Source organism: Paraburkholderia sp. RL17-337-BIB-A (assembly GCF_046025895.1).
GTDB lineage: Bacteria > Pseudomonadota > Gammaproteobacteria > Burkholderiales > Burkholderiaceae > Paraburkholderia > Paraburkholderia fungorum_C.
On record NZ_JARESY010000004.1, the window covers coordinates 403,147 to 518,489 of the forward strand.

A 115,343-nucleotide genomic window follows, 5' to 3' on the forward strand; every position below is an offset into this window, starting at 1 on the left:
CGTGACGCACGCTGGTGATGCCGTGGACTGGCAGGCCTTCTGAGCGGGCGGAAAATTGAACAATGCTGACGAGGTGCTGAGAAAGATGGCCGCACTCTCGACCACTAACACGAAGACAGTAAGCATGCTTGGCGCGCGGTCCGTGGTGCTGGGCGCGTTTTTTGATGCAGCCCTGCCGCACCTCACGACGTCGCAGCGTGCTGTGGTCACCCGGTCATTCCGTCAAGGCATTGAAGATGCCCTGGCGCAGATGGACGATATGCCCTTGCCCGCCGAATATCACTCGACGCTGCTTGAACTGACCAATGCCATCCTCGCCACACTGGATCAGGAATCGGGCGGGCGCCGCTAGCCTCACCCCTGGCTCACAATAGTGCGTGGGAGTGCCTGTTGAGCACGAACTCGTGCAACGAACATGACTGACCTATATCCGTCCCAGCCGAACACACAGCAGTTAGCGTGGATGCAACAAACCCTGGATAGCTATGAACAACGCTACCGGATGCTGTACGAAGCCACGCCGGCCATGCTGCACTCGATCGATTCACAAGGGCGCCTGGTACACGTCAGCGATCTCTGGCTGGCGACCCTGGGCTATGCGCGCGACGAGGTGATTGGTGGTTTGTGGGCTGACATCCTGACGCCGGCGTCGCGCGCCTATGCCACCGGAACCGTCATCCCGGAACTCTTTCGGACGGGCCACTATAAAGGCGCGGAATATCAGGCGGTGCATAAAGACGGCACCGTTATAGACATAGTCGCGTCGTCTTTCATCCAGCGCGATCCGGATGGTATCCCCTTGCTCTCGCTGACGGTGATCGAGGACGTGACCGAGCGCAAGCGCGTGCAGACCGAACTGGCCGAGCAGATTGAGCGATTGCACGTGACGCTCCATGCGATTGGTGAAGGGGTGATCACAACGGATGCGCAGGGTCGGGTCGAGTACCTTAACCCTGTCGCTGAAAAGCTCACGGGATGGACTACCGCAGCGGCTCGGGGAATGTCATCCGCTGCGATATTCCGTATCGTCGATGACGCCACCCGCTTGCGGGCCAGGAGCCCGGTGGAGATGTGTCTGGCTGCCGACCAGGTCGTTGGCGCAGCCGGTCAGACGGTGCTGACCAGTCGCGATTGCCGGGAATATTTCATTGAGCATTCCACCGCGCCGATCAGGAGCGCCGAGGCTGACACGCTGGGGGTTGTGCTGGTATTTCGTGACGTCTCGGAACAGCGCCGCCTGAGTCGCGAGATGACGTACCGCGCGACACACGACGCGCTCACCGGCCTCCTCAACCGCGACGAATTCGAGCATCGACTGCAACTGGCGCTTGCTTGCGCTCATAGAGGAGAGGCAGAGTACGCGTTGATGTATGTCGATCTGGACCAGTTCAAGCTGGTCAATGACGCAGGCGGACATGCTGCGGGAGACAGGCTGCTCAAGCAGGTTGCCGGTGTTATCGGGCGACTCGTGCGCAAGAGCGATACTTTCGCCCGCCTGGGTGGTGATGAGTTTGGTCTGATCATCGAGCACTGCTCTACCGAAGCGGCTCAAAGCGTCGCGCAACAGATCTGCCGGGAAATCGACGCATTCCGCTTTCAACTGGGAACCCATCGTCTCCACATTGGCGCAAGCATAGGGCTGGTGCCGGTGGACAGCCGCTGGCCGACGACGGCGAACCTGCTGCGGGCAGCCGACAGCGCCTGCTACGCTGCCAAGGAAGCCGGGCGAAACCGCGTGCACACCTACTTTGCTGATGACGCGATAATCGAGTCCCATCGCCTGGACATGCAATGGGTGCGCCGCCTCGAACAGGCGCTGGACAACGGCCAGTTCATCCTCCACTGGCAGCGGATCATGCCACTAGGCCATGAAACCGGCGGCGTACACGGAGAGGTCCTGCTAAGACTGGTTGGCGATGATGGAGAACTGATTTCACCCGGCGCTTTCCTTCCCGCCGCGGAGCGTTTCCATATGGCCACGCGTATCGATCGCTGGGTGGTACGAGAGGTCTTCGAGTGGATGGCGAGGCACAAGACTGTGATGTCACATGTCGCTACCGTGTCGGTCAACCTGTCCGGTCTGTCGATCGCGGACCTCGACTTTCATCGCTATGTGCTGGAGTTGATCGGGGCCTGCGAGTTTGACCATCAAAAGCTGTGCTTCGAGATCACCGAAACCGCCGCCATCACCAATCTCAGCGACGCGAGACTATTTTTTGAATCCATGCGCGCCTATGGCGTGCGCTTCGCGCTGGACGATTTTGGCAGCGGTGTTTCATCGTTCGGTTATCTGAAGAGTCTGCCCGTCGACTACCTGAAGATAGACGGTCAGTTTATCCGCGATCTGGAAGAGGACCTGGTCGATCAGGCTACGGTACGGTGTATCAGCGAAGTCTCGAAGATAACCGGCAAGAAAACGGTTGCCGAATTTGTCGAAACCGAGGCCGTGGAAACGCTGTTGCGCGAAATCGGCATCGACTATGCTCAGGGCTTTCTGCGGCATCGTCCGGTCGCCCTCGACACCATCTTCGACTTGCCAGCCAGTGCGTAGACACGCGAATATGGACAGAACCCCATCAGCGTACGTGGCTTCCGCACCCGTCTGTTCGTGGCGGATGGCGAACTATACTGTCGAACTTGTCGGGTCGCAGACACCTAACGGTTCTGATGCCCGAGTCCAACTTTCTTCGAACTCGAAACGCCATGACAACGACAATTGCGAAGGCTCGAAAGAGTCAGGAAGCCGATTTGTTACCAGGCCGACGATCCGCTCAAAAGCGGAGCAATCTCCTGGCCACCGCGTCTGAGCTATTTCTCGCAAAGGGCTACGACGGCGTCAGCCTTGACGAAATCATCGCAGCAGTCGGTGGGTCGAAAACGACCATCTACTCGTATTTCAAAGGAAAGGAAGGCGTGTTCGTCGCCGCCGTCAGCGCACTGTGCGACGAGACAGTTTCAAAAGTCTTCCGGATCAAGGCATCTTCAATGCCGTTGGGCGAAGCTTTGCAGACAGTTGGCCAGGCGCTTCTTGACGCGGTGTTGTCGCCCCGGGCGGTTGCCCTCCAGCGCCTCGTTCTCGCCGAGGCGCATCGTTTCCCGGAGGTGGGACGCATCTGGTTCGAGCGCGGCCCTGCCCAGACTCACCAATTGCTGGCAGACTTCTTTGAAGAGCGTCAACGCATCGGTGAAATCGGCTCTGTCGATCCGCACAAAATTGCCGTACTGTTTCACGACATGTTGATTTGCGAGATAAGTCAGCAAGTATCGCTTGGCCTCATAGTGAAACCCAAACGGGCTGTCCTGTCCGACAAGGTGCGCTCAGTGATCGAGGTTCTGTTGAACGGCTGCAAAGCCATCTGAGTCTCCATGCCGCGTCCGGAAGCCGCCACGGCAACAAGATTCCGCGATGCTTGCCGGCGTTCACATTGTCGCGACCGCTTGCTGTCTCAACCGGGAACCTTGCTGTAGGCCAGGCATCAATTCCCCCACGCGGCGAAGCGGTCCACGACACGCGCATTCGCGCGTCGGTTGCTGCTTATTTTCCGCGCTGGGCGAGGCCGCCAGCGCGTCACGCTCAGGCGCCTTCCAGCGCCGGAAGCAGCGCCGGCGCGCTCGTGAGGAAGGCGCGCACGTGCATCGCAATCACCGCGTCGCTGGGCGTGGTGTTGTCGTTCGAATAAATACGGCGGCGAATCGCAAGGTGGGATACCGCGCCGTGCAGCAGCCAGCCCACCTCGGTCAGATGAGCCGGATCGGCCGGTACGCCGCGGCCCAATTCGTGCGCTGTTTCAGTGACAATAATCTCAAGCGCATGCGTCACGACGGCATTCGTGTACGTCGGCGCCATTTGCAGATCTTCAAGCGAAGAGTAAAGGAACAGGCGAAGCCACTGCCGCGTCAGCAGGGTATCGTAGTACTCGCGATAAAAAGTATTGAGCCTGCTTTCAATGGGCACACTGCGGTCTTTCAGTTGAACAAACCACATCGCCTTGAAGGTCCCTACAATTTCGCGCTTGTAAACTTCGTCGATCAACGCGGCCTTGCTAGGGAACAGGCTATACAGCAAGCGTTGCGAAACACCACAGGCGTCAGCAATCGCGCGAGTCTGCGCGTTCAGGCCGTGCTCGGCGAAATATTCGGCGGCCTTCTCCAGCACGCGCGCCTGACGCTCGGCGCGTGGCAGACGCTGCGGTGCTTTCTTCATTGGCCGCTTGATCGGCGCGCGACCCGCTACGGTCTTGCTGCCCGGCTCTGCAACATCCCTGGGTTTGGCCTTCATGACGCTCCTGTGTCCATCGCTTTCGAAAAATAAGTCTTCACATGACGACTTATGGTTTGGTAGAGTATATCGTCCCGGCACGAGGAAGAGTCTCGCCAGCCAACCGGGCGCAGTCATGCATTATCTCAGGCTGCCGCGAAGCGAGCCCCATCTTTGACCGCCACCTACTGCAAACGCCTCAATCTGGGGTGTTTGAGGGCGCGTCGCACAACCCGAATCCCTTCTTCCGCCCATGTCTTTGTCAAGCCGCCAGTCAGTCATCATCGCGCTGATCGTCGCCAGTGCCTATTTCATGGAGAACCTGGACGCGACGGTGATCGCGACCGCGCTGCCCCACATGGCCGCCACGTTCGGCGTCACGTCCGTGAGCCTGAGCATCGGCATGACTGCCTATCTGCTGGCGCTCGCGGTCTTCATTCCAATCAGCGGATGGGTAGCCGACCGCTTTGGGCAACGTTCGGTGTTCGGTGGCGCGATCATCGTATTCACGGGCGCCTCCATACTGTGCGGGTTGAGTGACGGCCTCGCCGGATTCACAATTGCGCGGATCCTGCAGGGGATCGGCGGTGCAATGATGGTGCCGGTCGGCCGTCTCGCCGTGCTGCGCAGCACCGAGAAACGTCACCTGATGCGCTCGATAGCCTATATCACGTGGCCCGGCCTCGCTGCACCGGTGTTGGGCCCAGCATTGGGCGGGTTTATCTCGACCTATTTCAGCTGGCGCTGGATCTTTCTGCTAAACGTACCGATCGGTTTGCTGGGCCTGGCGCTAACCGCGATTTTCATTCCGAACTACCGCGAACCCACCCGCCGTCCCTTCGATGTGCCGGGCTTCGTGCTGAGCGGTATCGCGTTGACGTGCCTGATGTACGGCATGGTCCTGATCGGGCAGCTCCATAGCGACTGGCGCATCACGGCCGCCTCGCTGATCGGTGGCCTGGTCGCTGCAGTCCTGGCCATTCGGCATTTCGGCCGCGCCGAACATCCCCTGATCGATCTTTCGCCCTGGCGAATTCCGACGTTCCGCGTGACCCTCGACGGCGGTTCGTTATATGTCGTATCGGTTAGCGTCTCACCCTTCCTGTTACCGCTGCTGTTCCAACTGGGCTTCGGGTTGAATGCATTCGCCGCGGGTTTGCTGGTGCTGGCGTACGCGGCCGGCAATCTGGGCATGAAAACCGTCACCACGCCGATCCTCAAACGGTTTGGCTTTCGCAAGGTAATGATCGTCAACGGGCTGCTTAGCGCGGCCACCATCGCTTTGTGCAGCCTGCTCTCGCCGGACACGCCGCGCGCGCTGATCGTGCTGGTGTTAGTGGCAGGCGGCCTGTGCCGGTCGATGCAGTTCACAAGCATCAACACGCTCGCGTTTGCGGACGTCCCGCCGGCGCGAATGAGTTCAGCGAGCACATTCTTTAGCATGGTCCAGCAGATGAGTATCGGTCTGGGCATCGCATTTGGTGCGATCGCGCTGCACGCCGCGGTCCTCGTTCATGGAGATCACGCACAACTCTCACTGGCTGATTTCCGGGTCGCCTTCCTGCTAGTGGCTGTGCTGGTGCTGATCTCGGTCCTCTACTTTATCGGCGTAGAACCGGATGCAGGCCGGGAGGTGAGTGGCCATACGCGGACCGCATCGCGATAGCGCGGAATTGAACTGCGAATTTGCATGCCCTGATGGGCATAACCGTAGAAGTTGAACAGAGAGATAGTCCGTGCAGGAAAAGAGCCGTACCCCGTCCGCAGTACGACCGGCCGCCTCGGCCGGTGTCATGTCAACAGTAGACGTAGCAGCCCCCCGTAGCGCCTCGCAACAGATGCTGATCCTCGTGGGCATTTGCATCGCAGTGCTCGTGCTGCCGCTGAATTTCGGCGGCGCGGCCATGTCCGCGCCAGCCATCGGCACCGCCTTGGGAGGCAGCCCAGTGGCGGTCAACTGGATCCTCAACGCCTTTATGCTGAGCTTCGGCAGCAGTCTGATGGCCTCGGGAGCGCTTGCCGATCTGTTCGGACGAAAGCGTGTATTCGCCATAGGCGTAGTGCTCTTCGCTTTGACTTCACTCGGGATCGCCGCGGCGCCGACTTTGCTGTGGGTCGATTTCCTGCGCGCGCTACAGGGCATTGCCGCCGCACTGGTCCTGGCCGGCTCGTCGGCAGCGCTCGCGCAGGAGTTTGACGGACATGGGCGCGCCCGCGCATTCAGCATGCTCGGCACCACCTTCGGCCTCGGCTTGGCGCTTGGACCACTCCTCGCGGGGTTTCTCACGGAGACGTTCGGTTGGCGTTCGTTCTTCCTGGTGGATGCCGCAATCGGCGTGATCGGGTTCGCACTCGGCGTTCCGAAGCTTAGAGAATCGTACGACCCCAATGCCATGGGTCTCGATTGGCCTGGCGCCGCCAGCTTTACCGCTGCGCTGACACTCTTCACATTCGGGTTGTTGCAAGGGCCGGAAAGCGGCTGGAGCAGCCCTCTCATCATTGGACTGTTCTCAGGCGCCGTGGCGATGTTCATTGCGTTCGTCTGGATCGAGAAACGCGCTGCCCGGCCAATGCTCGACCTGGCGCTGTTTCGTTATCCGCGCTTCGTGGGTGTGCAGGTACTCCCTCTAGCCACGGCCTTCTGTTACGTCACCCTGCTTCTGGTCTTGCCCACGCGATTTATCGGAATTGAAGGGCATTCTGCGATCGAGGCCGGCTTGATGATGCTCTCGCTATCGGCGCCGATGCTCTTTGTGCCCATCACGGCCGCATTTCTCACGCGATGGATGTCGGCCGGTGTCATTTCAGCGGTCGGCCTCGTCATAGCGGCGGTGGGTATGCTTTGGTTCAGCGGCATCGCACCTGACGCGCCATCCGGTGCCATGACGGTTCCGCTATTCATCATCGGAATCGGCGCCGGCCTGCCGTGGGGCCTGATGGATGGCTTGTCAATCAGCGTCGTTCCCAAGGAACGCGCGGGCATGGCAACCGGCATCTTCAGCACGACGCGTGTGGCGGGAGAGGGCATGACGCTCGCAATCGCCGGCGCGATATTGGCGGTCCTCACACGTCTGAGGCTGTCCGATGCGCTCGCAGCGTTCCCGCCCGTAGCGCGCGATGCCGCCGCGCAAGCCGCCCAACGCGTGGCAACCGGCGACCTGCCCCATGCCGCCGCTCTTCTGCCCGCGCTGGGGCAGCCTATTCTTGCGCAGGCGTACGACGGCGCGTTCCGCAGCCTGCTTCATATTCTAGTGGCCATCACCCTGGCCTCCGCGCTTGTCGTGCTTGGGTTTCTCGGTCGCACGCCATCCACTGCCAGCCCGAGCGATAGCGGCCGCACGCTTTTGGGCGGCGAAGGGGTGGCTGACTGAGAGCACGCGTGGGGCCAATTGACGATCGGTCACGCGCCCGCCTTATCTGTGACGTTTGCTCACAAAGTCAATATTTTTCGTGCATTGTCGTACCCTCGGTCAGGGGGCTTAATCATCCTCGAGAGCATTCTGTAACGCGCTAATCTGGAGGAAGCCATGGATTTTGGGTCGCGCAAACCTGCGATTTCTGATCGGTTGATGAAACGGATCGCCTGGCGGCTCGCGCCGCTGATGATTTTGATGTACATCGCGAACCAGCTTGACCGCGCGAACATCGGCTATGCGGCGCTGACCATGAACGCCGAGCTCCACATGACGACGGCGCAATTCGGCTTCGCCGCCAGCCTGTTTTTCCTCGGCTATATTTTGTTCGAAGTGCCGAGCAACCTGTGCATGCATCGGTTTGGCGCGAGGCTGTGGATGACGCGCATTCTGCTGAGTTGGGGTCTGCTCTCCTCGCTGACGAGCTTTGTCCCCGACTCTCGCTGGCTGTATATCGCCCGCTTCTTTCTTGGTGCGTTCGAAGCCGGCCTGTTTCCGGGCATGGTGTATTACCTCACGCTGTGGATGCCGGCGCGCAATCGCGTATGGATGATGTCTCTGTTCGTGACAGCAATCCCGCTGACCGGCGTGCTCGGGGCCCCGGTGTCAACCTGGCTGATGGCACATGCAACCGTGTTCGGTATCACCGGCTGGCGCGCAATGCTTCTGCTGGAAGGACTCCCCGCCATCATCCTCGCCGGGATTGTCTATTTCAGGCTGACGGACGACCCGTCCCGCTGCCGCTGGCTTTCCGCTGAGGAAAAGAGTGAAATCGCGGCGGCGCTTGCTACTGAACGAGCCGAGGCAGCGGCCGCCACCTCGCCGTCCAGCGCCTGGAAGGCGCTCGGAAATCCGAAAGTCTGGGCGCTCGGTGTCGTCTACTTCGGCACTAACGCCGGCATCATCGGCTTGCTCTATTTCCTGCCGCAGGTCATCAAAACGTTTGAGAGCACTTTCGGGGTGAAGTACAGCCTCATGGATATCGGGCTGATCACGGCGATTCCATTCGGCGTTGCCGTTATTGCGACGCTGATCTGGGGCCGTGTGGTTAGCCGCCACCAGGTCGGCGCCTGGCATGTGGCAGGCCCCCTGCTGGTGTGCGCGGCCGCGCTCTCGGTGGCCCTGCTGCTGAAGTCTCCTTATCAGTCGATCATCGCCCTCTCGATCGGCGCCGCGGCCTGCTTCTGCAGCATCACGACCTTCTGGCAGCTGCCTAGCCGCATCCTCACCGATCGCGCTGCAGCGGCCGGCATCGCGCTGATCACGAGCATCGGGGTATCGTCAGGATTTTTGCTGCCGTATTTTATCGGTTGGGTAAAGGATACGACCGGAACGTTTGTCCTCGCATTTGTCGGCATTGCCGCGACGATGGTGGTCGCCTCGATCACGGTCACGCTGCTCGAGAGCCGCTGGCGCAAAGTTGGCCAGCCACAACAGCTTGCCAGCGAATAAGCGTGGCCAGCGCCGCGGCGTCCTTAGGACTATCATCGAACGATCCATTGCCCATTTCTTTTCGCCAGCAAGGATTTTCGATGCGCCGTGGTGTCCCTAGTCTCAGCGCGCTGCAAGCTTTTGAAGCTGCGGCGCGTCATGAAAGTTTTTCGAAAGCTGCGCTCGAGTTGTCGCAAACGCACGGTGCTGTCTGCAAAAAGGTCAACGAACTCGAAGCACATTTGGGCATCCCGCTGTTCGAGCGGGTGCGTCAGCGCCTGGTACTGTCCGCGGCGGGCGCAGAGTACGCGCGGCGAATTCGCGTCCATCTCGACCAGATCCGCCGCGATACGCTCGAGCTGATGCGGCAGCAAAGTGAAGTGAAGATCCAGTTGGCCGTCGGCGTCACGTTCGCGTCTCAATGGTTGATTCCGCGTCTGCATGACTTCTATGAGCTCAACCCGGACCTGCAACTTCACATCATGGGGCGCGACCAGCCGACCTTCTTCGACAATTCAAGCTTCGATGCCGCGATCTATTTCGGACAGAGCCTGTGGCCCGCTATGCCGGGGCAACCGCTCGTGAGCGACGATAAGGTTCTGGCTGTCTGTGCGCCCGCGTTGATCGGTACGCGCGATAGCTTGAGCAGCGAAAAGATCAGCACGCTGCCGTGGATTCACACCCGCGATCTTCCGCGCGCGTGGCTTGCGTGGTCCGAAAGCGCGTCCGCGCAGATCATTGAACATAGCGCGGCGAACCAGCACTACGACATGTTCATCATGGCAATCAACGCCGCGATCTCTGGACTTGGCGTGGCGTTGCTTCCGCGCATCCTGATCGAACGGGAGTTGCGCAGCGGTGCACTCGTCCAGGCGCATCCCCATTCAATCCCGAATCCGGAGACCGTCTACTATTCGTTTCCCGAGCAGAAACGTGACTGGGAGCCGCTTAGACGCTTCGATCAATGGCTAGATGCGGCCGTGCGCGAGTATCGCGAAGGCTGCCACCGCGACAGCACGGCAGCCTTCGAAACATCGCTTGCGGCAAACTGAAGACGTCCGTGTGAGGACGTCCGTGTTCACGCGAGTTCGCGCAGATCAGGGCTGTCACGCAGGAGTTGCTGGTAGAGCCCCTGGAAGTTGAGCCATGCGACGTAGTCGGACCCCAGTTGCGCGCGCGTTGCCCGCGCGTCCTCGTCCGATAGTGACTCAATTGGGCCGGCCGCTTCGGCCAGCAGCTGCACCTGGCAGCAACGCTCCATTGCAATGAAGCGGTACGCCGCGGCGTCGACCGATGAACCGACGGTCAGCAAGCCATGATTGAGCAGAACGGCGGCGCGCTTGGTACCCATTGTCTCCGCGATCCGGCGACCCTCTTCGGTTGCGAGCACAACTACGTCGCCGCGAAACAGCACGTGATCGTCATAGAAGAGACAGGCTTCCTGATTGAGCGGAGCAAGGAGCCGGGCGCGCGCTGAAAACGCGCGGCCGGCGGTGGTGTGTGTATGGGCTGCTGCAACGACGTCCGGATTCGAGCCGTGGATGCCACAGTGAATCGCCGCCGCAGCGGCGTTGACGGGGCCGGTCCCATGATAAACGTTGGCCTCTTCGTCAATGCAAACGAGATCATCGGGATGGATTGACGAAAAATGCTGCGCGTACGGGTTGACCCAAAACCGGTCATGAAACTCAGGATCGCGCACCGTGATATGGCCGGCTATGCCTTCGGACAGCCCGAACCGCGCAAAGATGCGAAATGCAGCAGCGAGCTTGAGCTTGCGATGTTGCCGTTCATCGTCGAGGCTGGCGAATACCGGCGGCTCCGGCAAGCGTCCACCGATTGGTTTGGGAATCTGCAACTCGCGGACTTCCGCGTGGCCCATGACATACTCCTTCGTGCTGGTCGGAGTCTTGATTTTCGTCTGCACAGAGAACTCAGTCCATCGACGATTTGTCACAAGATCGCTTCTTGCGCTCACAACGCGCGGCGAGACAAACGCCCGGCGCTCAACGCACGGCGAGTGCGAGCACGGATCCGCCGAAGGTGTCCTGAGCAAATAGGTCGATCGGCCGCCGCATTACTGCGATCGATTGCTTTTCACTGGTGCCACGCCACTTCCTTTCGCAGATAGCACGCGCGCCCCCGAGGCCAATGCGCGAAACACGTTTACATACACATTGAATCGCAAGTGTTTCAACAGTCATGCGATACTCATTGCTTGACGATGCGCGCCCGTCGAATGCGGTTCGGAGAACTGACGCACGCCGATCAAGCAAGCATGCGAGGCGCTTATTTCAGCCACCTCTGGCGATCACAAGAAGGTCCTTGACGGTTTCATACTTTCCCCATGGAAGCAAATCTTTACGGTGCGCCTTGCGCCGACAACAACGCGCAAAAGAGAACCGATGATCTTGCGCGTGACATCATCGAGCAGATCGCCGATAAGTGGACCATCCTGGTGATCGATGCACTTGGAACTGACGGCGAGATGCGTTTTTCGCGTCTACGCGAACACATCGGTGGTGTCAGTCAGAAGATGCTCACGAAGACGTTGCGCCAACTTGAGCGCGACGGCCTGGTTTCGCGCCACGTGCATCCAGTGATACCGCCGCGCGTCGACTACCGGCTGACACCGCTCGGAAGCAGCCTTCTGGACAAAATCTGCGGAATCTGGGATTGGGCCGAAAGACACATGACCGAAATGGAAGCTGCTCGGCTCCGGTTCGATCGTGGAGAAAAGCGGGGCGGCACCTCAGGTCACCCGACGGTGCGACTCTTTAGTCGGCAAGGTTGAACCTGGTGAGTTGCAGATGCATGCGGCTGTTCGATGCCGATGCTCTGCTCTTGCGACGCCGCGGCGAGCTCGGCCATGATCTCGCTGATCTGCCGTACCAATTGCAAAATCCCGGCCGTCGTCGCCCCGGTGTCGCGTTCAGGCTGTGCGTTTGCGTCGTGCCGGCGGGAGCGTCCATTCCCCGCCCTCCTCAACGTGTTCCGTCAGCTTGTTGATGCAGTCAAAAAGCACCCGCTTTTCCTCTGCCGACAGAACGGACATGAGTTGCTCGTCGAAGACCTGGCCGATCCGATCGCACTTGCGGACAATTGCCTTGCCTTTCCTGGTCAGGTTCAGGTTGATGACACGTGCATCCGTCGTGCCGGTGGAGCGCGTTAACAAGCCACGATTAGCCAGCGTGGTGACCAGCTTCGAAACCAGCGTCTTTTCAAGGTATGTCAGCTCGATCAGCGGGCCGAGGGAGATGCCCGGCTGCATATCGACGAAACGCAGCACGCGCAGGTCGCGAAGGGTTACGTCACATTCGGCTTCGTAAAGGCCAGACGCCACGTCCTTGGCCAACTTGCTCAGTACATCGAGGCGGAAGTTCAAATGTTCCAGTCTTGGATACGGCGCCTTCGACATGCTGTTCTCCCATTCAGCTACTCTGATTCAGTTGCGCATTGCAACTTTTAAAGTTTACGCGTTTCGTGCACGGAACATACCATCGTGCGGAAACTCCCATACGTGCAGACAAGCCAGGGGCTTGCCAAACGGCACGAGAGTACCGCAATGCGCACGAATGGGGCAAGCGCGCGCGATGCCGGTGCGGCAAGTGGACGGACGCTGATTAACCCGTCGCCCCCTCGTCGACCGCCTTGAGCACCAAACCGAAAAATTCGTCCGCATGCGCCGGGTCGATCCAGCGCACCACCACCGCCAGCTCGCGTTCAGGTTCGATCCAGGTGAACGAACCGCCCGCGCCGATTGCAAAGTAGCTGGACGCCGGCACGCTCGGAAAGACGCTACGCTCGTGGTTGAGCCAGACCAGGTAGCCATAGAACGGTGCGATCGCACACGGTGTCAGCATGCGCTGCAGCCACTCGCGGGAAACGATCTGCTGCCCGTTGACGCTGCCCTGACCCAGCAGCAGCTGAGCCACCTTGATCTGGTCCTGGGCGCTGATCGACAGGCCGCCGCCCCAATGCGTGCCGCCCGGAACCGACTGCACGCGCTGCCCGCCCACCTCCACCCAGGCATTGTCGTAACCGACCCATTGCCAGTTCTCGCTCGCGTCGAGTGGCCGCATGATCGCTTCGCGAAACACTTCCGGCAACGGGCGGCGGAACAGATGCAGCAGCGCCAGCGAAAACTGGTTGATGCGTACGTCGTTGTATTCCCAGTAGGTGCCGGGAGCCCGTAACGGCCGCCGCTGCCCTTTCTTGCCATCGGGCTCCTTGCCGAATCTGACGTACCGGTAGTGGTCGGCCTCGTCGGGCAAGCCGAAACACACGCCTTGCCATTCGCTCGTCTGCTGCAGCAGATGCGCCCAGGTGACGCTTGCGTTGTGTTCGTCATCAAAGCCGATACCCGGCACGCGCACGTGCACCGGCTCGTCGACATCGGGCATCAGGCCGCGATCGTGCGCAACGCCGGCCAGCAGCGCGAGATATGTCTTGGCGATGCTAAAGGTCAGGTCGGCGCGATCCGGTTCGCCCCACGAAGTGAGCGGGCGGCCGGCCCGAGTGATGACGCCAGACACCGGGCCACGCCCATGCACCGGTCCGAGCAACCGGTTCCAGGGTGGCGGGTCGTCCGGATGTACGCCCCACACGCCATCGACCTCGCGGTCCCACGGCGTTTCATGATCGATCGCGAATTGCACAGCATGCTGGAGATTGGCAGGTTGCATGAGGGTCCTTTACCGGGCACAAAACAGCTTGACGAGATTCACCCAATAAGTCGCGCCGATCGCAAGCGCGGCATCGTTGAAATCGTAGTGCGGATTATGGAGCGGTGCTGCCGGAGTCGCCTCGTCAACGCCCATCCAGATGTACGCGCCGGGTTTTGCATGCAGCATGAACGCAAAATCTTCCGAGGCCATCGAAGGCAAACAACCTCGCTGCACGCAGGCATCGCCGACGGTCGCGCCGGCGGCCGCAGCTGCAAGATCGGCTTGAGCGGCAGTGTTGATGGTGGCCGGATACGCATAGCGATAGTCGAGCGTCGCGTTTGCGCCCAGTGCGCGCGCAATACCCGTGGAGATTTCGCCGATCGACGCGCGGATCCGTTCCTGCACGTCGCTCGAGAAGCAGCGCACGGTGCCGCGAATGACCGCACGGTCAGGCAGCACGTTCCACGCTTCTCCACCATGAATTTGCGTGACGCTAACGACGCCTGATTCTTTCGGGGAAATCCGCCGGCTTATGATTGTCTGCAATGCGGTGACGATCTGGCTAGCACACACCAGCACGTCGCTCCCCTCCTCCGGCATCGCGGCATGCGAACCCTTGCCGTCGACAACAATCTCGAACGAGTCGAACGATGCCATCATCGGACCGTCGTTGATCGCAAAATGTCCGCGTGGGATGCCGGGCCAGTTGTGCAAACCAAACACGGCGTCGCACGCAAAGCGCTCGAAGAGTCCGTCTTCGACCATCATCCTGCCGCCGCCCGCCGGCCCTTCTTCTGCTGGCTGAAAAATCACATGTACCGTGCCGCGCCAACTGGAGTCGCGGCTCAACGCGACAGCGGCGCCGAGCAGCATCGCAGTATGGCCGTCATGGCCACACGCATGCATCTTGCCTTCATGTTGCGACCGATGCGCGAAGCTATTGGCTTCAACGATCGGCAGCGCGTCCATGTCGGCGCGCAAGCCGATAGCCGGTCCCGCGCTGCGGGTCATGCTGCCCACCACACCGGTTCGTCCAATGCCGCCATGTACTTCGAAGCCATACTGTCGCAATACGCCAGCGACGAGATCGGCGGTTGCGACCTCCTCGAACGCGGTTTCCGGACATGAGTGCAGTGCGTGCCGCCACTTCATCATCATGTCGATCAGGTCGCTATCCATCGGAATTTAATCCTTTTCAGTGGAAGATTGAGGAGACAAAAGAAGCAGAAAATCGACGAAGCGGTACAGCATCCGCGCTGATTCGAGTGGGCGAGATTGCTGGCAAGCCGGCCGTGGCCGGCTGCATTACGAGCGACTGGAGGCGCGGGCAAACCACGCGCGGCGCATCGGTCTGAGCGCGGCGATCGCGAGCACAGCGGTACAACTATCCAACGCGATAGCCGTGCCGAACACCGCGTCCCAACCGCCCGTATGCTCGTGGAGTAGCGCGGCCACCGGTCCGCCCAGAATCGAACCGACGCCTTGCGCATAAGACAGGCACGCGTAGTTGACGATTGCATGCTTGCCGCCAAAGGTGTCCGTGAGCGTCGAAGGGAAAAGCGAAAAAATCTCGCCCCAGCCGAGAAAGACGACGCCTGACAGCAGCACGAACAACAACGGGTCGTGCCGCGACGTGAGCCACAAGGTCATCGCTATCGCTTCCATCCCGAAGGCGATCAGCATCGTATGCTCGCGCCCGATCAGGTCGGAGATCCATCCGAACATAGGCCGCGTCACGCCGTTCGCCACGCGATCAATGGTCAACGCAAGCGGCAACGCCGCGAGGCCGAACACGGTGACTCCCGACATGCCGAAGTCGCGCGTGAAGACTGCCATTTGTGAGGTCACCATCAGGCCGGAGGTCGCCATCATCGACATCATCACGAACATCAGCCAGAACAACGGCGTGCGCAGCATGCTGCCGGGCCGCGTGTCGGGTGCGGCGGCGGCGGCTTTCTGCGGCCGCCAGTCCGCCATATAGCCGGGCGGCGGCAGCCGCATGCCGAGCGCGGCAAGTATGCCGACCACGCCGAGGATCACGCCAAAGACGACCAGCGTATGCTGATAGCCGTATTTGGCGATGCTATTGGTGATCGGAAACGTCGTGAGCATTGCGCCCATGCCGAAGCCCGCCATCACCACGCCAATCGCAAAACCGCGACGGTCTGGGAACCAGCGCGCCATCAGCCCGATCGTGCCGACCACGACAATACCTACGCCGATCCCCCCGAGAACGCCATAGCAGAGATAGACGGACAGCAAAGACTCGGCGCGGCTCGTCAGTACCCAGCTAAGCCCCGTGATCGCGCCGCCGGCGGCCAGCAGCCAGCGCGGCCCAAAGCGTTCGATTAAATAGCCTTCGAGCGGCGACAGAAAAGTCTGGCAGACAATGAGAATGGAGAAGGTGACCTGCAGACTCGGCAGCGACACGCCGAGTTGCGCTGTCAGCGGGCGCGTCAGCAAAGTCCAGATGTATTGGGGATTGGACGCGACCATCGCACACACGAGGCCGCACAGTAATTGCCACCAGCGGCTCTGTAGTGAAAGTGCAAGTGGCGCGCGGCTGCGGGCGCCAAAATCCTGGGTGCTCATGCTTCAACTCCGTACGAATAAGTGACACGAAATGACTCGGGCAGTGCGCTTGCCTGGAGGCCTGAAACGACGCTCCTGGACAACGCGCTCAGTGCATCGGAGCGTAAGTTCAGATGACCTAGCCTTGAAAACGGCACCTTCGACGATCTGCCAGTGTGTAGGCATCACGTCGATATAGTTGCAATTTCCAATAATTGCCATTCACATGTGACTTCGATTGCACGAAGTGTGCCACGACGCGGGAAACCCTGTGTTCATGGACAAATCAGGTGTTTTTCATACCGCGACGCACACCCGGCCATGCGCGAAAATCATGCGCCGAGCGCGCGAGAAAGGTGCACTGCGCAACTGAAATTCACTGTTGCACCGATTCCGGGCGCAACCTTGGCATTCGTCGAGCCTGTACGGTTGCGACGATCCAAGGGAGTCGTTCAAATGTGACGACGCAGTCTGCCGAAACACCCGACTTAGTTCGTCGCGGTGCGCATCAGGAGGTCGTGCGACCTGGCGTCAGGGCTCGGTAGCCCGGATGATTGTCATGCCGGGGACGCCTGTGGCGTCCCCGGCATGTTGCAGTCGCACGCTCATCTGCATCAGCGACTTCCGCAATGTTGCCCGACAGCATTGGGGTGGTGGCTTGCGGTGCCGATGAAGGACTGCAGGAAAAGCACGAGACGCAGCCGCGGCATGTCCAGCGCGTCAGTCCTCGAGATGCCGGGTTATCGCAGCGGAAATAAACGCGGCATCTTCCACATTGGCTGTCGGCAGTCCGGCGCGATGGCCCCATATCGACGTAATGGGCAGGAGCGTGGCGTTGCGCATCTGCTCGACCTCGAGACGGTTGTCTTCCACCTGGAAATACAGATCGGTTGTGCTCGGCATGATCAACGCCTTTGCCGTAATCGCTTTCAGCGCCGCGTGAAAATCGCCGTTGTATGTGGAATTAGCGGCGATGTTCGCATGCTGCCAAGTCCATAGATGAGCCAGCAGGTTGTTGCCGTCGCGCTTCAGGAAATTCGCTTCCCACGACATCACGAGATAGTCTTCGAGCGAGGAGAAGCCGGCCTGCCGCCACACCTCGTTACGATAGAACGTCTGCGACATCGCCATGGCGGCGTAGTTGCGACCCATGGCCCGCAGACCGCGTTCGGGCCGCTCAACGAACGTTCCGTTTTGAAAGGCCGCATCCGTCGTCAGGGTCGCGCGCACGCCCTCGATGAAAACCTGATTGTGCGGCGAGGCCTTTGCCGCGCCGCAGAGCACGACCAGCCGCCTGACCATCTCCGGATACATTGATGCCCATTGATACGCCTGCAACCCGCCCATCGACCACCCGCATGCCATTTGCAGAACTTCGATGCCGAGTTCTTGCGTCAGGAGTTGGTGTTGAATCGCGACGTTATCGGCAATCGTAAAATTCGGCCAACGGCTTCCGTTGAAGGGCTCGGTTGCGTTGCTGGGCGAGGACGATAGTCCATTGCCGAACAGATTCGGAATAACGACGAAGTACTTGTTAGTGTCTAGCGCCTTGCCCGGACCGACCATCCACTCGATGTCATAGTGATGCGCGGAAAACGACGTCATATACAGAATGACATTCGATTTTTCTGCGTTCAGCTTTCCGTAAGTCTGATAGGCGAGCTTGGCATCTCTGAAGGTGATACCGGATTGCAACACCACGTTTCCGGCATTGAATACAAAATAGTCTTCCATTGGTAGGGGGTCCCTCTTGGTGAAATGTGGCGAATGGTAATAGAAAAATCAGATAGACGTCTCGATGCGCCGCGGCGGCATGAAGCTCGGCCACACACGCCTCGCGCACGCGGGAGCGATCTTCGCCAGCAGTTCAGCAGTTCAGCAGCGAACGCGTCCCACAGCAGCTAGTGGATAGCATGAGTGCCAGCGGCGCCGCTGACCGGAAACTCAGGGAATCACCGTGATCAAAGGGTCCGCGTCAAGCGGCGCCGAACGCAAAGCCGCGCCCTGGCGCCGCCGCCAGCAAGGCCTGCGTATATTCGTGGCGCGGCGCGAGGAACACGTCCTGGATCGCGCCTTCCTCGACAATCTCGCCGCGCCGCATCACGATGACCCGATCGCAGATCTGGCTGGCCACCCGCAGATCGTGCGTAATGAACAGAATGCCGATCCGCAGCCGCTGCTGAATGTCATCCAGCAGATCGAGAATCTGCGCCTGGACCGAGACGTCGAGCGCGGACACCGCCTCGTCGGCAATCAACACTTGTGGCTCGCATGCCAGCGCCCGCGCGATCGAAATGCGTTGCCGCTGGCCCCCGGAGAATTCGCTAGGGTAGCGGTTCAGCGCATCGGGCCTGAGCCGTACCAGCGTCATCAATTCTTCAGCACGTTGCCACGCTTGAGCGTATGGCACGCCGAAATTCAACGGCCCTTCGACGATCGAGGCACCCACTGTCTGGCGCGGATCCAGCGACCGGTATGGATCCTGGAACACGACCTGTACGCCGCGTCGGAACGGATATAGCGCGCGGCCGCGCGCTTTGGCCACCGATCGGCCGTCGGCGAAGATATCGCCGGCAGTCGGCTCAATCAGCCGCGCAATGCAGCGCGCGACCGTCGACTTTCCCGAACCGGACTCGCCCACGATTCCGACCGTTTCGCCCGGATGCACCATCAGCGAGACATCGCTGGCCGCCTGCACCTTGCGCTTGCGGCCCGGCCAGGAACCCGTCACATACGTCTTCCCGATCCCGCGCGCGTCGAGCAGCGGATAGGCTTTCTCCACCGGTGGGCGCGTGCGCGGTACCAGCGCAGGAACGGCTGCCAGCAACATGCGGGTATAGGGCTCGCGCGGCTGCTGCAACACCTGCAACTTGGAGCCCTGCTCGACCATGTCGCCCAACCGCAACACCACGACACGATCAGCAATCTCGGCGACAACGCCGAAATCGTGGGTAATGAACAGCACGGCGGTTCCGCTCTCCGTCTGCAATTCACGAATCAGCTTGAGGATCTCGGCCTGGGTCGTGACGTCGAGCGCCGTGGTGGGCTCGTCGCAGATCAGCAGCGACGGCTTCAGGATCAGCGCCATTGCAATCACGATGCGCTGGCGCTGTCCGCCCGACAACTGATGCGGATAAGACGCGTAAATGCGCTCCGGTTCCGGCAGCCTGACGTGGGCGAAGATCTCTAGGATGCGCCGGCGCCTCTCGCCGACGCTGGCACGGCTATGCTGTGCCAGCATCTCGTCGACCTGCGCGCCGCACGTCATGATCGGATTGAGGGCCGTCATCGGCTCCTGGAAAACCATCGCCATTTTTTCGCCGCGCAATTGGCGGATGCGATCCGGGCTGGCTGTCAGCACGTCCTCGCCGAGCAATTCGATGCTGCCGTCCAGCGCCTTGAGCGACGCCGGCAGCAAGCCCATCACTGCCTGTGCGATCACCGATTTACCCGAGCCCGACTCGCCCAGCAGGCAGACAATCTCTCCCTGCCGCACGTCGAGCGAGACGTGGCGGATCGCATGGGGGCGGTCGGCACCGGCCGGCAGGGAAATGGTGAGGTCATTCACGGCAAGGACGGTTGTGGCCGGCCCGGCGGCGGAGGGTGCCGCCGTTTTGAAGTCGAAATCGCGCATCACGTCAGCTCCCCCGTTTGTTGAATTTTGGATCGAGCGTGTCACGCAATCCGTCGCCCAGGATATTGACCGCCAGCACCGTCAGCGCCAGGAAGACACCAGGGAACAGCACGGTCTGCGGATACTGGTTGAACTGCATGCGGCCGTCGGCCATGACGTTGCCCCACGTCGGAATATCCGGCGGCAGGCCGACGCCGAGAAACGACAGAATCGCTTCCACCAGGATGGCCGACGCGCACACGTAGGTTCCTTGCACGATCAGCGGTGCGATTGCATTCGGCAGAATATGACGCCACAGAATCTTGACGGTCGGCGTGGCCAACGAAATGGCCGCCTCGATGTAGGGTTCCTCGCGAATGGTCAGCACGATCGAGCGTACCAACCGCGCGACGCGCGGAATTTCGGGAATCGTGATCGCGACAATCACCGTGACCAGCGTCGGTCGCCAGAGCGCCATCAACGTAATCGCGAACAGGATGCTGGGAATCGCCATCAAGCTGTCCATGGCGCGCATGATGACGTCATCTAGACGGCGAAAATACCCCGCCGCCACGCCGACCAGTGCGCCGAAGGTGAGCGCCAGCAGTGCCACCGTGATGCCGACCGACAGGGACACGCGCGCACCATATACCACCCGGCTCCAGGTATCCCGGCCGAGACTGTCGGTGCCCATCAGGAAGAAGTGCTGGAACGTCGCGCCCGACAGATCACTGAATTCGGCCGTCACACCCGGCGCGAGATTGGCGCTCGCGGGATCCATCGCGGTCGGGTCGATCGTGCCAAGCCACGGTGCGGCGACGGCTACGAAGAGCAGAAGCAACAGTGCGCCGCATCCCAGGCGCACCGACCAGTTCCGCAGCACACGGCGCCACAACGGTGTGCGGGAGCGTACGGCCGGCGCCACCTCCAGGTTGGCAAGCATGGCGCCCGGCGCGGCAAGGGTCATCGGATCGTGATCGTCGCTCATGTCCAATCGTCCTTTCACTCAATAGCGGATACGCGGGTCGAGAAGCAGATAGCTCATGTCGACCAGCAGGTTGATAAGCACATAAACAAAGGAAAAGAACAACGTGATGCCTTGTACCAGGGGGAAGTCGCGCGCCAGTACCGCGTCGACCGTCAATTGCCCGAGCCCGGGGATCGCGTAGACGGTTTCGGTGACCACCACGCCGCCGATCAGCAAGCCGACGCCGATGCCGATCACCGTGATGATCGGTACCGCGGCATTGGCCAGCGCATGGCGAATCAACACGCGTGCTTCGGAGATGCCTTTGGCGCGGGCGGTGCGGATGTAGTCTTCGGTCAGCGCCTCGGCAACCGCGGCGCGCGTCACGCGGGCAATCAGCGCAAGGTAGACGATGGACAGCGTAATGGCGGGCAGGATCAGGTGCGTGAGCCACGGACCAATGCCCGCGCTCAGTGGCGCGTATCCCTGCACCGGCAGCAGCTTCGCATGCAAGGCGACCGCCCATATGAGGATATAGCCGACCACGAACGACGGCACCGAGAATCCCATCACCGACACGCCCATCAGCATCCGGTCCAGCCAGCCTCCGTGCCGCGAGGCCGCGATCACGCCGAGCGGCACCGCGAGCAGGAGCGTCATCACCAGTGTCAGGACGGACAGCGAAACGGTCGGTGCGATGCGTTGCGCAATCAACCGGGTGACCGGCTGTTTCATGTAGTACGAGTCGCCGAGGTTGCCCTGCAGCAACTGCCCGGTCCATTTGACGAACTGCACCGGCAGCGGGCGGTCGAGCCCGAGGCTCGCGTGGATCCGCGCGATGTCGGCGCTAGTGCCGTTGTCACCGACGAGCGCCGCAGCCGGATCGCCCGGCGTCAGGCGCAGAATCATGAATACGATAAGGGCGACAACGACCAGCACTGGCGCCGTCGACAATATGCGCCGGAAAAGAAAGAAAGCCATGTCGTTTACGCTCCAAAGCCGGTTGACAGATGAACGGGCTCGCGTTTGCTCTGCGAGACGGCGGCCGGCCGGCTAACAGCCAGCCGCCGATACGGGTTAGCTCTTGCGAATGTTCCAGAACACGTTGACCGGAGCCGGCACGACGCCGCTGACCACGCCCTTGCGGATCACCGAATAGAAATCAAAGTCGCCCAACGGCGCCAGGATCCCGCTCTGATACGTTTCCAGTTGGATCGCCGCAGCGATCTTCTTTCGCTGCGCAGGATCGCTGCTGGCAAGGTACTCGTTCTTGAGCTGCTCGATCTTGTCGTCAGTCGCCCAGCCGAACCAGCCCTTCTCGCCGTTGCCCGTCAGCGGCGTGAAGAACAACGGATTCATCGTGTCGCCGGGCGCCCAGCCGGTAATGAACAGGTTCCAGCCACCCTTGTCGGCCGCCGCCTTGCTGGTTCGGCGCGTCACAAGCGTCGACCAGTCCATTGCCTGGAGGTCGACATTGAACCCGGCCTGCTTCAGCAGTTGCGCCATGACTGGCGGAAACTTGTTCAGTACTGCGTAGTCCGACGGATACAGCAGCACCACCGGCTTGCCGTCGTAGCCCGCTTCCTTCAGCAGATTGCGGGCCGCCGCGAACTGGGGCTTGCCAGTGAAATAGGCGGTCTCGGTCGAGGCCAACGGCGAATCGCATGGGTAAATCGACGAACACGTCCGGTACAGATCCTTGTTCACCAGTTGAGCGCGCATCAACGCTTCCTGGTTGATCGCCATGATTGCCGCCTGAGCAATCTTCGGGTTGTTGAACGGCGCCACGAGATGATTCAGGTGCAGGTCGAAGAGCCCGGCGGGCGTCGGCTTCACCAGCTCCAGTTTGGGATTGCTCTTGAACGCGGCGTACTGCTCGGCGGGCATCCATTCGATCATGTCCACTTCACCGTTCGCAATCGCATTGGCCTGCGTCTGCGCGTCCTTGAGCACGATCCATTCGACCCGGTCGACATAGACATGCTTGCCGCCCGCGGTACCGGAAGCCGGCTCCGGTCGCGGCACATAGTTCGGGTTCTTGATGTACACGATCTTCGCGCCAGGGCGATACTCGTCCTGTTTGAAGATGTAAGGGCCCGACCCGGTGTAGTCGGAGATCTGCTGGTCCGCCGGCGTATCGGCGACCCGCTTCGGCATGATGAACGCGGCGCTGCCCGACGGCTTGCCGAGCGCGTCCAGGACCATCGGGAAGGGTTGCTTGAAGGTCATGCGGAAGGTCTTGGCGTCGACCGCATCGAACGACTGCAAGGCCGTGAACATTCTCTGACCAAACACGTCGCGCTTGCCCCAGCGCGTGATCGACGCAATAACGTCAGCCGAGGTGACCGGCTTGCCGTCGCTGAATGCGAGCCCCTTGCGCAGCGTGAACGTCCAGGTCTTGCCGTCCGGCGAGGTCGTATACGTGTCCACCATCTCCGGTTGTACTACGCCCTTGGCATCCACGCCGAACAGTGTGTCGTAGATCATGTAGCCATGATCGCGCGTGATGAATGCCGTGGTCCAGATCGGATCGAGGATCTTCAGATCGGCTTGCGGCACGATCCGTAACACCTTGGATTCATCCTGCGCACACACCATCGTCGCAGCGCTCGCAATCAGCGCCCCAGCCACGCATTGAGTAAACAGTCGCTTCAACATGCTTCACTCCAATAGGAAGAAATGACACAAAATGAATTCGGGCCGTGCTTGCGTCGTTATTAGCGGCCGAGTTCACTCGCCCCCCTCCTTCGACGTGTTCAGTAAGCGTGTTGAGACAGTGGTACGGCGCGTCACGTCCCTGCCCGGACGCCGCACTCCACGCCCACGCGTCGAGTGCATCCAGACGGAACTTCAGATGCTTCATTTCGGATATGCGCCTGCAACAGGCTGATCTCCGAGCCACCGTGCTACATTAATTGCAACTTGCAACAATTGAAATTCACACTCTTACAGGCACGAAGCGTGCCATGATCCGGTAAATCCAGTACGTGTGGGCAAGTCGGGCGATTGCCCCACCGGCAAGAGCGCGCTGCAGTGCGCGGGAGTTGTGCAAGTGCGCGCGAGGAAGGTGCATCACGCAGTACAAGATCGTCGTCGCACCGATTCCGGGCGCGAGAGCGGCATTACTCATCGGTACCGGGTATTTGGACGCTATTTAAAGTACGATTTAAGTCGATATTTTTCACACACTCGAAAGGAACGCTTCGATGAACTATCCGAGCATCGCAGTCGGGGCATTAGGCGGCACCATATGCATGACCGCCGACAATGCCGACGCTGGCGCGTTGCCACGTCTTTCCGCGCAACAACTGGTGACTGCGGTCCCCGGTCTGGCCGATATCGCGCAGATTCACGCCAAGACGCTTTTGCAATTACCCAGCCCTTCGCTGACCCTTGCGCATGTGCTGGACAGTCTGGCGTGGGCAGAGCGCATGGTGGCGGCCGGCGCCGCCGGGATCGTGCTGACCCAAGGGACCGATACGCTTGAGGAGACTGCCTTCCTGCTCGATCTTCTGTGGACGCATCCTCAGCCGCTGGTGGTCACAGGGGCGATGCGCACGCCGCTGGCCGCAGGCGCGGATGGCCCCGCCAATCTTCTTGCCGCGGTGGCCTGCGCCGCGCACGGCGCCAGTCGCGGGCGCGGCGTAGCCGTAGTCATGAATAACACGATCCATGAGGCGCGCTGGGTGCGCAAAGCGAACTCGATGTCCGTCGAAACCTTCGAGTCGCCGGTCGTGGGGCCAGCCGGCATGGTGCTCGAAGGTATGCCGCAGTATTTCCGTTCACCGTCAAGGCGTTATTCCCCGCGCTTCGCAAAGCCCGACCTGTCGGTGCGAGTGGCACTCGTCGAGACATGTCTGGGCGAGACGGGTCAGATGCTCGACGCGGTCGTCCACGCGGGATATCACGGGATCGTCATCGCGGCCTACGGTGCAGGCCATGTTTCGGATGACGAAGCAAAGCGCATCGAGGCGCTGGTGCCCCGGCTGCCGATCGTCATCTCCAGCCGCACGGGATCGGGATCGACGGCCGAGCGCACCTATGGATTTTCCGGCTCGGAAATCGACCTGGCCCGCCGTGGCGCTTTGTTTTCAGGGTGGCTCGGGCCGCGCAAGGCGCGCCTGCTTCTCTGGCTGCTGCTCGCCACGGGCGCGCCGCGCAACGTATGCGCCACTGCGTTCGATTTCTGGAAGCGCGTCGACAATGCCGACTAGACGCCCGGCACAATGTGCATTGCCCGCCGGCTCGAGCAACGCGTTCCGGGTTGCGGCGCAAATCGCAGGTGAGCGAGAAATCACCGGCTTTCTTGCGATTTCAGCCCGCTCCCGGCCCCTTCCCGAGAAAGCCTTCGAGAAACTCGATGAACGCCGTCACCTTCGCCGTCAGATTGAGCCGCTCGGGATACACGGCATAGATATCTGCCGGCGGCAACGACCAATCGGGCAGCAACTGCTTGAGGCGGCCAGACTGCAGATAGGTGGTCGCATCCCACTCCGAACGCATCAGGATGCCCTGTCCCTCAAGTGCCCAGACGAGCGTCGCTTCGCCATCGTTGCTGCTCAGCACACCGTGCACCTTGACCGTCTCATGGCGCTTGCCCTTGCTGAAATGCCAGGTGCCGTAGGCCGTGTCGCTTTCCCTGAGTACGATGCATTGATGCCGCTGCAGATCGCGCGGCGTGTCGGGCTCGCCTTTCGCGCGCACGTAGATCGGCGACGCGCAGACCATCCGGCGGTTCGTCGCGACCTTGCGTGCGATCAACCTCGAATCAGGAATCTCGCCGAACCGGATGCCGACGTCAAACGCCGCTTCGGCGAGATTCAACGGCCGATCCGTCAGCTCAAGCTGTACCTCGACGTCGGGATACTGGCGATGAAACGCTGCGATGGCCGGAGCGATGTGACGGCGACCAAACCCGAACGTCGCATTGACGCGCAGCAGCCCCTTTGGCGTCGCTCTGCTGCTCGAAATGGTCCGGTCGAGTTCCTGCAATGCAGACAGCAGCTTCGACCCCGTCGTCAGGTATTGCTCGCCCTCATGCGTCATGCTGAGGCGCCGCGTCGTCCGGTTCAGCAGCCGCACGCCGAGGCGCCGCTCGATCTGCGCGAGGCGCGCGCTCACCGCGGGCGGCGTAACCCCAACGTCCCGCGCGAGCGCCGACAGGCTGCCATGTTTGACGAGTGCGACGAAAAATTCGAGGTCCGAAACCGCATCCATTGATAAATATAATTTAAGAGTAGTTTAAATTCATCTGAATTCTATATCAGAATAGCCAGATTAGACTCCTGCCCATCGGTCGATGATGACCGCGCCCCACGCCTCAGATTCAACCGGCCAGAGGAGTCCATGCCGCACACCTTCTATCAAAAGCTCGTCGCATCCCATACAGTCGACCGCCTCGACGAGCAGCATGTGCTGCTGTATGCGGACCTGCATATCATGAACGAGTACACGAGTCCGCAGGCGTTCGCCGGACTCGCTGAGAAAGACGTCCTCGTGCGCCGGCCACGGCAGCAGATGGGCATTGTCGACCACGTGATCCCGACGCGTCCGGTGCCGGTTGCCGCCCGCACGATCGACATCGTCGACGCATCGAAGCAAGCCGCGAATTTCACACGCAACTGCGTCACGCAAGGCATTCACCTGTTCGACGTGACCGATCCGGCGCAGGGGATCGAGCACGTCGTCGCACCGGAAATCGGACTGATCCGGCCTGGCATGGTCGTACTGTGCGGCGACAGCCACACGACGACCTACGGTGCGCTCGGCGCACTCGGCTTCGGGATCGGCACTTCCGAAGTCGAACACGTACTCGCGACGCAAACGCTCGTCTATCGCGTGGCGGACGACATGCGGATCACCGTCGACGGAGAACTGCCGGCTGGCACCACGTCGAAGGACCTGGTACTGCACATCATTGCCCGTATCGGCGCACAAGGCGCCCGCGGCTTCGCGCTCGAATATGCGGGATCGACGATCGCTTCGCTTTCTGCCGAGGCGCGAATGACCCTGTGCAACATGACGGTCGAAGCCGGCGCGCGCGCTGCGTTGATTGCACCGGACGACACGACGATCGACTACGTGCGGACCCGCGTGCGCGATCTGGATGCAGCGACGCTCGAGAGTGCAACGGCCGCATGGCGCTCGCTGCGCTCGGACCCCGATGCTGTCTTCGATGTCGAATATCATGTCGATGCATCGCAAATCGCGCCGTATGTGACGTGGGGCACGAGTCCGGACCAGGCGATTCCCGTCGACGGGCACATTCCCGAGGTCGACACGGCAACCGGCATCGACGCAGCAACCGCGCGTAAGGCACTCGACTACATCGCGCTGCCGGCCGGCGCGAGCATCGAGGGCACGCCAATCGATCGTGTGTTCATTGGCTCGTGCACGAATGCGCGCATTGAAGACCTGCGAGCGGCAGCGGCCATGGTACGCGGACGCAAGGTCGCGGCATCAGTGCGCGCGATGGTCGTTCCTGGTTCCGGCATGGTCCGCGACCAGGCCGAGCGCGAAGGCGTTGCGCAGATCCTGATCGACGCGGGCTTCGAATGGCGCCAGCCCGGCTGTTCAATGTGCCTCGCGATGAACGACGACGTCCTGGCACCGGGCGAGCGCTGCGCGTCGACGACCAATCGCAACTTCGAAGGCCGTCAGGGCCGCGGCAGCAAGACCCATCTGATGAGTCCCGCCATGGCCGCCGCCGCCGCGATCGCGGGCCATATCGTCGACATTCGCAAGGAGCTTGTACATGGCTGATCGCCGTCTCATTCAGGGCACCGCAGCACCGTTGCCGATCAACAATCTTGATACCGACCAGATCATGCCGAAGCAGTTTCTGCTCGGCATCGACAAGTCGGGGCTTGCGCGTGGGCTGCTTTACGACCTGCGTCACGATGAGCGCGGTCAGGCGCGCGAGACGTTCGTGCTGAATCGCCCCGAATATCGCGACACACGCATTCTGATCGGCGGCTCGAACTTCGGCTGTGGGTCGAGCCGCGAACACGCCGTGTGGGGACTGCAACAAGCCGGCATCGAAGCGGTCATCGCGCCGAGCTACGGCGAGATCTTCTACTTCAACGCCGGCAACAATCGCCTGCTGCTCGTGACGCTGGCGCCGGAAATAGTCGATGCACTCGTTGCCGAACTGGCTGATGCGGACTCCAAACAACTGTCGATCGACGTCGAAAACGAAGTTGTCGTGACCGCCTCGGGCGAGCGCCACCCGTTCTCGATCCCGTCGCGGCAAAAACGCATGTTCATGGACGGTCTCGATATGGTCCAGATGACACTGCAGCAATCCGATCAGATCGACGCGTTTGAAAAGCGGCATTGGGCAGCCAATCCGTGGGCACGCATCGATCTTCCCGCCCAGCAACGCAGCACTTCGTAAATAGACGCGCACACGCTTTCCACGCGTGTGTTTCAGTATCGAGCGACACGAATTTTCAACCTGATAACGAGACCGGCGCGGGGACCGCGCCGGCGGGAGACAACCATGCCCCAGCCTTCCCAACGCGCTAACGTGCCGGACGCGCACGCGCTAGAAGCCCGCACAGTCAAGAAGATTACATGGCGCATCGTGCCATTCATCATCGCGCTGTACTTCGTGAGCTTCCTGAACCGCGTCAACGTCGGCTTCGCCGGCCTGACGATGAATCACGACATCGGACTCACGCCAGCAATGTTCGGCTTCGGCGCAGGGATCTTCTTTGTCGGCTACATTGTGTTCGGCATGCCGTCGAATCTCGCGCTGCAGCGCGTCGGCGCGCGGCGGTGGATTGCATTGCTCATGGTCGTATGGGGAGCCCTCTCGGCGGCGACCGCGTGCGTCAGCGGGCCCTATAGCTTCTATGTGCTGCGCTTCCTGCTAGGGCTGGCAGAGGCCGGGTTCTTCCCCGGCATCATCCTGTACCTCAGCTATTGGTTCCCGGCCCGGCATCGGGCGCTTGTGACGGCGATCTTCATGACCGCCGCGCCGTTGTCGAACATGATCGGCTCGCCGATCTCCGGTGCCATCATGGGCATGGACGGCATCGCACAAATTCATGGCTGGCAGTGGCTCTTCATTCTCGAAGCGGCGCCGACCATCGTGCTCGGCGTGATCGCTTACTTCTTCCTGACCGATAAGCCTGAAGAGGCGCGCTGGCTCGCTACCGACGAACGTGAGTGGCTCACGCTCGAGATGGACCGGGAGCGTTCCCTCAAGGCAACGCACGCGGCATCCAGCGTATGGGCGGCCATGAAGGATCCGCGAGTGCTCGCCCTCGCCCTCGTTTATGCGGGCACGTCAACCGGTCTGTACGCGATCGGCATCTGGGCGCCGATGATCATTAGTCACTTCGGCTTCAGCTATTTCGAACTGGGACTCGTCAACGCAATTCCCAACGTCGTCGCCGTCGTCGGCATGGTGCTCTGGGCGAAAAACTCCGACCGCACCGGCGAACGCAGATTGCACGTATCGATCGCATGTCTGGCCGCGGGCGCAGGGATGCTGCTCGCCGGGTATGCACCGTCCGCATTGCTCCTGATCATCGGACTCTCGGTCGCGAATTTTGGCATCAACGCTGCGAAGCCGCCGCTGTGGAGCATGCCTACGCAGTTCCTCTCCGGTTCGGCTGCAGCAGCGGGCATCGCTTTGATCAACGCGATGGGCAGTCTGATCGGCGGTACGATCGGCCCGATGGTCATCGGCAAGTTACGTGAAGTCAGCGGCGACTACTCGCTCGGACTCTATTTCGTTAGCGGCACGCTGATCGTGTCCGCGGTCATTTCCTGGATGTTCGGCCGTCGACAAACGAAGCCGTCCGTTACGCCCACAGTCTCCTGATTCGGTCGTGCGAAGCTGCGCCCGATTTTTCAGCAAACAGGATCAGTGCGCAAAAGTCATACAAAACCTGACCAGGACGATAACGACGCAAACGCGGTTGCCTAACCGCTAACGCGTCGTCGAACGCTCCTGACACAAGTGAACGTAGCGGCCCTTGCGACAAATCACTGGGCGCAAGCGCCGCTATCCGGTAAGCACTCGCTGGCGTCGGGGGGAAGTCGTTTTTCGGCTGCCCCCCGACGCTACGGCATTTATGCGGCGGCCGAAGCGACACTTCGTGCCGCGTGCCGCTAGCCAAATGCCGACTGGATCGAACTGGCAGGGCGCTGTATCGAGCACATCCGCAGGGCGCAACATAGACGTTCTGATGCATTCGCGTTGGCACCGCACTTGAATTCTGGAGGCGGTCCTCGCACCGATTTCCAATCCTGAATGTGTTGCAACGGGCTTTCGCCGCCGAACGCCGGCGTTTCGCCCAAAGGCGGTGCGCCGCCAGTTTTGTCGTGCCCGGTGCACCTTTCTTGCGCGTATCTGCACACTTTACGAACATGGCAGTGTGCTTACAGCCACCTGAAAATACTCGATTCGCACTTGTATAAGGGCTTTCACGCGATGGCACGCTTTGTGCAAATTGAATCAATGCGAATATTTCAATTGTTGCAATTTGCATCTATATTTCGCGGACAACCGACGTGCAGCGTGACCTGCTGTTCCTTTGGCGCACCGTATTGCAGAACTTCATTCATCAAGCACTTGCCGCGAAATGAGCCATTCTTTCCCTTCACCCAGCATCCGCGAAATCCGTGACGCGATCCGCGCGGGAACGCGCACTGTCGATCAGACTGTGCAACAGGCATTCGATGCGGCACAACGGCTGCAGCCTGAGTTGCAAGCGTTCATCCACCTGCCGGCGTCGCCGATAGTCAATCGTGCCGCTCCCCACGCGCCGCTCGCGGGTGTCCCTGTCGGCGTAAAAGACCTGATCGATACGGCCGATATGCCCACCGCGTACGGATCGCTGGCCTATGAAGGGCGCAGGCCCGACAAGGACGCATGGGTGGTCGCCCGTTTGCGTGAAGCCGGTGCCACGATACTCGGCAAAACGGTCACCACCGAGTTCGCCTGGCGTCAGCCCGGCGCCACGACAAACCCGTGGAATAGCGATCACACGCCTGGCGGCTCGTCGAGCGGCTCGGCTGCCGCCGTTGCCGCAGGCATCGTGCCGCTCGCGCTTGGCACGCAGACGTTCGGATCCGTCATCCGTCCTGCCGCGTATTGCGGTGTGGTCGGGGTAAAGCCGAGTTACGGCACGATTGCGCGGACTGGCGTGTTGCCGTTGTCTGGGTCGCTCGATCACCTTGGCGTGTTCACCACCAATGTCGCTGACGCAGTTCATGCGCTATCCATTCTGGCGGGTAGCGATGCGGACGATCCACACAGCTCGCATAACAGCCGCCAGGGAAAAGGCTCAGGCGATGCGGCAAAGCGGCCGCGACGCATTGGCGTGTTGCGCGAGCAGATCGGCGGACCGATCGATAAGGCGCAGCAGCATGTGCTGAATCAACTTGCCTTGCGTATGCGCGCTGATGGTGCGGAAATCGTCGGTGCCGACTTGCCTGCCGAACTGGTCGACGCTGCACGACATGCTTCGATCCTGCTCGCAGTTGAAGCGGCGCTGACGCATGGCGAATTGGTAGACCGTTCGCCGGCTCTTGTCAGCGCACCGATGAAGGCTCTGGTCGAGGAAGGCCGGGCTTTGCCCGCGACTGAGTATGCGAAAGCGAAGGTATTGCAGGTAAAGATGGCGCGTCGCTTCGACCGGTGGCTCACCGAAGCGGCGGGACTGGACGCGCTGCTGGTAGCGCCCGCATCGGGCGAGGCGCCCGGCGGGCTCGACTATACGGGCGATGCGGCGTTCTGCACGCCCTGGACCTTCCTCGGCGTGCCGGCGGTGACGTTACCGGTTGGCTTCGGTCCGGGAGGGCTGCCGCTTGGCGTGCAACTGGTCGGGGCAAATCAACACGATGCCGCGTTGCTGTCGCTTGCCGAGTGGGTGGAAGGTAGAACCGGCTGGAACATCGCAGTTGCTTCGCGTTGATGCCGGCTTTGTTGTGTGCAGGAAGTAACACGTGATCATGCGAACCCGCAGCGGCTGAGCGGGTAGCGATTGATCAATTGATTGTTTGAGGAAACATGTCAGCAGAATTTTTAAATCCGGTGCGGGGCATCCGCGGAATGGCCGTTACACCCCATGCACTGGCGTCGCAAAGTGCGCTCGCGATCCTGCGCGACGGAGGCAATGCCGTCGAGGCGATGATTGCCGCCGCGGCGACTATCGCAGCCGTGTATCCGCATATGAACAGCATCGGCGGCGACGGCTTCTGGTTGATTTCGCGGCCGGGCGAAGAGCCCGTCGGCATCGAGGCGTGTGGTGCGGCGGCATCGGCGGCGACGATCGACGCCTACCGCGCACGCGGCCTGCAATCCATCCCGTTTCGCGGCCCGCTGGCGGCGAATACGGTGGCCGGAACCGTGTCGGGCTGGTCGCTGGCGCATCGCTGGTCGACTGACACACTCGGCGGCAAGCTCCCGCTCACGCGCCTGCTGGAAGACGCAATCGCCTACGCAGGACGCGGTATTCCGGTGACGCGCAGTCAGTCCGAATGCATCGCGCTCAAGCGGGACGAACTCAAATCAGTCGCGGGATTCGCCGAAACGTTTCTGACGAGCGACAACCCGCTGGGCGTGCCGGCCGTCGGCGACCGTTTTGTGCAGCCGCGCCTTGCCGCAACGCTCGAACGTCTCGCCCACGCCGGTCTCGACGACTTCTACCGGGGCGACCTCGCACGCAGCATCGCGGCCGACCTGCGCGCCGTCGACAGTCCACTGTCGCTAGCGGACCTCGAACAGCATCACGCAAGGCTGCGCACGCCGCTGGCACTCACGCATTCGCTCGGCACGATCTACAACATGCCGCCGCCCACACAAGGGCTGGTATCGCTGCAGATTCTCGGTATGCTCGACCGTGTCCTGCGCGCCGATATGGATCCGCTCGGGCCCGAGTATGTCCACGCGTGCGTGGAGGCGACCAAGCTCGCGTTCGCCATCCGCGACAAGCACATCACCGATCCGGATTACATGGACGTCGATCCGCAGGCGCTGCTTGCGCCGTCTGTGCTCGACGCGATGGCCGAAAAGATTTCAATGTCCGCGGCAGCGCCGTGGGGTCGGGGTCTCGGACCGGCCGACACCGTGTGGCTCGGCGTGATCGACGCCGATGGCGTGGCCGTCAGCTTCATCCAGAGCATCTATCACGAGTTCGGCAGCGGCATCGTGCTTCCGGATTCGGGTATCAACTGGCAAAACCGCGGCTGCAGCTTCTCGCTCGATCCCTCCGCGCGCAATCCACTAACGCCGGGACGACGGCCGTTCCACACGCTGAACCCGGCACTCGCGCGCTTCGCCGACGGACGCACGATGGTGTACGGAAACATGGGCGGCGACGGCCAGCCGCAATCGCAAAGCGCCGTGTTTTCGCGGATCGCGCACTTCGGCTGGAATCCGCAAGCCGCTATCGATGCGCCTCGCTGGCTGCTGGGCCGGACCTGGGGGCAAACCAATGAATCACTCAAGCTCGAGGCGCGGTTTCCCGTCGACACATTCAATACGCTGCGCCGTCTCGGCCATGACGTCGAGCAGATGCGGCCGTACGACGAAGCAATGGGCCACGCCGGCGCGATTGTCCGGCACGGCAACGGATGTCTGGAAGCAGGTTTCGACCCGCGCAGCGACGGCGCCGCGGCTGGCTGGTAGGCGCGTCTGTTAGACAGCGGGCGGCCGCTCCGCCCGCACCCTTTTGAATCGATGACACGCGGGCGTTCGCGCCGACGGTAAGGACAGCGCACGTCCGTTCATCTGTCGACACATATCCCAAACGGAGAAACACCTTGAACACTCCCTCGCAATCACTGAAAGGTGCCGCCCCGCCCGGCGCCCAAACCGCCGCGCATACGCGCTGGATCCAGCTCGGACTCGGCCTTGTTTGCATGATGACGATTTCGAGTCCGCAATATGTATGGACTCTGATGACGAAGCCGCTCATGGCCAAGCTCGGCATCGCGCTGCCGGAGCTGCAGGTGACATTCTCACTGCTGGTGCTGCTGCAGGCATTTTTCTCACCGTTCCAGGGCGCGCTGATCGATCGTTTCGGGCCGCGCATGCTGATCTCGATCGGTACGCTGCTGGCAGGCGTGAGCTGGGTGTTGGCTTCGTATGCGCACAGTACGTCGATGCTGTACCTCACGTATGGCGGCATCGGCGGTCTCGGTACCGGCATCGTCTACGTCGGCGTGGTGGGATTCGTGGTTCGCTGGTTTCCCGATCGGCGCGGTTTCGCCGCCGGGGTGGCGGCCGCAGGCTATGGCATGGGCGCCATTGTCACGACCTTTCCGATCTCCGCATCGCTGGCAACGCACGGCGTCGAATCCACGCTGTGGCTGTACGGCATCATCTTCGCGGCGGTCGGCCTGCTCGCCTCGCAGGGCCTGCGAGTACCGCCCGCGGCCGACAGCAGCGGCCCGGCAGTATCCCGGGCAGCAGTCGCGACGCGCGACTACCGCCCGTCCGAGATGCTCAAGACGCCGCTGTTCTGGCTGATGTTCCTGATGATGACGATGATGTCTACTTCGGGCCTCATGGTCACGTCGCAGATGGCAAGCTTCGCCGCTGACTTCGGCGTCACCAAGGTACTGGTCTTCGGGCTCGCCGCGTTGCCGCTGGCACTGACGATCGACCGCTTCACGAACGGTCTGACCCGTCCGCTGTTCGGCTGGATATCGGATCGCCTGGGGCGCGAAAACACGATGTGTTTCGCGTTCGCGCTGGAAGGTGTGGCGATGGCGCTCTGGCTCATGACGCGCGACAACGCGGTCCTGTTCGTGCTGCTGTCCGGCGTGGTGTTCTTCGGCTGGGGCGAAATTTTTTCGCTGTTTCCTTCGACCCTGACCGACACGTTTGGTACTCGTTATGCCACCACGAATTACGGCTGGCTTTATATCTCGTTCGGGATTGGCTCGATCTTCGGCGGCCCGCTGGCCGCATTGCTGCATCAGCATACCGGCAGCTGGTCGCCAGTGTTCGGATGTGCGATTGTGCTCGATCTGAGCACTGCCGTCCTTGCAATGTTCGTGTTGAAACCGGCGCGCGCGCGTTTTGTCGGAATGCGCGGATAACAATTCTGCTCGCGAGCAACATCCCTTCTACACGCAAGGGATGTCACCACATCTGAAACAGCACGACCGCTCGTTATTGCAGCGGTCGTGACGTCAATGGCAATGGCCGCTATCGAAGCGGCCATTGTGTCTACAGCGATTCCGCACAGAAGAAAAAGACCTGCACGAAGCGTGGCACGCATGATCAGCGATTTCTATCGATCGCCTGGGTCACTTTCGATTATCTCCCTTCAGATCGTCGCCCCTATACTGGTTTTTACAGCCTGGAACGGGTGCCTGCTGCGTGGCAGATGACCGGTTCAAATATCCCCGATACGCAACGTGCCGGGTGGCTACCTGACATTCAAACAGCGAATTAGGAGATTAGGCATGAGCAGAGCACCTGCAGCGGTCGTGGCGTACGCCCAGCCGAAGACATCGGTTCGCTGGAAAATTTTTCTCATCATGTTGTTGCTCGTCACGGTCAACTACATCGATCGTGCATCCCTGTCCGTCGCGATGCCGATGATCGCAAGCGAGTTCACGCTTACGCCGGTCATGCAAGGCCTCATCATGAGTTCGTTCTTCTGGTCGTATACGCTCATGCAGATTCCTGGCGGCATGGCAGTCGACCGCTTCAAGCCGCGGCTGATCCTCGCGCTGTGCACGTTGCTCTGGGGCACCTTCCAGGGTCTTGGCGCGTTGACGACCAATGCAATGTCCCTGCTCGCGACGAGGCTCGGACTCGGTGTGGCAGAAGCGCCCGTCGCCTCGGCGGGCGGTGCGCTCAATGCGATGTGGCTGACGCAGCATGAGCGGGTTCGTGGCGCATCACTGATGGATGGCGGCTCGCCGCTCGGCGCAGCGCTTGGATCGGTGCTGATCACCTGGCTGATCGTCGTCGCGCACTCATGGCGCGCAGCATTCGCGATCGCCGGCGTCGGCACGGTCCTGTGCGGCATAGGCGCCTGGTATTACATCAAGAATCAACCGCGCGAACACGCCGGGGTCAATGAAGCCGAAGCGGAACACATCGAGCGAGCCCGGCGCCTGGAAGATGAAAAAGAAGCGAAAAACCTGTCGGGCAACTCGCTCGATTTCTTCAAGTATCGCTCAGTGCTGCTGATGTTCGTCGGCTTCATGTGTTGCACGACGCTTTACTACGGCCTGTTGACATGGATGCCCACCTATCTGCAGAAAGCGCAGGGCTTCAACATTCAACAGATGGGCGGCGCCAGCTTCGTGATCTTCTTCTCCGGCTTCATCGGCGAGCTGTTCGGTGCCTACGTCGCCGACAAATGGCTCGCGAGCGGCGCCGCGCCGAACCGCGTCATGCGCACGATCTTCGGTATCGCCGGCGTAGTGGCCACGATCGCGGTGTTTTCAGTGGCGCATGCGACGAGCCCCACGATGGTCGTGATCCTGCTGTCCATCACGCTCTTCTTTCTGCGCTGGGGTGGTCTCTACTGGTCGATCCCCGCGATGCTCGCCTCGCGCAACAAGGTGGGCGTGCTCGGCGGTCTGCTCAACTTCGGTGGGAATATCGGCGGCATGGTGATCCCGATCGCAATCGGCGCGATCGTTCAATTCACGGGCTCCTATTTCCTCGCGCTGATGTGTTTCGCCGCAATGGGCGTCGGCCTGCTGCTCTGTTCGATCGGAATCGATTATGAAACGAAGATTCCGGTCTGAGCGATCGCCGCGCCTCGCATGAACAACGTTGCTACTGAGATTGGAAAATGGGAATAGCAAAAGTCGAAGACATCATTGGTCAAACCGTCCGCCGCGACATTGGCCGCATGAAGCAATTCGTTCAAGGTCAGCTGGAAGCGGCCGCGCGTTCGATCATGAGCACGCCGAACGCCCACGTCGGTATCGTGACTGGCTTCTTCATACGCAATGCCGTGCCGCCCTCGCCGGAGACGGACGGACTTGGCGGCATGGCGCATCTGGCCGCCGCACTGTCGAACCTCGGCGTACCGGTGACGGTGATCTCGGACGCGCCATGCTGCAAGGCGGTCTGGGCAGTCACCACGGAATTGCCGAAAGACGTGGCGTTCGAGATCACCTCGGTGAACGCGGCGTCGGTCAAATCGCTGAGAACCCGGCTAAGCGAGGCTGAACGTCCGATCACGCATATGATCGCGATCGAGCGGGTGTCGCCCGCGAGCGACGGCAAGCCGCACCGCGAGTACGGCGCGGACATGTCTGACGATACGGCTCCGCTGCATCTTCTGTTCGAGGATCCCGAGTGGTCGCGTCCGTGGGTCACGATCGGCATCGGCGACGGCGGCAATGAAATCGGCATGGGCGTGCTGCCCGAGGAAATCGTTCACAGCGACATTCCCAACGGCCCGTTGATCAGCGCAGCCATTCCCGCGGACTACCTGATCGTATCCAGCGTCTCGAACTGGGGCGGCTGGGGACTGGTATCCGCGATGGCGATGGTCGCGCCGCGAGACGCGGCAGCACGGCTGCTCGTCGATTTCACGCCGGAGCGCGACCGGGCGTATCTCACCGCGGCCGTCGACGTCGGGCAGGCGGTTGACGATAGCCGCGTCGACCGCCCCGCGACGCCGAAGATGAGCGTCGACCGGCTATCGTGGGAACAGCATGCACAGGTGCTGAGTCAGCTCAGAGCGCACGTCGACGGATACCTCGCAGCGCCGTCGCACTCGTGAGCGCGACGCCCTTTTCCTCTCTTACCGTACCAACCATGTCCGACCTTTCGAGTACCACTCTCAGACGTGCGCCGTCGTGGGCCGCCAGCTTGCCGGAAGACTTGCAGACACCGTGTTTCATCGTCTCCGAGCGCGGCATCGTCGATAACCTGTATGCGACCGCCCGTGCATGTGGAGGGGTGGAACGGCTCATGCCGCATGTCAAGACGCATCGTGCCGGATGGGTCGTCGAGAGGCTGATTCGCGAAGGCGTGACTGCGTTCAAGGCGGCCACCGTGGCAGAAGTGGCGATGGTGCTCAAGGCCGGCGCGAAACACGTCGTCTGGGCGTATCCGACCGTCAACCCCGCGCATATCCGTACCTTGCTCGCGTTGGCGCACGCTCATCCGGACGCACGGGTCGAGGCGCTGGTCGACTCGGCGGCAGGCGTAGCCGCGTGGCGTCTCGCGACGAATGGGGCGCCGTTGACCAATCTCGCGCTGCTCATCGATCTGGATCCCGGCATGGGCAGAACTGGCGCGCCGATCGAAGCGGCGACGCTGCAATTGGCCCGTGAGCTGGCCGCGCTCGGCTGCTTTGGAGGATGGCATGTCTACGACGGCCATATCCATGATCTCGACATTGCCACGCGCCGCACGCGGGTGGCCGCCATCGTGGAGAAAGTGACGGCATTGACGCGCGCCGCCGATGCAGAGGGACTGCCGACGCGGCTCGTCGCCGGGGGCAGCTATACGTTCGATCTGTGGCCGCGCACCCTCGCCGACTTCGTGTCCCCGGGCAGTTGGACCTATTCGAGCGCTCAACACGACCTGGACTTGCAAGCGCTCGGCTGGACGCCGAGCGCATATGTACTGGCAACGGTGATTTCACGCAGCAGCACCACCGCCACGCTCGATGCGGGCTCGAAGGCTATCTCGCCCGACAAGCCGCTTGCCGAGCGCTTTCGCTGGGACGGCAAGATCGTCATGATGAGCGAAGAGCACGTCGTGGTCGAAAACACCGATCTGGCTGTCGGCGACCGGGTGATGTTATTGCCGCGTCACGCTTGCACGTCTGCTTATCTCTACCCCAACGCGATGGTGCTTAACACCGAAGGGTCGTGGGAAGTGCGTGAGCAACTCGGGAGCCGTCGATAGGCCGGGCGGTCCGCAGCCGGTAGACGTCGATTGAAGCGATACAACGCGACTTGCCACGCAGCTCACGCGGCAAGTCGGAAAAACAGCAGATCAAGGCGAAGGTAAAAACATGAACGACAGTGGCACGCCCCGCGCATTGCGTAGCGTCAATCCAGACGACTTCACACCAGGCGGGCACTATTCGTCCGCGATGGTAGCGGGCGACTTCGTCTTCCTGTCCGGCCAGACGCCGCGCGACGCCGACCGGAAGCTGATCGGCGAGTCGATCGAAGAGCAGACCCGTGCAACGCTCGCCAATGTCGAGCGGGTACTGGCCTCCGCCGGCGCGGGACTGGAGGATGTCGTCAAGGTCACGGTCTATCTGACCGACCTGACGCTCTTTAGCCGCTTCAACGCGCTCTATGCGAGCTGGTTTGGCCAGCACAAGCCCGCGCGAACGACCGTGGAAGCCGGTCTGCAAGGTGTGCTCGTGGAGATCGACGTGGTGGCCTATATAGGCAAGCGCTGAACCGTGCGGCGCGGCGCGCCGCACACGCACGCACGCACGCACGCACGCTAAAAACCGTAAAGCCTCGCGGGATTTTCAACGAGGATTCGATGGCGCGTCGATTCATCGGGTATCCACAGGGCGAGATCATCCAGCAAGCAGGCAGCGTCCGGCTTGTTGTCGGCGGCTTGCGTCGGATGAGGCCAGTCAGATCCCCATAGCATCCTGTCCGCAGCAAGTTGGGCAAATCTGAGCGCGACCATGCCGGCATCGGCGTAGACCGGCGCTCCGCTTCGCGACACGAGATAGGGCCCGCTCAATTTGACCCAGGTACGGCCGTTGGCCAGCAGCGCCTCGACCATCCGGAACGCGGCATGCTCCGCACCGCCCGGCTGCGGGATCTGTCCCATATGATCGATCACGAGCGGCGACGACAGACTCGCAAGCAACTGCCGGTGCGCGAGCAGCTGCGCCGCGGTGGCATTGACCTGAATGTGCCAACCGAGCGGTTCGATCCGCCTCGACAGCGGCTCCATCATCGATACCGTGACGCCGACCAGGTATTCGAGGTTAAAGCGCAAGCCGCGTACGCCCATATCGTGCAGACCGGCCAGCTCACCGTCCGTCACGGTGACGGGCACGGTCGCGATACCGCGCGCGCTCTGTCCGAACTGCGACAGGGCATCGAGCAGGCAACGGTTGTCGGTTCCATACGTAGACGGTTGAACGACGACATGTCGCTCGACACCCAGCCTCCGCTGCAGCGCGCGATAGTCGGCGACCGTCGCGTCAGGCGGCTGCAACTGCGCGGACGGATCGACTGGATATCGCGCATCGTAGATGTGGTGATGACTATCGGTCGCCTTCGGCGGAACGGGAAAGCGCGGCTGCCCGCTGCCGCTCACCCCAAGTTCAGGTCGGTTGTGCATGTTCAAGCGCCCATTCGGCAACATCGCGGTGCGTCGCGAACCAGACTCCCGGAAACGACTGCGCATGCCGGATGATCTCTTCAAGGATCCATATCCTCGACCGGTAACCGGTGACGTGCGGATGCATCGTCAACTGGAACACGCCACCCTCCTCATAGGCCGCGTCGAACTCGCGGCGAAAGATATCGTAGACGTCGGCCGGCGACGTGTAAGGGCGCACCGCCTCGAAGCGGTTCATGATCAGATACGCCCCGTCGTCGCGAATCCATTCGACCGGCAGTTCGACGAGACCGCTCGGCACACCGGCCTCGAGCAACTCATAGCAGTCGACGTCGGCCATCAACGACGAGTCGTAGCGCAACCCCATCTCGCGCGCGATCGAAAGCGTATGCGGGCTGAAATCCCATGACGGCGTACGCATGCCCACCGGACGCTGCCCGGTGATGGTCTCGAGCGTATCCGCCGAGCGCAGCAACAGATCGCGTTCCGCCTCATGCGGGAGTATCGAGTTCAGTTCATGAATCCAACCGTGCAGGCCGATTTCGTGACCGTCGCCGATGATGCGCTGCGCCTCTTCCGGATGCAAAAGCGCAGTGACCGCCGGTACGAAGAACGAGGCCGGCACGCCATATTTGCGCAGCACGTCGAGAATGCGCGGCATGCCCGCCCGGCTACCATACTGTCCCCAACTGAGCCGGCCGATCGACTTTCCGCCCTCGCGCAACTCGCTGGTTTCGTGGTCGCAATCGAATGAAAGCGCCACCGCGCAGCGCGCTTCAGCGGGCCAGGCATTGGGGCGAAGCGCGCGTCCTGCCCGCACCTGGTCGACCAGCTTCCGCCAATGGGGTTCGGGCCATTGCCAAGGCAGGCTATTCGAGTCATCTGGGTTCATCAAAGCGTCCTTACTGATTGTTGTTAATCTAAGACCGGAAAGCGCTCAGGTCATTCGAATCGACCGGCGAGTCACCCGCGGCGGATGGGTGTCGAGCAGGTGCGGTGCACCGCCGCGACGTCCAGATCCGCTTCGGGCATCCCAGACCTCATACAGGCAGCTTCTTCTCGTAGTCGATGCCGAGCGAGCAGAGCAGCAAGCCGACGCCGGTCGCCGCAAAGAACATCATGGCGAGAAAATACGACCCGGTCGCCTGGACAATCCCGCCGACCAGAATCGGCGCGCCAATGCCGCCGACCGCCGCCCCCAGGTTCAGAAAACCACCGAGCGCGCCGACCTTGTTGCGCGTGGCAAGCAAGGGCGGAATGCACCAGTACAGGTTGCCCCAGCGCAAAAAGAAAACCGTGCACGAGAGCAGCACGACGACCAGCGTCGCGCTGGACAGGTAAGCCACCGAGAACACCGAGACGGTGGCAATCACGCCGGCCGTGCCGAAAATCGTACGCAACACCGTGTTCGGCCTGCCGCCCGCCGCCAGCCACTTATCGGCAATCCACGCGCCGACGAGTTCCCCGGCGAAGCCGGAAAAGTAAATGATGAAGCTCGACCCACCCATTTGACGGATGTCGAGGCCGTGCACCTTGATCAGATAGCTCGGCATCCAGGTGAGCAATCCGTTGAACAACGTGTTGCAGCACATGAAGCCGAAGAACATGAACAGGAAGGAGCGGTACTTCAGAAAGTCGATTGCACGCCCGGATGCGTTGGCCGGCTCGCGCTCGAGTTCTTCCTCGTGCGAACGCTCGATGAACGACGCTTCCTCTTCGTTGACCGCCGGATGCTCGCGCGGATGATTACGGATAAAGTACCAGGCCACGACGCCGGCCAGCGTCGTGGCGACACCCGCAACCAGAAACGCGAGGCGCCACGAGCCCAATAGTCCGATCAACGCGGAGATCAACAGCGATCCCACCGCTGCGCCTAGCGGCGCGCCGCCGTCCATCAGCGACGCGCCCCTTGTGCGTTCGTTGCGCGTTAGCCATAGCGCATTGAGCTTACCGCCGGCGGGCGCGATCGACGCCTCGGCGAACCCGAGACCGAGACGCATTAGCAGCAGTGAAACAGCATTCGTGCAGAATCCCGCGCCGGCCTGAAAGCATCCCCAGACGAGCGTCGCAACCGTGATCACGATGCGCGGCTTGAAGCGGTCGACCAGCATGCCCGACGGAATCTGCATGATCGTGTACGACCAGAAGAACGAACTCAGAATCAAGCCTTGCACCACCGGCGAGAGCGAGAACTCCTTCGAGATCAGGGGCATCGCGACCGACAGCGATGCGCGGTCCACGTAGTTGATCGTGATCAGCACGAGCAGGAACCAGAAGATCCTCCATCGAACCGATGATTTACGGCCGTGCGCCAGCGCTGCCATTCTCGTGTTCATATTCACTCCGCCGCTTCAGTAGTGGTTGCCGCTCGAGCGGCGCCGTCAAAATCTCACACGCAGGGCCGCGCGCGCGACCCATTGCGTCGTCGTGCTCGATTCCGATCCCGGGAAGCCTTGATAGATATCCGCGTTTGCTCCGCCAGCCGCCTTCTGATATGCCGCGTTCAGGTAGACGTCGGTGCGTTTGGAGAGAGCGTAGTCCGCCAGCAGGTTGATCTGGTTGTACTTGGGTCTCGCGCCGTTGTAGTCCACCTTGGCTTCCGTGAAGGTATAGCCGGCGCCCAAAGTCGTCACTGGCGTCACGTGGTATTGCCCCCAGATTTCATAGTTGCTGAAGGTGACCGTGTTACCCACCACGCCGCTAGCGTCCTCAAACCGTGTGTTAGTGTAGGCCAAGGTGACCCGCGCCGGCCCGGCCGTGTACGCGGCGCCCACGCCAATGTTCTGCATGTTGCCCGGATTGCCGACGTAGCCGAATGCGCCTTCGCCGTTCGACACGCCCGGTATGGCGTTCGGCTTGAAACCACCGTCCGTAAACTGTTGCGCGGGGTTGGTGGCGTAAAAGTATGCGGCGCCAAGGTAGAACGGACCATTGCGATAATCCGCGCCGGCGCCGATCGTGCTCTCCTTCCGGAAGTCGCCTGCGACGCCGCCGAATGCGTACATCGCTTCGGCCGTCACGCCTGCCCAGGTCGGCGTGACGTACTTGACCGAGTTGTTCACGCGAAAAGCATTGTCTGTGTTGTCGATATCGCTCGGGTGCGAAAACAGGCCACCCCATTGGCCGTTGGAAGTGGTCGGCCCAATGATGTCGACAATCGGGTCATACTGGCGGCCGAGTGTCAGCGTGCCCCAGCGTTGATTCGTCAGGCCGACGTAGGCTTGCCGGCCGAATTCCAGGCCGCCCTGCCCGAGCCCGCCTGTAGAAACGTTGAAGCCGTTTTCCAACTGAAAGATCGCCTTCGTGCCGCCGCCGAGATCCTCACTGCCTTTCAAACCCCATCTGCTGCCGCCCTCAACGCCGCTTTGCAAGGCCCATTGACTATGGCCGGCCGAGTTGCTGACGTAGGTCAGGCCCTCGTCTATCATCCCGTACAACGTGACGCTGCTCTGCGCGAACGCTGGAATAGCGAACGCGTTCGAAAGTGCGAGAACGAGTAGTGACTTCCTTATCATAAGGATTCCCAATTCATCGTGAGGATTCGTATGCCGATCTTGTGATATACCGCGCACCACTTCGTATCTCGAGACCGGGAGGTTTTGATTGCGCGCGGGGCAATCGGAGCCTACGGACTGTCTTGCTGAAAAATGACCAACAACACATTACGTTCCGGTGTCGAAGAGGCAACCGAAGAGTGCACCGAGTATACGAACGCAATTTTTCCGGGAGATAATCAAAGTTAGCGAGACCATCTGATAGAAACCTTCGATCATGCGTATTACACTTCAGCAAATTGAGACCTTTTACTGGGTGGCGCGGTTGGGTGGGTTTCATGCAGCGGCGCGCCATCAACATCTCACGCAGCCGACTATCTCGGCGCGCGTCCAGGAGTTCGAAGAACATCTCGGCGTGCAGCTCTTCACGCGCAGCCGGACGCGCTCCGAACTCACGCTCGCAGGCCGCGACGCGCTTGCCAATGCGGAACAGGTGCTGAAGCTCGCCGAAAAACTCGAACAGATTGCCAAGCGTACCGACCCCATGTACGGGCTTCTGCGTCTCGGCGCGATCGAGTCGATCGCCCACGCTGGGCTTGCCGATCTGCTGACGCAACTCAAGACGCGATACCCGCACATGAAGATCGAACTCACGATCGATGTGGGTGTCGCACTCGGACGCAAGCTTGGTGCGCACGAACTCGACATCGCGATACTGAATGATTCCACCGATGCGCCCCACGTGGTCGAGACCGCCATCGGCTACACGGATCTGCACTGGGTTGCGTCGCCGCAACTCGTGCCCAGTAGCACGATCGCGCCTCACGAGCTTGCGTCGGTGCCGATCATCACCGTCTCACAACCGTCATCGAACCATTCGCTGGTGATGAACTGGTTCCGTAGCGCCGGTTGCAATCCAGACAACATCAGCTCATGCAATTCCCTGTCGATGATGTCGCGGCTGGTCGCGGCCGGACATGCGGCGGCCGTGCTGTCGCCCGCGATCATGCGCGCGGAGATCGATTCCGGGCTGATTCACGTGCTGAACACTGAACGGCCGATCACTCAGCAAGGGTTCTTTGTCGCCTATCAGGAAGAGTGTCTTAGCGGCGCGGATACCATCGTGGAGCTGGCAAAAGAAGTGCTCACGCGCAGTCGCGTGCTGATTCCGGGGTAGTCGGCGGGAGGGCGCGGACTATTACGCGCCGTACAAGGCAAGACCGGTGTACGGCGTGTTCATCAGGAAAGGGAGCGGTCAAGTCCGGTCAGACGTCGGCCGGTTTCGGCGTCGAACAGGTGTATGGCCTCCGGTAGCGGAGCGATACACAGACGCTCTCCCGGTCGCGCGAGAACGCGTTCGCGAAACTCGCAGACGATCTCGTCGCTGCCGTAACGGACATTGACCTGAGTGGCCGATCCGGTCGTCTCGACGACTACGACTTCGGTCGGCGTGCCATCCGCCGTCGTGACGAAATGCTCGGGACGAATTCCGAGAATCACCGGTCTTGAACGGTCTGCCGTAAGTTGGCGGCCGAGGCGAATCGTCATGCCACTATCGGAACGGAACACGGTTTCCTTGTCGCCAACGACCAGCGCGCCCCGCAGGAAATTCATGGCCGGCGAGCCGATGAAACCTGCGACAAACACGTTGCGCGGCTGATCGTAGACCTCGAGCGGCGCACCTACCTGTTCGACGACACCGTCGCGCATCACCACGATCCTGTCGGCCAGCGTCATCGCCTCGACCTGGTCGTGAGTGACGTAGACGGTCGTCGTCCGCAGGCGTTGATGGAGCTGCTTGATCTCGGTGCGCATGGCGACGCGTAGTTTGGCATCGAGGTTCGACAGCGGCTCGTCGAACAGAAAAACTTGCGGATCGCGCACGATCGCGCGTCCCATCGCGACGCGCTGGCGTTGCCCGCCGGAGAGCTGGCGAGGATAGCGCTCAAGCAGCGGATCGAGTGCGAGAATCTCAGCCGCACGCCTGACGCGCTGCTCGATTTCAGCCTTCGGGACATTGCTGATCTTGAGCGAGAACCCCATGTTCTGCCCAACCGTCATGTGCGGGTAAAGCGCGTAGTTCTGAAACACCATCGCCATGTCGCGGTTTTTGGGCGACACGTCGTTCACTACCTGCCCCGCCACGCGGATCTGTCCCGACGTGATGTCCTCGAGGCCCGCGATCATCCGCAGCAGCGTCGACTTGCCGCAGCCGGAAGGACCCACGAGCACCGCAAATTCTCCATCAGGGATATCCACGCTGATATCTTGAATGACGGAGTGAGAGCCATAGGACTTTTTAACGTTGTGGATGCTGAGGTTTGCCAAAGCGATGCTCCGGGAATGAGTAGTTGAATGGCGGGACGCTCGCGTCAAGGCATCAGCAGACCGCCGTTGACCTCGACGACCTGGCCGGTCACGTAGCCGCTCAACTGATCCGAGCACAGGTAAAGGAAGGTTCCGACGCAGTCCTCCGGATCGCCTATACGCCCCATCGGGATCTGCGTCGCGGTGGCCTTCAGTTGTTCGGGCGAGGTGACGCGCTCTTGCAAGTCGGTCATGATCACCCCCGGCGAGACGACATTCACCCTGATGCCTTCGGGCGCGACTTCCTTTGCGATCGAACGCGAAAATGTCGACATGAACGCCTTCGCGCCGGCATAGACCGCCGAACCTTGACCGCCGCCAGTGCGCGCCGCGACGGAGCTGACGTTGATGATATTGCCGCCGCTCTTCTGACTGCGAAACTGGCGCACGGCCGCGCGGCATGCGGCGAACACAGGCCGCACGTTGATCGCCAGATGGCGCTCGAAGAGCTCGTCGGGAAACTCTGCAATGCCGACGCGCGAGATCTGGTCGCCGGCATTGTTGATCAGCACGTCCAGCCGCCCGAAGGTCTCGACCGTTTCCCGGATCAGCCGCTCGGCGGTATCGGGCTGCGCGATGTCGCCCTCTATGATGCGAGCAATGCCGCCATGCTGCTCGATGTCGGCGGCGACCGCCTCGGCTTGCGCGCGTCCGCTGCGGTAATGAACCATCACTTTCGCACCACGGGCACCGAGCCCGCGTGCCACTGCCGCACCAATCCCGCGGCTCGCACCGGTCACCAGGCAGACCTTGTCCGCGATTTCATTCACAATCATTTACGTTCTCCGTGGTTCAGGCTGTGGTCCGGCCGGCGACCGGTTGATCGACGCGATCAGCGAGCAGGAAAGGCAGCGCGACCTCATGAAATGCGTCCGGCTGCTCGAGTTGCGGCGTGTGGCCTGCGTCCTCGATGACTGCCAACGCGGCGCCTGCAATCCTTGCCTGCATCTCTGCGCCATGCTCGGGCGTGCGCGCGCGGTCATGCCGACCCTGGATGATCAGCGTCGGAACCCGGATGGAGGCGAGTTGGTCGAGCGTGTTATTCGATGCATTGGAGCGTGCTGCATCGATGGCGGCGGCGTGCGCCGCGCTCAGCGCGATGCTGCGGAACCTCGCCAGATCAGGAGCCGATGGCGGGCGCAGAAAGAACCCGTTCACGACGGGCTCGATCGCGGCTTCGTCCCAGGGCGCGGCCGCCATGGCGTCGGCCTTCGCGAGCGCCGCGGCGGGGTCCGCGGCCATCGCGCCGGTCGCGACGAGCAGCAGGCGTGCGACGCGTTCCGGGTAGCGCAATACGAACTGCTGCGCGACGACGCCTCCCATGGACCCGCCGATCAACGTGATGCGGGACAGGCCGCGTGCATCGAGCAGACGCGCGACCGAGTCCGCCAGCGCGGCCATCGTGTACGGACCGGGTTCGCCCGCCGACGCGCCGAAGCCGGGCAAATCAGGTGCGAGACACGGAATGCCCGCAGCGGCGAGCCGATCGGCAGTCGGCTCCCAGTAGGCCGACGACTGACAGAACCCGTGCAGGAAAACCGCCGGGGGACCGTCCCCGTCGCGCTCAAGCGTGAAATAGCTCATTAACTCGCCTCCTTCTTCAGTTGTTGCGCTTTTTGCGCCGACGCGGTCAATGCCGCGATCGGCGTGATCTGCCGCATTAACACAGCCTGAATCTGCTGCTGCGTAAAGCGGTCCCATTCGCTGTACCAGGTCGTGCCGATGTTCTCGCGAGTACGCGCATTCGCCATCTGCTGCTGAATGATCGCCGGCTCGTAGCCCAACTGTTTCTGCGAGGCCATGATCTGTGGATCACTATCGAGCGGCTTGAACGGATACCCTACCCCGTACTTGAGATACCACGTCTCGGCGGATGAGTACTGGCCCTTGGCATCCTTGCCGCCGAGGAAATACATCAGGCGCCAGGCCGCGTCGCGCGCTTTGGTCTGGGAGCTCATGCCATACAGGCGTGCCCATCCCATCGGTCCCTTGCCGACATCCTTCACGGCTGGAAAGCGCGTCATGCGAATGTTGCCGGCGCGCTTGCTGTACTGCGGATTGTTGGAGCGAGGAAAGACGTTGCCGACATTGGACGTGAAAATACCCTGGCCGCTCAGGTAAGCGTCGCGCACCTGGGTGTCGTCGAGTTCGAGGCCACGCGGGTCCAGGATCTGCCAGCTATGCATCGCGTCGACCATCCACTGCAGCACCGTCAGCGCCGTCTTGTCTTCATTGGGAAACACAGGGTCCATCGCAGGATTGAACAGATGGCCGCCGGAGGCGAGCACCATGGACCAGAATTCGCTCAGCCCGTCCACGTTCGTTTTGTAGCCCTTCAGGATCGGGTACTGGGCGATGCCTGCTTTCTTGACTTCCAGGGCCGCGTTCTTGAGCTGGTCGAGCGTTACCGGCGCCGCTTTGACGCCGGCCTTGTCGAGCGCGGCGCGGTCGTAGATGTAGACGTAGATGTCGCCGTAGTAGGGTGTGCCGTATTGCTTGCCCTTGTAGAAGAGCGCCTGACGGTCGAAAGGAAAGATGTCGCGGTTAAGTTCGTCGAGCTTCGGCAAGCCGTCGATCGGCTGCAGCCAGCCCGCGTCAACCCACGCACCCAGGTCCGTGTCGCGTACATAGAACGTGTCCGGCTGGGAGCCGGCATTGAACAGGGCGATCATCTTCTCGCTGTACAACTGCATGTCGAGCGGCGAGTAGTTCACCTTGATGTCGGGATTCTCGGCCATGAACTGCTTCAGCCGCTGTTCGACCACCTGCGGCTCGAAAGCCCAGCCGGCGAATCGCACGGAAGCTTCAGCCGCGCGCGCCGGGGACATCAGCCCGAGGCCGCCGAGCGCCGCGCCCGTGCCAGCGAGCGCGGACATCGTGAGAAAGCGACGGCGGGACAACGCATGATAGGAATCTTCACTGGACGACATCGTGGACCTCCTTGAGGCCATGAGATTGCATTGAATGGATTGCCATAATCAGTCCTTCACGGCACCGCTTGTCAGTCCCTGGACGATCAGGCGCTGGAACAGGAACGCCAGCAACAGAGGCGGGATGATGGCCAGTACGCCGCCCGTCGCCATCAGCGTGCGCTGGGTCGTCACGTCGGTGGCGAAGCCCGCGACGACTACCGGCAATGTCTTCGACGCTGTCGTGCTCGTCAGGATCACGGCGAACAGGTAGTCGTTCCACGCGGTCATGAAGGCAAACATCGCCGAAGAGACGAGTCCGGGCATGGCGACGGGCAGCAGCACCTTGACGAGCATCTGAAACCAGCTGCACCCGTCCATCAGCGCGGCTTCTTCGAGCGAGCGCGGGATAGTCTGAAAGTAGTTCTTCAGCAGCCAGATCGTGAACGGCAGCGTGAAGGTCACATATGTGATGATCAGCGCGGACAGATGGTCCAGCATGCCGAGATTCTTGAGCGTCAGATACAGCGGCACAATCAGCGCGATACCCGGGACCATGCGCGAGCCGAGATAAACACCGAGAAGCGCGCCCTGCCCGCGAAAACGCAAACGAGCGAGGCTATAGCCGGCGAGCGTGCCGAGCACCAGGTTGACCGCGGCCGTACCGAGCGCGGCGATCAGCGAGTTCAGCATGCCCGGAAGCATTTCTTCGGCAGCACGGCCACCGACGATCGCGCTCGTTCCCGATGGATGAAAGAACATCTCGTAGTGCTCGAGCGTGGGATGGCGGGGAATCCACTGCGTCGGCACTGTCAGCGCGTCACGCTCGTGCATGAAACTCGTCAGCAGTAGCCAGCAGAACGGCGCGAGGATATAGATCGCGACGGCGATACCCGCCACGATCAGGAACACCTTGCGCCGCGACTGGCGGCCGGCGGGTGTGAACAACGGGTGTAGAAGAGTGCTCATGCTTCAAAGTCCCCACGTCCGTACAGCACTCGGAAATAGGCCAGGGCGAGCCCCAGCGTAATCAGGCTTACCAGCCAGGCGTAGGCGTTCCCGTGGCCGAAATCGAGGTTATCGAATGTGGTGAGGTAGGTCTGCCACGTGAGCGTGGTGGTGGCCGTGCCGGGGCCGCCCGCTGTCAGTACATAAATGACGTCGAAGGCCCGGAGCGCGGACATCGTCTGCAGGATCAATACGACGAGCAATGACTGCGAAAGCCAGGGCAAGGTGATGTACCGGAACAGCTGGAACCTGCTGGCGCCGTCCATGCCGGCCGCCTCGTAAAGCTCCGCGGGAATGCGCTGCAACGCGGAGAGCAACAGGATCACCGCGAGCGGCAACAGGCTCCAGACTTCCGAGAACACGAGCGCGAGCAAAGCCGAGGTGGGCGTCGACAGCCAGCCGCGATACTGGTCGATCAAGCCGAGGCTGACCAGCAGGCCGTTGAGCGCGCCCACCTTGGCGTCATAGATCCATTGCCACATCAGCCCATTCACCACGGGCGGAATGGCCCACGGTAGCAGGACCAGCGTGCGCACCAGCGCGCGGCCGGGAAACTCGCGGTTGAGCAGCAGCGCGATCAGGATGCCGAACACCACCACCAGCAGAACCACCAGCACCGTGTAGACGACGGTGATCCGCAGGGCGGTCCAGAACTCAGGCGACTGAAGTATGTCGCTGTAGTTCGACAGGCCGACGAACTTGAAAGCGTGCGGACGCTGGAGGTTGTACCGGTGCAGGCTGATCCACGCCGAGTAGGCGATCGGGAACGCGGACAGCAAGACGATCGCGAGGAGCGCCGGTGTATTGAGCAGCCAGGCGAACGCGCGGCGATCGTAGCCGATACGTTTGCTGCGAAGGCGCTGGTTGGCGGACGATACCGATAGTGACAGTCTCATGAGCGGGCCCCGAGACGCAGGAACCGGCCGGCCCGAATGCCGGTAGCGCCTTGTGCGTCGTAAGTCATCGAGCCGCTCACCATGACGCTGTCGATGCCGGCGGCCGGCGTGGTCGGGTGCGCGTAGGTGGCGCGGTCAATCACGAAATCCGGATCGAACACGACCAGATCCGCGTGCTTGCCAACCGCGATCTCACCGCGATCCAGCAGATTGAAACGGCGTGCGGACAGGCCAGTCATGCGATGCACGGCCTCCTCCAGCGGGAATAAACCCAGTTCGCGGGAGTAATGGCCTAACACGCGCGGAAAAGTCCCCCACAGGCGGGGATGCGGATGACGATCGTGCGGCAGGCCGTCTGAGCCGATCATCGTCGCCTCATGTTGCAGGACGCGACGCACGTCGTCCTCACGCATCTGGAAGTAACTTGCGCCGCCCGGCTGCAGGCGCTCGCATGCCTCTTTCTGGCTGCATTGCCACTCCTGCGCGATGTCGGCCAGTGAGCGCCCGCTCATTGCAGGGTAAGGCTCGGACCACGTCACCATGATTTCAATGATGCCGTCCACCAGGTCCGGGCGCAAAATGGTCGAACCGGCGACGTAAGGATATGCATCGAGGCCGATCGGCTGCGTACGCCGCGCGGCGTCGATGTGTGCGAGTGTTTCGACGGACCGTCCCCAGTTGGTCGGCCCCGCGCACTTGTGATGTGAGATCACTACGGGCAGAGCGGCATCTCGCCCGGCCGTGAACGCTTCGTCCAGGGACGCGATCACGTCCTCGGCTTCGTTGCGGATATGCGCGGTATAAATGCCGCCGGCTTCGGCGGCGATACGCGCCAGCAGCGTGACCTCGGCAACGTCTGCTGCCGCGTTGGTGTCGTAAAAGAGACCCGTGCTGAGCCCCGTCGCGCCCGCGGCCATCGCTTCGCGCATCAGGTCCGCCATCTTTGTCTGTTCCGCGCGTGTCGCGGCGCGGTAAGGGTCGTCCATCGTCGCGACGCGCAATGTCGAGTGGCCAACGAGGGCCGCGACATTGACCGCCGGACGTGCGGCATCGACGGCTTGCGCGTAGGCCTTCATCGTTGGAAAGACGTGCTTGTCGGAACCGCCCAGCAAGGTTAACGGCGGCGGCACGTTCGCGTGCACGAGCGGCGCGAGACTGATCCCGCAATTGCCCACCACCACGGTGGTCACGCCCTGGCTTATCTTGGACAGCATCTGTGGCGCCGACAGGACGCTTTCGTCGTCGTGGGTGTGCACATCAATAAAGCCGGGCGCGACGACACGCCCGGACGCGTCGATGCACGTCGCCCCGCGCAGCCCGAGATCCGCGCCGATTTCACTGATGCGGCCGTTTTCGACGCGCACGTCGGCGCGAAAGCGGGATGCTCCGCTCCCGTCGATCACGAAGCCGCCCTGAAACAGCCAATGCGTGGAGCCGTGCGCTTCCGGTGTTCCGTTCATAGGTCCAATTTCGCCAAGGCAAATGCTGCTGTGGATGAGATGTAAGTAAATTTCACTTTCAAGGCCCGATATCGTCGCTATGCGCCGCCAAAAAGAACCACATCCGCTCGGCCGGCCGCCCAGCATTTCAACAGACCACGCACAAACTCACTGCAATTTCGCTGTTTACAGCACTAAATTAATTTGTATTCCTATTGAAATAGAGCAAACCCGTATCGGTCTGCCGTCACCCGCTCCCACATGGCGATTCGGCTTGGGTGTAACTAAATTTCAGAACCAAGCGTAAAGCTTTGATCCTTTGATGTCAAAAAGGAAAAAAATAAATTTTTGGGGGCGCTGGCCGATCCCGGCCGGGGGACCCGCGTGGCGCTATTCCGCCGGGGTACTCATACCTGTTTACCGCCGAGCGCATCGCGCTCCGCTTCTGACCAGGCGCGCTGCAACGCCGGGTGGACGTCGCTATCGACGCCCCTCTCGCGCAGCACGGACCGGACTCGCTTGAGCCGCTCGAGCGCCGATGGACCGAGTCGCAAGCCAACCCCGACCATCAGAACCTCGATGAGTATCTGGCCGGCAAGGTACGCCTCCGTGCCCACACGCGCAGCGGCGTCCTCGGGCACGATCATGCCGATCGGAATCGTGCACTGCTTCGCAAGCGGTGTGTCGGGCCGGGTAATGCCGATTACCGTCGCGCCCTGTTCGCGCGCGAGCGCTACGGCTTCCAGCAAGGTCGGCATTCGTCCGACGTGTGAAATCGCGAGCACGACGTCGCGGGGCGACAGCGCTGCTGCCGAGATGACCTGCATATGCGGATCGAAATAGGCGTTGGATGTGAGACCCAGGCGCGCGAAGCGCGCCTGGGCGTCGTTGGCGAGAAAAGTCGACACACTGCCCACGCTATAGCAGTCGATCCGGTTGGCCGCAGCGAGCTTCTCGATGGCGTGACCGATCGTGTCGGCATCGAGCTGGCTCTCAAGACCGGTCAGCACGGCGGCGGCGCCGTACAGGATTTTGTGGACGAGGCTCGCTACGTCATCTTTGGCGTTGACCGCTCGATGAAGGTACGGCGTGCCTACCGCCAGGCTCTGTGCAAGCTGCAGCTTGAAGTCGCTCAACCCTTCGAAGCCCACGGCGCGGCAGAATCGAACGACGGTGGGTGCGCTGACCCCCGCGCGGTGCGCAATCTCCGCGACATTGGCTCGCACCGACCACTCCGGCTCGGCGAGTATCGCGTTTCCCACCTGTTGCTGCGCGTCAGGCAGGGAGTCAGAAATCGCCCGGATTCGCGCCAGGGTGTCGGTCGTGGAGTGAGGTACTACCTGTAGGTTATCCATGCTTCAGTTCGCTGATTTTGCGCGCACGTTTGATGCCCCGCACGCAGTTTTCCGGGCAACGTTTTTGCGAGAACCAGTGTAAACATATTTCACGCACGCCAGTAAAAATACTTTGGCGCGAGCTTTATGAGCGGTTCCGACCGAGAGTTGCGACGTTGGGAGAAACTAGATTACACGTTATCGTGTATCGAACTTGCGAGGCAGGTCGCTAAACCAGCGTTCTGGCTGTGGCTTTGCGGCGAATTCGAGGTGCCCGCCGCAGCCGAAATGAAGCGGGCGGACGGGTTGCGTACTGAGTCCGCGCGCATGTATGCGTTATACGCATGCATGCGCGCCATCGTATTGTTGTTGGAACCGGCGGGGATCTGAGTCTGCCCGGTCTCACGAATCGGCGATCCGGCGTCCGCCGGCGTGCTGCGATCCCTGCTCCCGCGCTGACGTGGTGCGGCTTTCTGCGTCTTTTTGCACAACGCGCCGCGCGGCGGCGACCTAGGTGTTGCGAGGACGCGCCGTCGTGCCGCGCACGATCAGGTCGGTCGGCACGATGTACTGCGAACTCACGGGCCGTCCTTCGATCCGTGCGAGCAGATACTCGGCGCTGCGCGCGCCGATTTCATCAGCGGCGAGCCGCATGGTCGTCAGCGGCGGCGACGTGAAGCTGGAAAATTCGATGTCGTTGATGCCCGCGATCGACAGGTCGCCCGGCACGTCGATACCCGACTCGCGCGCCTCGGCCAGCGCGCCGATTGCCAGCAGATCGGTGCCGCAGATGACGGCCGTGGGACGCTCGGGGCCGTTCATCAGCGCCTTCATCGCCATCTGGCCTTCAATGATCTTGTGCGGCATCTCGATCAGATGCTCGTGGCGCAACTGCAGTCCGCGCGCCTGGAGCGCCGCGCGCACGCCGATAATACGATCAGCCGCGCGATCGCTGTGCTGCGTCATTTGCGTAATCATGCCGAAGCGCGTGTGCCCGAGATCGAGCAGATAGTCGGCGAGGCGACGGCCGACCGCTACGTTGTCAAAGCCGACATACGGATAGTCACGATCGACTGTCCAGCCATTGACGAGCGGAATCTGTTCCTTTTCGATCAGTTCGTAGAGCGCGGGCGAGTGGCTGCGGCCCACGAGCATCAGCCCGGCGATGCCGTCCGCAATAAGGGCGCGCACCTGCTTCAGTTCGTCTTCCTGATCGTAGTACGAGCAGCCGAGCAGCAAGGTATAGCCGGCTTCCCCGATGCGCTTTTGCAGCGCGAACACGCCGATCGCGAAGTTCTGGTTTTCCAGCGATGGGATCACCGCGCCGATCGTTTTCGAGCGCTGCGATGCCAGCGCGCGCGCCGCGGCGTGCGGTGTGTAGCCGAGTTCTTGCGCGATGTCGCGCACGCGGTTCTGCAGTTCGGCCGCTACCTTTGCGTTGCCGTTCAACACGCGCGAAACGGTCGCCGTCGATACCCCTGCCGCGCGCGCGACATCTATCACCGAAATCGCATTCGATTTGCGACGCGGCGCTCTTTTCTTTGCCTCGTTGGTCAACTTCCACCCTGCCCGATGTCGAGGCGCACCATCGCGCCTTCTCTTTGCGGCATACTATAACGCGGCACCTTTAGAAATGGCCATCGCCGGGCGCGGCGCTTCGCCTGGTCGGTCCGTTCAGGGTTTCCGTCGAACTCCGCAAGTTAACCGAAGCAGCTGGAAGAGCGTCTCTCGCCTACCCTCCACCCGCCGCCTTCGCCGCGATCTGCACGCCATACCGTCCGGCGTCATTCCCCGGCACATAGCCGAGTTGCCGCATGTATCGTCCCAGCGGTTACGCGCATTGCCCCGCACGTCATGCGCGATCACGAATTAGTGACTACTCAAGCACGTAATTTAAGTAATCGCTTTCTATCGCGTATAAGATTTCGGACAGCGCCTGATCAAAACCATGAGAATTTCTCGGTAGTTTAGGGAAAAACCCGGAGAAACTCAAGAGAAAGCGCTTACTCATTTGCCCTATACTGGGACTTCGCGACGGTAATACCCGCGACCGTCCTGGATCATTTGAGCGCCTGCGAATACGCCCGGCGGGTCACGTGCACCAGGTACGACGGCTACATCGCCATGCTCTTGAATGCGCACGAAGGGAACGTGATCGTTCATCTGATCGCGAAACCGGACCCAGACGCGACCAGGATTCGACCAGGCGCCGGCCCGTCAAGCAGGCACCCGGCGTCAGCACCATAAACACAGTTGAAGCGAGACTTCAGTCATGGACTTCACCATCGTACCGATCCGTTGCGGCGACATCGTCAATCATGAGCGCTCGTGCTTTTTGTACCGCAAGAACTGCGGTTCCGCGCGCCTGCATGCGCCGTGTATCGCGTGGTTGCTGCGCAGCGCTCGCCATACGATCGTCGTCGACGCCGGACCGGGTTCCCGCTCACGCGCACCGCAGTGCTACACCGAGACGGATGCCGGAATCGACGACCTGCTGCAGTACGGCCTGGCGCGCGAAGGCGTCGATCCGGCTTCCGTCGAACTGGTCATCCTCACTCATCTGCATAACGACCATGTCGGCGGCGCGCGCTTGTTCACGAACGCGCGCTTTCACGTCCAGGAAGCGGAGTTGAAAGAGGCGGTCTGGCCGGTGCCGTTCCAGCGGCCGATCTACGAAACCAATCAACGCGGCCACACACCACCGTGGGTGGACATTCTCGACCGGATGGACGTGGCGTTCGGTGACGCCGACGTAGTGCCCGGCATCCGCGTGTTACGCTTACCGGGACATACGGCAGGCTCACAGGGTGTGCTGGTCGATACGCAGGCAGGACCGTATCTCATCGCGGGCGACCTGATTCCGCTCTACGAGAACTGGCCGGAGGACGGCAGCGAGCCGATCCCGAACGGCAACCACACGGACCTGCGCGCTTACGACGAAAGCTTCCGCCGCATCGCGGCGCTTGGAGCAAAGGTGCTGCCGGCTCATGAGCCACGGGTCTTTGAGCGCAAGGTGTATCCCCCACCGCCGAACCTCTGAGCGGTCGGTATTGCCAGGGAGACAGGCGATGAAGCAAAGAGGGTTCCGACTGCCGCCGGTGATGGTGACCACCTTTTATCATCAGCTTCATGGATCGCACCGACGTCGGCTTCGCGCTACCGGGCATGGGTAGCGAGCTGGCGTTGACGTCGGCGGTTTTGAATCCCGTTGCGCAGGTGTGTGACCGCGAGCACGGGAATCCGGCGCGCCGCGGCCAATATGGCGCGAAAGCATTCACCGCGTCATTGATCGTTTAGGCAGTTAACTGCCTGGACGTTGCCTGCTCATCCAACGCCAGGCTGCACGAGCCGACGCCTTTAGCAAGCCTGAAGCACGTTGATGACGCGGCTTACGACCAGTGGACGAGTATTGCGTCCATATTCGGCCATATGCGCAGAGGCCGCATGCGCCTTCAATGCTTCCGCGCTTTCCCAGCGTTCGATTACTGCAAAGGTGTCTTTGCCGAGCGGTGTCTGCATCGCCCCAAACTCCGGTACGTCGACTACCGCCTCGTAGCTGATGCATCCCTCTTCCGCCAACACCGCCGGGCGGTTCTTGTTGAAGAGTGCCAGCACGGTTTCGCGTTGACCGGGCTGGACAGTGATCGTTGCAATGACATGAAGCATCCGGATTTTTTCCTTTCCTGTGTCGGCGCCAATCGCCGCACGAAATCATAGCTGCATTTGGACACGTTTGCTGACAGGGCTTTGCCGCGCGGTTCCGCCTGCGTGTTGCTGCTAGCCTTGCAGAACGTTATGGATTCCGCGCACGCGCGCGCGCGGCTTTTCTAATTTCGCCGGCGACGTACGAACTGAACGTATTGGCAACGTCCGGCAGATTCAGAATGTTGGCCTCAGTGACATTAGCCGGTTTGAGCATTTGACGCTCAATAGCGCGGAGTCCCATTGTGCTCGACGCGACAAACTTGCGGACGAGGTCCTCCCGTATCTTCTTGTCTGCTGTGTCGAAGAATTCGCGCGCCAGGCGAATCTCTTCCTGTCGACGTTTGTCGGCTGCCGCATTAGCCGCCGCCAGGCTCGCCTCGACTGCCTTTTGCCTGTCAGACCTGGCTCCCTGTTCGCCCGTCGTCGCCTCGGCAAGCTGAGCCTGAATCAACTCAACCTGCCTGTCGGCTTCGGATACTCGGTAGTTGTCCGAAAGAGCCCTCATCAAGTAGGCGGAGGCTCTTTTTACCTTGGTCCCCTGCCTGATTGTCCACCGGGTGTAGTCGATGGCTTGTTGAATGCGCTCGTCTGTCCAGACGACCCTGTTCTCAGCGATTTTTTCAAACTGCTTTTCAGACAGTCCGAATTCATCCTGAAGCATTTTGAAAAGTACGACCGAGTTCAGCATGGCGGCTTTGGATGCCAATGCCCCTTCTTTGCGTTTGAGCCGGAAGCGTATCTGGTCTTTCTTTCGCGAGCCGGGAGTTCCGGCACGGGTCTCGTACGACAACTCGATGTCGGACAGTTCATTGATCTGGTTGACGGCTGGCTCGAGATAATCGCGCTTGAAGTATTTGAACTCAGCGTTGTTTGCCCATGACTTACCGGGCAAGTTTCGAACGAGGTCGAGTGACAACCAGTCTGTTAGCCCGCTGGGCACGGATGGCAAGACATGGTCGTAAATGCCTCGAGCATAGATGAGCGTAAATCTCGAGGTGACTAACAGGCTAGTCCAGTACGAGTTCTCAGGGTCCTTGATGAGGCGTTGCAGCTCGATAGGCACCCGGAAGCGAATCCGGCCATTTCTGACGCTGACCCGGCCTATCAGCTCAAGCCAGTCCCCGTCTTCATTCTGGACGACCAGGTCTTCATCCGCACCGTCATCACCGGCACTCCCCTCCTCGCCGGGTTCGAGAGGCTCCGCCAGCATCCGTCCTTTCGAATCAACGGACACCACCGGTGCACTCATCACTTCGAGCATGGAAGATTTGACGCTGCGGATGACGCTGGAAAAATGCTTCTTGTTCCTGCTGTCATAGCGCATCAGCCATTTAAAAAAGCTGAGCGTCACGTCATAGGTTTCCTGGATTTCCGGCTCCTGCGCGACGATGAAGTAAGCGGCATCCACAAAGCGTCTGGCGGACAGGCCTAAACCGATAATACGTGCGAATACCCGGTTCTTTTGATAACCGATATCTTTGTCTGGACTCGCCTCATTGATGGACCTTTGCGCCGGCGCCATCTCCACGAATAGGTCCAATGCAAATTGAAGAGGGGTTACTCGTCGGTCGACGCTACTGGACATGCCGGTTCCCTGGAAATTTCAGCAGACTCTAGGCATACAGAGGTGAGATGTCAATAAAAAAGTCTCACCTTTGCACTGGGACGAATCGCATGCACAGGATCTCTCACCTTCGGCACACCATCTCTCACCAGCTGGAGAAACCGCGGAACCCCTAGCCCATGATGGCAGGGGGTTTCACCCGGTTATCCACAAGTGTTACGGGAATATCTCTCACCTTCAGCAAAACGCGCATTTGTCTCTCACCTGGACACACTATAAATCTCCCCTTCTCCGCTCAGACATCTCACCCGAACTGCACATTTCCTCTCACCTTTGGCACATTGAGTCTCACCTTTGAGGTATCAAGTGTTTGATAGCAAAGGAATCGTGGTTCGCCTGTAGGTTTGTTAGTTCGTTTTTTTTTATAAAACAACCAACAAACCGCTGAGTAACGTGGACGCCTGCACTACGGGCCTGGCCGCGGTAAACCGCTGAGTCGAGCGCGAAAACTCGATCTCCGGCAAGACTGTTCCGCGCGCTCAACTCAGTAACACAAGGGGTCACCGCCGCATTTTGAGGACGTGCCGGGAGAACGGTGGGTGCTTTTCGAATCGGGGTGATGTGAAGCAGTGCCGGGCCATATGCATCGGTGCACAGCCTCAGCGATGTTTTTTTCTCCCTTCGAAGGTGAGAGATTGTGTGCAGCAGCTTCTGCTGGTCGATACACGCAAGGTCCTGGGTGCAAACTATCCGTCACCTCCGGCGGTATCGGGACTATCGCCCAATGCTCAGCTTTCAGCGGCTGAGGTAGATGAATCCTAAGGTGAGGGATTTTGTGCACGCTGATGCCCGCTCGATACTGGCATCAGCGCCTATGCACACTATCTCTCACCTTTGCCTTCTTCCTTTGGTTAAGCGAAATAAAAATGTAATGTAGTCGCCGATGTCTGTGCGCTCGTTGCGCTATCAAGCGTCTTCAGCGCTACCTCTCCGACCGTTTGTTGGCTACATGTCCCGCTTCAGCGACAAAAACTCTCACCTTTTATCCATCACCGCTTCCCCCGGCGGGGGTCACGCGCTTCAAAGGTGAGAGATTTTGTGCCGTGAATTTAGTTCATCTGGGTGGCACTGGCATCCAGTGAAGGCATAAAAAACAGCGGCTTACGGGCGATATTTGAGAAACTGGACGACAATATAAAGCTGTTTTTACGTTTTTCCTGTATTCTCCGTTTAGCTTCAATTTCCATGGAAAACTCCGAAATGGCCAATGTCAGCCAACCGATGCCGATAGACCGAACCGTGACGCTTGAGGAAATCTCGGATTTCGCAGACGTCGTCACCGATTATGCAACTGAATTGCGGGATCAGATTCTCGCGCCGCGCCCGCGCAAGGAAGCGCCCGTGTTTACGACTGGAGAAGTCGCAGAGCTGTGCGGCTTGACACGGCAGCAGGTGCAGTACCTGGCAACAAAGGGAGATGGTGTGCTGCCGGAAGGGCAGTCCACCGGGACAGGACGAAGCCGCAGTCGGCTATTTACATTAGTTGAAGCCCGAAACTGGGTCCAACAGGTGTCGGACATCTACCAGACGCCGCTAGTGGCTGGGCCGAGCGACTTTGAAGGCAAAGTGCTTATCACATCGCAGCTGAAGGGGGGCTCCGCTAAAACCACAACGTCAATGTGCCTTGCCCAAGGCTTGAGCCTGCGCGGGCGCAAGGTTCTCGTTGTGGACCTTGATCCCCAAGCATCGCTTTCTGAACTATGTGGACTGTACGCCGAAAAAGAGGTGTCTCCGGACGATACGGTGCTTCCTTTTGTCTATGACCAGAATGTAGAAGGTGGTCTGCTCTCCAGAGTGCAGCCGACGTACTGGGATGGGTTGGATATCATTCCTGCGCATACCGAACTGGTCGGGGCCGAGTATCACCTTCCGGCCATGCAGATGAAGCTTGCGGGATTCAAGTTCTGGCAGGTGCTCCGGGATGGACTGGCGCCGTTGCGCAAGCACTATGACTACATCATTCTGGATACTTCGCCCTCGCTATCCTATCTCAACCTGAACGCACTGATGGCAGCGGACGCGATGGTCATGCCGATGGTCCCGGAGAATCTTGACTTCTTCAGTTCGCTTTCGTTCTGGCGACTTTTCTCGGACGTGGCCAAGTCGTTCATCAAATACGAAGCTAACAAAAAGTACGATTTCGTTTCCGTGTTGCTGACCCGCGTGAACTACAACAGTACCTCCGCGGCGCCTGTTGTGCGCACGTGGGCACAAGGTGCGTATCGTCACTGGCTTGACCCGTTCGAGGTTCCTGCCAGCTCCGTAATGAGTTCAGGCGCGCTCGCATTCACGACGGTTTTTGACATCAGCAGCTCTCATAGCCAGGCGAAATCCTTAGCACGCGTCAAACAACCGCTAATCGACTATTGCCGCTGGGTCGATGACATGTTTGTCAAACAATGGAGGCCAGCACAGTGAGCACCAACAATATCCGCGACCAGCTGTTGGCCAAGACCGCAAATCTGCGGTCAACAGCGGAAAGAACGCCCGATGCGAGCCGTCGCGCCAATCGGACTGAGACAGCACCGGGGATGGCCGGCGCATTGGCGGCAGCACAGCTGAGGGTGCAGGAGCTTGAGTCGACAGGGACGACGTCGCAGTTGCCGTTGACTGACATTGTTCCTAATCCTTGGCAGCCCCGGCGAGTTTTCAATGAGGCGAAGTTGTCCGAGCTGGCAGAGTCGATTCGCGAGGTGGGGCTCATGCAGCCCATTGTGGTTCGCCGGGTTGAATCGGGGTACCAGATTGTGGCCGGTGAGCGGCGCTGGCGAGCGCACAAGATACTCGGGGCAGAGCAGATCAAGACGGTCGTTATCGAGTGCTCCGACCAGGACATGATTGTGCTGGCGCTGGTCGAGAATATGGACCGGGACGACCTGACCGATTACGAAGTGGCGATCTCCCTTCGTCGATCTGAGAGCGAGTTTCCCAGCCGCAAAAGACTGGCAGAAGCCGTGGGCCTCTCACGTACCGGGCTGTACCAATTTCTTGCGTTCGAAAATCTGCCGGACTTTATGAAAAAGGACCTCGACTTGCAGCCGGCCCTACTCGGTTGCAACGCTGCAGAGGAAATTGTCTCGGCGCTTAAGAAGCACGGGAGCGAAGCTGAGTTGGCCGCACGCGAACTCTGGCCAGATGTGGTCAAAGGAGACCTGGCTCAAGGCAAGCTCGCGCCGGCGATTATCGCGATGGTGACTCGTCGTGCGTCGGGGACCACGGCTCGCGAGAGGCTCATTGAGAAATTCTTCGCCGGGAAAGACCAGGCGGGCAGCATTACCAAGGACGTCAATAGTTTTACGCTCAAGATCAAGGCGGCGGCTTTGACTGAGGCCCAGGAGGCGCGAATCCGGCAGCTTATTAGTGAGCTGTACAAAGGCGAGCCGCGTTGAACAAGCGTCTCTTGCGACGAAGGAACCCGCTTCGAGCGGGTTTTTTTGTGTCAGCGCGGTGGCTGCGTCAGTATTACTGACACTCCGAGCGTGGGGCCAGGAAAGGCAGCTAGGCGGAGACGTTGACTGGCTCGATGCGGTCGTCCGGGCGCGAGTCAGCGTGGCGCCTCAGCATCGTCAATTTGATCACGAGAAATATTGGTACCTAGATGCTCTTCTCGCCCGTCCTGAAAACCCACGACAAGGATCGTCGCAGGGCGAGGAGTCGTTCATACGCTTCCCTTCTGGACGACTTCGAATATTCAACAAAGCAGCGCTGAAGATGTGGCTTTGGTACGTCGGCCGTCTTTTGATTTGCCACATGACCCTAGGCGTTTCCGACGCAGTTCACTAGTAATGATTCGCGATCGAGAAAGGTCTGATCGAGAGCGTCCCCGTTGCGGCATTCATTTGCGGTGCTCCTGCGTCCATTCGAGGACGAAGTCTAGCCCGCTGCTTCCGAAAGAAGACCAAATTTGACGTCGTCTCCGACGAGGGGTCTAACGTAGGCTCCAACTACGCCATGGTGTGCTTTTCGACGAATGCGTTGGGGTTGCGCGCCAGCCGCCCGTCCGCGCTGCGCAGAGACCCGGTATTTCCTCGTGCAATCCGATCTGCGGGACCGGCCCGGTATGGGTCCCATGACTGTATGGACGGAAGGTTTATACCTAGGAATTTACGCAACCGGACAATGAATCACGAGTGTGCTGGTAGTTGGCGACAGTGCCTTTGCCAGACTCACTGTTGGAGTGTCGGTATTACTGACACTTGTTCAGAGCTGACTTCCTTCGGCTGGCCGAAAGGGCGTCAGTATTACTGACACAGGTCGTGTCCGGTCTTTGACCAATCGGAGCGCACATGGAGAGCGACAGTGCGCTAAATGCGAGAGGGCGATGGGCCTGCTGTTGGATGGCGCAGCTGAGGGCAAGGGGAAGTGCCTCCGGAGAGACACGCCGTCTGCATTGCCTCCGAGATGCGCATGGTAGTGTTTCCCGTCTTCCTCGCGCCTGCGGACGCGCTCGACCGACAAGCGGATCGTTGTCGTCGTCGGACAGCGGGGCCTGGTGCACGCTACAGTGCGTCCACGCGTAAGTGTTCGGCCACTAGCGGGGTTGACGAACGTATGTACAATGCGTGCGATTCCGCATCGCTTCGAGCAGCACATGCCCCTCCCGTCCCTCGGGCAGAGTTCCGTCTTCCGCGATGCGCAGCAGCGTAGGCGTCACGACTTGGTCCGGCCCGTCAGGGCTAAATCGCTGCTAGTCACCGCAGGAATGTCGTTCTGAAGAAGTCGATGCCTCGCGTGGACCGCCTTCGTCGTCGGAATCACTACCGGAGAGTGGCGGGACTACAGGGCCTTTTGATCTTCAAAAATCATGGTCGGGATTGACCTAGGGCGAGTAGCGCTTCAACGACCAGATGCGAAGAGAGCCCGTGCGTCACTTTCAGCACTTCAGATCCGGGGCCTTCCAGCGACATCTACTTGTCCGTCCCGCGCCGGCCGGGGCCCAGCGGGATTCGGATAATGCGGACAGGATCTTCCCGCTGCATCCTGCTGAAGCCCATCATCAGCTTGCGCACGCGAACCGGCATTGCGCGCCCGCTGCATCGGTGGCTTTGACTCGCATCGGCATGCCACGCCGCGAGCGGGCGGACTTCGCGCAGGCAAGTCGAGAATGCCGTCGACGCGAGTGAACGCCTCCCGGTGCTTTGCGGCAAGGTCTTGGCGATGGCAAAGGCCAGTTCTTTCGTCTCCCCCACCGGCGTCCGTAATGCCCAGCCACGGCTTGCAACCGGAGGTAGTGCACGTCATCCGTCCACGCGAAAAGTCCCGCGGTAAGAATTCCGCGTAGCACTTGAGACGGCCCCCGAATGCCCGCGGCAAAACGGCCACCAGCACGCAAATTCGGATCCCTTAGCGCCGACCAAAGCTGGAGCCGGCTACGTGAGAAATTCTCGTGCCGCTTGTACTTGCCATCGAAGGCCCGAGAACGCTGTCCACCGCGTCCAGACGCACCGCACGAGGAAACATTCGAGCCCCTTTTGGGCCACGTGGCGGTCTTCGGGCGGCCGCGAAACAGTCTCGGTACGCGAGCATCGCTTCTAAGTTGTTGTCCGCAGAGATCAGAGGCGAGGTAAAGGGCCAGTGCGCGATCGACGCCACGGCGACCGTCGCGTGACTCCGCAATGCGCTGAAATGCACCATGAGCGGCTTTGCGTCGGGATTTAACTCCACGAAGTCCGAGCGTCGTTCCTCGATGGACAATGACTATCCGACCCAGCGTTGCTGCATTGGCGACGAGCCGCGCAGTTCGATGTCGACCAGCATCTTCACTTGTTTCTGAGGCATCGGCTGATAGACGCTTTCCTGAAACGATGCCGAGACTGCATCTTCCACCGTTGGGATTGGGGTAGTCCCGTTCGTGATCTTCACTAAGAAACGGTCGTCGTCAGCCAGCGATTGAGTTCTCGCGCGTCCGCCAGGTTCTCGGACAGGTAAGCGTTCCTCAGACATATCTGTTCAGGTCGATGGACGCGTATCTCGTCGAACAACGCTTCTAGCCGCGTCGCCGTCTCAATGCGGGTCGGGAGGGAGCGTCTCTGGCCAGGGCCATGCTGTAATTATGTGAGCTGGGGAACCGTATTCCAGCCGGAAACGAAGGGTGGTCACATTCGTCGACGAGGGAGGCCACGCAGGTGACGACATTGTTACGCATGGTTCATGCACGGCTCAAGTCAATATCGCGCCCTCTGTCACCTGATAATAATCGGGGTGCCACACCGCAAAGAAAGAGGCGATGAGCGTATCTCCTGAAGGGGAGGGCTACGCCAGGAGGAGGACAGGTACATGCCCGCATCAACCTGCCCGGGCGATAGTGGCGGGTTATTCATCTATGCACCCGATGCACCCGATTACCTGCGGCAACCACGTCTGCCGGAAATCTTCCGGGCAGACGCTACAGGTCGCAGACTAAACTGATGTTTGTAGAGGAAGCCACGTTGGTTGCGTAGATTTCTTGGACTCGGAATATGAACTCATCCGTCACGTCGGATCACACCTTGCGGCTCAAATAAAGTCGGGCACACTGTCCTATCGGTTGCCGCTGGGAACACCGTCTCAATGTCACCGTACTTGATAGGTTGGCCAGTCACTCGCGAACGATCATGCCGCCGACCTGATTGCGCTTGCTGTCGTAGCGCCATATTCACGGCCGCTAGTTATACGGTCGGTGTTTCACGTCTTCTGCCTTCGTGCGGAACGGCTGATCGGCGTCCGGATATAGCGTTCGATGTCGCAACGATCAGAAAAGTCTATTTAATAGTTGTTTGCTATCGATGAACGTATTCAATAGTGTATTCAGCGTGAGTCACGTGCTCTCGTATAGAAAGTGCCGACATACGCGCGCCTCGCGGAAGCGCACGCCCATTCATCAGGCGCAACTGCCGTGCAGGAGGGCATTCAAGAAGCCGGTTTCAGACATCGATTAGCCCGAATCCTCGTGAAACAATTAAGCGATCAATGCGGGAACACCAAAACGTCGCGCAAACAAGGCCTTGGAGCATTTCCAAGCCTCCATCTCCCATAATGTTTCACGACGAGGCGCATTCCACGGCTACAAAAACGGCAAGGGGAGAGTAGACATCGCCGAATAGTAGCGTCGCAAACTGCTATGTATCAAACGCTACGTATTTTGTAGTTCTCGTCTCGCGCGACAATAACAATGTTACGGACCGCTACCACCCAGCGGCGAAGAAGATGGTGCGTCGTTCGCGATTGCGTGACGGTGAGGCGATCGGGTAGGGTGAGAACTTCACAACAACAACAACGGATCGGCAATGAACAAACAGGAATTGGTGGATGCGGTCGCTGCGGCGACTGGCGCGAGCAAGGCGGCAACAGGCGAGGCGATCGATGCGTTCACCAGCGCAATCACGAGCGCCGTCACGAAGGGTGACACGGTTCAACTCATCGGCTTCGGATCGTTTTCGACGGGAGCCCGTGCCGCACGCGTCGGCCGCAATCCGGCGACCGGCGCTGAGATCCAGATCCCCGCAGCGAAGACCGTGAAGTTCACGGCGGGCAAGGCATTCAAAGATGCGGTGAACGGATCCTGACAGCGACAGACAGCCGCCGGTCGGAGACATACCGGTGGCCGACCATTGCAGACACGTTGCCGCTAGAGGTCGGCGTGCCCCGCGGACTGGACTGTGCGGCAGACGTCCCGGATTCGGGCCTTCAAGAACGCCCATAGCCCGATCGAGCAGAATCGCCGCAGCATCAGCTCCCCGGCAAATGTGATGCGAGGCTTGCGGGTATCGAGCTGAAGCTTCGCATTCACAAAGGCCAGTTCAACCACGCGAAGTTCCGCCTTGGAAATACGGTAGTGTCCGCACTCCGCAATCCCCGCGTCCACATGCCTGGGTATCCTCTCTAAAATGGACGTGCTGTGAAGGCGGCTATTTGCACCACAGCCGCCCCTTGCCAAGCGCATGGCTGCGCGCGGGCCGATGGCGGCTGCCCGCGCTGCCCGCGATGCATGCCGCCATCGGCCCACCGTTTCGACTGCGACCTACGCCTACGACTTCGCGCCAAGTCGGAACTTGTGCAGCAGTGGCTCCGTATACCCGCTAGGCTGTGACCGTCCTTCAAAAACCAGCGCCTTCGCCGCCTTGAACGCAAGCGATGTATCCAGGTGACCGCTCATTGGCTGGTACTGCGGATCGTTGGCGTTCTGCGCATCCACCACCTTCGCCATGCGCTTGAACGTTTCGTTCACCAGCGCCTCCGATACCACCCCGTGATGCAGCCAGTTCGCAATGTGCTGGCTCGAAATGCGCAGCGTCGCACGGTCTTCCATCAGACCGATATCGTGAATATCCGGCACCTTCGAGCATCCGACGCCCTGATCGATCCAGCGCACCACGTACCCCAGAATCCCTTGCGCGTTGTTCTCGATTTCCTTGCGGATTTCCTCATCCGACCACTGCGCCTTTTCGACCACAGGAATCGTCAGCAAGCCATCGAGCAGTTCATCGCGTACGCTGTCATAGGCGGTCTTTTCCAACTCTTGCTGCACGGCCTGAACGTCAACTTGATGGTAGTGCAGCGCGTGCAGCGTCGCGGCAGTCGGCGACGGCACCCAGGCCGTGTTCGCGCCCGCTTTCGGATGCGCGATTTTCTGTTCGAGCATCGCGTGCATCAGGTCGGGCATCGCCCACATGCCCTTGCCGATCTGCGCGCGTCCGCGCAATCCCGAGCTTAAGCCGGCCAGCACGTTATTGCGCTCGTAAGCCGCGATCCACGCGGACGATTTCATATCACCCTTGCGCATCATCGGACCGGCTTCCATTGCGCTGTGCATCTCGTCGCCGGTGCGATCCAGGAAGCCCGTATTGATGAACGCCACGCGCGCCGACGCCGCCGCAATGCACGCCTGCAGGTTGACGCTCGTGCGGCGCTCCTCGTCCATGATGCCCATCTTGATGGTATGGCGCGGCAGCCCCAGCAGATCTTCGACGCGGTCGAACAGTTCATTGGAAAACGCGACTTCGGCCGGGCCGTGCATCTTCGGCTTGACGATGTAAATCGATCCGGTCCGCGAATTGAGCTTGTTTTGCAGGTCGTGCATCGCGCCCAGCGATGTCATCACGGCATCCAGAATGCCTTCGGGAATCTCACGACCGTCGCGATCGACAATCGCCGGATTCGTCATCAAATGCCCGACGTTGCGGATGAACAGCAAAGAGCGGCCATGCAGCGTCACGGTCGAGCCATCGGGCGCGGTGTATTTGCGATCGGCGTTCAGGCGACGTGTGAAGGTCTTGCCGTTCTTCGTGACTTGCTCGCTCAGATCGCCTTTCGCGAGGCCAGTCCAGTTGCGGTAAAGCTGAACCTTTTCGGCGGCATCAACGGCAGCGACCGAGTCTTCGCAATCGATAATCGTCGAGACGGCCGCTTCCATCAGCACGTCTTTCACGCGCGCTGCGTCGGTCTTGCCGATGGAGTCCGTTGCGTCGATCTGGATCTCGAAGTGCAGGCCGTGATGTTTGAGCAGGACGGCGGAAGGAGAGCCTGCATCGCCCTGATAGCCGATGAACTGCGCGGGGACCTTCAATGCCGACGAACCGTTGTTGAGCGTGACGGCGAGCTTGCCGCATTCCACGCGATACGCGATGGCGTCGACGTGGGAGCCGTTGGCGAGCGGTGCGGCTTCATCGAGGAATGCGCGGGCGCGCCCGATCACGCGTGCACCGCGGACCGGGTTGAAGTAAGCGGTGCGCTCCGCGCCGTCGCTTTCGGGGATCGCATCGGTGCCGTAGAGCGCGTCGTACAGGCTGCCCCAGCGCGCATTCGCGGCGTTGAGCGCGTAACGCTGGTTCGAGAGCGGCACGACGAGTTGCGGACCGGCTTGTCCGGCGATTTCGGTGTCGACGTTCTGGGTGGTCGCCTTAACGGCCGCGCTCACCGGCACGATATAGCCGATGCCTTCGAGAAATGAGCGGTATGCCTTCAGATCGCGCACCGGCCCCGGATTTGCGCGGTGCCACCGGTCCAGTTCCGTCTGCAGACGATCGCGTTCGGCGAGCAGCGCGCGGTTCTTCGGGGCAAGGTCGTGGACGAGGGCATCGAAGCCTTTCCAGAAGGCTTCGCTGTCGATGCCAGTCCCACTCAACGCCTCGTCGTCGACAAATTTGCTGAGAACAGCCGCGACACGCAGCCCGTTTCGCTCGATCATTTCACCCATCATGTGCTCCAACAGTTTCAAATATCAATTAATCAGCCGTTGAGGCTGTTTGCTGCGGTTCGGGCCACTTGCGAATCCTGATCAGGCTTGACACCGGATACGCCGACTGCGCCCACAACGTTTCCGTCGACCACGACCGGGACGCCGCCCTCCAGCGTGCCGGCCAGCGGCGCGCTCAGGAACGCGGTCCGGCCGCCGTTGATCATGTCTTCGTATTGCTTCGATTCACGTCGGCCGAGCGCCGAGGTACGCGCCTTTTCGGTTGCGATGTAAGCGCCTATCGGCGCACAGCCGTCGAGGCGGAGCAGGGCCAGCAGATGACCCCCGTCATCCACAACCGCGATGGTGACTGCCCACTGGTTTTTCTCTGCTTCCGCGCGCCCGGCTTCGAGGATTCGCGTAGCTTCTACAACGGTCAATACGGATTTGCTTTGCATGTCGGGGTGATCAAGTCGGTGTTTCGAAGGGAAGTGTCGCCACCGGCGCATGCCGGTAGCCTGGATACGTTTCGTGGTGAATCGGGTTACCCGCCCAGCGCGCCCTGCGTGTTGACGTGCACCGCATAAATGGACTGCGACGACGCCATGAACAGCCGGTTACGTGCGCGTCCGCCAAAACACAAATTCGCGCAGCGCTCGGGCAGGGCGATCCGGCCAATCATCTTTCCTTGTGGCGAAATAACCATGACGCCGTCGAGTTCGTCATTGCCCATGCCCCAACCGCACCACAAATTGCCGTCGACGTCCGCGCGCATTCCGTCGATCGTGCCGGCGCCCGCGTCGTAGAACATGCGGCCTTTACCGATTCCGCGACCGTCCGCGTCCATTTCATAGACGTGAATCATCCGGTTGGGCACACCGCGCGACTCGATGATGTAAAGCAGCTTTTCGTCGGGCGAAAAGCACAGGCCGTTCGGCCCTTTCAAGTCGCGAGTGACTACGGACGCTTCGCCCGTCACGCCATCGATCCGATAGACGGAGTGCGGCAGTTCCTGCTCCGCCTTGATGCCTTCGTAGTGCCCGGAAATGCCCATCGGCGGATCGGTGAACCAGATAGAACCGTCCGATTTCACGACCAGATCGTTGGGGGAATTAAGCGGCTTGCCTTCAAAGGAATCGAGAAGGACGGTGATGCTGCCGTCGTACTCGGTGCGTGTGACGCGGCGGCCGTGCTCGCATGTGACGAGCCGCCCCTGCCTGTCGCGGGTGTTGCCGTTCGCGTAGTTGGAAGGTTTCCGGAACACGCTGACCACGCCCGTTTCCTCCTCCCATTTCAGCATCTGGTTGTTCGGAATGTCGCTCCAGAGCAGGTAGCGCCCATCGCCGAACCAAACCGGACCTTCGGTCCACCGGTAGCCGGTAGCCAGCCGTTCGACAGCCGAAAAGGCCACGCGGTATTTATCGAAGGAAGGGTCTAGCGAAATCACCCGGGGGTCGGGATATCGCTCAGCTTGTTGCCACATCTCAGTCTCCTGTTCGGGTACCCAGCATTTCCGCCTATTGCGGCGGCACGACCGGTAGTATAAGGGGAAATGAGTAAGCGCTTTCTCTTGAATTCGCAACTGAAGTGCCATAAGATGCCTGAAATTCCTGAGTTTCGAGCGGCGCCGCGTCAACCGTAGGCTGTTATGTAAGAAAGCGGTTACTCGTTTCACCCTTTTTTTGACCGCCCGGCGCAAAATTTTTTGAAGGGCAATGCCTGATGACTGAGATGACGAGCAAGAACGTAACCGGGCCAGTGATTCGGTTGCATCCCGCTGACAATGTGGTAATTGCGCGCATCGACGTCGCAATCGGTACGCCGGTCCCATCGGAAGATTTTGTTTGCCGCAGCCAGGTGACCGCAGGTTATAAGATCGCGGCGACGCCCATCAAAAAGGGCGAGCCGGTTCGCAAATACAACGTGGTGATCGGTTTCGCCGCGACGGATATTGCGCCAGGTACGATGGTCCATAGCCATAACGTCGAGTTCCGCGAGTTCGACCGGGACTATGCATTTGGCGCCGACTACCGGCCCGTCGAGATGGTGCCTGAAGCTGCGCGCGCGACGTTCCAGGGCATCGTGCGGGAGAACGGCGAGGTTGCCACGCGCAACTACATTGGCGTGCTGTCGACCGTGAATTGTTCGGCCACGGTCGCACACAGGATCGCCGAATGGTTCACGCCGGAACGGCTGGCGGACTATCCCAACGTGGACGGCGTGGTCGCATTCACGCACTCGATCGGTTGCGGCATGGAAATGAGCGGTGAGCCGATGGCGCTCCTGCGCCGAACGATGGCGGGTTACGCGCGCCATCCTAATCTCGCCGCGGCACTGATTGTCGGGCTGGGATGCGAGCGCAACCAGCTGGCCGGATTGATGGATCAGGAAGGTCTGAAGGCCGACTCGCGGCTGCACACGTTCATCATGCAGGAGAATGGCGGCACCCGCCGGACCATCGAGGCCGGCGTGGCTGCGGTTCAGGCGCTGCTACCCGATGCCAATCGCGTGAAGCGCACGACGGTTCCCGCAAGCCACCTGAAGATCGGTCTGCAATGCGGCGGCTCGGACGGCTTTTCATCGATCACCGCCAATCCTTCGCTTGGCGCGGCGATGGACTTGCTGGTTCGTCACGGCGGCACAGCCATCCTCTCCGAAACACCCGAGATTTACGGCGTGGAACACACGCTCACGCGGCGTGCGGTCAGCCGCGAAGTTGGCGAGAAGCTGGTCGAGCGGATCCACTGGTGGAAAGACGAGTATTCGGTCGGTCGAGACGTTCAGATCAACGGCCAGGTCAGCCCTGGCAATCAGGTGGGCGGACTGGCGAACATCTTCGAAAAGTCGATCGGATCGGCGATGAAAGGTGGCACCGGGCCGCTGATGCAAGTCTATCGATACGCCGAGCTGGTGAAGCAACCTGGACTCGTGTTCATGGACACGCCCGGTTTCGACCCCGTCTCCGCGACGGGTCAGATTGCAGGCGGCGCAAATCTTATTGCCTTCACCACAGGGCGCGGTTCGATGTTCGGCGCCAAGCCCGTGCCATCGCTGAAGCTCGCCACCAACACGCCGATGTACACGCGTCTGACTGAAGACATGGATCTGAACTGCGGTGGGATCCTGGACGGCACTGCGTCGATCCAGAGCACGGGCCAGAAAATCTTCGACGCTATTCTTGCAGCCGCGTCGGGCGAGCGCACCAAAAGCGAAATGCTTGGGCTAGGCGATCACGAATTCGTACCGTGGCAGATCGGCATCATGAGTTGAGTCCACAGTGGCTCAGCGAATCCCGAGGGCGAACGGCCATCTATACCCATGACTAAAACCGCCGCCCTGTAGCAAGTCGAACAAAATAGCGGAGACAGCCCTTGAGTACGCAAACCCCGGCAATACAAGTACCTGATAGCGCGGCAAGCAATTCCATCTACACGCGAGTGACCTGGCGCTTCATGCCCTTGCTGTTCGTCTGCTACGTGGTGGCGTATCTGGATCGCGTCAACGTGGGCTTCGCCAAGCTCCAGATGCTCAGTGATCTGAACTTCAGCGAGGCGATGTACGGCTTCGGCGCCGGCATCTTTTTCATCGGGTACTTCTTCTTCGAGGTGCCGAGCAACCTGCTGCTGCACCGGCTCGGCGCGCGCCGCTGGATCGCCCGGATCATGCTCACGTGGGCCGTGCTCTCGGCCGCGACCGCGTGGGTCAGCACGCCCACGATGTTCTACGTATTGCGTTTCTTTCTGGGCGTGGCCGAAGCGGGCTTTTTCCCGGGGCTGGTGCTGTATCTCACCTACTGGTTTCCATCGCACCGGCGCGGCAAGATGATCGCTTTCCTGATGGCGGGCAATCCGGTGGCGGGCATTGTCGGCGGCCCGATATCGGGCTTCATCATGCAGCGCCTGGCGGGGAACGCGGGGCTTACCGGCTGGCAGTGGCTGTTCATTCTGGAAGCCCTCCCCGCGCTGATCCTGGCCGCCGTCATTTTCTGGTTTCTCGACGACCGTGTGAAAGACGCAAAGTGGCTGCCGGTTCAGGACCGCGACTTCATTGCAGCGGAAATCGCTGCGGAAGAGCGCACCAAAAGCCACGGTTCCGTGCGCGAGGTCTTCACGTCGCTCAAAGTCTGGACCTTGTGCACGATTCTCTTCGGTATCGTGATGGGCTCTTATGCCGTTGGCTTCTGGCAGCCAACCATCATCAAGAGTTCCGGAATCACGGACCCTTTCACGATCGGCCTGCTCACCGTCGTGCCTTATCTTGCCGCCTTGATTCTGATGATCGTGGTCGGCCGCCACGCGGACCGCACGCGTGAACGCCGCTGGCACGTCGTGTTGCCGCAATGCATGGCAGCGGTAGGTTTCGTGATGTGCGCCTACGCGGGCAACAATACGTATATTGCGTTGCTTGGCCTGACGCTTGCCGCTTCGGGCGTGATTACGGCGTTGCCCATGTTCTGGGCCTTGCCCACGTCCTTTCTCGGCGGCACCGGTGCGGCCGCCGGCATCGCATTGATCAACTCGACGGGCAATCTCGCAGGCTTCGTAAGCCCCGCGCTTGTCGGATGGCTAAAGACGGTCACGCATTCACTTGATTCGAGCTTGTTCCTGATCGCGGGGTCGCTGATTGTCTCCGCATGTCTCATCCTGACTCAGCTTCCCGCCAGGCTTGTCAACAAGTAGTACCTCATGGCACCGACAGAAGTGCCAGATAACAATATTCGGTATCCTTAATTACATGGAATAGAGACAACATGAAGACCGGGAAGTATCGCTACATTATCGCCTTGCTGCTCTTTATTGCGGGGGCGATCAATTACATGGACCGCGCGGCGCTTGGCGTGGTCGCGCCTATCCTCAACAAGGAGCTGAGTCTTTCGCCATCTCAACTCGGCGTGGTGTTCAGCAGTTTCTTCTTCGGCTATTCCATCTTCGCATTCGTCGGCGGGCAACTCGCCGACAAGTACGGACCGCGCCGGGTCTTCTCGTGGGCGATGGGGACGTGGTCCATTCTCTGCGGGCTGACGGCGGCCGCGACTGGATTCGGCACGCTGCTGGTCTCCCGGGCGCTGTTCGGCTTCGGTGAAGGTCCGATGAATTCGACGACCAACCGGACCATTACCAACTGGTTTCCCCGGGATGAAACCGCGACCATGGTCGGCTTTACGTTTTCGGGCCAGACGGTGGGCAGCGCTATTGCTGGGCCAGTGGTCGGACTGATTGCCATTGCCTACGGCTGGCGCACGTCGTTTGTGATTATCGCGGCGCTCGGGCTAGTATGGATCGTCGCCTGGCGTGTGTTCGCGACCGACAAGCCTGCGCAAAACGCGTGGGTCGGCGAGGCCGAACGCGAGATGGTCGAAACGAGCCGCAACGCCGCACATCCGGCAGAAGGCGGCGATGAAAGCACGCCGCTGCGCAGTTACCTGTTTCGCCCGAGCACGCTCGCGCTTGGCGTCGGCCTGTTCGCGGTGAACTACACGCTGTTCGTGTTCATCTCGTGGATGCCGAGCTATTTCACCAACGCGCTGCATCTGGACATGAAGCACATGAGCATTCTGAGCGCAGTGCCGTGGGCATGCGGCGGGATCGGCTACTTCGGCGGGGGCCTCGTCGCCGACGCGTATTTCAAGCGCGCGAGCAACAAACTGCAGGCGCGCAAGATCTCGGCGATCGTGCCGCTCGCGCTGTCGGGTCTCGCGCTGGTGGGCGTGAGCATGGTCGATTCCGTGACGCCCGCGGTACTGCTTGTCGCATTCGCCGTGCTGTTCCTGACAGCTTCGTCGCAAGCGTGCTGGGCCATCATGCATGAGCTTGTGCCGGGCAGGCATCTTGGCGGCGTAAGCGGCTTTGTTCACCTGATCAGCAACATTTCGGGCATCGTCGGTCCGACCATGATGGGTTTAGCGGTCCAGTACCTTGGCGGTTTCAGCAGCGGCTTCATGCTCGGCGCAGCGGTCGATCTGGTCGGTGTGCTGGCCATGCTGCTGGTGATCGGCCGGCGCACGGCAGGCGAGACAGTTGGGACGCATACTACCGCCGCATAAACGGTCCGTCCTGCCTGGCATGCTGTCAGGGCGGCGCAGGCGAGCACCCGCCCGCGACCATGCGCGCGGCCGCCCAATCGGTCGCGTGAGCATCGTCGTCTTTTTCGAGTCGATCTACTGCTATGAAACACGTCATCGTTGAATCTGAGCAAACCGATTATCAGACACGTTCGCGGATCGTTTCGGTGGAGGCGCGGACCATCCGCGTGCCGCTCGACCGCCACACTGCATTCTCGACCCGTCTCGTCACCGCCCGCGACTACACGGTGGTGCGCGTCACGACAGCCGACGGCCATCACGGCATCGGCTTTTGCTACAGCGGCAACCGCGCCGGCATGCTGGTCACGTACGCCGTACGCGAATTGTTTGCGCCGCTGTTGCGCGGGCGCTCCGCGCTCGATGTCGAAGGCTCGTGGTGCGCCATGTACGACGAGTCGCTGCTGCAAGGGCGCGCCGGCTCGGTCATGCGGGCGCTGTCCATCCTCGACATCGCCTTGTGGGACCGGAATGCACGCGCAGCGGGTCTGCCGTTGAGCCGCTATCTCGGCGGCACGTGTAGTGCCACCGTGCCGGCCTATGCCAGCGGCGGTTACTACCTCGAAGGCAAGACGCCCGAGCACCTCGGCGAGGAAATGGCCGGCTACGTGGCGCTGGGGTTTCGCGCCGTGAAGATGAAGGTAGGACGGCTTGATCCGCGCAGCGAGGAAGCACGGATCAGGGCGGCACGAGAAGCGATCGGCGACGACGTGCTGCTGATGCTCGATGCCAACAACGCCTGGTCCGACGTTCCGACCGCGCTCGAATACATGCGCCGGTATGAGCCGTTCAACCCGTACTGGATAGAAGAGCCGTTCAGTCCTGACGACATCGAGAGCCATGCGCAACTGAGCCGGCGCACGCCGGTGACCGTCGCGACCGGCGAGATAGAAGCAGGGCGTTGGCGGCATCAGGAGCTGCTCGACAAGCGCGCGGCCATGATCCTTCAGTCGGACGCGGCGGTATGCGGCGGGATCAGCGAATGGCGACGGATTGCGGCGTCGGCTGCAGCCGTGGGCGTGACGATGTGCCCGCACTGGTTCCACGATCTGCACGTGCATCTGGTGGCGTCGACGACCAATGCGCGCTATGTCGAATTTTTTCCTGACGATCAGGTGCTGAATTTCCGTCGGCTAGTGGATACGCAACTGTCGTTCGCAGACGGGCAGCTGACCGTGCCGACGCGTCCAGGCCTCGGATTCGACTTCGATGAAGCCGCGCTGAACGAATACGCGCTGGACGATTGGGCGTGAAGCCGACGCAGTGAATAGCCGGGAAACACTCACTGGTTGCGCATGCAACCAGTGAGTGTTGCTTCAGGGCATCAGGCGGTGACTTCGATACCCGGCATCGAGAAGCCGATTTCGCTGAGTGCGGCGGCGAGCGCATCGCATTGCACTGGCGTCAGATCGACGAGAGGCGGACGTACGACGCCCCACTCGGGATCCTTCGAATACACGCCGATCGCTGCCTTGAGCGCGGGGATCATCGGGAACTTGGCGAACACCGCACGCGTGGCATCCAGTGCCGCCTGACGGGCATCGGCGTCGGCCGCTTGCCAGTGACGATACAACTGCACGATAGCTGCCGGATTGACGTTTCCGGTCGCCGTGATGCAGCCGACGCCGCCCGCCCGCATGGTGGCCAGCAGGAAGTTTTCGCTGCCGGCGAACACATCGAAGCCCTGCGGCTGGAAGCGCTCGAGCATGGCCTGCGTGTTGCTCCAGTCGCCCGAACTGTCCTTCACGCCGGCGATCACGCCCGGGAAAGCAGCGAGCAGCCGCTCGATGAGCGCGAGGCTGAGCGGCACCTGGGACACGGGCGGGATGTGATACAGATAAATGCGCAGTGCGTCGGAACCAACGCGCTCGATGATCTGCGCATAGCTGCGGAACAAGCCTTCGTCCGTGACGCCCTTGTAGTAGAACGGCGGTAGCATCAGCACATTGTTCACGCCCAGCGAAAGCGCATGGCGGGTCAGTTCGACTGTGTCGGTGAGGGCAGCGCAGCCGGTGCCCGGCATCAGACGATCGAGCGGAATGCCTGCGCCAACCAACGTTTCGAGCAGCTTCATTTTCTCGCTGACGGCGAGCGAATTCGCTTCCGAGTTGGTGCCGAAAACAGCGAGTCCGACGTCCTGTTCGATCAGCCATCGGCAATGACGGACATAGCGGTCGTGATCGGGAAGAAGATCTTTTGTGAACGGCGTGACCACGGGCGAGTAGACGCCGCGCGGCCGGTTGACTGAAGTCATCGCGTGTTCCTTTTGATTGCGGTGAGGGTGTTTCGCGCCATTCAGCCGGCGATCTGTTGTGCCGGCGAGCGGGCGTGGAGCGCTTCGGGATTGACACAGGTCGACGAGAGCTGGCCGTCGAATGCATCGATGAGATTGCGTACCGCGCGCATGGCCATGTTCTCGCGCGTCTGTTGCGTAGCGGAGCCGATATGCGGCACCGCTACCACGTTTGGTAACTGGAGCAGCGGCGAGTCCGGCGACACCGGTTCGCGTACGAACACATCGAGACCGGCGCCGCGAATGCGGTTCTCGCGCAGATGCGCGATGAGAGCGGCTTCGTCGACGACCTGTCCGCGCGCGCAGTTGATGAGAATGGCCGACGGCTTCATGGCTCCGAGCTCGGCGCTGCCGATCAGGCCCTCGGTGGCGGGCGAGAGCGGCACCAGCACGCAAACGAAGTCCGCAGTTGCGAGCAGTTCGGGAAGCGGCCGCCATTGCGCGCCGTAGCGCTCCTCTGCTTCGAGGTTGCGGGAGCGGTTGGAATAGATCACATCCATGCCGAAGCCGAGCGCGGCGCGCTTGGCGACCGCGCTGCCAATGCGCCCAAGCCCGACGATTCCGAGCGTTTTGTGATGCACGTCGACACCGAATTGCGCCTCGCCGATCGTACGCGTCCACTGGCCGCGCCGCGTCCAGTCGGCGAGTTCCGAAATGCGCCGGGCGGTCGCGAGGATCAGGCTGAACACGAGGTCGGCGGTGGTTTCCGCGACTTCTTCCGGCGTATTCGTCAGCACGATGCCGCGGCGCGAGAGTTCAGGCACGTCGAACGCATCGAAGCCCGCCGAAATGGTGGACGCGACCTCAAGCAGGGGCGCCGCGTCAAGGATCTCAGGCGTGATCTTGAGATTGTTGCCGACCATTCCATGAGCCGTGCCCAAGGCGCGCCTGAACGGCGCGAGGTCGCCGGAGGAAACGTCGACCAGCTCGACGGAACAGTGCTCGCGAAGTAGCCCCAGCACGGCAGGAGGCAACGAACGATAGGCCACGACATGCTTCATTAAGACCTCGATGGAATGCTGTTAGAGAGAGTTGCCAGGCGGCATCGACCGCAACAAAAAGAATCGCTTGCGGAGAGACTATAAGTATCGGTAAGATCGCCGTCAAGATTATTGATAATCCTATCGGAAATTCAGGAGCGGTGATGAGCGAGAAGAAAAGCGGCTTGCGGCAGGGCCTGACGAACTATGGCGATGAGGGTTTCTCGCTGTTTCTGCGCAAGGCGTTCATCAAGGGCGCGGGCTATACCGACGACGCGCTGTCGCGTCCCATCGTGGCCATCGCGAACACGGGCAGTGCCTACAATCCGTGCCACGGCAACGCGCCGCAGTTGATCGAGGCGGTAAAGCGCGGCGTGATGCTGGCGGGCGGGCTGCCTGTCGAATTCCCGACGATTTCGATCGCCGAGAGCTTTTCGCATCCGACCAGCATGTACCTGCGCAATCTGATGTCGATGGACACGGAGGAGATGATCCGGGCCCAGCCGATGGATGCGGTGGTGCTGATCGGCGGCTGCGACAAAACCGTCCCGGCCCAGTTGATGGGTGCCGCGGCGGCAGGCGTGCCGGCTATCCAGCTGGTGACGGGCGCCATGCTCACGGGCTCGCATCGCGGTGAACGGGTTGGGGCATGTACGGACTGCCGTCGCTTCTGGGCGAGCTTTCGCGGCGACCAGATCGACGAAGCCGAAATCGAAGCGGTCAACAATCAACTCGTCGCGACGGTCGGGACCTGTTCGGTGATGGGAACGGCAAGCACGATGGCCTGCATTGCGGAAGCCCTGGGCATCATGCTGCCGGGCGGTGCGTCTGCGCCTGCCGTGACCGCCGATCGCATCCGTATTGCGGAGCGCACTGGCGCGCAAGCCGTGGCGATGATCGGGCGCGACCTGAGTCCGGCGACCATCCTGACGCCCAAGGCAATCGAAAACGCGTTGCGGGTTCTGCTCGCAATCGGCGGCTCGACTAACGGCATCATTCACCTCACCGCAATTGCGGGCCGGCTCGGGATTCGCATCGACCTCGAGCAGCTCGACCGGATGGCGCGCGAGACGCCGGTGCTCGTCGATTTGAAACCGTCTGGACAGCACTACATGGAAGACCTGCATCGCGCCGGCGGCCTGACCACGGTCATGCGCGAGATAAAAGGCCTGTTGCATCTCGACGCGCTCACTGTGACGGGTCGTACGCTCGGCGAGGAGCTGGATCTCGCCCCGGCGAGCTTCCCGCAAGAAGTCGTCCGTCCGTTTAACCGCCCGATCTTCCCGCAAGGCGGTATTGCAGTCTTGCGTGGCAATCTCGCACCGGGCGGCGCGATCATCAAGCAGTCAGCGGCAAGCGCCAACCTGATGGAGCACGAAGGGCGTGCCGTCGTCTTCGAGGACGCGGAGGATCTGGCTCGCCGGATCGACGATCCGGAACTCGAGGTGGAAGCGCATGACGTACTCGTGCTCAAGCGGATCGGTCCGGTCGGTGCACCCGGGATGCCGGAAGCGGGCTACATTCCGATCCCGCGCAAGCTCGGCCGCCTGGGTGTGAAAGACATGGTGCGCATTTCGGATGGCCGCATGAGCGGCACGGCGTCCGGTACCGTGGTCCTGCACGTGACACCCGAAGCGGCTATCGGCGGCCCCCTCGCGATCGTGCAAACGGGCGACCGGATTCGCCTGAGCGTGGCGGAACGGTCTATCGAACTTGCTCTCAGCGACGAGGAAATCGCAGCGCGTCTCGCCGCATTGCCGGCGCGCCAGGCCGATCCCGAGGAGCGTGGTTATCGCAAGCTCTTCCTGACCACGATCACTCAGGCCGACGAAGGCTGCGACTTTGACTTTCTGCAAGCCACCCGGATTACCGCGACCGTTCCCGGTAACGGAAACAAGGGTTAAGGGCCATATTTTCGTATAGGCTCGCGGCTTAGATCATTTTGCGGATCCTTTTATGAGCAACGCTGCCACGCCAAAACGCTCCGATGCACCCCCTGCGAAGACGGTCGAACGCGACCGCAATATCGACGAGACGCTGCGCAGCGTCTCGGACGAGCTCGAGGAGCAGATCGTCCTTGGCGTTCTGCATCCGCGCGAACGGCTCGTGGAAGACGATCTGTGCGAGCGCTTCAGCCTGAAGCGCCACGTCGCGCGTCAGGTGCTGGTGGAGGTGGAGCGGCGCGGCCTGGTGGAGCGCCGCAAGAATGTAGGCGCGCTGGTCAAGTCGTTTACGCCGCGCGAGGTCACTGAACTGTATGCGCTACGCGAGTTGCTGGAAGCAGACGCGGCGAAGCGCATCGTTTTTCCGGTGAGTAGCGAGGCGCTCGCTGCATTGACGGCAATTCAGGCAGAGCACGACGAAGCAGCCAGCGCCGGCGATCTGCGGCGCGTGTTCCGCGCGAACATGGCTTTTCACCAAGCGTTCTTTGCGTTGTCGGAAAGCCAGGTTCTAACCGAAGCGATTCACGAGTATGAGCGCCGCACGCATGCCATCCGTTCAGTATCGATCGTGTTTCCCCAGTATCTGGAGAAGGCTCGCGCTGAGCATCACCAGATGATCGAGGCGCTCCGAACCGGCGACCGGGAATCGTTGATCAAGTTATGCCGGGAGCACCTGGTGCCGTCGCGCGATGCGTATCTTGAAGCGCATCATCGCCGCTCGGCCGGCTACGCCGTACAGAAAGGCGAAGCCGATTAATTGTATTTACCTGAATCACAGAGAGGGTATCAATGACTCGAGTATTGATTACCGGCGCGGCCGGTCACATCGGACGTGTGCTGCGCGCCGGTTTTCAGGGCCACTATGAACTGCGCCTCGCCGATATTGCGCCGCAGGCCGAGGCGCAGGCAGGCGAGGAAATCGTGACTGCGGACATCACGCGGCTGGAGGAGCTTCTGCCGATCATGAAAGGTGTCGACGTCGTCGTGCATCTCGCCGGCATTCCTGACGAGGCTCGCTGGGAACGCATCCGTGATATGAACATCGAGGGCTGCTACAACGTGTTCGAAGCGGCGCGGCAAGCGGGCGTCAAGCGCGTGGTGTTCGCGAGTTCGAACCATGCGGTGGGTTTTCAGCGTCGCGACAGGATGATCGACAATTCCGTCGAGCCGCGTCCCGATAGCCGCTACGGCGTCTCGAAGGTGTTCGGCGAGGCGCTTGGTCGGATGTACGCCGACAAGCATGGCATGTCGGTTGCATGCATCCGCATCGGTTCGTTCCGCCCGGACAACCGCCCGACCGTACCGCGCCACCTCTTCACATGGATCAGCCATCGCGACATGGTGCAAGTGGCGCGCCGCTGTATCGACTATCCGGAGTTCCACTTCGCGGTCGTGTATGGCGTATCGAATAACGCGCGCAATCGTTGGGACAACGCTAACGTGCGCTATCTCGGGTACGTGCCGGAAGATGATGCCGAACTGTACGCGGCTGAGATCGCGGCCACGGGCAAGCTGGAGGATGCGCGTGAAGCGCTGTTTCACGGCGGCCCCGGCTGCCTTGTCGAATTCGACGGTGATCCGCTCCGGATCGATTGAGTGCGGTGGTGCGTCGTCGGGACGATTGCGCCGCGTTAAGGCGGCGCTCGTGAATGGACATCCTTCATGACCCGACGACAGGAAGCAGGTGGACGTTGACCATCCGCGTCCACGTTCGAGTCTCCCTGCGAAAAGTGCCGCCCGGTTCGCGCCGGTCGCACTTGTTCGCAGGGCAGTCTTGTGGCTACGTCCCGCGCTTCGTTCAGCCGACCAGCGGGCCGACCTCGAAACTGAAGTTCGCAACGCCATCCACTCCGCCTGTGACCTTGTCGCCTGGGCGCAGCGCGGCGACACCAGCGGGTGTTCCGCTGAAGATAAGGTCTCCCGGTTTCAGGGTGACGGACTGAGACACGTAGCTGATGATGTCTGCGACAGGCCAGATCATCTCGCTGAGATCGCCTTGCTGACGGACTTCGCCATTCACGGACAACCAGATCCGGCCGCTTGACGGATGCCCTGACTCGGATACCGGTTTGATCTCGCTCACCGGCGCAGACGCGTCAAAGCCTTTCGCCCAGTCCCACGGACGGCTCAGTTTCTTCGCCGTCGCCTGGAGATCCCGGCGTGTCAGATCGACACCGACTCCGTAACCCCAGACAAAATCGAGTGCGTTTTCGGGGGCAATGTCTTTTCCTTCCTTGCCGACCGCAATGACGAGTTCGATCTCATGGTGCAAGTCGGAGGTAAGGGGAGGGTACGGAAGCACGCCGTTCGCTGGCACGACGGCATCGGCAGGCTTGGAAAAAAAGAACGGAGGATCCCGGTCCGGGTTGGCGCCCATTTCGCGCGCATGGTCTGCGTAGTTGCGCCCGACACAGAACACGCGGCGCACGGGAAAGCGGCTCGTCGAGCCGCTGACGGCAACGGAGGTGATCGCGGGTGGTGTCACTGAGTATTCGGTCATGGTAAGCCTTACGATTGGTATGTGCCTACCTACGATATCGCCCTGCGAACCCGCCATGCAGGACAAATCCGCTGAACATCAGGACGATCTTACTGTGCGCCTTTGCGCGCGGTTGCGTCACTGTCTTGTCGACCCGCACTCCGGTGCATGTCGCGAAAGTCGCTCGGAGATTGCCCGACTGACTGACGAAACCGCCTCGAAAAATAGGCTTCGTCGCGATAGCCGACCAGAAACGCAATGTCCTTGATGCGCCGGTTGTCGTTCGCCAACAGATCCTTTGCACGTGCGATGCGTCGCTCGGTCACCCACTCGACAAATGTCCGGCCCGTCTCTTTCTTGATCAGATGCGTAAGATAGTTCGGCGATAGAAACGCAGCGGCGGCGGCAGAGGTGAGAGACAGTGTGTCACTCGCGAGATGCGCATTGACATGACGGTCGACACGGACCAGAGCGTCCCGTCGGCCGAGTCTTTGGACGTTACGCGAGGAAAGCCGAAGTAACTGATCCGCGTATCGCTGACATACGAGTCCGATAAGCTGAAGAAGGTATCCGCGCAGGAGGGCGGTCGCACCGAAGCGCCGCGTCTCATTGATCGCCAGCATGCGTGACAGAACCGGCTCGATTTCGGCGAGATCGGCGTCCTCCAGAATGAAGTCGATGTGCTCCTGAAGCCTGAATGGGGCGAGTTCCGGCGCCTGCGTGATCGGCACATCCTCGAGGTCCAGGGAATCCTCGATTCCGTCCGTATTGGCGCGTAAAAACGTTTGCGCAAAGTTGATGACAACGAAGCGCGAATGCGCGGGGTGCGGTATCAGATGCAAGCGATGCGGCAAGATAAAGGCGACCGCGCCCGCAGGAAATGGCCGGCGTACTCCGCCGATGTGCTGTTCGGTGTCACCGCCAAGGTTGATCTGAATCTGAAAATATTCGTGCTTGTGCGGCTCTTCAATCGCGGGGCGTGTGGCTTGGTCACGTATGTAGAAATCGAGGCGATCGCTTCGCTCGGGCATCGCATAAGTGCGTGATACCGCCGCCGGTGAAGCCTTCATGGCTGCGTGCTCCAATTGATTCATGGTCGCCGGTGCGTTGCACCCTTGACGGCGCCATCGGGCACGAGGGTGGCTGGTGATGCATGGCTGCACCCGGGCACCTGATGAGGCGCTTCCTCGCTGCCGGACAAATACTTTATCAGACCATAAGTCGTCATGTGAAGATGTACCGCTGTGAAGCGGTGGGCACAGACCGCTCATGCACGGGCGGATGCTTCAGTGGTTTCCAATGGTATCAGCTGCCTCAAACTTGCTCCGAGGCAATTTATACCCTATAAAATTATCGGAAGGTATAAAACCGACAGGCTGCTTTTTATACCTTATAATCGAACAAACAGGTATAGGTATCACGATCATGCCGAACTTCCACAACGACGCACTTCAAACCCTCTATTCCTCTGTCACCGAGCACGCCAGCACGCAAACGTCCATTCCCCTGCATTCTCCTGGATCGGCTGCCCGCAAGACAGTTGACGGGAAGACGTATCTCTACTGGCGGGTTTACCTGGCGTCCGGCAAGCATAAGGAAACGTCGTTAGGCCGGGCGGGAGAGCCGGCTACCGACGCGGCGCTCGAGGCTAAGGTGCTTGAGGGCGCGGAGATGCGGGCGATCGGGGCCGATGTTCAGCTGTTGCGTAAGGCCGGCTTTGCCGCTGCCGACAACTCTTCGGCGCTGACCATTGCAACGCTGTTCAACGCCGGCATCTTCAACCACGGCGGGGTGCTTGTCGGCTCGCACGCATTTGGCGCGCTTCTGAATAGTCTGGGGGTGCGTCTGCCGGCCAATTACAAGACCGAGGACATCGACATTGGAAGCGCTGGTTCAATTTCGCTTGCCATCCCGGAAGACCGTAGCTTTCTCGAGATTCTGCGCGACAGTAGTATTTCGTTTCTCGAAGTACCTGAACTGGACTCCCGTAGACCGTCGACGTCGTTCAAGGCGAGAGGCCAGCCGTTGAAAGTAGATCTGCTGGTTCCGGGTACCGACGCGTATGAAGCCAAGCCACTGCCGCATATACGCGCCCACGCGACTGGGCTGCCATACTTCAGATACCTCGTGTCTGACACGACGCGTGGCTTTATTCTCGGCAAGGAACACGTCGTTCCGGTGCAATTGCCTGATCCTGCGAGATTCGCCCTTCACAAGCTTATCGTCAGCACGCTACGGGACGCCTCACGCGCAGCTAAAGCGGATAAGGATCGTCGTCAAGCGTGTGTGTTGATTGACGCTCTTATGGAAAAATTTCCAGACTGGCTAACGATTGCGGCCGACGAACTGGAGGAGGGCGCCCGCCCGAAAGTTGCCAAGGCTTCGGCGCTCGCCTTGCGGCTAAGCCAGGATCTGTCGGAGCGCACACGCGACTTTCTGGGCAATCTGGCCACTTAGGCATCCGGACCTGCGGTGGGTAGCCTTGACGCAATGGGCGACGCTCGCTCCGACGGTCAATGAAGGACGTCGCACGATGAGGTCGGAGCAAGTTCCTCACCGGCGGATAAGGTGCCATTTGTCCTGGCACGCCTCGCGTTGATTTCAGCAAGAATCTCCGAAAAGCGATGTTCGGTGAGAGGATAGAACAAAAAAATCGCCAAGGTCACTGCAAGCAGTCCAGCCGGGACCAACGTCAACGCGCTATATATGCCCGCGATGCTCTGTGGGGTCTGGTGTGACGCATTAGGCACGTAACCGGATGCAGCGAGCACAAATGCCGGAACCGCACCGCCCAAGGCCTGCCCGCACTTGCGCGAAAACGAAAAGAAGGCATAGCTCATGCCCTCGAGACGCTCGCCGCTGACATACTCGCCATACTCGACGGTATCGGCCTGCAGCGCGAATGCCATCGACGAGACGAGAACCTGCCCAACCGATATCAGACTAAAGAGTGCAAAAATCGCATACGCATTCGTGGTACGCACGAAGTACAGCGCAATGAATCCACTGATATACACACACAATCCCGCGATGAAGACGCCTTTCCTTCCAGAGAGCTTGACCAGCCACTGAGTCAGAGAGATGGAAACGAGCATTCCCAGAAGCTTCCTTGCTACGACGATGGCGACGATCATTTCCGGATTGTCGAGAACGTACCGGGCAAAATAGATAATCGTGGCGTTCATCGAGAAATAAGCGGCCATGATGCAAACCTGCGCAAAGCAGATAAACATCAATGCACGGTTTCTCAATATCGTTCGCAAGCTGTTGCCGAGCGACTGCACCTCCCGGCGACGGGTCACAACTTCCTTGGTTCCTTTGAAGCAGATTGCGTAGAACAGCACGCCGATCAACCCGAAAATTGTCACATAGCGCGTGTACATGTCGTGCAGGCTGCCACCGCCGTGTGCGGCATGATGGATCCTGGGCGCAATTACGATCGCCAGAAAAATCGCGGTGAAAGATGCTATGACCTCACGCGATACGCCAAGCATCGCCCTCACTCCAGAATCCTGGCTGATTGCAGTGGCCAGTGAACCATATGGAATGCTGACGAATGAAAACAACGCGCCGAGAAAACCGTAGCTGCAGTAGGCATAGGCAAGTTTCGCCCCCGCTCCCCAGTGCGCGGGGACGGAAAACACCAACACGTTGGCGACCGCTAGCGGTAACGCCAGCCAGAGAAGATATGGCCGGAATCGTCCCCAGCGTGTACTGGTGCGATCTACGACCCGGCCCGCCCAGATATCCGCGACGGCATCGAATATCCGGATTGCAAGCAGCATCGTGCCAACACCGACAGCGGGTATCCCGGCAACATCGGTATAGTAGTTGAGAAGAAACATCGCTCCCATCGCGTAGATGAAGTTGTTGCCAACTTCACCCGCGCCATACGTAATTACCGAAGGCCACATCTTCTTGTTCATCTGATTTGTCTCCGCATGTCTTTTTATTAGATGCAGGTCGATGCAGGCCTAGAATCTCGGTTTTTTGCGCTCCCAATCCGGCTTGAACTTCCGCATTTGCAAGGTGTCGTCGCGACCTTTCGAACCGCAACGCAGAAACTGTTCATGAAGTTCGGCCAGCGCCTTATGGTCGATATTGACGCCGATTCCCGGCAGATCACGCACGGCGACACTTCCTCCCTCGATGGGCACGCGCCCCTCCTGCAGAATGTCGTCAGTGAACCAGGGGTAGTGCGTGTCGCAGGCGTAAGTGAGATTCGGCGTGGCGGCAGCGATGTGCGTCATGACCATCAGGCTGATGCCGAGATGGCAGTTCGAATGCATCGAAAGGCCGATATCGAAAAGCTCGCACATCTGCGCAAGTTGCTGGGTCGCTCGCAATCCACCCCAGTAATGGTGGTCCGACAAGATGACCTGGACACCGTTCAGTCCGATGTTACGGCGAAACTCCTCGAAATCGGTGACCACCATGTTCGTGGCCAGAGGCAGACCGGTGGCGGCGTGCAGGTCGGACATGCCGCCAAGGCCCGGCGTCGGATCTTCGTAATACTCGAGGTCGTCGGCCATTAGCTCGGCCATGCGCCGGGCCGTGTCTAACGACCATCCTCCATTGGTGTCGATGCGTAGCGGATGATTCGGAAACGCCTTCTTGAGCGCCTTGATACACGCTACATCTTCTTCAGGCCGCAACACGCCTGCCTTCAGCTTGATACTGCGGAAACCGTAGCGGTCGATCATGCGCGTTGCCTCACCAACGAGTTGCGCTGGATTCATGACCTCGCCCCACGTGTCGTTCTCAGTGTATTCAGGATCGACTTCGCGAGCGGACTCGCTGCTGTATTTGAAGAACAGGTAAGCTGAAAATGGCACTTCGTCGCGAACGGCACCACCCAACAGCTCACAAAGGGGAATACCGAGGTGCCGCGCCTGCAGGTCCAGGAAGGCCACCTCAAAGGCACCGAAAATTTTTGCGTCGGTCGGATTCCCGTTCCATGAACCCGGCAAAAAACGATACGCCTCGGAGCCCGGGTGGGGCGTGTTCGATTGCGTGCGTTTTTTCAGCGCGTTGAGATCGAACGGACTCAATCCAACCAGGCTCTCGCGAATCGCATTCAGACGCTCCAGAATCATTCGGTCGCCAAACGTTTCTCCGATACCGATCAGTCCGTTGTCTGCCTCGACCTCGATGATGGAACGTACCGTGTATGCGCTATATATTCCGCCATTGTTGAGAAGCGGCGGATTCTTGACCGCGATAGGCGTGACGCGAACATGCTTGATTTTCATTCTCGCTCCTTTCTACGTTATCTGGTTTTCGCAGCCCACGGATGCAGCTATTCGACGTGTAGCCAGCGTATGCGTGGCGTCCAGGGGCACCCTTTCCTGGCGGGTGTAACCAGGCGAGCCCTTGCCGTATCCGTCGGATGCCGAAGTGCAGATTAGGCCTATCGGGCTGTAGCGTAAAACGCTATATTTTTGTCGGTCCCACAAAAATTTTTGATAGGTCGTTATGCTGCGAGAGCTCAAGACGTTTATGGCGGTCGCGGAGTACGGCACGTTTTCGAGTGCTGGCGCGCGCGTCGGTCTGACACAATCGGCGGTCAGCGCACAGATGCATAGGCTCGAAGAGGAACTCGGGGTAACGCTATTCGACCGGACAGGCCGAATGCCTCGCCTCACTGCGGCCGGCCAGGAGGCGCTCGGCCTGGCTGGGGAGCTGATGGCGGTCTACGCTCGCCTGCTCAAACAGCCGAGCATCGCGGAGAACACAGGAACACTGCGGGTTGGCGCAATTTCGTCGGTTCAGGAGTCGGTCCTTGCAGGACCTGTGGTGTCTTTTCGCCAGCTGTTCCCTGCGTGGCGAGTCCGCATTGTGACGGGCGGAGCGCTCAACCTGCTCGGCCAGGTGGACTCGGGAGATCTGGACATGGCGGTGATCGGCCGGCCGTCGTTCACCCTGCCAAATGGACTTGAATGGTGCGGGCTCGCGTTCGAACCATTCGTTCTCCTCGTGCCGGACACGTTAGCTGGGCAGCCGTGGCGATATGCGCTTTGCAAGGCGCCGTTCATTCGTTACGACCGCGGCTCGTTCGGCGGACAACTCGTCGATCAATTTCTGTCTCGCGCGTGTCTTGATGTGCAAGATGCAGTCGAACTGATCGATTTGCACGGCATTGCCCAGATGGTCGCCAGCGGCGCCGGTGTTGCCCTCGTGCCGAGAACGGTCGCGCGGGCCGCCTGGCCCACGGGGGTGAGCGCGCTTGAACTCGGCGAGGATACTTTCTATCGGGAAATCGGCATGGTCCAAAAACCTCGGCAAAATCGCCACCTCGCGGCACAAAAATTCGCCGAAGAAATGATCAAGGTATGGCGGCCCGAGCCAGTCCCTTCTAGCCAGAACTGAGGAATCGCATGCGAGGCGTACTGTGCAGGAAGCCCTCGGCTGGGGACGCCCAGTGGGCCTGCCTTATTGCGCGGTCGCTTGAGTCAATCTTTACGTTTTCCTGACCGCCTGCTTCCGTGTGATGTAGGCGGCGTCTTAGTCCTTCAGTGATCCGCAAGCCGCCTGGATATAGAAGGGTCAAGCGCTCAGTCGCTGTGCAGCGTATCGATAATCGCCTGCGTGATGCCGGGCCGGTCATATGACGCGCGCTGGATCATGCCGACCGTGCGCAACACCGGTGGATCCGAAATCGGCAGCACGCGCAGCAACGGATCGTTGCGCCAGTTGCCGCGATGCAGAAGCGGCAGCACCGTGACGCCGACATTTTCGCGCACCAGCGCGACGATCGTCTCGATCGAGTTGAGTTCGAGGTATTCGTTGACCGCCACGCCGGCTGTCTGCAGTGCGTGCTCCACGACGCGCCCGGTGCGCACCCGCCGGTCGAAACGCAGAAAGGGGTGGCTGCGCAGAATCCGCCGCGGATCGCTATCGCCGATTTCGCGGCTAACCACCAGCATCAGCGGCTCCGTGTATAGCGTCGTCCACTTCAGCGTGTCAGGCAGCGTCGTCCCGGCATGCGCGACGATCGCCGCGATATCGACCTCACCCGCCTCGACCATCCGCGCCAGCTCGTCGGAACGTGACGACAGCAGCCGCACATCCAGTTGCGGATGCGCGGCTTTCAAACGCGCGACGACCAGCGACAGCGCGCCGATCACCGACACCATCGCGCCGATGGTCACCGGCCCGACCATCGAATCCGCCGGCGTCGCCTCGAGGTCGGCCAGCAGGTCGAAGATCTGCTCGACCTTCGGCCAGATCGCCTGTCCGTGACGGCTCAGCGCGATCTGCCGCCCGCTGCGGTCGAACAGCTGGCGGCCGAGGGCCTGTTCAAGCCCGCGCATCTGCAAGCTGACGGCCGCCTGGGTCAGTGAGACCGTCCCGGCCGCGGCCGCGAATGATCCGGTCCGCGCGACGGCCCGAAAGGTTCTCAACATGCGCAGCGTCGGCATCGCTCATTCCCAAGAAAAACTTAAGTGTGAGTAAGAAATATTAATATTTTTCGCGATGTTATGCATTACATAATCGTCATCAAGACAGCCTTGAACAGGACTAGCAGCGCGATATGGAGTTTTCTAGCATGGCCGATGCCGTCCGCCGACCGGTTCTGGAGGTCCGCGGCTTTTCGTTGAAGTTCTCGCGCGCCGCCGACACGCCGAACCTCGTCCACGACGTATCGTTTTCAGTCGGCACCGGCGAGACGCTATGCATCGTTGGTGAATCGGGCTGCGGCAAGAGCGTGACGTCGCTCGCACTGATGGGGCTGCTCGCGAGTCCGCCTGCGCAACGCGTCGCCGGCACCGCGCACTTCGAAGGCAAGGACCTGTTCGCGCTGTCCGAGCGCGAACTGGCCGACATTCGCGGCAACCGGCTGTCGATGATCTTTCAGGAGCCGATGACGTCGCTGAACCCGGCGTTCACGGTCGGCGAGCAGATCGGCGAAAGCATCCGGCGGCATCGCGATGTCGATCGCGGGCAGGCGCGCGAGCAGGCGCTCGAGATGCTGCGGCTGGTGCGGATCCCGGCGCCGGAAACCCGGCTCGATGCGTACCCGCATCAGCTTTCCGGCGGCATGCGCCAACGTGTGATGATCGCCATGGCGCTCGCGAACCGCCCGCGCCTGTTGATCGCTGACGAGCCGACGACCGCGCTCGACGTGACGATTCAGGCGCAGGTGCTGGCGCTCGTGAAAAATCTGCAGGCCGAGACCGGCACCGCGATGGTGTTGATCACGCACGACCTCGGCGTCGTCGCGGAAGTCGCCGACCACGTGGCGGTGATGTACGCGGGACGCATCGTCGAATACGGCACGGTCGCCGATCTGTTCGACGACCCACAACATCCCTACACGATCGGCCTGATGGGCGCGATTCCGTCGGTCGGCAAGCGCGAAGGCGCGCTCGCGACGATCCGCGGTTCGGTGCCGTCGCCCGAGTTGATGCCGCACGGCTGCCGCTTCGCGCCGCGCTGCCCGTTCGCCGAACAACGCTGCATTGACGCCGCGCCGCCCGACAAGGTGATCGCCGGCGTGCATCGCGTCGCGTGCTGGCTCGCTCCGGTCGAACAGGTCGCCGCGCCGCTCTTGCGCAAGGAAATTGCATGACGACGCCCACTACACCGACGCCGTACGCACAGCCGGCCTCGAATTCGCCGGCGCCGATTATCGAGGCGCGCTCGCTGACGAAGCATTTTGGCGGTACGCGGCAGCTCTTCACGCGCACGCCAACCGTCTATGCAGTCAACGACGTGTCGTTCGCGGTTCAACCCGGCGAGACGTTCGCGATCGTCGGCGAATCTGGCTGTGGCAAGTCCACGCTGGGCCGCCTGCTGCTGCGTTTGATCGATTCGACAGACGGCCGCGTCTTCTATCAAGGCAAGGACATCACGCATCAGCAAGGCGCGCCGCTGCGGCGGTTGCGCCGCGAAATGCAGATCATCTTTCAGGATCCGTTCGCGTCGCTGAATCCGGGCATGACGATCGGCCAGATCGTCGGCGAGCCGATCGCGCTGCACGGGCTCGCGCACAACGGCGCCGAGCACCGCGAGCGCGTCGCCCAACTGCTGCGCACGGTCGGCCTGCAACCGGCCTACGCGGACCGTTACCCGCACGAATTCTCCGGCGGCCAGCGACAACGGATCGGCATCGCGCGCGCATTGGCCGGTGAGCCGAAGCTGATCGTCGGCGACGAGCCGGTGTCGGCGCTCGACGTCTCCGTGCAGGCGCAGGTGATCAATCTTCTCGAGACACTGAAACAGGACCTCGGCCTCACGCTGATCATGGTTGCGCATGACCTCGCGGTGATCCGCCATATGAGCGACCGCGTCGCCGTGATGTATCTCGGCGAGATCGTCGAGCTGGCCGATGTCGATGCACTGTTCGACGCGCCGCTGCATCCGTACACGCAAGCGCTGCTGCGTGCGATTCCGGCGAGCAGTCCGCACGAGCGGCGTGCGAAGCCTGCGTTGTCCGGCGATCTGCCGAGTCCGACCGCGCCGCCTTCCGGTTGCCGTTTCCATACGCGCTGTCCGCATGCGAAGCCGCACTGCGCGCAAGCGCGACCGGTCAGCGAACGACTCGAGGACGGACGGCAGGTCGCGTGCCACTTCTGGCGCGAGATCCAGAACGCCGGCGGCGGCGCACCGCTGGCCACGAGCGTCAGCCCGAAATTGATCGAGCGGCTCGCGATCTACCGCGACCGCCAGGCGACGCTGGCCGCCGCTGGCGGCGACTGAGCCGGTGGTCGAGATGAAATTCGAGTGAAGAACCGAGGCGCGCGTCGCGCCGCTGCCCCTTCACCACACCGTTTTATGAATTGGCATACAAAGGGAAAGTCCTCATGCGAAGAATGTTGATTGCCGCGGCGCTCGCACTCAGCGCCAGCGCCGCGATGGCCCAGACCGGTCAGACGATACGGATCGGCTTGCAGGACGACATCGGTTCGCTCGACCCCGCACGCAGCGTGCAGCTCGTCGACCGGATCGTGTTTGCGTCGATGTGCAACGCGCTGGTCGATATCACGCCTGACCTGAAGATCGTGCCGATGCTGGCAACGTCGTGGACGACGAGCGCCGACGGCAAGACGCTGACGTTCAAGCTGCGCCAAGGGGTGAAGTTCCAGGACGACGAGCCGTTCAACGCTGCCGCCGTCAAGGCGAACCTCGACCGCGACCGCACGCTGCAGACGAGCAACCGCAAGAGCGAACTTGCGTCGGTCGATCACGTCGACGTAATCGACGACTACACGGTTGCAATCGTGTTGAAGCAGCCGGACGCCTCGCTGCTCGCGACGCTGACCGACCGCGCCGGTATGATGCTCGCGCCGAAGACGTTCGCCGATCCGGCCGGCGTTGCCGCGCATCCGGTGTGTTCGGGTCCGTACAAGTTCGTTCAGCGCGTGCAGAACGATCGCGTCGTGCTCGAGAAATTCCCTGGCTACTGGGACGCCGACAAATACCCGATCCAACGCGTGGTGTTCCTGCCGATCCCGGACAGCACCGTGCGCCTCGCCAATCTGCGCTCGGGTTCGCTCGACATGCTTGAGCGCCTCGCGCCGTCCGATGTCGCGTCGGTCAAGAGCGACACGAACTTCAAGTTCGCGCCGGTCAGCGGCTTCGGCTACTACTACGTTACGTTCAACATCGGTAACGGCAAGCGCAGCAACGCGGTGCTGAGAGACAAGCGCGTGCGGCAGGCATTCGAACTCGCGATCGACCGTGACGCGATCAACCAGGTGATCGGCGCGGGCATCTTCGCGCCGGCCAATCAGGCGGTGCCGAAGTCGAGCCCGTACTACAACGCGTCGCTGCCGATGCAGCATCGCGACATCGCGAAGGCGAAGGCGCTGCTGAAGGCGGCGGGCCACGAGCACGTCGACATCGAGTTCACTTACCCGAACAACACGGTGTCGAGCCAGATCGTGCAGATGATGCAGGCGATGGTCAGCGAAGCCGGCTTCAACCTGAAGCTGCGGCCGACCGACTATGCGACCGAACTCAATGCTGCCCACAGCGGCGACTTCGAAGCGATGTACCTCGGCTGGTCGGGCCGGGTCGATCCGGACGGCAACCTGCATCAGTTCAACACGTGCGCCGGTAACCTCAATTACGCGCATTACTGCAACCCCGGCGTCGACCAGTTGCTCGACGCCGCGCGCGTGAAACTGACCACCGCGGAGCGCAAAACGGAGTACGACGCGGCCTCGAAGGTGCTCGCCGACGACGATCCGATCATCTATGTCTATAACCAGCCGTGGCCGTTCGAGCTGTCGAAGAAGGTGCAAGGCTTCACGCCCTATCCCGACGGCCTGATCCGCCTGCGCGGCGTCAGTATCAAGGGCTGACCGATCATGTTGCAGATCATTGCAAATCGCGTGCTGGTCGCCATTCCGACGCTGATTCTCGTGTCGATGCTGATCTTTGGCCTGCAGAAGCTGCTGCCTGGCGATCCGGTGACGGCGATGGCCGGGGAAGATCAGGATCCGCAGTTGATCGCGTCGCTGCGCGTCAAGTACCACCTCGACGAGCCGGTGCCGACGCAGTACGCGCTGTGGGTCCGCGACGTCGTGCATGGCGATCTCGGCGCGTCGCTGCGCACCGACGTGCCGGTGACGTCGCTGATCGCGCAGAAGCTGCCGGTCACGCTGCAGCTCGCGGCGATGGCGATGATCTTCGCAATCGGCATCGGCATTCCGTTGGGCGTCATCTCCGCGGCAAGCCGCGGCGGCGCGCTCGATTACGGAGCGAACGTCTTCGCGCTGTCCGGCATGTCGATCCCGAACTTCTGGCTCGGGATCATGCTGATCTTCATTGTGTCGGTGCGCTGGCATCTGTTGCCGTCGTCCGGCTACGTGTCGCCGGCCGAAGACTTCTGGCTCAGCATCAAGACCATGCTGATGCCCGCGTTCGTGCTCGGCGCCTCGCTCGGCGCGCAATTGATGCGCCACACGCGCAGCGCGATGCTGAGCGTGCTGCGCACCGACTATATCCGCACCGCGCGTGCCAAAGGACTGCTGCGCGGCACCGTCGTCGTCAAGCACGCATTTCGCAACGCGCTGGTTCCGATCGTCACCGTGCTCGCGCTGCTGTTCGGCGAACTGCTCGCGGGTGCGGTGCTGACCGAGCAGGTTTTCACGATCCCCGGCTTCGGCAAGCTGATCGTGGATGCCGTGTTCAATCGCGACTACGCGGTCGTGCAGGGTGTCGTGCTCGTCACCGCGCTGTGCTTCATCGTCGTGAACCTGTGCGCCGATGTGTTGTACGTCCTCCTCAATCCTCGACTGAGACGCAGCTGATGGCTACTCCCGCCACCCCCGCTCACGCATCGGCCGCTGCGTCGCAGGCGACCGTACTGCCGCGCCGCAAGCGCCGCGGAATCGTGAAATTCATGCGCAATCGCGCCGCCGTGTTTGGCGCGGCGCTCGTGCTGCTCATCGTCTTCATGGCGGTATTCGCGCCGTGGCTGTCACATTACGACCCGGTGCAGGCTAGCTTCATGACTGTGCGCCAGGCGCCTTCGGCCGCGCACTGGTTCGGCACCGACGAACTCGGCCGCGACGTGCTGAGCCGTCTGCTGTGGGGCGCGCGCGCGTCGCTGCTGGCGGGCGTCGTGTCGGTCTGCATCGCGGTCGTGATCGGCGTGCCGCTCGGCTTGCTGGCCGGCTATTTCGGCAAGCTCGTCGACGGCGTGATCTCGCGAATCGCCGATGCGTTGCTGTCGATTCCGTTCCTGATCCTCGCTATCGCCCTCGCCGCGTTCCTCGGACCGAGCCTGACCAACGCAATGGCCGCGATCGGCATCTCCGCGATGCCGCGCTTCGTCCGGCTGACGCGCGGCCAGGCGATCACCGTGAAGGCCGAGGAATACGTCGAAGGCGCGCGGGCAATCGGCCTTGGCCACGCACGGATCATCGTGCGGTACATCCTGCCGAACGTGCTGCCGCCGATCATCGTGCAGGCCAGCCTGACAATCGCGACCGCGATCATCGCCGAAGCGAGCCTGTCGTTCCTCGGGCTCGGCCAGCTGCCGCCGTCGCCGTCGTGGGGTTCGATGCTCAACACCGCGAAGGATTTTGTCAGTCAGGCGCCGTGGATGTCGATTTTCCCGGGCATCGCGATCTTCCTGGCCGTGCTCGGTTTCAACCTGCTCGGCGACGGTCTGCGTGATGCGCTCGATCCGCGCGAGTCGTAACCGGATTCCATCACCGCTTCAATCGGCCGACTGCCCTCTCATCACTTTCGTTTGAGTTTTCAATGACACGTTTCAATTGGCAAAACCCGTATCCGACACCCCGCTTGCCCGTGTTCGCGCGCAACATCGTTTCGACGTCCCATCCGCTTGCCGCCCAAGCCGGCCTGCGCATGTTGTGGAAAGGCGGAAATGCCATCGATGCGGCGATTGCCGCGGCCGCGGCGATCACGGTCGTCGAGCCGGTCTCTAACGGCCTCGGCAGCGACGCGTTCGCGCTCGTCTGGGACGGCAAGAAGCTGCATGGCCTGAATGCTTCCGGCGTATCGCCGGCGGCATGGAACGTCGATTACTTCAAGCGTAAGTACGGTGAGGAAAACGGTCTCGCGAAGCACCCCAAGCGCGGCTGGGATGCGGTGACGGTGCCGGGCGTGATCGCCGGCTGGGAGGCGTTGCATCAGAAGTTCGGCTCGCTGCCGTTCGCCGATCTGATGGAGCCGGCGATCGAGATCGCCGAGCGCGGGCATGCCGTGGCGAGCGTCGTTGCGTACAAGTGGGCGGCGGCCGTGCCCGAGCTGAAGAACCAGCCGGGTTTCGCCGACACGTTCATGCCGCGCGGCCGGGCGCCGGAAGTCAGCGAACTGGTGCGCTTTCCCGGTCACGCCAAGACGCTGCGCAAGCTCGCTGAACTAGGTCCGCGCGCGTACTACGAAGGCGAGATCGCCGAACAGATCGCCGCGTTCTCGCGCCAGGGCGGCGGCGCGCTCACGATGGACGACCTGCGCAACTACCGCGTCGACTGGGTCGAACCGATCAGCAAGGACTATCGCGGCCACACCGTGCACGAAATTCCGCCGAACGGTCAGGGCATTGCCGCGCTGATCGCGCTCGGCATTCTCGAACAGTTCGACGTGGGCTCGCTGCCGGTTGACGGCATCGAATCGCAGCACCTGCAGATCGAAGCCATGAAGCTCGCGTTCGCCGACGTCTACCAGTACGTCGCCGATCCGCGTTCGATGGAGGTCACGCCCGAACAGATGCTCGACGACGCGTACCTGAAGTCGCGCGCCAAGCTGATCGACCCGAAGCGCGCCACGCAATTCGACTTCGGCATGCCGAAGGCGGGCGGCACGATCTATATGTCGGTGGCGGACGAGCGCGGCATGATGGTCAGCTTCATCCAGTCGAACTACATGGGCTTCGGCTCGGGCATCGTGGTGCCGGACTCCGGCATTTCGCTGCAGAACCGCGGCTACGGGTTCTCAATGGATCCGAAGTCGGCGAACGTGGTCGAGGGCGGCAAGCGGCCGTTCCATACGATCATCCCTGCGTTCCTGACCCAGCAGGTGGACGGCAAGCAGGAAGCGGTGATGAGCTTCGGCGTGATGGGCGGCGACATGCAGCCACAAGGCCATCTGCAATCGATCGTGCGCATGCTCGACTACGGCCAGCAGCCGCAGGCCGCTTGCGACGCGCCGCGCTGGAAGGTCAATCGCGACTTCTCGGTCGACGTCGAGGCGACGCTCGATGAGGACACGGTCCGCGCGCTCGAGGGTCTCGGCCATACGATCAAGTCGGTCGAGGATCCGTATATGGACTTCGGCTCCGGCCAGTACATCTGGAAGCTGGATCGCAACGATCCCGAGCGCGGTTATGTCGCCGCGAGCGACACCCGGCGCGACGGACTGGCCGCCGGGTTCTGATCCGGACAGCTGTACCGTGCAAGATGCCTGGGCCTCGCAGGTGGCGACCCGCCGCTTGCGAGGCTCGGGCTTAAAGATGCCATGGCACCCGTGTGCGATTTGATTGGGGCGGGACAGACGGGCGATTTCAGGCTCTGCGCCAGGTCCGATCACTAGTGGTTCAGACAGAAGCACGCGCTCACAGCGTCAGCAGGCGACAGGCCCGTGTCGAAATAAGACTGCAATCGTCGGACGATCGCATCGTCAGGTTCCCAGGGCGCGTGAATGAAGCCCTCTCCGACGGCCTTGTCGTACACGGCTTTTGCCCATGCGCGCAGGTCGAGGTCGAACGGAACCGGCAGTGCTATCTGATTGGACTGGATAAACATGACAACCTCCACAACATTGAAAATGTGAGTGGTCAAATCACGCAGGTGCGCACAACGGCAGCGGATAGATACGACATGTCCGCGTTTCAACGATTTGGGCGCGTTATGGTTTTAATCATCGCGACAAGCGCAGTCGCCACGACGGCAAGGAAGCCGGACGTGTAGATAAGCACGATGGTCATCACTGTCTGCTCCTCCTTCGGATATGCCGCAATTGCGGCGGCCACCACCGGCTGACAGAACGGGCTACGATTGCGCAGCAGGCCCACAGCCTGAGCCGCGAGACGAACGGTGAGCATCAATCGTCAGGAAACCGGATTCAGGTTCGCGTATTGATCGAACGAACTGGTGATGAACAAGACTGACCATGTCAGGCGCATCGCGCTTGCACATTGGCCTTGAGAACAATGTACAGGTCGGAGGCACGCGAAACCATTCTACGAACGGTTCGGACGCCCCTGCATGTGGATAGGAATCTCATACCCGCGTATAACTCGCGCAATTGCTGAAGGCGATGAAATGTGTCTTTCGCAATGAAGTTCTTATTCGAAAGACAATATCCGTTGGCGTGAAGCCATGCGGGCACCAAATTGTCTGAAGACGCAGGGGAATTGAAGCTGTGAGGGCCTGGATGTGTGGCCTGGCGCGGCGGTTGTCTACTGACGAGCTGCCAACGCGCTATGACCGACCCAGTGCAAGATTGAGCAAGCGCTCGACCGTGGTGGCATCAACGGGCTTCTCGAGGAAAGGGGGGGCGCCTCTGGCCTGGATTTTCGCCTCAAGGGCGGCAGTCGGGAATCCCGTGGTGAAAATGATCGGAATTGCGTACCCGAGGGCTAGCAGGCGGTCGTGCAGTTCGATTCCGGATAAACCCGGCATCCGTATATCCGAAATCAGGCATGAAGTTTCACCGATTAACCCTGACCTCAGAAATTCTTCCGCCGATGCAAACACTCGTGCCTGCCACCCTAGCGAACGGACCAGACTCGCGGTCGCCACCCGGGCACCCTCATCGTCATCGACGATGGAAATAATTTGAGAAGACACAAGCGACGGGCCTCGACATACTGAAAGCTGAGCGTGCCAGACAAATCGTGTGGCATGCGATTCAAATCAATCGTAGCTCGGAAGCCGCCGCGCGGAAATGATACGAATGTATAGACGGTTCATGAGCGTAGCGTTAATCCCGGATGCGTTTCGCTCGTGTTTTCAAACTTTACCGATTATTGCCCCGTTTATTACGCCCGGATTGCCCTTCAGGACGCGTCGCTAATCGAAGGCAGGCTGAACTGGAAAATGGCCCCGTGCCCAGCATTGTTGGACGCCCACACCTGTCCTCCGTGGGCTTCGATAATCGAACGGCAGATCGACAATCCCATGCCCATTCCTTCGGCCTTCGTGGTGAAGAAAGCGTCGAATAGCCGATCTGCGCTTTCCGGATCGACGCCCGGGCCAGAATCCTGTACAGCGACGACCACCTGCCCATCGCCATCCCGATGGGACTCGATCAGGAGTTCACGTGGGTCGTCGCCGATGTCAGCCATCGCCTGGATACCGTTTATGACCAGATTGATGAGCACTTGCTGAAGCTGGACCCGATCGCCGAGCAACGGAGGCAACCCGGAGCCAAGCTCGAGGCGCAACGAAACACGATGATTCAAGACTTCGCGCCGAACCAGGGCTACCACGTCATTGATCACATCGTTGAGTTCCAGCTGTGTCTTCCGCGGGATAGCCTTCATGGTGAGCGTGCGGATACGTCGGACAATTTCGCTCGCGCGCCTACCTTCGCCGATCATATGCTCCACACAAGCCCGCACTTCTTCCGGCTGCGGCTGCTTGTGGCCGAGCCATCGCAGGCAGGCTTCGCCACTGGTGACGATCGCGCCGAGCGGCTGGCCTACTTCGTGAGCGATGGATGCGCTCAGTTCCCCAAGCGTCGTTACGCGCGCTGCATGAGCCAGCTCCACCTGCAAAGCCTGCAATTGCTCTTCCGCTACCGTGGCCGCGGTCCGCCGCGCTGCGAGTTCCGTCTCGGCCTCCTTTTGTTCGGTCAGGTCGAGCACGAATCCCACGCCGTATTCCTGCGAACCTTCCATGAGCGCGCCGCCGAGCAGAACCGGAACGCGGCGGCCGTCCTTGCGGATATATTCCTTCTCGTAGGACTGGCAGCCCCCGTGCTGCCGGACTTCTTCAAGCGCCCGCTCATCGGCGGCGCGATATTCCGGCGGCGTCATGGTGGCCCATTGAACATTGCCTGACAGCAGATCTTCTCGCGAATAACCTATGATCCGGAGAAACGCGTCGTTAGCGTCGTTAATGTTACCCGCCATGTCCCAGAAGAACACGCCGATGATGTTCGACTCGACGAGCCGCCGGATGCGTGCTTCGCGCTCGCGGAGTTCCTCCTCGGCGAGCTTGCGCTCGCTGTTCTCCCGCTGCAGATCGGCATAAAGCAGCGCGTTCTCCAGCGAGATGGCAGCCTGGGAGGCCAGCAGTTCCAGCACGGTCACGCGTTTGGGTGTGAACGCATGCGTGGCCAGGTTGTTCTCCAGATACAACAGGCCGATCAACGCGGAGCGCCGCATGATCGGCAGGCATAACACCGACTTCGGTCGCCGGCGGGCAAAGTAGTCGTCTGCCGCAAAGGGATTCGATTGCATCGCATCCGCCAGCAATACCCGCTCGTGGCAGCGCCGCACGTAATTGGTGATGGACGCGGGCAACACCGATTCGCGGATGGACGATTCCGGCACCGCCTGTGCGGGCAGCGTCCGGCCCAGATGCCGCCGTACCTGGATTGTCTGCTGCTCGACGCTCGCTTCGGCCGCGAGGACCAGGCTCTCGTTGCGTGCGAGCAGCAAATGGCAGGTCTGCGCCCCGGCATTTTCAAGCAGGATGTGCATCAGCGTGTCGACGAGATCCTCGAGCACGATCTGGCCAGAGATGGCCTGTGAGGCCTTGGTGACCGACAGCAGATCCAGTTGTTCAACGTTACCGAACTCAGTGGCAGCCGATAAAGCCGGCTCTTCGCGCAGTTGCGGCGCACGCGCGTCGATCTGCCTGACCTTGCCGTCGGCGCCCCAACGCGCAAAGCAGTCACGCGCCTTTCGCATATAGGCGTCGGCAATTGTCTCGAATCCACGCGTCCGGCAGAACGCCGATGCACGCTCATAGGCGATTGCTTCGTTCTGGACGAAATGGTGCTCGCGCGCCGATCGAATGGCCTGTTCGTAAAGCCGCATGGCGTCGGCGTCGTGCCCCTGGAGTCGGGCAATCTCCGCGGCGATCAGCGCGGCACGGTTCGTGAAATTCTCGGGGCAACTGTTCGCCCACGCCTCGAGCTGCTCACGGTGAGCGGACAGCGCCTCCAGATGCCCGGTTTGTTCGTCAGCCGATACCGCATCGCAGTGTGCGGCGCGCGCCAGCGCGGCATAGAAATGATATTCCGCCACCTCGAAGCAGAAGGGTGACGTCCACAGCAACGGTTCAGCATTCGATGCCGCCGCGATTGCGCCAGCATAGTCACCTGCATGGAAGCGCGCTTGCAACTTGCGAATCCAATACCAGCAAGCGGAGAGTGCCAGCCCCGGATCTGCACCCAGATGCTGCTCGAACCGGTCTTCGTCAAACGCAGCATCGTTGAAGGAGCCGAATTCCGGCGTCATGCCGCGCAGTGTTTTGATCAGCGCGAGTTGGGTAGCGATTATGTCGGCGACGAAGTCGAACTGCATTTTGCGTGCGAACTCGAAGCTGCTTTCAGCTTCTCGCTGCACATCGCCGAGCGGATCTCCGGCACCTAGAAGATTGGTGATCAGGTTGTTGCAGCAGTAGCCCGAGAAGGTGAGGTCGCCGGTCTGGTTGGCCGTGTCGAAGGCAAGCCGCAGTAAGGCGCGAGCCGAGCGTATGTGCTTCGTCCAGGGAACGATGAAGGCGCCAAAGCCCGCGTAGACGCGGGCTTTGAAGCGATCCATCCGGTGCTTCTCGACGAGATCGACGCCGAGCTTGCCGAACCGGAAGCCGGCCCGGTAATCGCCGAACTGCGGCCCGAGGGTCATGCCGAGCATGACATAGGCGAATCCCGATCCATCACTGTTGCCACGCTCGAGGCTCAGATTCGCCATACGGCCGGCGATCAGACAATACAGGTTCATGTCGGTGGCATGGGCCGGCGGCTGAACGGCGGTTAGCACGTCCAGGGTGGCGCGGGAGACGGGATCGGTCATCAAGGGCAAATCGAGGAGCTGCTCGATCGAGCGGTTGCCCATCCGTTGCCACAAGTGCTCGTACTCCTGTTGCACGTCCTCCTTTCCCGGGTGCGCCGACCACGTGATGCCGACGGCGCGCAGATATTCGAGGCTCACTTCAACGGCACGATCGGCTTGTCCCGCGTTCATATAAAGTGCCATGCGCAGGCACGTGACGGAGGCTTCGTCGATGAGGTTTGCGGCGCGCTCTGAAAGCGTCGACAGTCGCTCATCCGCCGTGGTCAGGTAGCCGGTCAGGAATTCGCATTCGGCACGCTGAACACCGAGCGAGAACGTGAGGGCATCGTGCCGGTTCGTACCATCCTCTGCCACCAGTGCGTCGCCAGCGGTGAAGTAGGCCAGTGCCGAGGCGTACGCCGTCGCTGTCTTGGCACGCAGGCCAGCGCTGAGATTAAGTTCAGCTACGCGCTCACGCTCCTCCTGTGCCGTGATCAGCGTGGCGCCCCGGTTGAACTGGTTCGCCACATCGAACAGATGATCGGCAAGCTCGTCGGCCGTCATGCTCGCGAGGAGCACGCGACCGATGTGCAGGTGTACTTCACTGCGGCGTCCTTCGGGGATCAGTGAATAAGCCGCTTGCTGGATCCGGTCATGCAGGAACTTCCCGCTGCCGTGAGTGCGCAAGATCAGATTTTCGCGCAGGGCAGGCGCAAGGTGGCGCTCAACCTCGGCCTGGCCGCTAACCAGCGCGAGAATCCGCAGGTCGAACTTGTTGCCTAGGCAAGCGGCCAGCTGCAGCGCTTCCTGTGCCGGGATCGGCAGTTGCCGTAACTTGCCCAACATCAGGTCGACGACGTTGTCGGCAAAGTCTTTCGCTTTGATCTGTTCCAGGTCCCACCGCCATGCCTGGACCGGTGCATCACGCCGTAGCAACCCCTCCTTGTGCAGCGCATCCAGGAACTGGATAAAGAAAAACGGGTTGCTCTCGGTGCGTTCGCAAATGAGGTGTGTGAGCGGCTCGCAGGACGCGGGTGGCGCATGCAGCGTGTCGGCCACCAACTGGTTCAGATGCGCGGCGGACAACGGCGCGAGCTGGATGTCGACCACCGGCGTGCCACTGTAACGGATCGCGTCGAGGCTCTTCATAAGCGGATGCGTCCCGCTCACTTCGTTGTCGCGATAGGCGCCGATCAGCAGGAGATAGGAGGTGTCAGGGTGCGTGAGCAGGTGCTCGACGAGCGCCAGGCTGGCCGCGTCGATCCATTGCAGGTCGTCGAGAAAGACGACTAGCGGGTGTGCCTTGCTCGTGAACACCGTCACGAATTGCCGGAAGACCAGGCGGAACCGGTTTTGGGCCTCCGTCGGCGGCAGCGCCGGTACCGGAGCCTGGGGGCCGATGATCAACTCGACTTTGGGCAGCACGTCGAGAATGAGTTGGCCATTGACCCCGACCGCAGCCTGCAGTTGTTGCCGCCAGCCGGCGATGCGTGCTGCACTTCCGGCCAGCAGCTGCTGCACCAGCTCGCCAAACGCTTGCGTAAGAGTGGCATAGGGAATGTCTCGGTGGTACTGATCAAACTTGCCTGAAATGAAGTAGCCATGCTTCGTGACAATCGGCTTGCGCAGCGCGTCGACCAGCGACGATTTGCCGATGCCCGAGTACCCGGATACGGTGGCAAGCACCGTCCGGCCGGTGGACGCCATGCGTTCGAATACACCGAAAAGCATATTCGACTCCTGATCGCGCCCGTACAGTCTGTGTGGAATCTGGAAACGATCCGATAGATCGTCCGTGCCGAGCCGGAACGGCTCGATGCGGCCGGAGGCACGCCATTGCACCAGACAGCGGTCGAGATCGGCTTGCACTCCACGCATGCTTTGATAGCGATCCTCCGGTAGTTTGGCCAACAGCTTCATCACGATGTCCGACACCGGTTGCGGCACCGCGGGCGCGACCTCGCACGGCGGCGGCGGCATGCGGGCGATATGGCAATGCGCCCATTCCAGCGGATCGCTCGCCTGGAACGGCAACTGACCGGTCAGCATGCGATAGAGCAACACGCCCATCGAATAGCAATCGGTCCGGTAATCTACCGGGCGATTCATGCGGCCGGTTTGCTCGGGGGACATGTACGCCCACTCGCCCACGGATACGACAACGTCATCTGGCAAGACGGTGTGTTCCTGGGTCGTCGCAAGGCTGACATCCACCAGCAGAACATGGTCAGTTTCTGCGATCAGAAGATTGGCCGGCCGCAGATCTCGATGGATGACGTGAGCGGTATCGATACCCGCCAGGGCATCGGCCAGGTGATGGGCGATAGTCAGGCAGCGAGCCAGGTCAAGGCGCGGGCCGTGACACAAAATGGTCTCGAGCGATTCGCCCGGGAAGTCTTCCAGAATCAGCACCAGGCGTCCGCTGTCATCGATCAGGGTAAGCGGTTTGGCAACGCCCGCGACGTTCAATGTTTGAAGTAGCAGGTATTCGCGCTTGAAACGAGCGGATTGAGCCGTGCCGGCGTGTTCAGGAAGGAGCTTCAGAAGCACCGGCATCCCATCGGTCAAGCGGCGGGCACGGTAGAGGGCCGAGCCCGCCGTCATGTAGACCCGATCAATGGTCTGACAATTCGCGATGATCATTGTCCCCCCTCGTCTGCCGGCGACCTCGCCCGACACCTGCACGTTGCATTCCGCTGTTGAATGGGGTGCAGGCCCGCACGCGTGTTGGCCTCATCCAAAGTAATCACGTGGTGACTCGCAACGATTTACAATTAGTTTACCCGGTTACCGATCAGGCGCAGAGGGCATTGGCAAGTTGATGAGCGCCCAACAAGACGCAACCAGGGGCGATAAAGCGGTCAGAAACCGATCGATGGATTCCAGGCGAGTCCGGTATGTGCGCCTGGCAACGAACCCTTGCTGCAAGCTATCAGGGATCCGGTGACGCGCGCAAACGTGACGGCGTAAAATGGCCGCATGCCAGCGGGGTGCGACCGCATTCCAGCTTCGCGAGGTGTCCAGATGACTACAAGACCGAGCCGCAAAACAACGGACGAATCCGAAACAACCGACGATTCCGTCATTTACGTCGTCGATGACGACGAGGGAATCCGTCGGGCCCTTGACCTGCTTTTGCGCTCCGTAGGCTTGCGCGTCGTAACGTTCGAGAGCCCGGACGAATTTCTCCGCTTTCCCCACTCCGCGGGACCGAGCTGCCTCATCCTGGACGTGCGACTCCGCGGGAAAAGCGGCATGGCTTTTCACCAGGAAATCGTCAACAGCGGCATGCATATTCCCGTCGTATTCATGACCGGCCATGGCGACATCGAGATGGGAGTGAAGGCAATGAAGGCGGGCGCCCTTGATTTCTTTGCGAAGCCATTCAAAGACCAGGACATGCTCGATGCAGTTGCTCAGGCCTTGGCGCGCGACAGCGAGCGGCTCGCGGCAGAATCCGCGCTCAGCGGTCTGCGCGCTGCGTACCAGTCTCTTTCGCCGCGTGAGAAAGAGGTGATGGGCTTTGTCCTGTCCGGTCTGCTGAACAAGCAGATTGCCTCTGAGATGAACTTGAGTGAGATCACGGTCAAGGTCCACCGTGGACAAGTCATGCGAAAAATGAACGCGCGCTCGATGCCGGACCTTGTCCGCAAGGCCGAATCGCTTGGTATCCAGCCCTGTCTGCCTGACGGCCGTCATTGCTGAGCGCGGGTCTGCCGCAAGCGTAGTCGTACGCCAAGCCACCGCTGCCCGGCAGTGGTGAGCAAACGTCCTGTCACTAGCCCTGAGCGCTCACTCAACGCTGTATCGGCGTTCGTTTCCAAATGGCCGCTCTGGTTGCTTGCGTTTGCCGCTCAACAAGAGATTCGCCTAACGGGGGCAAGCTCAGTGAAGTCTCCATGCCGCGCTTATATACATTCGTATAAGCCAGTCACGCTAATGCGGCATCGGCATATCCAATCGTAGAGTAGACCTGGCCTCCGGCTAAATTTACTCTTCTCCCATGGCTACACGCTCGCTGTTATTGCAACGCAGAGATCGCCATTCGGCCCGACGACCGCAAGACACTTTTGGATGGCCGCCCGACCGGTTCCCTTCTTAACGTCTCAAAGGAATCATCGTGTCACATGTTCTACGTAGCTGGATTCACATCGGAAGCAACGCATATAACGAGTACACGTTCGTGCCGTGGCTTGGCAGGACTATTTATCGCCGTACCGTCGACTTCTCCGCCATCTGCATCCAATAGCCGCAGGTCAGCAGTTGTTCGACTGCTGCTTCACTCCTTGCTAAGGAACACAAACGATCTTGAACGATGAACCCAATACGACTTCAGACCTGATGCGGAATTCTCCGGACCTGTCCGGTCACTCCCGCTTGGGTGGCGAGCCGCCCGGTGCGCGCAAGGCGGACGGTGGTCACGTGCGCACCTATACCGTGACGGTCGTGGAGGAGCTGCCCAATGCGCTCTTCGCGTTGCGCTGGCACGATGCGACGCTGTGCAACTACGAGGAGCAAGTCTGGGCAGCGTGTCCCGCTCCCGCGTCGGGGCGTTGCGCCCTGTCTGGCAAACGTATCAGGAAGGGCGACCGGGTCTACCGTCCTCGAATCCGTGGCGGCTTCACACCGCTTAACAGCGATGCAGTGATCCTGGCCAGCGAGCTAATCAAGGCCAGCGCACCTGTCTGAGTCGCGCTGGAGTTGGTGCATGCCGACTCAAACTCACCTCTGAATCTGTGTCGTCGTCCAGCCGACGCAACGCAGCAGTGCCCTTATCGCTCTCATGTTCCCAACAGCACAGGCGCAAGAGCACTCTACCAGCCCATCCCGTTCTCGTGACCGTGCCATAAACGATCAGGCGCGGAACCCGGCGTGACATTGAAAGAACCGTTATCGGCTTGATTCGCGGACCCCGCGCGCTTCGTCGTTCGCCGGATCGCCGGAGCGAAAGCGCTGCCGGTATTCAACGGGACTGATCTGAAGCCGGCGACTAAATGTGCGCCGAAGTGTATCCGCGCTCTCAAAGCCGCAACGCTTCGCGATTTCACCGATCGGGTGACGGGTGCTTTCGAGGTAGCGGCGCGCGGCGTCGATGCGCGCGTCGTTCAGGAATGCGATGAGACTGACGCCGCACTCCTTGGTGAAGATGCGGGACAGATTGCGCGGACTCATTTTGAGCCGGCGCGCAAGCGACGTGGTCGTATGATTCAGATGAAGGTTGTCGAGCAGGTACTGCTGAATCGACTGGATCTGGGAATCGCTGGCGGCCTGGGTTTCCAGCAGCGGGCTGAACTGCGACTGGCCGCCCGCGCGGCGCACGTACACGATCAGATACTTCGCGACGTCGAGCGCCATTTTCTTGCCGAAGTCCTCTTCGATCATGACCAGCGCGAGATCGATACCGGCGGTCACGCCTGCGGTCGTGTAGAGGCCACTGTCTTTTACGTAGATCTGATCGGGTTCGACCTTCGCCTTCGGAAACATCGATGAAAGACGCGCGGCGTCCATCCAGTGTGTCGTGACCGTCCGGTTATCGATCATGCCGGCGGCGCCGAAGGCAAAAACGCCGTTGCAGATAGCGGCGATCCGCCTGGTACTCTTGTGCTGCTTCGCGAGCCATTCGCTGAGCGTCGAGTCTTCAAGTACTTCGAATACGCCGAGGCCGCCGGGCACAATCACCGTGTCGAAATGCGGGCACGGATCGAAGATGGTCCGGTCCGGCATGACCGTCAGTCCGCTGGAAGACAGCACGCTGCCCCGCGTCGTGCCGATCGTCAGCATTTCGTATTCGCACTCCCCCTGACTGAGGACGCGGACCTCCGCAAAGGCATCTTTGGGGCCCGCGATATCGAGCAGCTGGAATCCGGGGTACAGCACCATTCCGACGGTGATCTTGCGCATAGGTGTCAGTCAAAATGGAGGCGAGGCTGGCGCGGCGCATGCCGCACGCGCTCGCCTAACGACTCGTCTCGAGTTCGTCGAAGCGCCGGGTTCGGTAAAGTACCATCGATACGAGCCAGCTCGCGGCGAAGATACCAATGATGATGTAGCCCAGCGTGCCGAAGTTGTCGTTCAATGTACCGATAGCATCCCACAGCTTGCCTTCGAGCTTCAAGTGGTCAGAAATCAGGCCCAAAGCCTCGATCGTGCCGACCAGCAGCGCGACCGCGACCGACACCAGCGTAATCGTCATGTTGTAATAGATTTTACGAATCGGCTTAAGATACGCCCAACCGTAGGCGCCGAGCATCAGGTGACCGTCGAGCGTGTCGACCAGCGACATCCCCGCGCTGAAGAGCGCCGGGAACACCATCACCGACCATGGCGAAATGCCGTGCGAAGCCTGCGACGCGGACATGCCGAGCAGGCTCACCTCGGTCGCGGTATCGAAACCGAGGCCGAACAGAAAGCCAAGCGGGAACATGTGCCAGCTACGCGAGACGAGCCGAAACATCGGGCGAAAGATCCGCGCGAGGAAGCCGCGATCGGCCAGCAACATGTCGAAGTCATCGTCGACGTAGGTGCCGCCTGCACGTACGTGGCGCCACGCCTGGAAGATCGATTTCAGAATCAGGAGGTTCAGGAACGCGATCGCGAACAGGAAGACGGTCGATACCGACGTGCTGATCAGTCCGCCCAATTCCTTGTAGTGGGCAAAGCGCGTGCTCAACGCGCTTGCGACCGCCGCGACCGCGAGCGAGGCGATGACGATGATGGTCGAGTGACCGAGCGAGAAGAAAAAGCCCACTGCGACAGGGCGTTTTTTTTCCTGCATCAGCTTACGGGTCACGTTGTCGATCGCAGCAATGTGGTCGGCATCGACCGCATGGCGCAAGCCCAGTCCATAGGCGATCAGCGCGGTGCCGAGCAGGACCGGGTGATCCCGGAAGGACACGAACGCCCAGACCCACGCGGCGACATTCGTCACCAACAGCAGGCCGTAGATGCCGACGAGCTTGCGCTGGACCTGCGGATCGGATCCGGTGAGTACATTGGACAGTTGCTTGAGCATAATAGATATCCTGATGAAACTTCGTTATGCGATATGGCGTGCGTTCTCGTGCCCTTGCCTGAACGCCGGAAGCAAGGGCGCGGCTCAGTTGCTGGACGGACGCAACGCACGCAGATCCAGCGACGCCATGTCTGCGGCCGACAGCACCCCAGCCTGCGTCACGGTCTTTTCGAGGGCGAGCAGAAAGCGCTCGTAGTAATCCCACGGCGGCTGCCCTGCGCAGTATCCGTCTTCCCATTCGGCGATCGACTCGATGAGGTTCTGACGGAAGTCTTCCCACTCGAAATGCCCCGCCTTCGACAGCGAAAGCGCGAGCCCGAATACTTGCCGTTCCCATGGTTTGTCGAACAGCAGTTTGCCTTGCATGCGCGGCGGAGAGTCCGCATGTCCAAGCATGCTGGAGGCGGCATATTCCTCGAACCGGGTAAACATGATCAGACCGCCGGCCGTGGCGAGGCAGAAGGCGAGGGCACCAGTGCCACACCCATCATCGCTTCGGGTGTGACGAGCGCGGCCAGTTCCGCTTCGCTCATGCCTTCGGTGCCGGCGGGCCGCTCCGGGATGACGAACCAGCGGATTTGCGCGCTGCTGTCCCATACCTTGACTTCCGTGTCGTCCGAAACCGGCACGCCGAACTCCTTCAGCACGGCGCGCGGTTCGCGCACGCCGCGCGCGCGGAACACCGGGTCTTTATACCAGTAGGGCGGCAGACCCAGCACGGGCCAGGGATAGCAGGAGCAGAGCGTGCAGATGATGAGGTTGTGAACGCCGTTGCCGTTGGCGACTGCGGCCATGTGTTCGCCTTCCGCGCCTTCCATCCCGCCCGGGAAGTCCATTTCCGCAATGGCCTTCGGTGTGTCTTCGACGAGGCGTTCCCTGAACGCTGGATCGACCCACGCACGCGCCACGATTTTCGCCCCGTTGAACGGGCCAGCCATCGTTTCGAAATGACCGAGCACGGTATCGACCGAGTCGCTGCCTAGCACCCCTTTTTCGATCAGAAGCGCTTCGAGTGCCCGTACCTTGGCCGCGCTCGCGGCTTCGCGCTCGTCGTCGTATTTGAAAAGTTCGCTCATGTTAATTCCGTACCAGATGATGGATGTAGAGATTCAGTTCGATGCGTCGAGATACGCTTCGTATAGATCGGCGTAGATCGTCGTGTTCGGTTCGCTCTTGTCCTTGCCCCAGATGTCCTCGGCCTTGAATGCAACGCGATAGACGGGCATCGGCTCGCCGATGCCGTCGGGCCCGGTCGAAACGAAGTAGGAGTAGGCGCCCGGATAGACGAGGTCGATCACTCCGCGCTTGTTGCGCAGGTAGCCCGGCAAGCGCGTGTGATCAACGGCGACCGGATCGGCGATGCATACCTCGGCGCCGGGTTCGAAACGCGGTGCCTGCTTCAGTGCGTTCAGCCCCGAATCGCCTTTTGCGAGGTACTCGTTGATCTGCGAGGCAATGGCCGGATTCGGCTGTGCGGGCAGCGGCGCATCTGGATGGGCGCGGTAGTGCGCGGTCTTCTGCGCGAGTTCGTCGGCGGATACATAACCCTGATCGATGAAGAATTGCGAAATCCCCATCAGCCACTTTTCGTAGTACCGGTATTTGAAGTATTCGAACGGTTGCATGCCTTCGGCACCGGTGCGCAGCGACGCCCAGGTCCACGTATTTTTGAACGTGGTAGGCAGCGTCGCCACCGGGTACTGTGGCCGCGCGTCCGACAGATGCGCGCTTTCCGCCATCATCACTGTATGAATGCCGAAAATGCGCTTCTCCCACTGCTCGACGAAAACCCGTGTCTCGACATTGACGGGTCCGAGGTTTTCGAGCCCGCCAAGGCTGTGCTGTAGTTTCATGGTGTGCGGTTCCTGGAGCGTGAGGTCAGTTGAATTGATGCTGAGGCTTGTGGCTGAGTACTTCGCCGAACACTTCGGAGACGATGCCGAAGACGGCGCCGGTGACGAGCGCGGCGGCAGCCACCAACGCGGGGTTCTGGATGCCGACCGTGGTAATCGCCTTACCGGTGGCAACTGTGGTGCCGACCGTCGAAGCGAAGCCCCACACGACAGCGGGCAGCACATTCAGCAGCTTCAGTTTCGATACCTGCACCATCGCCGCACTCCCGAGACCGACGCAAATCGCCACAGTGAGCGGCGCCGGCCCGGTATTGGCGATCGCCAGCAGCGAGAGCGACGCGATGACGAGGCCGGTGAGGTTCGACGCGACGCTCTGCACGAAGCCGCGCGGACCACCGCCGACCACGAAGAACGACGCCCACGCGATAAAGGTGACCCACACCGGTACCGGAAATACCGTTGCGGTGACGTAGGTGTCGACGACGGCGAGCACGCCGATACTGACGGTAAGCGCATCAGTCTTCTTCATTACAGACTCCTTGAGGGTAAGTGGGGAAAGTGGGGTAAGTGCGGTTAATGGATGCAGCTGAGAAACGATTCGCGTAGTTGCGGAAAATCCAGATTGCGGCCGATGAACACGAACTTGTTCTCGCGCGGCTCGTCCTTCAGCCATGCGCGTCCGGGTGCGGCTTCCAGCAACATATGCACACTATGGAAATGGAACTGCCGCGCTTCGGCGTGGAAGTTGAGCACCCCTTTCATGCGCATCAGTTGCTGGCCTTGCTGCTGCACGAGTTCGTTGATCCAACGGTTAAAGCGCGTCGCATCGAGGTCGCCCTTTTCGACCAGCGCGCACGATTGAATCGACGTGTCGTGTTCGTGGTCGTGAGCGCCTTCGTCGAGCAGATCGGGCTCGATCGCGAGCAGCGTGGGCAGCGAGAAGCGGCGCACACCCAGCAGAGCGTCTGCGCGGATTTGCGAACGGGTCGAGGTGATGATGGCGGCAGTCGGATTCAATGAACGGATCGTCTGTTCGAGGGCGATTAGCTCGTCTGCCGTGATCAGGTCGAGCTTGTTGATCAGAATGACGTCGGCGAAGGCCACCTGTTCGCGCGCAATGTCGTCATCGAGTTGCTGGCGCAGATGCAGTGCGTCGACCACGGTGACGACCGATTCGAGATCTACGGCTTCGCGCAGGTCGGGATCGGCGAGGAACGTTTGCAGGACCGGTGCCGGATCGGCCAGTCCGGATGTCTCGACGATCAGGCGCTGCATGGGCGCCGCGCCGGTCTGCGGACGCGCCAGCAGTGCTTTCACACTAGCGACGAGGTCCGCGCGCACCGTGCAGCACACGCAGCCGTTATTGATCTCGACCAGCGCCTGTTCTTCGGCGACGATCAGTTGACCGTCGATGCCGACTTCGCCGAATTCATTGACGACCACGCCGATCGATCCCGGCGCGTGTTGCTGCAGCAACTGATTGACGAGGGTGGTTTTACCGGCGCCGAGAAACCCGGAGATGATGGTGACGGGAAGCTTGCGCGGTGTGTGTGTGCGATTCATGAGAGAGTCCGTTGCTGATCGAGACTGACTCAATAGAGCGAGTACCAGGCCTGTCGCCGTGATCCGTCTGTGCGGGAACTCAGCTTGTCCCGAATGCACTGGAAATGTGGCGGTTTTTGTCCGAGACGGAAAATAAGGACAAAATGGCACGACAATGCGGCGCGAAACCGATGCCAAGCGCTGGTGCAGATGTGGGGATTCGATGCGCCGCGACGGTGCGCAATGCGCCGTGAATATGCGGTGCGGTGGAGATGACCAGCTGGAAAAGCGTTGATGAAAGCGCTAATGAAAGCGCGGATTCCGCGACGACTGACGGTGTCTACGGCTATTCCGCTCTCGTCGGGACCGGCGTTTGGAAATGCTCGACCAGAAATTCGATGAACACCCTCGCACGAACGGTCTGGTTGCTTCGGCTCGGATAGTACACATACAGATCCGCCGACGGCAGCACGAAATCAGGCAGCACCACCTTCAGCCTGCCACTCTCCAGATACTTGGCCAGATCCCACTCTGAACGAATCACAATCCCGTGGCCGTCCAGCGCCCATCCGAGCACGATATCTCCGTCGTTGCTCGACAGCATCCCGTGTACCTTCACGACTTCGCTCTGTTCGCGGTGCATGAAGCGCCAGATGCCGTAGGCGTCGTCGTTCTGCCGATGGATGATGCAGCGGTGGTCGCTGAGGTCCTGAAGGCTGGACGGCGTGCCGTGCCGCTTGAGATAGCCGGGCGAGGCGCACAGCAAACGCCGGTTCGACATCACACGTCGCGCATTGAGGCGTTTGTCGGGCAGCAAGCCGAAACGGATTGCCAGATCAAAGCCGCTTTCGACCAGATCGATTGGTCTATCAGTCACTTCAACCTGCACCGCGACATCCGGATAGCGCCTGGCGAATTCAGAGACGATCGGCGCGATCGCCGTGCGGCCGAAGCCGAGCGTCGCGTTCACGCGTAACAGGCCGCGTGGTGTCGAGCGGCCGCTCGATACCAGGTCTTCCATTTCGCGGACTTCGGCCAGAATCCGCGTCGCGTGCAGCAGGTATGTCTGGCCCTCGCCCGTCAAACTGACGCTGCGCGTCGTCCGGTTGACGAGTCGCACGCCGAGCCGGCTTTCCATCTGCACAAGTCGTCTGGTGGCAGCCGGCGGCGTTAGATCGAGCGCTCGCGCTGCCGCCGAGAGGCTGCCGTGGCGTGCGACCAGCACAAAGAACTCAAGATCAGAAGCGATGTCAGTTTTCACTGAAAGTGAATAAACAAGTGATTTGGAGTGAATTCTAAACCCGCATCCCGCGGATAAGCTATTGCATCCTACTTCTGCGTACATTGACCCGCATGCAATGTCTCAGAAGATGCCGTAATGAATTGCCCACCGGCTATACGCTCAAGGCCGACGGCACGGCGATCTAACTGACCGGCGATCTCAATGCACAGCACGCAATCGGCGCTGCCGTCCGTGCTCGATGCGACGCCAGTGCCGGCGCAGTCCCCGCTGGACCGTCATGGATTTCTGATGCCTTCGATATCCGACCGTACCGACCATAGTTTGCGAGTAACGCCAGAATGACAAACAAGACTGACGCACGGAACATCCGCCAAGCCGCCCTCGATTATCACGAGTTCCCGACCCCCGGAAAGATCGCGATCGCCCCGACCAAGCAGATGATCAACCAGCGCGACCTCGCACTGGCGTACTCGCCGGGCGTTGCGTTCGCGTGCGAAGAAATCGTCGAGAATCCGCTCAACGCCGCGCGCTTCACCGCGCGCAGCAACCTGGTCGGCGTTGTCACGAACGGCACCGCGGTGCTGGGTCTGGGCAACATCGGGCCGCTCGCCTCGAAGCCGGTCATGGAAGGCAAGGCCGTCCTGTTCAAGAAGTTCGCCGGCATCGACGTGTTCGATATCGAACTGAACGAGTCCGACCCGCACAAGCTGGTCGACGTGATCGCGGCGCTCGAGCCGACTTTCGGCGGCATCAACCTCGAAGACATCAAGGCGCCGGACTGCTTCATCGTCGAACGTGAATGCCGCAAGCGCATGAAGATTCCGGTCTTCCACGACGACCAGCACGGCACCGCGATCGTCGTCGCGGCAGCGATCACCAACGGTCTGAAGGTGGTCGGCAAGGACATCAAGAAGGTCAAGCTGGTATCGTCCGGCGCGGGCGCGGCGGCGCTGGCCTGTCTGGATCTGCTGGTCGACATCGGCCTGCCGCTCGAGAACATCACCGTCACCGATCTGGCCGGCGTGGTCTACAAGGGCCGCGTCGAACTGATGGACCCGGACAAGGAGCGCTTCGCACGTGAAACGGAAGCCCGCACGCTCGCTGAAGCGATCGGCGGCGCGGACATTTTCCTGGGCCTCTCGGCTGGCGGCGTGCTCAAGCAGGACATGGTCAAACAGATGGCGGACAAGCCGCTGATTCTGGCGCTGGCCAATCCGACACCGGAAATCCTGCCGGAACTGGCGCTCGAAGTGCGTCCGGACGCCGTGCTGTGCACGGGCCGCACGGACTACCCGAACCAGGTCAACAACGTGCTGGTGTTCCCGTTCCTGTTCCGCGGCGCGCTGGATGCGGGCGCGACGACGG

General features: G+C 61.0%; 96 protein-coding genes (2 of these 96 only partly in view). 44 read left to right on the forward strand and 52 right to left on the reverse strand.

All coding sequences use genetic code 11. The features are described from left to right. The 4 genes from P0D84_RS46950 to P0D84_RS46965 form a co-directional block, all read left to right on the forward strand. On the forward strand, positions 1 to 43 hold the 3' end of the coding sequence (locus tag P0D84_RS46950; RefSeq protein ID WP_408350842.1) for a methyl-accepting chemotaxis protein. The gene continues 1,691 nt to the left of window position 1, outside the view; only the last 43 of its 1,734 coding nucleotides appear in the window; its start codon lies off the left edge, out of view; it ends in the stop codon at positions 41 to 43. 12 nt (positions 44 to 55) lie between these two features. Continuing rightward, positions 56 to 352, forward strand: a complete 297-nt coding sequence (locus P0D84_RS46955) for a hypothetical protein (protein ID WP_408350845.1) — start codon at positions 56 to 58, stop codon at positions 350 to 352. 111 nt (positions 353 to 463) lie between these two features. After that, complete coding sequence (locus P0D84_RS46960) at positions 464 to 2,551, forward strand: EAL domain-containing protein (protein ID WP_408350848.1); 2,088 nt, start codon at positions 464 to 466, stop codon at positions 2,549 to 2,551. A gap of 152 nt (positions 2,552 to 2,703) precedes the next feature. Further along, positions 2,704 to 3,360, forward strand: a complete 657-nt coding sequence (locus tag P0D84_RS46965) for a TetR/AcrR family transcriptional regulator (protein WP_408350851.1) — start codon at positions 2,704 to 2,706, stop codon at positions 3,358 to 3,360. Positions 3,361 to 3,574: 214 nt separating this feature from the next. On the opposite strand, the gene P0D84_RS46970 is transcribed toward P0D84_RS46965, so the two are convergent. Continuing rightward, positions 3,575 to 4,396, reverse strand: a complete 822-nt coding sequence (locus tag P0D84_RS46970) for a TetR/AcrR family transcriptional regulator (protein ID WP_408350854.1) — start codon at positions 4,394 to 4,396, stop codon at positions 3,575 to 3,577. Positions 4,397 to 4,511: 115 nt separating this feature from the next. On the opposite strand from P0D84_RS46970, the gene P0D84_RS46975 reads away from it, so the two are divergent. The 4 genes from P0D84_RS46975 to P0D84_RS46990 all read left to right on the forward strand — a co-directional run bounded on the left by P0D84_RS46975 (position 4,512) and on the right by P0D84_RS46990 (position 10,154). After that, complete coding sequence (locus tag P0D84_RS46975; RefSeq protein ID WP_408350857.1) at positions 4,512 to 5,924, forward strand: MFS transporter; 1,413 nt, start codon at positions 4,512 to 4,514, stop codon at positions 5,922 to 5,924. A gap of 127 nt (positions 5,925 to 6,051) precedes the next feature. Beyond that, positions 6,052 to 7,629: an MFS transporter gene (locus tag P0D84_RS46980; RefSeq protein ID WP_408350860.1), complete on the forward strand. Its 1,578-nt coding sequence runs from the start codon at positions 6,052 to 6,054 to the stop codon at positions 7,627 to 7,629. Positions 7,630 to 7,827: 198 nt separating this feature from the next. Further along, positions 7,828 to 9,123 (forward strand): MFS transporter, encoded by a 1,296-nt coding sequence (locus tag P0D84_RS46985; protein ID WP_408350863.1) that lies wholly within the window; start codon positions 7,828 to 7,830, stop codon positions 9,121 to 9,123. An 80-nt stretch (positions 9,124 to 9,203) separates the two neighbouring features. Next, entirely contained in the window at positions 9,204 to 10,154 is a 951-nt protein-coding gene (locus P0D84_RS46990; RefSeq protein ID WP_408350866.1) for a LysR substrate-binding domain-containing protein, read from the forward strand. Between the two features lie 26 nt (positions 10,155 to 10,180). Here P0D84_RS46990 and P0D84_RS46995 read toward each other — a convergent pair whose 3' ends face one another. Both P0D84_RS46995 and P0D84_RS47000 read right to left on the reverse strand, forming a co-directional pair. Next, positions 10,181 to 10,984, reverse strand: a complete 804-nt coding sequence (locus P0D84_RS46995) for a class II aldolase/adducin family protein (protein WP_408350869.1) — start codon at positions 10,982 to 10,984, stop codon at positions 10,181 to 10,183. 124 nt (positions 10,985 to 11,108) lie between these two features. After that, positions 11,109 to 11,306: a hypothetical protein gene (locus P0D84_RS47000; RefSeq protein ID WP_408350872.1), complete on the reverse strand. Its 198-nt coding sequence runs from the start codon at positions 11,304 to 11,306 to the stop codon at positions 11,109 to 11,111. 143 nt (positions 11,307 to 11,449) lie between these two features. Here P0D84_RS47000 and P0D84_RS47005 point away from each other — a divergent pair, with 143 nt between their 5' ends. Further along, positions 11,450 to 11,896: a winged helix-turn-helix transcriptional regulator gene (locus P0D84_RS47005; RefSeq protein ID WP_408350875.1), complete on the forward strand. Its 447-nt coding sequence runs from the start codon at positions 11,450 to 11,452 to the stop codon at positions 11,894 to 11,896. Between the two features lie 138 nt (positions 11,897 to 12,034). On the opposite strand, the gene P0D84_RS47010 is transcribed toward P0D84_RS47005, so the two are convergent. The 9 genes from P0D84_RS47010 to P0D84_RS47050 form a co-directional block, all read right to left on the reverse strand. After that, a complete protein-coding gene (locus tag P0D84_RS47010; RefSeq protein WP_408350878.1) occupies positions 12,035 to 12,520 on the reverse strand; it encodes a MarR family winged helix-turn-helix transcriptional regulator in 486 nt (161 codons plus the stop codon). 205 nt (positions 12,521 to 12,725) lie between these two features. Beyond that, complete coding sequence (locus P0D84_RS47015) at positions 12,726 to 13,787, reverse strand: serine hydrolase domain-containing protein (RefSeq protein WP_408350881.1); 1,062 nt, start codon at positions 13,785 to 13,787, stop codon at positions 12,726 to 12,728. Positions 13,788 to 13,796: 9 nt separating this feature from the next. Further along, positions 13,797 to 14,948, reverse strand: coding sequence for a M20 aminoacylase family protein (locus P0D84_RS47020; protein WP_408350884.1), 1,152 nt, complete (start codon positions 14,946 to 14,948; stop codon positions 13,797 to 13,799). A 126-nt stretch (positions 14,949 to 15,074) separates the two neighbouring features. Beyond that, entirely contained in the window at positions 15,075 to 16,361 is a 1,287-nt protein-coding gene (oxlT, locus tag P0D84_RS47025) for an oxalate/formate MFS antiporter (RefSeq protein ID WP_408350887.1), read from the reverse strand. Positions 16,362 to 17,060: 699 nt separating this feature from the next. Beyond that, positions 17,061 to 18,074, reverse strand: a complete 1,014-nt coding sequence (locus tag P0D84_RS47030) for an alpha/beta fold hydrolase (protein WP_408350890.1) — start codon at positions 18,072 to 18,074, stop codon at positions 17,061 to 17,063. Positions 18,075 to 18,315: 241 nt separating this feature from the next. Further along, positions 18,316 to 19,974 carry a dipeptide ABC transporter ATP-binding protein gene (locus P0D84_RS47035; protein WP_408350893.1) on the reverse strand — a complete coding sequence of 553 codons (1,659 nt, stop codon included), beginning with the start codon at positions 19,972 to 19,974 and terminating at the stop codon, positions 18,316 to 18,318. 4 nt (positions 19,975 to 19,978) lie between these two features. Continuing rightward, entirely contained in the window at positions 19,979 to 20,941 is a 963-nt protein-coding gene (locus P0D84_RS47040) for an ABC transporter permease (protein WP_408350896.1), read from the reverse strand. An 18-nt stretch (positions 20,942 to 20,959) separates the two neighbouring features. Further along, positions 20,960 to 21,901: an ABC transporter permease gene (locus P0D84_RS47045; RefSeq protein WP_408350899.1), complete on the reverse strand. Its 942-nt coding sequence runs from the start codon at positions 21,899 to 21,901 to the stop codon at positions 20,960 to 20,962. Between the two features lie 96 nt (positions 21,902 to 21,997). Continuing rightward, complete coding sequence (locus P0D84_RS47050) at positions 21,998 to 23,578, reverse strand: ABC transporter substrate-binding protein (RefSeq protein ID WP_408350902.1); 1,581 nt, start codon at positions 23,576 to 23,578, stop codon at positions 21,998 to 22,000. A gap of 548 nt (positions 23,579 to 24,126) precedes the next feature. Here P0D84_RS47050 and P0D84_RS47055 point away from each other — a divergent pair. Beyond that, on the forward strand, positions 24,127 to 25,134 hold the full coding sequence (locus P0D84_RS47055) for an asparaginase (protein WP_408350905.1): 1,008 nt from the start codon (positions 24,127 to 24,129) through the stop codon (positions 25,132 to 25,134). Between the two features lie 100 nt (positions 25,135 to 25,234). Here the strand turns inward: P0D84_RS47055 and P0D84_RS47060 are convergent, their stop codons facing one another. Continuing rightward, positions 25,235 to 26,137 (reverse strand): LysR family transcriptional regulator, encoded by a 903-nt coding sequence (locus P0D84_RS47060; RefSeq protein ID WP_408350908.1) that lies wholly within the window; start codon positions 26,135 to 26,137, stop codon positions 25,235 to 25,237. 129 nt (positions 26,138 to 26,266) lie between these two features. Here P0D84_RS47060 and leuC point away from each other — a divergent pair, with 129 nt between their 5' ends. The 10 genes from leuC (at position 26,267) to P0D84_RS47110 (ending at position 39,288) form a co-directional block, all read left to right on the forward strand. After that, positions 26,267 to 27,682: a 3-isopropylmalate dehydratase large subunit gene (leuC, locus tag P0D84_RS47065; RefSeq protein WP_408350911.1), complete on the forward strand. Its 1,416-nt coding sequence runs from the start codon at positions 26,267 to 26,269 to the stop codon at positions 27,680 to 27,682. Further along, positions 27,675 to 28,316 carry a 3-isopropylmalate dehydratase small subunit gene (leuD, locus tag P0D84_RS47070; RefSeq protein ID WP_408350914.1) on the forward strand — a complete coding sequence of 214 codons (642 nt, stop codon included), beginning with the start codon at positions 27,675 to 27,677 and terminating at the stop codon, positions 28,314 to 28,316. Before leuC ends, leuD begins: the two co-directional genes overlap by 8 nt. 105 nt (positions 28,317 to 28,421) lie before the next feature. Next, complete coding sequence (locus P0D84_RS47075) at positions 28,422 to 29,753, forward strand: MFS transporter (RefSeq protein ID WP_408350917.1); 1,332 nt, start codon at positions 28,422 to 28,424, stop codon at positions 29,751 to 29,753. A gap of 763 nt (positions 29,754 to 30,516) precedes the next feature. Beyond that, positions 30,517 to 31,851, forward strand: a complete 1,335-nt coding sequence (locus P0D84_RS47080; RefSeq protein WP_408350919.1) for an amidase — start codon at positions 30,517 to 30,519, stop codon at positions 31,849 to 31,851. A gap of 95 nt (positions 31,852 to 31,946) precedes the next feature. Continuing rightward, on the forward strand, positions 31,947 to 33,566 hold the full coding sequence (locus P0D84_RS47085; protein WP_408350922.1) for a gamma-glutamyltransferase family protein: 1,620 nt from the start codon (positions 31,947 to 31,949) through the stop codon (positions 33,564 to 33,566). Positions 33,567 to 33,700: 134 nt separating this feature from the next. Further along, on the forward strand, positions 33,701 to 34,984 hold the full coding sequence (oxlT, locus tag P0D84_RS47090) for an oxalate/formate MFS antiporter (RefSeq protein WP_408350925.1): 1,284 nt from the start codon (positions 33,701 to 33,703) through the stop codon (positions 34,982 to 34,984). 369 nt (positions 34,985 to 35,353) lie between these two features. Beyond that, complete coding sequence (locus tag P0D84_RS47095) at positions 35,354 to 36,655, forward strand: MFS transporter (RefSeq protein WP_408350928.1); 1,302 nt, start codon at positions 35,354 to 35,356, stop codon at positions 36,653 to 36,655. A gap of 47 nt (positions 36,656 to 36,702) precedes the next feature. After that, positions 36,703 to 37,644 (forward strand): glutamate cyclase domain-containing protein, encoded by a 942-nt coding sequence (locus P0D84_RS47100; protein ID WP_408350931.1) that lies wholly within the window; start codon positions 36,703 to 36,705, stop codon positions 37,642 to 37,644. 35 nt (positions 37,645 to 37,679) lie between these two features. Next, positions 37,680 to 38,780 carry an alanine racemase gene (locus P0D84_RS47105; RefSeq protein WP_408350934.1) on the forward strand — a complete coding sequence of 367 codons (1,101 nt, stop codon included), beginning with the start codon at positions 37,680 to 37,682 and terminating at the stop codon, positions 38,778 to 38,780. Between the two features lie 109 nt (positions 38,781 to 38,889). Then, positions 38,890 to 39,288: a RidA family protein gene (locus P0D84_RS47110; RefSeq protein WP_408350937.1), complete on the forward strand. Its 399-nt coding sequence runs from the start codon at positions 38,890 to 38,892 to the stop codon at positions 39,286 to 39,288. 47 nt (positions 39,289 to 39,335) lie between these two features. Here P0D84_RS47110 and P0D84_RS47115 read toward each other — a convergent pair whose 3' ends face one another. From P0D84_RS47115 to P0D84_RS47130, 4 genes are all read right to left on the reverse strand, one after another. Next, positions 39,336 to 40,196, reverse strand: a complete 861-nt coding sequence (locus P0D84_RS47115; RefSeq protein WP_408350940.1) for an amidohydrolase family protein — start codon at positions 40,194 to 40,196, stop codon at positions 39,336 to 39,338. After that, positions 40,180 to 41,088, reverse strand: coding sequence for a polysaccharide deacetylase family protein (locus P0D84_RS47120; protein ID WP_408350943.1), 909 nt, complete (start codon positions 41,086 to 41,088; stop codon positions 40,180 to 40,182). The genes P0D84_RS47115 and P0D84_RS47120 overlap by 17 nt, the downstream gene beginning before the upstream one ends. A 148-nt stretch (positions 41,089 to 41,236) precedes the next feature. Beyond that, positions 41,237 to 42,532, reverse strand: coding sequence for an MFS transporter (locus P0D84_RS47125; RefSeq protein ID WP_408350946.1), 1,296 nt, complete (start codon positions 42,530 to 42,532; stop codon positions 41,237 to 41,239). A gap of 45 nt (positions 42,533 to 42,577) precedes the next feature. Further along, positions 42,578 to 43,708 carry a porin gene (locus P0D84_RS47130; protein ID WP_494478252.1) on the reverse strand — a complete coding sequence of 377 codons (1,131 nt, stop codon included), beginning with the start codon at positions 43,706 to 43,708 and terminating at the stop codon, positions 42,578 to 42,580. A gap of 259 nt (positions 43,709 to 43,967) precedes the next feature. Here P0D84_RS47130 and P0D84_RS47135 point away from each other — a divergent pair, with 259 nt between their 5' ends. Continuing rightward, on the forward strand, positions 43,968 to 44,867 hold the full coding sequence (locus P0D84_RS47135; RefSeq protein WP_408350952.1) for a LysR family transcriptional regulator: 900 nt from the start codon (positions 43,968 to 43,970) through the stop codon (positions 44,865 to 44,867). 62 nt (positions 44,868 to 44,929) lie between these two features. Here P0D84_RS47135 and P0D84_RS47140 read toward each other — a convergent pair whose 3' ends face one another. The 9 genes from P0D84_RS47140 to P0D84_RS47180 form a co-directional block, all read right to left on the reverse strand. After that, positions 44,930 to 46,018 carry an ABC transporter ATP-binding protein gene (locus P0D84_RS47140; RefSeq protein WP_408350955.1) on the reverse strand — a complete coding sequence of 363 codons (1,089 nt, stop codon included), beginning with the start codon at positions 46,016 to 46,018 and terminating at the stop codon, positions 44,930 to 44,932. Between the two features lie 44 nt (positions 46,019 to 46,062). After that, positions 46,063 to 46,827 carry an SDR family NAD(P)-dependent oxidoreductase gene (locus tag P0D84_RS47145; RefSeq protein ID WP_408350959.1) on the reverse strand — a complete coding sequence of 255 codons (765 nt, stop codon included), beginning with the start codon at positions 46,825 to 46,827 and terminating at the stop codon, positions 46,063 to 46,065. Between the two features lie 22 nt (positions 46,828 to 46,849). Next, the gene (locus tag P0D84_RS47150) at positions 46,850 to 47,641 is read right to left on the reverse strand and encodes an alpha/beta fold hydrolase (protein WP_408350962.1); all 792 of its coding nucleotides are present in this window, start codon (positions 47,639 to 47,641) and stop codon (positions 46,850 to 46,852) included. Further along, positions 47,641 to 48,987: an extracellular solute-binding protein gene (locus P0D84_RS47155; protein ID WP_408350965.1), complete on the reverse strand. Its 1,347-nt coding sequence runs from the start codon at positions 48,985 to 48,987 to the stop codon at positions 47,641 to 47,643. Before P0D84_RS47155 ends, P0D84_RS47150 begins: the two co-directional genes overlap by 1 nt. Positions 48,988 to 49,035: 48 nt before the next feature. Then, entirely contained in the window at positions 49,036 to 49,935 is a 900-nt protein-coding gene (locus tag P0D84_RS47160) for a carbohydrate ABC transporter permease (RefSeq protein ID WP_408350968.1), read from the reverse strand. Continuing rightward, on the reverse strand, positions 49,932 to 50,870 hold the full coding sequence (locus tag P0D84_RS47165) for a carbohydrate ABC transporter permease (protein WP_408350972.1): 939 nt from the start codon (positions 50,868 to 50,870) through the stop codon (positions 49,932 to 49,934). Before P0D84_RS47165 ends, P0D84_RS47160 begins: the two co-directional genes overlap by 4 nt. After that, entirely contained in the window at positions 50,867 to 52,330 is a 1,464-nt protein-coding gene (locus tag P0D84_RS47170) for an N-acyl-D-amino-acid deacylase family protein (RefSeq protein WP_408350975.1), read from the reverse strand. The genes P0D84_RS47165 and P0D84_RS47170 overlap by 4 nt, the downstream gene beginning before the upstream one ends. A gap of 386 nt (positions 52,331 to 52,716) precedes the next feature. After that, a complete protein-coding gene (locus tag P0D84_RS47175) occupies positions 52,717 to 53,664 on the reverse strand; it encodes a MurR/RpiR family transcriptional regulator (protein WP_408350978.1) in 948 nt (315 codons plus the stop codon). A 489-nt stretch (positions 53,665 to 54,153) separates the two neighbouring features. Beyond that, positions 54,154 to 55,146 (reverse strand): LacI family DNA-binding transcriptional regulator, encoded by a 993-nt coding sequence (locus P0D84_RS47180; protein WP_408350981.1) that lies wholly within the window; start codon positions 55,144 to 55,146, stop codon positions 54,154 to 54,156. Between the two features lie 769 nt (positions 55,147 to 55,915). Here P0D84_RS47180 and P0D84_RS47185 point away from each other — a divergent pair. Then, positions 55,916 to 56,683, forward strand: coding sequence for an N-acyl homoserine lactonase family protein (locus P0D84_RS47185; protein WP_408350984.1), 768 nt, complete (start codon positions 55,916 to 55,918; stop codon positions 56,681 to 56,683). Positions 56,684 to 56,772: 89 nt separating this feature from the next. Continuing rightward, positions 56,773 to 56,940, forward strand: a complete 168-nt coding sequence (locus P0D84_RS47190) for a hypothetical protein (RefSeq protein WP_408350987.1) — start codon at positions 56,773 to 56,775, stop codon at positions 56,938 to 56,940. A gap of 60 nt (positions 56,941 to 57,000) precedes the next feature. On the opposite strand, the gene P0D84_RS47195 is transcribed toward P0D84_RS47190, so the two are convergent. Beyond that, the gene (locus P0D84_RS47195; protein ID WP_408350990.1) at positions 57,001 to 57,309 is read right to left on the reverse strand and encodes a putative quinol monooxygenase; all 309 of its coding nucleotides are present in this window, start codon (positions 57,307 to 57,309) and stop codon (positions 57,001 to 57,003) included. Between the two features lie 127 nt (positions 57,310 to 57,436). Further along, positions 57,437 to 58,933 carry a replication initiation protein gene (locus tag P0D84_RS47200; protein WP_408350993.1) on the reverse strand — a complete coding sequence of 499 codons (1,497 nt, stop codon included), beginning with the start codon at positions 58,931 to 58,933 and terminating at the stop codon, positions 57,437 to 57,439. Between the two features lie 1,239 nt (positions 58,934 to 60,172). Between P0D84_RS47200 and P0D84_RS47205 the strand changes: the two genes are divergently transcribed. Together P0D84_RS47205 and P0D84_RS47210 are read left to right on the forward strand one after the other, a co-directional pair. After that, a complete protein-coding gene (locus tag P0D84_RS47205) occupies positions 60,173 to 61,390 on the forward strand; it encodes an AAA family ATPase (RefSeq protein ID WP_408351943.1) in 1,218 nt (405 codons plus the stop codon). Continuing rightward, positions 61,372 to 62,361, forward strand: a complete 990-nt coding sequence (locus P0D84_RS47210; RefSeq protein WP_408350996.1) for a ParB/RepB/Spo0J family partition protein — start codon at positions 61,372 to 61,374, stop codon at positions 62,359 to 62,361. Before P0D84_RS47205 ends, P0D84_RS47210 begins: the two co-directional genes overlap by 19 nt. Positions 62,362 to 64,669: 2,308 nt before the next feature. On the opposite strand, the gene P0D84_RS47215 is transcribed toward P0D84_RS47210, so the two are convergent. Beyond that, positions 64,670 to 64,915 (reverse strand): hypothetical protein, encoded by a 246-nt coding sequence (locus tag P0D84_RS47215; RefSeq protein WP_408350999.1) that lies wholly within the window; start codon positions 64,913 to 64,915, stop codon positions 64,670 to 64,672. A 1,322-nt stretch (positions 64,916 to 66,237) separates the two neighbouring features. Here P0D84_RS47215 and P0D84_RS47220 point away from each other — a divergent pair. After that, positions 66,238 to 66,516 (forward strand): HU family DNA-binding protein, encoded by a 279-nt coding sequence (locus P0D84_RS47220; RefSeq protein WP_408351002.1) that lies wholly within the window; start codon positions 66,238 to 66,240, stop codon positions 66,514 to 66,516. 62 nt (positions 66,517 to 66,578) lie between these two features. Here the strand turns inward: P0D84_RS47220 and P0D84_RS47225 are convergent, their stop codons facing one another. From P0D84_RS47225 to P0D84_RS47240, 4 genes are all read right to left on the reverse strand, one after another. Next, on the reverse strand, positions 66,579 to 66,758 hold the full coding sequence (locus tag P0D84_RS47225) for a hypothetical protein (protein WP_408351005.1): 180 nt from the start codon (positions 66,756 to 66,758) through the stop codon (positions 66,579 to 66,581). 219 nt (positions 66,759 to 66,977) lie between these two features. Continuing rightward, positions 66,978 to 69,146 carry a malate synthase G gene (locus tag P0D84_RS47230; RefSeq protein ID WP_408351008.1) on the reverse strand — a complete coding sequence of 723 codons (2,169 nt, stop codon included), beginning with the start codon at positions 69,144 to 69,146 and terminating at the stop codon, positions 66,978 to 66,980. Positions 69,147 to 69,178: 32 nt separating this feature from the next. Further along, a complete protein-coding gene (locus P0D84_RS47235; protein ID WP_408351011.1) occupies positions 69,179 to 69,583 on the reverse strand; it encodes a heme-binding protein in 405 nt (134 codons plus the stop codon). Positions 69,584 to 69,669: 86 nt separating this feature from the next. Further along, positions 69,670 to 70,608, reverse strand: a complete 939-nt coding sequence (locus P0D84_RS47240; RefSeq protein ID WP_408351946.1) for an SMP-30/gluconolactonase/LRE family protein — start codon at positions 70,606 to 70,608, stop codon at positions 69,670 to 69,672. Positions 70,609 to 70,847: 239 nt separating this feature from the next. Between P0D84_RS47240 and P0D84_RS47245 the strand changes: the two genes are divergently transcribed. From P0D84_RS47245 to P0D84_RS47260, 4 genes are all read left to right on the forward strand, one after another. Next, positions 70,848 to 72,395 (forward strand): UxaA family hydrolase, encoded by a 1,548-nt coding sequence (locus P0D84_RS47245; RefSeq protein ID WP_408351014.1) that lies wholly within the window; start codon positions 70,848 to 70,850, stop codon positions 72,393 to 72,395. Between the two features lie 101 nt (positions 72,396 to 72,496). Continuing rightward, positions 72,497 to 73,804, forward strand: a complete 1,308-nt coding sequence (locus P0D84_RS47250; RefSeq protein ID WP_408351017.1) for an MFS transporter — start codon at positions 72,497 to 72,499, stop codon at positions 73,802 to 73,804. Positions 73,805 to 73,875: 71 nt separating this feature from the next. Then, positions 73,876 to 75,168, forward strand: coding sequence for an MFS transporter (locus tag P0D84_RS47255; protein ID WP_408351020.1), 1,293 nt, complete (start codon positions 73,876 to 73,878; stop codon positions 75,166 to 75,168). Positions 75,169 to 75,290: 122 nt separating this feature from the next. Further along, positions 75,291 to 76,457 (forward strand): mandelate racemase/muconate lactonizing enzyme family protein, encoded by a 1,167-nt coding sequence (locus P0D84_RS47260; RefSeq protein ID WP_408351023.1) that lies wholly within the window; start codon positions 75,291 to 75,293, stop codon positions 76,455 to 76,457. A 71-nt stretch (positions 76,458 to 76,528) separates the two neighbouring features. Here P0D84_RS47260 and P0D84_RS47265 read toward each other — a convergent pair whose 3' ends face one another. Together P0D84_RS47265 and P0D84_RS47270 are read right to left on the reverse strand one after the other, a co-directional pair. Continuing rightward, on the reverse strand, positions 76,529 to 77,458 hold the full coding sequence (locus tag P0D84_RS47265) for a dihydrodipicolinate synthase family protein (protein WP_408351026.1): 930 nt from the start codon (positions 77,456 to 77,458) through the stop codon (positions 76,529 to 76,531). Between the two features lie 41 nt (positions 77,459 to 77,499). Continuing rightward, the gene (locus P0D84_RS47270; protein WP_408351029.1) at positions 77,500 to 78,498 is read right to left on the reverse strand and encodes a 2-hydroxyacid dehydrogenase; all 999 of its coding nucleotides are present in this window, start codon (positions 78,496 to 78,498) and stop codon (positions 77,500 to 77,502) included. Positions 78,499 to 78,641: 143 nt separating this feature from the next. On the opposite strand from P0D84_RS47270, the gene P0D84_RS47275 reads away from it, so the two are divergent. The 3 genes from P0D84_RS47275 to P0D84_RS47285 are packed head-to-tail and all read left to right on the forward strand — an operon-like array spanning position 78,642 to position 82,016. After that, a complete protein-coding gene (locus P0D84_RS47275; RefSeq protein ID WP_408351032.1) occupies positions 78,642 to 80,381 on the forward strand; it encodes an IlvD/Edd family dehydratase in 1,740 nt (579 codons plus the stop codon). 52 nt (positions 80,382 to 80,433) lie between these two features. Continuing rightward, a complete protein-coding gene (locus P0D84_RS47280; protein ID WP_408351035.1) occupies positions 80,434 to 81,177 on the forward strand; it encodes a GntR family transcriptional regulator in 744 nt (247 codons plus the stop codon). Positions 81,178 to 81,209: 32 nt separating this feature from the next. Beyond that, the gene (locus P0D84_RS47285) at positions 81,210 to 82,016 is read left to right on the forward strand and encodes an NAD-dependent epimerase/dehydratase family protein (RefSeq protein ID WP_408351038.1); all 807 of its coding nucleotides are present in this window, start codon (positions 81,210 to 81,212) and stop codon (positions 82,014 to 82,016) included. 202 nt (positions 82,017 to 82,218) lie between these two features. Here the strand turns inward: P0D84_RS47285 and P0D84_RS47290 are convergent, their stop codons facing one another. After that, positions 82,219 to 82,920, reverse strand: a complete 702-nt coding sequence (locus tag P0D84_RS47290) for a fumarylacetoacetate hydrolase family protein (protein WP_408351949.1) — start codon at positions 82,918 to 82,920, stop codon at positions 82,219 to 82,221. Positions 82,921 to 83,009: 89 nt separating this feature from the next. Next, positions 83,010 to 83,969: a helix-turn-helix transcriptional regulator gene (locus P0D84_RS47295; protein WP_408351041.1), complete on the reverse strand. Its 960-nt coding sequence runs from the start codon at positions 83,967 to 83,969 to the stop codon at positions 83,010 to 83,012. A 355-nt stretch (positions 83,970 to 84,324) separates the two neighbouring features. On the opposite strand from P0D84_RS47295, the gene P0D84_RS47300 reads away from it, so the two are divergent. After that, positions 84,325 to 85,356 (forward strand): GSU2403 family nucleotidyltransferase fold protein, encoded by a 1,032-nt coding sequence (locus P0D84_RS47300; RefSeq protein WP_408351044.1) that lies wholly within the window; start codon positions 84,325 to 84,327, stop codon positions 85,354 to 85,356. 56 nt (positions 85,357 to 85,412) lie between these two features. Here the strand turns inward: P0D84_RS47300 and P0D84_RS47305 are convergent, their stop codons facing one another. Both P0D84_RS47305 and P0D84_RS47310 read right to left on the reverse strand, forming a co-directional pair. After that, positions 85,413 to 86,825 (reverse strand): glycoside-pentoside-hexuronide (GPH):cation symporter, encoded by a 1,413-nt coding sequence (locus P0D84_RS47305; RefSeq protein WP_408351047.1) that lies wholly within the window; start codon positions 86,823 to 86,825, stop codon positions 85,413 to 85,415. Positions 86,826 to 86,873: 48 nt separating this feature from the next. Next, on the reverse strand, positions 86,874 to 88,151 hold the full coding sequence (locus P0D84_RS47310) for a glucarate dehydratase family protein (protein WP_408351050.1): 1,278 nt from the start codon (positions 88,149 to 88,151) through the stop codon (positions 86,874 to 86,876). Between the two features lie 247 nt (positions 88,152 to 88,398). Between P0D84_RS47310 and P0D84_RS47315 the strand changes: the two genes are divergently transcribed. Beyond that, complete coding sequence (locus P0D84_RS47315; protein ID WP_408351952.1) at positions 88,399 to 89,268, forward strand: LysR family transcriptional regulator; 870 nt, start codon at positions 88,399 to 88,401, stop codon at positions 89,266 to 89,268. A 185-nt stretch (positions 89,269 to 89,453) separates the two neighbouring features. Here P0D84_RS47315 and P0D84_RS47320 read toward each other — a convergent pair whose 3' ends face one another. Next, on the reverse strand, positions 89,454 to 90,320 hold the full coding sequence (locus P0D84_RS47320; RefSeq protein WP_408351053.1) for a LysR substrate-binding domain-containing protein: 867 nt from the start codon (positions 90,318 to 90,320) through the stop codon (positions 89,454 to 89,456). A 128-nt stretch (positions 90,321 to 90,448) separates the two neighbouring features. On the opposite strand from P0D84_RS47320, the gene P0D84_RS47325 reads away from it, so the two are divergent. The 6 genes from P0D84_RS47325 (at position 90,449) to ggt (ending at position 97,755) form a co-directional block, all read left to right on the forward strand. Continuing rightward, positions 90,449 to 91,471, forward strand: coding sequence for an ABC transporter ATP-binding protein (locus P0D84_RS47325; protein ID WP_408351056.1), 1,023 nt, complete (start codon positions 90,449 to 90,451; stop codon positions 91,469 to 91,471). Further along, positions 91,468 to 92,601 carry an ABC transporter ATP-binding protein gene (locus tag P0D84_RS47330; RefSeq protein ID WP_408351059.1) on the forward strand — a complete coding sequence of 378 codons (1,134 nt, stop codon included), beginning with the start codon at positions 91,468 to 91,470 and terminating at the stop codon, positions 92,599 to 92,601. The genes P0D84_RS47325 and P0D84_RS47330 overlap by 4 nt, the downstream gene beginning before the upstream one ends. 104 nt (positions 92,602 to 92,705) lie before the next feature. Continuing rightward, a complete protein-coding gene (locus tag P0D84_RS47335; RefSeq protein WP_408351062.1) occupies positions 92,706 to 94,208 on the forward strand; it encodes an ABC transporter substrate-binding protein in 1,503 nt (500 codons plus the stop codon). Positions 94,209 to 94,214: 6 nt separating this feature from the next. Next, complete coding sequence (locus tag P0D84_RS47340) at positions 94,215 to 95,159, forward strand: ABC transporter permease (RefSeq protein WP_408351065.1); 945 nt, start codon at positions 94,215 to 94,217, stop codon at positions 95,157 to 95,159. Then, positions 95,159 to 96,055, forward strand: coding sequence for an ABC transporter permease (locus P0D84_RS47345; protein WP_408351068.1), 897 nt, complete (start codon positions 95,159 to 95,161; stop codon positions 96,053 to 96,055). The genes P0D84_RS47340 and P0D84_RS47345 overlap by 1 nt, the downstream gene beginning before the upstream one ends. Before the next feature lie 62 nt (positions 96,056 to 96,117). Then, positions 96,118 to 97,755 (forward strand): gamma-glutamyltransferase, encoded by a 1,638-nt coding sequence (ggt, locus tag P0D84_RS47350; protein WP_408351071.1) that lies wholly within the window; start codon positions 96,118 to 96,120, stop codon positions 97,753 to 97,755. Between the two features lie 152 nt (positions 97,756 to 97,907). Here the strand turns inward: ggt and P0D84_RS47355 are convergent, their stop codons facing one another. The 4 genes from P0D84_RS47355 to P0D84_RS47370 form a co-directional block, all read right to left on the reverse strand. After that, on the reverse strand, positions 97,908 to 98,123 hold the full coding sequence (locus P0D84_RS47355) for a hypothetical protein (RefSeq protein WP_408351074.1): 216 nt from the start codon (positions 98,121 to 98,123) through the stop codon (positions 97,908 to 97,910). Positions 98,124 to 98,209: 86 nt separating this feature from the next. Beyond that, positions 98,210 to 98,422: a hypothetical protein gene (locus P0D84_RS47360; RefSeq protein ID WP_408351077.1), complete on the reverse strand. Its 213-nt coding sequence runs from the start codon at positions 98,420 to 98,422 to the stop codon at positions 98,210 to 98,212. A gap of 379 nt (positions 98,423 to 98,801) precedes the next feature. Next, complete coding sequence (locus tag P0D84_RS47365; RefSeq protein ID WP_408351080.1) at positions 98,802 to 99,170, reverse strand: response regulator transcription factor; 369 nt, start codon at positions 99,168 to 99,170, stop codon at positions 98,802 to 98,804. A 209-nt stretch (positions 99,171 to 99,379) separates the two neighbouring features. Next, entirely contained in the window at positions 99,380 to 104,971 is a 5,592-nt protein-coding gene (locus P0D84_RS47370) for a trifunctional serine/threonine-protein kinase/ATP-binding protein/sensor histidine kinase (RefSeq protein WP_408351083.1), read from the reverse strand. 381 nt (positions 104,972 to 105,352) lie between these two features. Here P0D84_RS47370 and P0D84_RS47375 point away from each other — a divergent pair, with 381 nt between their 5' ends. Further along, positions 105,353 to 106,033, forward strand: coding sequence for a response regulator transcription factor (locus P0D84_RS47375; RefSeq protein ID WP_408351086.1), 681 nt, complete (start codon positions 105,353 to 105,355; stop codon positions 106,031 to 106,033). Between the two features lie 603 nt (positions 106,034 to 106,636). Continuing rightward, on the forward strand, positions 106,637 to 107,017 hold the full coding sequence (locus P0D84_RS47380) for a DUF3331 domain-containing protein (protein ID WP_408351089.1): 381 nt from the start codon (positions 106,637 to 106,639) through the stop codon (positions 107,015 to 107,017). Between the two features lie 201 nt (positions 107,018 to 107,218). Here the strand turns inward: P0D84_RS47380 and P0D84_RS47385 are convergent, their stop codons facing one another. From P0D84_RS47385 to P0D84_RS47420, 8 genes are all read right to left on the reverse strand, one after another. Continuing rightward, positions 107,219 to 108,229 carry a GlxA family transcriptional regulator gene (locus P0D84_RS47385; protein ID WP_408351093.1) on the reverse strand — a complete coding sequence of 337 codons (1,011 nt, stop codon included), beginning with the start codon at positions 108,227 to 108,229 and terminating at the stop codon, positions 107,219 to 107,221. Positions 108,230 to 108,284: 55 nt separating this feature from the next. Beyond that, positions 108,285 to 109,340: a HoxN/HupN/NixA family nickel/cobalt transporter gene (locus P0D84_RS47390; protein WP_408351096.1), complete on the reverse strand. Its 1,056-nt coding sequence runs from the start codon at positions 109,338 to 109,340 to the stop codon at positions 108,285 to 108,287. A gap of 84 nt (positions 109,341 to 109,424) precedes the next feature. Further along, entirely contained in the window at positions 109,425 to 109,772 is a 348-nt protein-coding gene (locus tag P0D84_RS47395) for a nitrile hydratase accessory protein (protein ID WP_408351099.1), read from the reverse strand. A gap of 2 nt (positions 109,773 to 109,774) precedes the next feature. Continuing rightward, positions 109,775 to 110,416, reverse strand: a complete 642-nt coding sequence (gene nthA / locus P0D84_RS47400) for a nitrile hydratase subunit alpha (protein ID WP_408351102.1) — start codon at positions 110,414 to 110,416, stop codon at positions 109,775 to 109,777. A gap of 33 nt (positions 110,417 to 110,449) precedes the next feature. Beyond that, positions 110,450 to 111,193 (reverse strand): nitrile hydratase subunit beta, encoded by a 744-nt coding sequence (gene nthB, locus P0D84_RS47405; RefSeq protein WP_408351105.1) that lies wholly within the window; start codon positions 111,191 to 111,193, stop codon positions 110,450 to 110,452. A 25-nt stretch (positions 111,194 to 111,218) separates the two neighbouring features. Continuing rightward, positions 111,219 to 111,722 (reverse strand): DUF1097 domain-containing protein, encoded by a 504-nt coding sequence (locus P0D84_RS47410; protein WP_408351108.1) that lies wholly within the window; start codon positions 111,720 to 111,722, stop codon positions 111,219 to 111,221. Between the two features lie 44 nt (positions 111,723 to 111,766). Continuing rightward, the gene (locus P0D84_RS47415; RefSeq protein ID WP_408351111.1) at positions 111,767 to 112,756 is read right to left on the reverse strand and encodes a CobW family GTP-binding protein; all 990 of its coding nucleotides are present in this window, start codon (positions 112,754 to 112,756) and stop codon (positions 111,767 to 111,769) included. A gap of 325 nt (positions 112,757 to 113,081) precedes the next feature. After that, positions 113,082 to 113,996, reverse strand: coding sequence for a LysR family transcriptional regulator (locus P0D84_RS47420; RefSeq protein ID WP_408351114.1), 915 nt, complete (start codon positions 113,994 to 113,996; stop codon positions 113,082 to 113,084). Positions 113,997 to 114,316: 320 nt separating this feature from the next. On the opposite strand from P0D84_RS47420, the gene P0D84_RS47425 reads away from it, so the two are divergent. After that, positions 114,317 to 115,343, forward strand: the beginning of a protein-coding gene (locus tag P0D84_RS47425) for an NADP-dependent malic enzyme (RefSeq protein WP_408351117.1). It continues 1,271 nt past the right edge of the window; the window shows 1,027 of its 2,298 coding nt (coding positions 1-1,027); it begins with the start codon at positions 114,317 to 114,319; its stop codon lies beyond the right edge, outside the window.

Coding starts and splice junctions, on each gene's coding strand:
- P0D84_RS46960 (WP_408350848.1), top strand. CDS start 464: ATGCAACAAACCCTGGATAGCTATGAACAACGCTACCGGATGCTGTAC.
- P0D84_RS46965 (WP_408350851.1), top strand. CDS start 2,704: ATGACAACGACAATTGCGAAGGCTCGAAAGAGTCAGGAAGCCGATTTG.
- P0D84_RS46970 (WP_408350854.1), bottom strand. CDS start 4,396: ATGACTGCGCCCGGTTGGCTGGCGAGACTCTTCCTCGTGCCGGGACGA.
- P0D84_RS46975 (WP_408350857.1), top strand. CDS start 4,512: ATGTCTTTGTCAAGCCGCCAGTCAGTCATCATCGCGCTGATCGTCGCC.
- P0D84_RS46980 (WP_408350860.1), top strand. CDS start 6,052: ATGTCAACAGTAGACGTAGCAGCCCCCCGTAGCGCCTCGCAACAGATG.
- P0D84_RS46985 (WP_408350863.1), top strand. CDS start 7,828: ATGAAACGGATCGCCTGGCGGCTCGCGCCGCTGATGATTTTGATGTAC.
- P0D84_RS46990 (WP_408350866.1), top strand. CDS start 9,204: ATGCGCCGTGGTGTCCCTAGTCTCAGCGCGCTGCAAGCTTTTGAAGCT.
- P0D84_RS46995 (WP_408350869.1), bottom strand. CDS start 10,984: ATGGGCCACGCGGAAGTCCGCGAGTTGCAGATTCCCAAACCAATCGGT.
- P0D84_RS47000 (WP_408350872.1), bottom strand. CDS start 11,306: ATGACTGTTGAAACACTTGCGATTCAATGTGTATGTAAACGTGTTTCG.
- P0D84_RS47005 (WP_408350875.1), top strand. CDS start 11,450: ATGGAAGCAAATCTTTACGGTGCGCCTTGCGCCGACAACAACGCGCAA.
- P0D84_RS47010 (WP_408350878.1), bottom strand. CDS start 12,520: ATGTCGAAGGCGCCGTATCCAAGACTGGAACATTTGAACTTCCGCCTC.
- P0D84_RS47015 (WP_408350881.1), bottom strand. CDS start 13,787: ATGCAACCTGCCAATCTCCAGCATGCTGTGCAATTCGCGATCGATCAT.
- P0D84_RS47020 (WP_408350884.1), bottom strand. CDS start 14,948: ATGGATAGCGACCTGATCGACATGATGATGAAGTGGCGGCACGCACTG.
- oxlT (WP_408350887.1), bottom strand. CDS start 16,361: ATGAGCACCCAGGATTTTGGCGCCCGCAGCCGCGCGCCACTTGCACTT.
- P0D84_RS47030 (WP_408350890.1), bottom strand. CDS start 18,074: ATGGAAGACTATTTTGTATTCAATGCCGGAAACGTGGTGTTGCAATCC.
- P0D84_RS47035 (WP_408350893.1), bottom strand. CDS start 19,974: ATGCGCGATTTCGACTTCAAAACGGCGGCACCCTCCGCCGCCGGGCCG.
- P0D84_RS47040 (WP_408350896.1), bottom strand. CDS start 20,941: ATGAGCGACGATCACGATCCGATGACCCTTGCCGCGCCGGGCGCCATG.
- P0D84_RS47045 (WP_408350899.1), bottom strand. CDS start 21,901: ATGGCTTTCTTTCTTTTCCGGCGCATATTGTCGACGGCGCCAGTGCTG.
- P0D84_RS47050 (WP_408350902.1), bottom strand. CDS start 23,578: ATGTTGAAGCGACTGTTTACTCAATGCGTGGCTGGGGCGCTGATTGCG.
- P0D84_RS47055 (WP_408350905.1), top strand. CDS start 24,127: ATGAACTATCCGAGCATCGCAGTCGGGGCATTAGGCGGCACCATATGC.
- P0D84_RS47060 (WP_408350908.1), bottom strand. CDS start 26,137: ATGGATGCGGTTTCGGACCTCGAATTTTTCGTCGCACTCGTCAAACAT.
- leuC (WP_408350911.1), top strand. CDS start 26,267: ATGCCGCACACCTTCTATCAAAAGCTCGTCGCATCCCATACAGTCGAC.
- leuD (WP_408350914.1), top strand. CDS start 27,675: ATGGCTGATCGCCGTCTCATTCAGGGCACCGCAGCACCGTTGCCGATC.
- P0D84_RS47075 (WP_408350917.1), top strand. CDS start 28,422: ATGCCCCAGCCTTCCCAACGCGCTAACGTGCCGGACGCGCACGCGCTA.
- P0D84_RS47080 (WP_408350919.1), top strand. CDS start 30,517: ATGAGCCATTCTTTCCCTTCACCCAGCATCCGCGAAATCCGTGACGCG.
- P0D84_RS47085 (WP_408350922.1), top strand. CDS start 31,947: ATGTCAGCAGAATTTTTAAATCCGGTGCGGGGCATCCGCGGAATGGCC.
- P0D84_RS47095 (WP_408350928.1), top strand. CDS start 35,354: ATGAGCAGAGCACCTGCAGCGGTCGTGGCGTACGCCCAGCCGAAGACA.
- P0D84_RS47100 (WP_408350931.1), top strand. CDS start 36,703: ATGGGAATAGCAAAAGTCGAAGACATCATTGGTCAAACCGTCCGCCGC.
- P0D84_RS47105 (WP_408350934.1), top strand. CDS start 37,680: ATGTCCGACCTTTCGAGTACCACTCTCAGACGTGCGCCGTCGTGGGCC.
- P0D84_RS47110 (WP_408350937.1), top strand. CDS start 38,890: ATGAACGACAGTGGCACGCCCCGCGCATTGCGTAGCGTCAATCCAGAC.
- P0D84_RS47115 (WP_408350940.1), bottom strand. CDS start 40,196: ATGCACAACCGACCTGAACTTGGGGTGAGCGGCAGCGGGCAGCCGCGC.
- P0D84_RS47120 (WP_408350943.1), bottom strand. CDS start 41,088: ATGAACCCAGATGACTCGAATAGCCTGCCTTGGCAATGGCCCGAACCC.
- P0D84_RS47125 (WP_408350946.1), bottom strand. CDS start 42,532: ATGAACACGAGAATGGCAGCGCTGGCGCACGGCCGTAAATCATCGGTT.
- P0D84_RS47135 (WP_408350952.1), top strand. CDS start 43,968: ATGCGTATTACACTTCAGCAAATTGAGACCTTTTACTGGGTGGCGCGG.
- P0D84_RS47150 (WP_408350962.1), bottom strand. CDS start 47,641: ATGAGCTATTTCACGCTTGAGCGCGACGGGGACGGTCCCCCGGCGGTT.
- P0D84_RS47155 (WP_408350965.1), bottom strand. CDS start 48,987: ATGTCGTCCAGTGAAGATTCCTATCATGCGTTGTCCCGCCGTCGCTTT.
- P0D84_RS47160 (WP_408350968.1), bottom strand. CDS start 49,935: ATGAGCACTCTTCTACACCCGTTGTTCACACCCGCCGGCCGCCAGTCG.
- P0D84_RS47165 (WP_408350972.1), bottom strand. CDS start 50,870: ATGAGACTGTCACTATCGGTATCGTCCGCCAACCAGCGCCTTCGCAGC.
- P0D84_RS47170 (WP_408350975.1), bottom strand. CDS start 52,330: ATGAACGGAACACCGGAAGCGCACGGCTCCACGCATTGGCTGTTTCAG.
- P0D84_RS47175 (WP_408350978.1), bottom strand. CDS start 53,664: ATGGATAACCTACAGGTAGTACCTCACTCCACGACCGACACCCTGGCG.
- P0D84_RS47185 (WP_408350984.1), top strand. CDS start 55,916: ATGGACTTCACCATCGTACCGATCCGTTGCGGCGACATCGTCAATCAT.
- P0D84_RS47190 (WP_408350987.1), top strand. CDS start 56,773: ATGGATCGCACCGACGTCGGCTTCGCGCTACCGGGCATGGGTAGCGAG.
- P0D84_RS47195 (WP_408350990.1), bottom strand. CDS start 57,309: ATGCTTCATGTCATTGCAACGATCACTGTCCAGCCCGGTCAACGCGAA.
- P0D84_RS47200 (WP_408350993.1), bottom strand. CDS start 58,933: ATGTCCAGTAGCGTCGACCGACGAGTAACCCCTCTTCAATTTGCATTG.
- P0D84_RS47205 (WP_408351943.1), top strand. CDS start 60,173: ATGGCCAATGTCAGCCAACCGATGCCGATAGACCGAACCGTGACGCTT.
- P0D84_RS47210 (WP_408350996.1), top strand. CDS start 61,372: ATGGAGGCCAGCACAGTGAGCACCAACAATATCCGCGACCAGCTGTTG.
- P0D84_RS47215 (WP_408350999.1), bottom strand. CDS start 64,915: ATGTCTGAGGAACGCTTACCTGTCCGAGAACCTGGCGGACGCGCGAGA.
- P0D84_RS47220 (WP_408351002.1), top strand. CDS start 66,238: ATGAACAAACAGGAATTGGTGGATGCGGTCGCTGCGGCGACTGGCGCG.
- P0D84_RS47230 (WP_408351008.1), bottom strand. CDS start 69,146: ATGGGTGAAATGATCGAGCGAAACGGGCTGCGTGTCGCGGCTGTTCTC.
- P0D84_RS47235 (WP_408351011.1), bottom strand. CDS start 69,583: ATGCAAAGCAAATCCGTATTGACCGTTGTAGAAGCTACGCGAATCCTC.
- P0D84_RS47240 (WP_408351946.1), bottom strand. CDS start 70,608: ATGTGGCAACAAGCTGAGCGATATCCCGACCCCCGGGTGATTTCGCTA.
- P0D84_RS47245 (WP_408351014.1), top strand. CDS start 70,848: ATGACTGAGATGACGAGCAAGAACGTAACCGGGCCAGTGATTCGGTTG.
- P0D84_RS47255 (WP_408351020.1), top strand. CDS start 73,876: ATGAAGACCGGGAAGTATCGCTACATTATCGCCTTGCTGCTCTTTATT.
- P0D84_RS47260 (WP_408351023.1), top strand. CDS start 75,291: ATGAAACACGTCATCGTTGAATCTGAGCAAACCGATTATCAGACACGT.
- P0D84_RS47265 (WP_408351026.1), bottom strand. CDS start 77,458: ATGACTTCAGTCAACCGGCCGCGCGGCGTCTACTCGCCCGTGGTCACG.
- P0D84_RS47270 (WP_408351029.1), bottom strand. CDS start 78,498: ATGAAGCATGTCGTGGCCTATCGTTCGTTGCCTCCTGCCGTGCTGGGG.
- P0D84_RS47275 (WP_408351032.1), top strand. CDS start 78,642: ATGAGCGAGAAGAAAAGCGGCTTGCGGCAGGGCCTGACGAACTATGGC.
- P0D84_RS47280 (WP_408351035.1), top strand. CDS start 80,434: ATGAGCAACGCTGCCACGCCAAAACGCTCCGATGCACCCCCTGCGAAG.
- P0D84_RS47285 (WP_408351038.1), top strand. CDS start 81,210: ATGACTCGAGTATTGATTACCGGCGCGGCCGGTCACATCGGACGTGTG.
- P0D84_RS47290 (WP_408351949.1), bottom strand. CDS start 82,920: ATGACCGAATACTCAGTGACACCACCCGCGATCACCTCCGTTGCCGTC.
- P0D84_RS47295 (WP_408351041.1), bottom strand. CDS start 83,969: ATGAAGGCTTCACCGGCGGCGGTATCACGCACTTATGCGATGCCCGAG.
- P0D84_RS47300 (WP_408351044.1), top strand. CDS start 84,325: ATGCCGAACTTCCACAACGACGCACTTCAAACCCTCTATTCCTCTGTC.
- P0D84_RS47305 (WP_408351047.1), bottom strand. CDS start 86,825: ATGAACAAGAAGATGTGGCCTTCGGTAATTACGTATGGCGCGGGTGAA.
- P0D84_RS47310 (WP_408351050.1), bottom strand. CDS start 88,151: ATGAAAATCAAGCATGTTCGCGTCACGCCTATCGCGGTCAAGAATCCG.
- P0D84_RS47315 (WP_408351952.1), top strand. CDS start 88,399: ATGGCGGTCGCGGAGTACGGCACGTTTTCGAGTGCTGGCGCGCGCGTC.
- P0D84_RS47320 (WP_408351053.1), bottom strand. CDS start 90,320: ATGCCGACGCTGCGCATGTTGAGAACCTTTCGGGCCGTCGCGCGGACC.
- P0D84_RS47325 (WP_408351056.1), top strand. CDS start 90,449: ATGGCCGATGCCGTCCGCCGACCGGTTCTGGAGGTCCGCGGCTTTTCG.
- P0D84_RS47330 (WP_408351059.1), top strand. CDS start 91,468: ATGACGACGCCCACTACACCGACGCCGTACGCACAGCCGGCCTCGAAT.
- P0D84_RS47335 (WP_408351062.1), top strand. CDS start 92,706: ATGCGAAGAATGTTGATTGCCGCGGCGCTCGCACTCAGCGCCAGCGCC.
- P0D84_RS47340 (WP_408351065.1), top strand. CDS start 94,215: ATGTTGCAGATCATTGCAAATCGCGTGCTGGTCGCCATTCCGACGCTG.
- P0D84_RS47345 (WP_408351068.1), top strand. CDS start 95,159: ATGGCTACTCCCGCCACCCCCGCTCACGCATCGGCCGCTGCGTCGCAG.
- ggt (WP_408351071.1), top strand. CDS start 96,118: ATGACACGTTTCAATTGGCAAAACCCGTATCCGACACCCCGCTTGCCC.
- P0D84_RS47355 (WP_408351074.1), bottom strand. CDS start 98,123: ATGTTTATCCAGTCCAATCAGATAGCACTGCCGGTTCCGTTCGACCTC.
- P0D84_RS47360 (WP_408351077.1), bottom strand. CDS start 98,422: ATGCTCACCGTTCGTCTCGCGGCTCAGGCTGTGGGCCTGCTGCGCAAT.
- P0D84_RS47370 (WP_408351083.1), bottom strand. CDS start 104,971: ATGATCATCGCGAATTGTCAGACCATTGATCGGGTCTACATGACGGCG.
- P0D84_RS47375 (WP_408351086.1), top strand. CDS start 105,353: ATGACTACAAGACCGAGCCGCAAAACAACGGACGAATCCGAAACAACC.
- P0D84_RS47385 (WP_408351093.1), bottom strand. CDS start 108,229: ATGCGCAAGATCACCGTCGGAATGGTGCTGTACCCCGGATTCCAGCTG.
- P0D84_RS47390 (WP_408351096.1), bottom strand. CDS start 109,340: ATGCTCAAGCAACTGTCCAATGTACTCACCGGATCCGATCCGCAGGTC.
- P0D84_RS47395 (WP_408351099.1), bottom strand. CDS start 109,772: ATGTTTACCCGGTTCGAGGAATATGCCGCCTCCAGCATGCTTGGACAT.
- nthA (WP_408351102.1), bottom strand. CDS start 110,416: ATGAGCGAACTTTTCAAATACGACGACGAGCGCGAAGCCGCGAGCGCG.
- nthB (WP_408351105.1), bottom strand. CDS start 111,193: ATGAAACTACAGCACAGCCTTGGCGGGCTCGAAAACCTCGGACCCGTC.
- P0D84_RS47410 (WP_408351108.1), bottom strand. CDS start 111,722: ATGAAGAAGACTGATGCGCTTACCGTCAGTATCGGCGTGCTCGCCGTC.
- P0D84_RS47415 (WP_408351111.1), bottom strand. CDS start 112,756: ATGAATCGCACACACACACCGCGCAAGCTTCCCGTCACCATCATCTCC.